This window comes from Thalassomonas sp. RHCl1, from assembly GCF_947387555.1.
Classification (GTDB): domain Bacteria; phylum Pseudomonadota; class Gammaproteobacteria; order Enterobacterales; family Alteromonadaceae; genus Thalassomonas.
The window spans coordinates 1,263,992-1,379,334 of record NZ_CANDNZ010000001.1; the positions used below are offsets into that span (position 1 = coordinate 1,263,992).

General features: G+C 48.2%; 97 protein-coding genes and 1 other RNA gene (2 of these 98 running past the window's edge). 62 read left to right on the forward strand and 36 right to left on the reverse strand.

Annotated elements, in window-relative coordinates; all coding sequences use genetic code 11:
* Nucleotides 1–1,768 carry the 5' portion of an insulinase family protein gene (locus QL234_RS05535; protein ID WP_281556832.1) on the reverse strand. It extends 1,121 nt beyond the left edge of the window, so the window shows 1,768 of its 2,889 coding nt (coding positions 1–1,768); its start codon is at nucleotides 1,766–1,768; the stop codon falls past the left edge of the window.
* A gap of 294 nt (nucleotides 1,769–2,062) precedes the next feature.
* On the opposite strand from QL234_RS05535, the gene QL234_RS05540 reads away from it, so the two are divergent.
* From QL234_RS05540 to QL234_RS05565, 6 genes are all read left to right on the forward strand, one after another.
* Complete coding sequence (locus QL234_RS05540; RefSeq protein ID WP_281556833.1) at nucleotides 2,063–3,088, forward strand: AraC family transcriptional regulator; 1,026 nt, start codon at nucleotides 2,063–2,065, stop codon at nucleotides 3,086–3,088.
* 127 nt (nucleotides 3,089–3,215) lie between these two features.
* Complete coding sequence (locus QL234_RS05545; RefSeq protein ID WP_281556834.1) at nucleotides 3,216–4,463, forward strand: acetyl-CoA C-acetyltransferase; 1,248 nt, start codon at nucleotides 3,216–3,218, stop codon at nucleotides 4,461–4,463.
* Between the two features lies 1 nt (nucleotide 4,464).
* Nucleotides 4,465–6,651 carry a 3-hydroxyacyl-CoA dehydrogenase NAD-binding domain-containing protein gene (locus QL234_RS05550; RefSeq protein WP_281556835.1) on the forward strand — a complete coding sequence of 729 codons (2,187 nt, stop codon included), beginning with the start codon at nucleotides 4,465–4,467 and terminating at the stop codon, nucleotides 6,649–6,651.
* Nucleotides 6,652–6,685: 34 nt separating this feature from the next.
* Complete coding sequence (locus QL234_RS05555) at nucleotides 6,686–7,834, forward strand: acyl-CoA dehydrogenase family protein (RefSeq protein ID WP_281556836.1); 1,149 nt, start codon at nucleotides 6,686–6,688, stop codon at nucleotides 7,832–7,834.
* A 293-nt stretch (nucleotides 7,835–8,127) separates the two neighbouring features.
* Complete coding sequence (locus tag QL234_RS05560; RefSeq protein ID WP_281556837.1) at nucleotides 8,128–8,904, forward strand: transporter substrate-binding domain-containing protein; 777 nt, start codon at nucleotides 8,128–8,130, stop codon at nucleotides 8,902–8,904.
* Between the two features lie 139 nt (nucleotides 8,905–9,043).
* Nucleotides 9,044–9,817 (forward strand): transporter substrate-binding domain-containing protein, encoded by a 774-nt coding sequence (locus tag QL234_RS05565; RefSeq protein WP_281556838.1) that lies wholly within the window; start codon nucleotides 9,044–9,046, stop codon nucleotides 9,815–9,817.
* Nucleotides 9,818–9,953: 136 nt separating this feature from the next.
* Here QL234_RS05565 and QL234_RS05570 read toward each other — a convergent pair whose 3' ends face one another.
* Nucleotides 9,954–12,224 carry a nitric-oxide reductase large subunit gene (locus tag QL234_RS05570; protein ID WP_281556839.1) on the reverse strand — a complete coding sequence of 757 codons (2,271 nt, stop codon included), beginning with the start codon at nucleotides 12,222–12,224 and terminating at the stop codon, nucleotides 9,954–9,956.
* Between the two features lie 85 nt (nucleotides 12,225–12,309).
* A complete protein-coding gene (locus QL234_RS05575; protein ID WP_281556840.1) occupies nucleotides 12,310–12,486 on the reverse strand; it encodes a hypothetical protein in 177 nt (58 codons plus the stop codon).
* 120 nt (nucleotides 12,487–12,606) lie between these two features.
* Here QL234_RS05575 and QL234_RS05580 point away from each other — a divergent pair, with 120 nt between their 5' ends.
* The gene (locus tag QL234_RS05580; protein WP_281556841.1) at nucleotides 12,607–12,756 is read left to right on the forward strand and encodes a hypothetical protein; all 150 of its coding nucleotides are present in this window, start codon (nucleotides 12,607–12,609) and stop codon (nucleotides 12,754–12,756) included.
* A gap of 40 nt (nucleotides 12,757–12,796) precedes the next feature.
* Complete coding sequence (locus QL234_RS05585; RefSeq protein ID WP_281556842.1) at nucleotides 12,797–13,960, forward strand: methyl-accepting chemotaxis protein; 1,164 nt, start codon at nucleotides 12,797–12,799, stop codon at nucleotides 13,958–13,960.
* A gap of 63 nt (nucleotides 13,961–14,023) precedes the next feature.
* Here QL234_RS05585 and QL234_RS05590 read toward each other — a convergent pair whose 3' ends face one another.
* Together QL234_RS05590 and QL234_RS05595 are read right to left on the reverse strand one after the other, a co-directional pair.
* Nucleotides 14,024–14,590, reverse strand: coding sequence for a c-type cytochrome (locus QL234_RS05590; protein WP_281556961.1), 567 nt, complete (start codon nucleotides 14,588–14,590; stop codon nucleotides 14,024–14,026).
* 185 nt (nucleotides 14,591–14,775) lie between these two features.
* On the reverse strand, nucleotides 14,776–15,309 hold the full coding sequence (locus QL234_RS05595; protein ID WP_281556843.1) for a glycosyl hydrolase 108 family protein: 534 nt from the start codon (nucleotides 15,307–15,309) through the stop codon (nucleotides 14,776–14,778).
* A 322-nt stretch (nucleotides 15,310–15,631) separates the two neighbouring features.
* Here QL234_RS05595 and QL234_RS05600 point away from each other — a divergent pair, with 322 nt between their 5' ends.
* Nucleotides 15,632–16,933, forward strand: a complete 1,302-nt coding sequence (locus QL234_RS05600) for an NAD(P)/FAD-dependent oxidoreductase (protein WP_281556844.1) — start codon at nucleotides 15,632–15,634, stop codon at nucleotides 16,931–16,933.
* 34 nt (nucleotides 16,934–16,967) lie between these two features.
* Here QL234_RS05600 and QL234_RS05605 read toward each other — a convergent pair whose 3' ends face one another.
* The 3 genes from QL234_RS05605 to QL234_RS05615 all read right to left on the reverse strand — a co-directional run bounded on the left by QL234_RS05605 (nucleotide 16,968) and on the right by QL234_RS05615 (nucleotide 21,680).
* Nucleotides 16,968–19,532, reverse strand: a complete 2,565-nt coding sequence (locus QL234_RS05605; RefSeq protein ID WP_281556845.1) for an MMPL family transporter — start codon at nucleotides 19,530–19,532, stop codon at nucleotides 16,968–16,970.
* A 362-nt stretch (nucleotides 19,533–19,894) separates the two neighbouring features.
* Nucleotides 19,895–20,680, reverse strand: a complete 786-nt coding sequence (locus QL234_RS05610; protein WP_281556846.1) for a DUF2628 domain-containing protein — start codon at nucleotides 20,678–20,680, stop codon at nucleotides 19,895–19,897.
* Between the two features lie 100 nt (nucleotides 20,681–20,780).
* Entirely contained in the window at nucleotides 20,781–21,680 is a 900-nt protein-coding gene (locus tag QL234_RS05615) for a LysR family transcriptional regulator (RefSeq protein WP_281556847.1), read from the reverse strand.
* 158 nt (nucleotides 21,681–21,838) lie between these two features.
* On the opposite strand from QL234_RS05615, the gene QL234_RS05620 reads away from it, so the two are divergent.
* The 3 genes from QL234_RS05620 (at nucleotide 21,839) to QL234_RS05630 (ending at nucleotide 24,199) form a co-directional block, all read left to right on the forward strand.
* On the forward strand, nucleotides 21,839–22,084 hold the full coding sequence (locus QL234_RS05620; RefSeq protein WP_281556848.1) for a glutaredoxin domain-containing protein: 246 nt from the start codon (nucleotides 21,839–21,841) through the stop codon (nucleotides 22,082–22,084).
* A 66-nt stretch (nucleotides 22,085–22,150) separates the two neighbouring features.
* Nucleotides 22,151–23,131, forward strand: coding sequence for an alpha/beta hydrolase (locus tag QL234_RS05625; protein WP_281556849.1), 981 nt, complete (start codon nucleotides 22,151–22,153; stop codon nucleotides 23,129–23,131).
* 138 nt (nucleotides 23,132–23,269) lie between these two features.
* The gene (locus QL234_RS05630) at nucleotides 23,270–24,199 is read left to right on the forward strand and encodes a pyridoxamine 5'-phosphate oxidase family protein (RefSeq protein ID WP_281556850.1); all 930 of its coding nucleotides are present in this window, start codon (nucleotides 23,270–23,272) and stop codon (nucleotides 24,197–24,199) included.
* A gap of 345 nt (nucleotides 24,200–24,544) precedes the next feature.
* Here QL234_RS05630 and QL234_RS05635 read toward each other — a convergent pair whose 3' ends face one another.
* Entirely contained in the window at nucleotides 24,545–25,915 is a 1,371-nt protein-coding gene (locus QL234_RS05635; protein WP_281556851.1) for a hypothetical protein, read from the reverse strand.
* Nucleotides 25,916–26,230: 315 nt separating this feature from the next.
* Here QL234_RS05635 and QL234_RS05640 point away from each other — a divergent pair, with 315 nt between their 5' ends.
* Together QL234_RS05640 and QL234_RS05645 are read left to right on the forward strand one after the other, a co-directional pair.
* The gene (locus tag QL234_RS05640; RefSeq protein WP_281556852.1) at nucleotides 26,231–27,190 is read left to right on the forward strand and encodes a DUF523 and DUF1722 domain-containing protein; all 960 of its coding nucleotides are present in this window, start codon (nucleotides 26,231–26,233) and stop codon (nucleotides 27,188–27,190) included.
* 4 nt (nucleotides 27,191–27,194) lie between these two features.
* A complete protein-coding gene (locus QL234_RS05645; protein WP_281556853.1) occupies nucleotides 27,195–27,701 on the forward strand; it encodes a hypothetical protein in 507 nt (168 codons plus the stop codon).
* 67 nt (nucleotides 27,702–27,768) lie between these two features.
* Here QL234_RS05645 and QL234_RS05650 read toward each other — a convergent pair whose 3' ends face one another.
* The gene (locus tag QL234_RS05650; protein ID WP_281556854.1) at nucleotides 27,769–28,521 is read right to left on the reverse strand and encodes a hypothetical protein; all 753 of its coding nucleotides are present in this window, start codon (nucleotides 28,519–28,521) and stop codon (nucleotides 27,769–27,771) included.
* A gap of 685 nt (nucleotides 28,522–29,206) precedes the next feature.
* Here QL234_RS05650 and QL234_RS05655 point away from each other — a divergent pair.
* The 17 genes from QL234_RS05655 (at nucleotide 29,207) to QL234_RS05735 (ending at nucleotide 51,299) form a co-directional block, all read left to right on the forward strand.
* Nucleotides 29,207–31,075 carry a phage tail sheath C-terminal domain-containing protein gene (locus QL234_RS05655; RefSeq protein WP_281556855.1) on the forward strand — a complete coding sequence of 623 codons (1,869 nt, stop codon included), beginning with the start codon at nucleotides 29,207–29,209 and terminating at the stop codon, nucleotides 31,073–31,075.
* An 11-nt stretch (nucleotides 31,076–31,086) separates the two neighbouring features.
* The gene (locus QL234_RS05660) at nucleotides 31,087–31,596 is read left to right on the forward strand and encodes a phage tail protein (RefSeq protein WP_044832413.1); all 510 of its coding nucleotides are present in this window, start codon (nucleotides 31,087–31,089) and stop codon (nucleotides 31,594–31,596) included.
* Nucleotides 31,597–31,614: 18 nt separating this feature from the next.
* Nucleotides 31,615–32,427: a hypothetical protein gene (locus QL234_RS05665; protein WP_281556962.1), complete on the forward strand. Its 813-nt coding sequence runs from the start codon at nucleotides 31,615–31,617 to the stop codon at nucleotides 32,425–32,427.
* Nucleotides 32,428–32,568: 141 nt separating this feature from the next.
* A complete protein-coding gene (locus QL234_RS05670) occupies nucleotides 32,569–33,945 on the forward strand; it encodes a hypothetical protein (RefSeq protein ID WP_281556856.1) in 1,377 nt (458 codons plus the stop codon).
* Nucleotides 33,946–34,066: 121 nt separating this feature from the next.
* Nucleotides 34,067–35,077, forward strand: a complete 1,011-nt coding sequence (locus tag QL234_RS05675; RefSeq protein WP_281556857.1) for a Pvc16 family protein — start codon at nucleotides 34,067–34,069, stop codon at nucleotides 35,075–35,077.
* Nucleotides 35,070–36,500 carry an ATP-binding protein gene (locus tag QL234_RS05680; RefSeq protein ID WP_281556858.1) on the forward strand — a complete coding sequence of 477 codons (1,431 nt, stop codon included), beginning with the start codon at nucleotides 35,070–35,072 and terminating at the stop codon, nucleotides 36,498–36,500. The genes QL234_RS05675 and QL234_RS05680 overlap by 8 nt, the downstream gene beginning before the upstream one ends.
* 69 nt (nucleotides 36,501–36,569) lie before the next feature.
* Nucleotides 36,570–36,920: a hypothetical protein gene (locus QL234_RS05685; RefSeq protein WP_281556859.1), complete on the forward strand. Its 351-nt coding sequence runs from the start codon at nucleotides 36,570–36,572 to the stop codon at nucleotides 36,918–36,920.
* Nucleotides 36,917–37,561, forward strand: a complete 645-nt coding sequence (locus tag QL234_RS05690; RefSeq protein WP_201777781.1) for a hypothetical protein — start codon at nucleotides 36,917–36,919, stop codon at nucleotides 37,559–37,561. The genes QL234_RS05685 and QL234_RS05690 overlap by 4 nt, the downstream gene beginning before the upstream one ends.
* Nucleotides 37,561–37,851 (forward strand): hypothetical protein, encoded by a 291-nt coding sequence (locus QL234_RS05695; RefSeq protein WP_044832418.1) that lies wholly within the window; start codon nucleotides 37,561–37,563, stop codon nucleotides 37,849–37,851. Before QL234_RS05690 ends, QL234_RS05695 begins: the two co-directional genes overlap by 1 nt.
* 36 nt (nucleotides 37,852–37,887) lie before the next feature.
* Nucleotides 37,888–39,039: a hypothetical protein gene (locus QL234_RS05700; protein ID WP_281556860.1), complete on the forward strand. Its 1,152-nt coding sequence runs from the start codon at nucleotides 37,888–37,890 to the stop codon at nucleotides 39,037–39,039.
* A gap of 19 nt (nucleotides 39,040–39,058) precedes the next feature.
* Nucleotides 39,059–39,871, forward strand: coding sequence for a phage baseplate assembly protein V (locus QL234_RS05705; RefSeq protein ID WP_281556861.1), 813 nt, complete (start codon nucleotides 39,059–39,061; stop codon nucleotides 39,869–39,871).
* A 9-nt stretch (nucleotides 39,872–39,880) separates the two neighbouring features.
* Complete coding sequence (locus QL234_RS05710) at nucleotides 39,881–40,267, forward strand: GPW/gp25 family protein (RefSeq protein ID WP_044832421.1); 387 nt, start codon at nucleotides 39,881–39,883, stop codon at nucleotides 40,265–40,267.
* A 4-nt stretch (nucleotides 40,268–40,271) separates the two neighbouring features.
* Nucleotides 40,272–41,462 (forward strand): hypothetical protein, encoded by a 1,191-nt coding sequence (locus QL234_RS05715; RefSeq protein ID WP_281556862.1) that lies wholly within the window; start codon nucleotides 40,272–40,274, stop codon nucleotides 41,460–41,462.
* Between the two features lie 74 nt (nucleotides 41,463–41,536).
* Nucleotides 41,537–44,542, forward strand: a complete 3,006-nt coding sequence (locus tag QL234_RS05720) for a hypothetical protein (RefSeq protein ID WP_281556863.1) — start codon at nucleotides 41,537–41,539, stop codon at nucleotides 44,540–44,542.
* A 38-nt stretch (nucleotides 44,543–44,580) separates the two neighbouring features.
* Entirely contained in the window at nucleotides 44,581–46,284 is a 1,704-nt protein-coding gene (locus tag QL234_RS05725) for a hypothetical protein (protein ID WP_281556864.1), read from the forward strand.
* A gap of 104 nt (nucleotides 46,285–46,388) precedes the next feature.
* Complete coding sequence (locus tag QL234_RS05730; protein ID WP_281556865.1) at nucleotides 46,389–49,649, forward strand: DUF6519 domain-containing protein; 3,261 nt, start codon at nucleotides 46,389–46,391, stop codon at nucleotides 49,647–49,649.
* A 114-nt stretch (nucleotides 49,650–49,763) separates the two neighbouring features.
* A complete protein-coding gene (locus QL234_RS05735) occupies nucleotides 49,764–51,299 on the forward strand; it encodes a DUF4157 domain-containing protein (protein WP_281556866.1) in 1,536 nt (511 codons plus the stop codon).
* 67 nt (nucleotides 51,300–51,366) lie between these two features.
* Here QL234_RS05735 and QL234_RS05740 read toward each other — a convergent pair whose 3' ends face one another.
* On the reverse strand, nucleotides 51,367–51,993 hold the full coding sequence (locus QL234_RS05740; protein ID WP_281556867.1) for a PEP-CTERM sorting domain-containing protein: 627 nt from the start codon (nucleotides 51,991–51,993) through the stop codon (nucleotides 51,367–51,369).
* Between the two features lie 371 nt (nucleotides 51,994–52,364).
* Between QL234_RS05740 and QL234_RS05745 the strand changes: the two genes are divergently transcribed.
* The 4 genes from QL234_RS05745 to QL234_RS05760 all read left to right on the forward strand — a co-directional run bounded on the left by QL234_RS05745 (nucleotide 52,365) and on the right by QL234_RS05760 (nucleotide 55,750).
* The gene (locus tag QL234_RS05745) at nucleotides 52,365–53,282 is read left to right on the forward strand and encodes a hypothetical protein (protein ID WP_281556868.1); all 918 of its coding nucleotides are present in this window, start codon (nucleotides 52,365–52,367) and stop codon (nucleotides 53,280–53,282) included.
* Between the two features lie 89 nt (nucleotides 53,283–53,371).
* Nucleotides 53,372–54,928, forward strand: coding sequence for a DUF4157 domain-containing protein (locus QL234_RS05750; RefSeq protein ID WP_281556869.1), 1,557 nt, complete (start codon nucleotides 53,372–53,374; stop codon nucleotides 54,926–54,928).
* A gap of 168 nt (nucleotides 54,929–55,096) precedes the next feature.
* A complete protein-coding gene (locus QL234_RS05755; RefSeq protein ID WP_281556870.1) occupies nucleotides 55,097–55,357 on the forward strand; it encodes a hypothetical protein in 261 nt (86 codons plus the stop codon).
* An 18-nt stretch (nucleotides 55,358–55,375) separates the two neighbouring features.
* Nucleotides 55,376–55,750 (forward strand): hypothetical protein, encoded by a 375-nt coding sequence (locus QL234_RS05760; protein ID WP_281556871.1) that lies wholly within the window; start codon nucleotides 55,376–55,378, stop codon nucleotides 55,748–55,750.
* 32 nt (nucleotides 55,751–55,782) lie between these two features.
* On the opposite strand, the gene QL234_RS05765 is transcribed toward QL234_RS05760, so the two are convergent.
* Nucleotides 55,783–57,081 carry a Glu/Leu/Phe/Val dehydrogenase gene (locus QL234_RS05765; RefSeq protein ID WP_281556872.1) on the reverse strand — a complete coding sequence of 433 codons (1,299 nt, stop codon included), beginning with the start codon at nucleotides 57,079–57,081 and terminating at the stop codon, nucleotides 55,783–55,785.
* A gap of 357 nt (nucleotides 57,082–57,438) precedes the next feature.
* On the opposite strand from QL234_RS05765, the gene QL234_RS05770 reads away from it, so the two are divergent.
* From QL234_RS05770 to QL234_RS05790, 5 genes are all read left to right on the forward strand, one after another.
* Nucleotides 57,439–58,905, forward strand: coding sequence for a glycoside hydrolase family 19 protein (locus QL234_RS05770; protein WP_281556873.1), 1,467 nt, complete (start codon nucleotides 57,439–57,441; stop codon nucleotides 58,903–58,905).
* A 170-nt stretch (nucleotides 58,906–59,075) separates the two neighbouring features.
* Nucleotides 59,076–60,209, forward strand: a complete 1,134-nt coding sequence (locus tag QL234_RS05775) for an amidohydrolase family protein (protein ID WP_281556874.1) — start codon at nucleotides 59,076–59,078, stop codon at nucleotides 60,207–60,209.
* Between the two features lie 227 nt (nucleotides 60,210–60,436).
* Entirely contained in the window at nucleotides 60,437–61,528 is a 1,092-nt protein-coding gene (gene torT, locus QL234_RS05780) for a TMAO reductase system periplasmic protein TorT (protein WP_281556875.1), read from the forward strand.
* Between the two features lie 41 nt (nucleotides 61,529–61,569).
* Nucleotides 61,570–64,806 (forward strand): response regulator, encoded by a 3,237-nt coding sequence (locus QL234_RS05785; protein WP_281556876.1) that lies wholly within the window; start codon nucleotides 61,570–61,572, stop codon nucleotides 64,804–64,806.
* A gap of 114 nt (nucleotides 64,807–64,920) precedes the next feature.
* Nucleotides 64,921–65,832, forward strand: coding sequence for a diguanylate cyclase (locus QL234_RS05790; RefSeq protein ID WP_281556877.1), 912 nt, complete (start codon nucleotides 64,921–64,923; stop codon nucleotides 65,830–65,832).
* 105 nt (nucleotides 65,833–65,937) lie between these two features.
* Here QL234_RS05790 and QL234_RS05795 read toward each other — a convergent pair whose 3' ends face one another.
* On the reverse strand, nucleotides 65,938–66,681 hold the full coding sequence (locus QL234_RS05795) for a hypothetical protein (RefSeq protein ID WP_281556878.1): 744 nt from the start codon (nucleotides 66,679–66,681) through the stop codon (nucleotides 65,938–65,940).
* A gap of 247 nt (nucleotides 66,682–66,928) precedes the next feature.
* Between QL234_RS05795 and QL234_RS05800 the strand changes: the two genes are divergently transcribed.
* Nucleotides 66,929–67,819: a heme-binding protein gene (locus tag QL234_RS05800; RefSeq protein ID WP_281556879.1), complete on the forward strand. Its 891-nt coding sequence runs from the start codon at nucleotides 66,929–66,931 to the stop codon at nucleotides 67,817–67,819.
* 156 nt (nucleotides 67,820–67,975) lie between these two features.
* Here the strand turns inward: QL234_RS05800 and QL234_RS05805 are convergent, their stop codons facing one another.
* The 3 genes from QL234_RS05805 to QL234_RS05815 form a co-directional block, all read right to left on the reverse strand.
* Nucleotides 67,976–69,400: a deoxyribodipyrimidine photo-lyase gene (locus QL234_RS05805; RefSeq protein WP_281556880.1), complete on the reverse strand. Its 1,425-nt coding sequence runs from the start codon at nucleotides 69,398–69,400 to the stop codon at nucleotides 67,976–67,978.
* 29 nt (nucleotides 69,401–69,429) lie between these two features.
* On the reverse strand, nucleotides 69,430–70,164 hold the full coding sequence (locus QL234_RS05810) for an SDR family NAD(P)-dependent oxidoreductase (protein ID WP_281556881.1): 735 nt from the start codon (nucleotides 70,162–70,164) through the stop codon (nucleotides 69,430–69,432).
* Between the two features lie 65 nt (nucleotides 70,165–70,229).
* A complete protein-coding gene (locus QL234_RS05815) occupies nucleotides 70,230–71,237 on the reverse strand; it encodes a DUF523 and DUF1722 domain-containing protein (protein ID WP_281556882.1) in 1,008 nt (335 codons plus the stop codon).
* A gap of 192 nt (nucleotides 71,238–71,429) precedes the next feature.
* On the opposite strand from QL234_RS05815, the gene QL234_RS05820 reads away from it, so the two are divergent.
* The gene (locus tag QL234_RS05820; RefSeq protein ID WP_281556883.1) at nucleotides 71,430–72,299 is read left to right on the forward strand and encodes a MerR family transcriptional regulator; all 870 of its coding nucleotides are present in this window, start codon (nucleotides 71,430–71,432) and stop codon (nucleotides 72,297–72,299) included.
* Between the two features lie 86 nt (nucleotides 72,300–72,385).
* Nucleotides 72,386–72,916 carry a lipocalin family protein gene (locus QL234_RS05825; protein ID WP_281556884.1) on the forward strand — a complete coding sequence of 177 codons (531 nt, stop codon included), beginning with the start codon at nucleotides 72,386–72,388 and terminating at the stop codon, nucleotides 72,914–72,916.
* On the opposite strand, the gene QL234_RS05830 is transcribed toward QL234_RS05825, so the two are convergent.
* A complete protein-coding gene (locus tag QL234_RS05830) occupies nucleotides 72,882–73,595 on the reverse strand; it encodes an endonuclease (RefSeq protein ID WP_281556885.1) in 714 nt (237 codons plus the stop codon). The genes QL234_RS05825 and QL234_RS05830 overlap by 35 nt on opposite strands.
* 524 nt (nucleotides 73,596–74,119) lie before the next feature.
* Here QL234_RS05830 and QL234_RS05835 point away from each other — a divergent pair.
* The 3 genes from QL234_RS05835 to QL234_RS05845 all read left to right on the forward strand — a co-directional run bounded on the left by QL234_RS05835 (nucleotide 74,120) and on the right by QL234_RS05845 (nucleotide 76,709).
* Complete coding sequence (locus QL234_RS05835; protein WP_281556886.1) at nucleotides 74,120–75,235, forward strand: trypsin-like serine protease; 1,116 nt, start codon at nucleotides 74,120–74,122, stop codon at nucleotides 75,233–75,235.
* Nucleotides 75,236–75,437: 202 nt separating this feature from the next.
* Nucleotides 75,438–75,659: a hypothetical protein gene (locus tag QL234_RS05840; RefSeq protein WP_281556887.1), complete on the forward strand. Its 222-nt coding sequence runs from the start codon at nucleotides 75,438–75,440 to the stop codon at nucleotides 75,657–75,659.
* 216 nt (nucleotides 75,660–75,875) lie between these two features.
* On the forward strand, nucleotides 75,876–76,709 hold the full coding sequence (locus QL234_RS05845) for a hypothetical protein (protein ID WP_281556888.1): 834 nt from the start codon (nucleotides 75,876–75,878) through the stop codon (nucleotides 76,707–76,709).
* 111 nt (nucleotides 76,710–76,820) lie between these two features.
* On the opposite strand, the gene QL234_RS05850 is transcribed toward QL234_RS05845, so the two are convergent.
* The gene (locus tag QL234_RS05850) at nucleotides 76,821–77,510 is read right to left on the reverse strand and encodes a PEP-CTERM sorting domain-containing protein (RefSeq protein ID WP_281556889.1); all 690 of its coding nucleotides are present in this window, start codon (nucleotides 77,508–77,510) and stop codon (nucleotides 76,821–76,823) included.
* Nucleotides 77,511–77,982: 472 nt separating this feature from the next.
* Between QL234_RS05850 and QL234_RS05855 the strand changes: the two genes are divergently transcribed.
* Nucleotides 77,983–78,459 (forward strand): CesT family type III secretion system chaperone, encoded by a 477-nt coding sequence (locus QL234_RS05855; RefSeq protein ID WP_281556890.1) that lies wholly within the window; start codon nucleotides 77,983–77,985, stop codon nucleotides 78,457–78,459.
* 18 nt (nucleotides 78,460–78,477) lie between these two features.
* On the forward strand, nucleotides 78,478–79,791 hold the full coding sequence (locus QL234_RS05860) for a putative adhesin (RefSeq protein ID WP_281556891.1): 1,314 nt from the start codon (nucleotides 78,478–78,480) through the stop codon (nucleotides 79,789–79,791).
* A gap of 338 nt (nucleotides 79,792–80,129) precedes the next feature.
* On the opposite strand, the gene QL234_RS05865 is transcribed toward QL234_RS05860, so the two are convergent.
* From QL234_RS05865 to QL234_RS05890, 6 genes are all read right to left on the reverse strand, one after another.
* A complete protein-coding gene (locus tag QL234_RS05865) occupies nucleotides 80,130–80,414 on the reverse strand; it encodes a SymE family type I addiction module toxin (protein ID WP_281556892.1) in 285 nt (94 codons plus the stop codon).
* Nucleotides 80,415–80,751: 337 nt separating this feature from the next.
* Nucleotides 80,752–81,909 (reverse strand): lipase family protein, encoded by a 1,158-nt coding sequence (locus QL234_RS05870; RefSeq protein ID WP_281556893.1) that lies wholly within the window; start codon nucleotides 81,907–81,909, stop codon nucleotides 80,752–80,754.
* 37 nt (nucleotides 81,910–81,946) lie between these two features.
* On the reverse strand, nucleotides 81,947–82,597 hold the full coding sequence (locus QL234_RS05875; RefSeq protein ID WP_281556894.1) for a carboxypeptidase-like regulatory domain-containing protein: 651 nt from the start codon (nucleotides 82,595–82,597) through the stop codon (nucleotides 81,947–81,949).
* Nucleotides 82,584–83,231 (reverse strand): DUF6795 domain-containing protein, encoded by a 648-nt coding sequence (locus QL234_RS05880; RefSeq protein ID WP_281556895.1) that lies wholly within the window; start codon nucleotides 83,229–83,231, stop codon nucleotides 82,584–82,586. The genes QL234_RS05875 and QL234_RS05880 overlap by 14 nt, the downstream gene beginning before the upstream one ends.
* Nucleotides 83,218–83,862 (reverse strand): carboxypeptidase-like regulatory domain-containing protein, encoded by a 645-nt coding sequence (locus tag QL234_RS05885; protein WP_281556896.1) that lies wholly within the window; start codon nucleotides 83,860–83,862, stop codon nucleotides 83,218–83,220. Before QL234_RS05885 ends, QL234_RS05880 begins: the two co-directional genes overlap by 14 nt.
* Nucleotides 83,863–84,104: 242 nt before the next feature.
* Nucleotides 84,105–84,521 carry a hypothetical protein gene (locus QL234_RS05890; protein WP_281556897.1) on the reverse strand — a complete coding sequence of 139 codons (417 nt, stop codon included), beginning with the start codon at nucleotides 84,519–84,521 and terminating at the stop codon, nucleotides 84,105–84,107.
* 573 nt (nucleotides 84,522–85,094) lie between these two features.
* On the opposite strand from QL234_RS05890, the gene QL234_RS05895 reads away from it, so the two are divergent.
* Nucleotides 85,095–86,006 (forward strand): hypothetical protein, encoded by a 912-nt coding sequence (locus QL234_RS05895; protein WP_281556898.1) that lies wholly within the window; start codon nucleotides 85,095–85,097, stop codon nucleotides 86,004–86,006.
* Between the two features lie 147 nt (nucleotides 86,007–86,153).
* Here QL234_RS05895 and QL234_RS05900 read toward each other — a convergent pair whose 3' ends face one another.
* From QL234_RS05900 to smpB, 4 genes are all read right to left on the reverse strand, one after another.
* Entirely contained in the window at nucleotides 86,154–87,302 is a 1,149-nt protein-coding gene (locus QL234_RS05900) for a hypothetical protein (RefSeq protein WP_281556899.1), read from the reverse strand.
* A 228-nt stretch (nucleotides 87,303–87,530) separates the two neighbouring features.
* Entirely contained in the window at nucleotides 87,531–88,427 is an 897-nt protein-coding gene (locus QL234_RS05905) for a hypothetical protein (protein WP_281556900.1), read from the reverse strand.
* 76 nt (nucleotides 88,428–88,503) lie between these two features.
* Nucleotides 88,504–88,855, reverse strand: a transfer-messenger RNA (tmRNA) gene (gene ssrA, locus QL234_RS05910).
* 158 nt (nucleotides 88,856–89,013) lie between these two features.
* Nucleotides 89,014–89,499 carry an SsrA-binding protein SmpB gene (gene smpB / locus QL234_RS05915; RefSeq protein ID WP_044832565.1) on the reverse strand — a complete coding sequence of 162 codons (486 nt, stop codon included), beginning with the start codon at nucleotides 89,497–89,499 and terminating at the stop codon, nucleotides 89,014–89,016.
* A gap of 152 nt (nucleotides 89,500–89,651) precedes the next feature.
* Between smpB and QL234_RS05920 the strand changes: the two genes are divergently transcribed.
* The 4 genes from QL234_RS05920 to QL234_RS05935 all read left to right on the forward strand — a co-directional run bounded on the left by QL234_RS05920 (nucleotide 89,652) and on the right by QL234_RS05935 (nucleotide 93,474).
* Nucleotides 89,652–90,092 (forward strand): type II toxin-antitoxin system RatA family toxin, encoded by a 441-nt coding sequence (locus QL234_RS05920; protein WP_281556901.1) that lies wholly within the window; start codon nucleotides 89,652–89,654, stop codon nucleotides 90,090–90,092.
* Nucleotides 90,085–90,486 (forward strand): RnfH family protein, encoded by a 402-nt coding sequence (locus QL234_RS05925; RefSeq protein ID WP_281556902.1) that lies wholly within the window; start codon nucleotides 90,085–90,087, stop codon nucleotides 90,484–90,486. Before QL234_RS05920 ends, QL234_RS05925 begins: the two co-directional genes overlap by 8 nt.
* A gap of 282 nt (nucleotides 90,487–90,768) precedes the next feature.
* Nucleotides 90,769–91,473 (forward strand): MarC family protein, encoded by a 705-nt coding sequence (locus QL234_RS05930; RefSeq protein WP_281556903.1) that lies wholly within the window; start codon nucleotides 90,769–90,771, stop codon nucleotides 91,471–91,473.
* 189 nt (nucleotides 91,474–91,662) lie between these two features.
* The gene (locus QL234_RS05935) at nucleotides 91,663–93,474 is read left to right on the forward strand and encodes a winged helix-turn-helix domain-containing protein (protein ID WP_281556904.1); all 1,812 of its coding nucleotides are present in this window, start codon (nucleotides 91,663–91,665) and stop codon (nucleotides 93,472–93,474) included.
* A 4-nt stretch (nucleotides 93,475–93,478) separates the two neighbouring features.
* On the opposite strand, the gene QL234_RS05940 is transcribed toward QL234_RS05935, so the two are convergent.
* Nucleotides 93,479–95,068 carry an SUMF1/EgtB/PvdO family nonheme iron enzyme gene (locus QL234_RS05940; RefSeq protein ID WP_281556905.1) on the reverse strand — a complete coding sequence of 530 codons (1,590 nt, stop codon included), beginning with the start codon at nucleotides 95,066–95,068 and terminating at the stop codon, nucleotides 93,479–93,481.
* Nucleotides 95,069–95,708: 640 nt separating this feature from the next.
* On the opposite strand from QL234_RS05940, the gene QL234_RS05945 reads away from it, so the two are divergent.
* Nucleotides 95,709–96,332, forward strand: a complete 624-nt coding sequence (locus QL234_RS05945; protein WP_281556906.1) for a protocatechuate 3,4-dioxygenase — start codon at nucleotides 95,709–95,711, stop codon at nucleotides 96,330–96,332.
* Between the two features lie 164 nt (nucleotides 96,333–96,496).
* Here the strand turns inward: QL234_RS05945 and QL234_RS05950 are convergent, their stop codons facing one another.
* The 3 genes from QL234_RS05950 to nadK form a co-directional block, all read right to left on the reverse strand.
* Nucleotides 96,497–96,844, reverse strand: a complete 348-nt coding sequence (locus tag QL234_RS05950; RefSeq protein ID WP_281556907.1) for an outer membrane protein assembly factor BamE — start codon at nucleotides 96,842–96,844, stop codon at nucleotides 96,497–96,499.
* Between the two features lie 162 nt (nucleotides 96,845–97,006).
* Nucleotides 97,007–98,671, reverse strand: coding sequence for a DNA repair protein RecN (gene recN / locus QL234_RS05955; RefSeq protein WP_281556908.1), 1,665 nt, complete (start codon nucleotides 98,669–98,671; stop codon nucleotides 97,007–97,009).
* 105 nt (nucleotides 98,672–98,776) lie between these two features.
* On the reverse strand, nucleotides 98,777–99,658 hold the full coding sequence (gene nadK, locus QL234_RS05960; RefSeq protein WP_281556909.1) for an NAD(+) kinase: 882 nt from the start codon (nucleotides 99,656–99,658) through the stop codon (nucleotides 98,777–98,779).
* A gap of 157 nt (nucleotides 99,659–99,815) precedes the next feature.
* On the opposite strand from nadK, the gene grpE reads away from it, so the two are divergent.
* The 7 genes from grpE to QL234_RS05995 all read left to right on the forward strand — a co-directional run bounded on the left by grpE (nucleotide 99,816) and on the right by QL234_RS05995 (nucleotide 109,785).
* Nucleotides 99,816–100,442, forward strand: a complete 627-nt coding sequence (grpE, locus tag QL234_RS05965; RefSeq protein ID WP_281556910.1) for a nucleotide exchange factor GrpE — start codon at nucleotides 99,816–99,818, stop codon at nucleotides 100,440–100,442.
* Nucleotides 100,443–100,800: 358 nt separating this feature from the next.
* Nucleotides 100,801–101,556: a transporter substrate-binding domain-containing protein gene (locus QL234_RS05970; RefSeq protein WP_348650704.1), complete on the forward strand. Its 756-nt coding sequence runs from the start codon at nucleotides 100,801–100,803 to the stop codon at nucleotides 101,554–101,556.
* A gap of 184 nt (nucleotides 101,557–101,740) precedes the next feature.
* On the forward strand, nucleotides 101,741–103,675 hold the full coding sequence (gene dnaK / locus QL234_RS05975) for a molecular chaperone DnaK (RefSeq protein WP_044832452.1): 1,935 nt from the start codon (nucleotides 101,741–101,743) through the stop codon (nucleotides 103,673–103,675).
* A gap of 107 nt (nucleotides 103,676–103,782) precedes the next feature.
* Nucleotides 103,783–104,919, forward strand: a complete 1,137-nt coding sequence (gene dnaJ / locus QL234_RS05980; protein WP_281556912.1) for a molecular chaperone DnaJ — start codon at nucleotides 103,783–103,785, stop codon at nucleotides 104,917–104,919.
* Nucleotides 104,920–105,208: 289 nt separating this feature from the next.
* Complete coding sequence (gene nhaA / locus QL234_RS05985; protein ID WP_281556913.1) at nucleotides 105,209–106,390, forward strand: Na+/H+ antiporter NhaA; 1,182 nt, start codon at nucleotides 105,209–105,211, stop codon at nucleotides 106,388–106,390.
* 340 nt (nucleotides 106,391–106,730) lie between these two features.
* Nucleotides 106,731–108,686, forward strand: a complete 1,956-nt coding sequence (locus tag QL234_RS05990; protein WP_281556914.1) for a restriction endonuclease — start codon at nucleotides 106,731–106,733, stop codon at nucleotides 108,684–108,686.
* Nucleotides 108,687–108,816: 130 nt separating this feature from the next.
* Nucleotides 108,817–109,785, forward strand: a complete 969-nt coding sequence (locus tag QL234_RS05995) for a phosphotransferase (protein WP_281556915.1) — start codon at nucleotides 108,817–108,819, stop codon at nucleotides 109,783–109,785.
* Nucleotides 109,786–109,883: 98 nt separating this feature from the next.
* Here QL234_RS05995 and QL234_RS06000 read toward each other — a convergent pair whose 3' ends face one another.
* From QL234_RS06000 to QL234_RS06015, 4 genes are all read right to left on the reverse strand, one after another.
* Nucleotides 109,884–110,750: a hypothetical protein gene (locus QL234_RS06000; RefSeq protein WP_281556916.1), complete on the reverse strand. Its 867-nt coding sequence runs from the start codon at nucleotides 110,748–110,750 to the stop codon at nucleotides 109,884–109,886.
* A 282-nt stretch (nucleotides 110,751–111,032) separates the two neighbouring features.
* Nucleotides 111,033–111,503, reverse strand: coding sequence for an Lrp/AsnC family transcriptional regulator (locus QL234_RS06005; protein WP_044832456.1), 471 nt, complete (start codon nucleotides 111,501–111,503; stop codon nucleotides 111,033–111,035).
* A 172-nt stretch (nucleotides 111,504–111,675) separates the two neighbouring features.
* On the reverse strand, nucleotides 111,676–111,921 hold the full coding sequence (locus tag QL234_RS06010; RefSeq protein ID WP_281556917.1) for a hypothetical protein: 246 nt from the start codon (nucleotides 111,919–111,921) through the stop codon (nucleotides 111,676–111,678).
* Between the two features lie 232 nt (nucleotides 111,922–112,153).
* Nucleotides 112,154–114,655 (reverse strand): S8 family serine peptidase, encoded by a 2,502-nt coding sequence (locus tag QL234_RS06015; protein ID WP_281556918.1) that lies wholly within the window; start codon nucleotides 114,653–114,655, stop codon nucleotides 112,154–112,156.
* A gap of 493 nt (nucleotides 114,656–115,148) precedes the next feature.
* Here QL234_RS06015 and QL234_RS06020 point away from each other — a divergent pair, with 493 nt between their 5' ends.
* Nucleotides 115,149–115,343, forward strand: partial view of a curlin subunit CsgB gene (locus tag QL234_RS06020; protein WP_281556919.1) — the 5' portion only. Its footprint extends 249 nt past the window's final position; only the first 195 of its 444 coding nucleotides appear in the window; it begins with the start codon at nucleotides 115,149–115,151; its stop codon lies off the right edge, out of view.

Consider the following 115,343-nt stretch of genomic DNA (forward strand, 5'->3'; position numbering starts at 1 on the left):
TGGATAAGGCGCTTTGCTGCAGGTTATAAATATCGGCCCAGATTTCCAGGGCGATGCTGGTGTAAATATCTTTCCCTGCTTTGGGGTTATTAAAATAAACTTCCAGCAAACCTTTAGGCTGGTTGTTAAATTCCTGGCTGGCAAAACGCCAGATCTTGATGCCTTGCTTGTCGTAGGCAAGTTCAGGTTGGCTTTGCTTGGCCAACTTATCGGTTTTTAGGGTGAAGTTTTCCGGCAGCATGCGGTTAACCGCAGGTAAGCTCAGCGGCAGATCTGACGGTTTGTTCCAGCTGGCAATTTCTGCCTGGCTGAGGTCGCTGATGCGGTACTCGCCGTCATAAAAATGCAGTTTGCTGTCGGTTTCTTCCTGCTGGCTGACATGCCAGATTTTCAGGGTTTCTGGGGTTAATTGTGCCAGTACGCGGTTAATGGCATCGGCATCAAATTGCGCGTAATGATACGGGGCATTGATGGCATGGTTAACCGGGTAGTTTTGCATATTGGCGGACAGCTGCGAGACGTAGTTAAATTCGTCGGTTTTTTCCAGGAACTGGAACTGGTTATTCAGTGAGGTGCTGATTTCGCTGAAGTATTTCTTATCAACCCCCTGATCTTTGATCAGCTTGATGTATTGCATTACAGTGGCAACGATTTTTTCACGCTGCTGCATGCCGGCATCGGTTAAATCAATATCGATTTGCAAGGTGCCGTAGTTGCCGTACAGGTTCGGGGATGAATCGGCGTTTAGTCCCGAGATCCAGCCTTTTTCTTTTAACAGCTGCGCCGGGCTGCCGGGCATTTCCGAGTTCAGTAAGTAGCTGACAAAGCTGTTGGGTTTTACGGCAAAGTCTTTGAGGTTGTTTTCTATGGTAAATTCAAGTTTCAGCTGCTTAACGTCTTCGTTGGGCTTGTAGAATACCCGCTTGCTGCCGCTTTGTGTCATGTCCAGTTTCTTAGTGACACTGGGTTTTTCAATGTTTTTATTTTTGATGCTGGAGAAGTGTTTTTTCGCCAGTGCTTCCATGTCTGCCAGCGGCAGGTTGGAAATCAGCGCCACTTTCATGATGTTGGCTGAGTAATACTGGTTATAAAATTCTACCGTTTCCTGGTGCAGGCCACTGCCTTCTTTATCGCCTAAGGTTTCCAGGTTACCGATCAAAAAGCGGTTGGCAGGGTGATCGCCCATCATTTTCCGGGTTAATTTGAACTGGCCAAAAAAGTCCATTTCACGGCGCATCGACCATTCGGCGTTGACGGCATTTTTTTCTTTGTCGGTATATTCTGGGTAAAGTTTCGGCGCTTTAAAGAAATCGGAGAAACGGTCAAGGCCTTCGTCAAAGGCGTCATTGTTGGCCTTAAACATATAGTTGGTGACGTCTAACCAGGTGTAGGCGTTATGGGCGCCGCCGTTTTTGGCCATAAATTCACTGTAGCCCTTGGTATCCGGATAACGCTCTGTACCTAAAAACAACATGTGCTCTAAATAGTGGGCCATGCCTTGCTGGCTCATGGGATCATGCAGTAAACCGACACCGACACTTAAAGAAGCCGCTGATTTTTCGGCCGAAGGGTCGGAAACCAATACCACTTCGATTTGGTTGTCTAATTTAAGGGTCTGGTAGCTGCGCTTGTCATTGGGGCTGGTGATAAAGGTATCTGATAATAAAACGGCCGATGACTGAGCCGGTGTGGTCTGCTGTTGTGAGGTTGTGTTACAGCCGCTAAGTACTGCAAGCGCTAAGACACTAAGTCCTAAGATTTTTTTCATGGGTTTCCTTAAATGAGATCATCCGGTTTAGGTAGATATCGCCAAGTTTAAGCGATTGGCGGGTAAGATGAAACAAAATGGCGTTAATCATATGTAAACTTTATGCTGTTAATTTTAACAGCATATGTCCGAAATGATGCCGTTATTGGCGGCTTTCCCCCCGGTGCGGCCAGCACCGCCATTGCAACCTGGTCTGATTTTGATTAAGTTAATAAGCCTTAAGACAGGGATTAGCTTTTTAGGCGGGATAAGGCGTTGTTATTTTGAAGGTAGTGTTATGCAGGTATTGTCATTTTGAACAATTCACATTTAGTGCCTTATAGCTTTATCCGCCGTCAGCTGGGCAGTGTGCTTGATGACAGCGAGCAGGCGCTGGCGTTATTGGCCCGCCATGATATTCCCGCCTCGGCATTAACCACCCAGGGTTATATCGAGTCAGAAAAACTCGGTAGTTTAGCCAACAGCGTTTGGCGACTGCTCGATGATGAATCGGCGGGCGCCTCCCATAAAAAGCTGCATGTCGGCACCTTTAAAATGTTATGTCATGCCTGCAGCGACTGTAAAACCCTGAGATCTGTGATCCACCGCACCATGACCTTTTTCCGCCTGCTCAGCGAAGAATATCAGTTTGCTTTGCAGGTTAAAGGGGAAGAGGCGATTTTTACCCTGGAGCACCGGCCCCCGGTCAGGGAGGCAAACGGTGGGGCAGGCAATGATTATTTTATTTTGTGCCTGGCCATAGTTTTTATCCGTTGGTTTGCCTGGTTAATCGACCAACCGATCAAGTTGGAGCGGGTGGAATTCGAGTTTACGCCTTTTGCCGGGCAGCAAGACTTTGAAACCATTTTCCAGAGTAAGGTGGATTTTGAGCAATCGAATAACCGTCTGGTGTTTGCCAGCACACTGCTGAATCAGGCGGTGGTGGCAGAGCAGGAAAAATTACCGGCGCTGCTGATCAGCGCCCCTTATTGCTTTTTAAGCCATTATCAGGTGCAAAACAGCACCGCCGAGCAGGTAAGAAAAATACTGAGCCAGAGTGAAAATTTCAGCCGGATGAAACTGGCACAGCTGGCGGCAAAGCTGCATTATTCTCCCGCCACCCTGACCCGCAAGCTTAAAGCGGAAAATACCAGTTTTATGGAGATTAAAGACCGTACCCGCAAGCACAGGGCGTTAACCTTGTTGCGCACGACCGAGCAAGCTATTACCAGTATCTCTTATGATTTAGGTTTTTCCGAGGCATCGGCTTTTACCCGGGCATTTAAGAAGTGGACCGGGGAAAACCCTCTTGAGTACCGAAACAGTTATCGTAACGGCTAAGATTTTTTTTCAATAAACTTCCCGCAAAAATGATGTTTTATGTCACCCACTTGCGCTAAAGGGTCAAGTGCTGTCCGGCCTTTGTCTTTTATAGTTTTGTTTCCATTTGCAAGCAACAGCATAAATTATGACCGACGCTTATATTTTCGATTCGATACGCACCCCAAGGGGCCGGGGCAAAGCCAGTGGCGCCTTACATGAAGTTAAACCCATCAGCTTATTGTCTAACCTGTTAAAAACCCTTGAGCAGCGCAACCAGCTTGATACCGGGCAAATTGACGATATTGTTATCGGCTGTGTGACCCCGGTGGGGGATCAGGGAGCGGATATCGCCAAAACCGCCGCCATTGCCGCCGGCTGGCATGACAATATCGGTGGGGTGACCATCAACCGTTTTTGTGCCTCCGGATTGGAGGCGGTTAATACCGCGGCCATGAAGGTACGCTCCGGTTGGGAGCAGCTGGTGGTGGCCGGCGGCGTTGAGTCGATGTCGCGGGAGAAAATGGGCTCGGACGGCGGCGCCTGGGCCAATGATCCCGCCACTAACATGCAGACAGGTTTCATGCCTCAGGGCATAGGTGCGGATTTGATCGCTACTTTAGCGGGCTTTAGCCGCGAGGATGTCGATAACTTTGCCGTGCGTTCCCATCAAAAAGCCGCGGCGGCCTGGCAGCGTAATGCCTTTGCCGGTTCGGTTATTCCGGTTGTCGATCAAAACGGCATTGAAATACTGGCAAAAGACGAGTTGATCCGCCCCGAGTCCAGCCTTGAAAGCCTGGCTAAGTTAAATCCTTCCTTTGCGCAAATGGGGGAGATGGGTTTTGATGATGTTGCCCGGGAAAAATATCATACGGTGGAAAGTATTCACCATATCCATACTCCGGCCAATTCTTCCGGCATCGTCGACGGCGCGGCGGTTGTGCTTATCGGCAGTGCTGCGGCGGGAGAAAAACATCAGCTTACCCCGAGGGCAAAAATTGTTGCCAGCGCCATCGTCGGTATAGATCCCACCATCATGCTGGTGGGGCCGGCCCCGGCGGCGCAAAAAGCCCTGACCCTGGCCGGGCTGACGGTGGACGATATCGATTTATTTGAAGTAAACGAAGCCTTTGCTTCCGTGGTGATGCGTTTTCAGCAGGAATTAAATATCCCGGATGAAAAAGTCAATGTTAACGGCGGCGCTATTGCCATGGGGCATCCGCTGGGGGCAACCGGGGCGATGATTTTGGGGACTTTGCTTGATGAACTTGAAGCCAGGCAGTTAAAGCGCGGTCTGGTGACTTTATGTATCGGCGGCGGCATGGGGATTGCCACTATCATAGAAAGAGTCGAAAGAGTTGGAACAGCAGATTCAAGCAGGCAGCAGGGGCGATAAGATGACGAACATTAAATATCAAAAAGACAGCGATAATATTATTCACCTGATCCTGGACCGGGAGAATGCCTCAGCCAATTTAATGGACATGGCCTTTACCGAAGATTTGGCCGCCATCAGTGAACGTTTACTGGCAGAAATTGAATCATCGCAGGCGGTGAGTGGGGTAATTATCCGCTCGGTTAAATCGAGCTTTTTTGCCGGTGGTGATCTTAAGATGCTTTCTGATGCCGGCCCTGAGCAGGCAAGAGATATTTTTGCCATGGTGGAGTCGTTAAAGGCGAGCATGCGTAAAATTGAACGCTGCGGCAAACCCGTGGTGGGGTGTATCGGCGGCGCGGCCATGGGAGGCGGCTGGGAGCTGGCGCTGGCCTGTCACCATCGCATTGCAGTTAATAACGATAAAATTAAGCTGGGTTTGCCTGAAGTCACCTTAGGTCTGCTGCCCGGTGCCGGTGGGGTTAGCCGCATGGTGCGGCTGCTTGGCCTGGAAAAGGCTATGCCTTATTTATTACAGGGCAAGTTATTTAATCCGGTTAAGGGAAGCGAACTTGGCTTGATTGATGAGCTGGTTGAAAGTGAGGCAGATGTTGAGGCTGAGTTAATTGAGCGCGCAAGCCAGTGGATTAAAGGCCACTCGGATTTGAGTAAGCCTGAAAGTGGTATCAATTGCCAGCCCTGGGATATCAAAGGTTATAAGATCCCCGGCGGTACCCCTAAAGATAAAAAGCTAGCCGCCACCCTGCCGATAACACCTGCTATTGTCCGTCGCAGTACCCAGGGCACGTTACCGGCGCCGGAGCGGGTGCTGGCCACTATGGTGGAAGGGGCTCAGGTAGATTTTGACAGCGCCTGTCGTATCGAGTCCCGTTATTTTACCGAGCTGACCACGGGACAAATTTCGAAAAACCTGATCAATACTTTCTGGTTCCAGCTCAATGAAATCAAAGGCGGCACTAACCGCCCTAAAGATATTGAGGTAAAGAAACTGACTAAGGTCGGAGTTTTGGGGGCCGGTATGATGGGGGCGGGTATTGCTTATAGCTGCGCCATTAAAGGCATTAGCGTAGTGCTTAAAGATGTTAGTTTAGCGCAGGCAGAGCAAGGCAAGGACTACAGCCGTAAGCTGCTAGACAAACAAATAACCCGTGGCCGGATGACGCCGGTCGAGGCACAAGCCATCCTGGCGCTAATCCAGCCGAGCCAGGATGCCGGGGATTTATCCGGCTGTGAATTTGTCATTGAAGCGGTGTTTGAAGACCGCGAACTAAAGGCCCGGGTGACCGATGAATGCGAGCAGGTATTAGCAGAGGATGCCGTGTTTGCCTCTAATACTTCTACTTTGCCTATTACCGGTTTGGCGCAGGCGTCCAGGCGGCCGGAGAACTTTATCGGCATGCACTTTTTCTCGCCAGTGGACAAGATGGCGCTGGTGGAGATTATCTGCGGTGAGAAAACCTCGGACAAGGCGCTGGCCCTTTGTTATGACCTGAGTATTCAGCTTGGCAAAACGCCGATAGTGGTCAACGACAGCCGCGGTTTTTATACTTCGCGGGTTTTTGCAACTTATGTCAAAGAAGGTATCGCCCTGCTTGCAGATGCCGCGGCGGCTTCCATTGAAAATGCCGCGTATTTAAGCGGTTTCCCGGTGGGGCCGTTGGCGGTAACCGATGAAGTGACCCTGACTTTAATTGATAAAATTGCGGTGCAAACGGAAAAAGACCTGGTGCTGGCGGGCAAGCAGGCACAGGCACATCCCGCCGATGCCATTTTAAAAACCATGCTGGAACTTGGCCGCAGCGGCAAAGCCTCAGGGGCGGGGTTTTATGATTACCCGGCAGAAAATCAAGCGGGCAAAAAACGCTTAAGCCCGGCGCTGTCGCGGTTTAACCCGGACAATAGCAGCATCCCGCTTGCAGATATTAAAGATCGTCTGTTGTTTATTATGGCGCTGGAGACGGCGCGCTGTGTCGAAGAAGGAGTGTTGCGCTCAAGCGGCGACGGCAATATCGGTGCGGTATTTGGCATCGGTTATCCAAAATGGACCGGCGGCACCTTGCAGTTCATCAATCAGTACGGCCTGGCGGCGTTTATAAGCCGGGCAGATGAGCTTTGCCGCTTATACGGCAAGCGTTTTGAGGTGCCTGCTTCCCTGCGCGATATGCTCGCCACCGGGCAGCAGTTCTAATGATGATAGCTAAGTTAATAAGCGAGGTTGAAAAATGATTGAACTGGAGCAGGAACTGGCCATTTTTAAGCAAACCCTGGTGCGTTTTATCGACAAGGAAATAGCCCCTTTTTATGAAAGTTGGGAGCAGCAGGGCATTATCCCCAAAGCTTTGTATAAGAAGATGGCGCAGGAAGGTTTGTTATGCTGCGACTTACCCCAGGAATACGGCGGTTTTGGCGTCGACATTCATTTTAATATGCTGGTGGCGGAAGAAATTGCCGCTGCCGGTTTTATGTCCCTGGCGGCAAACCTGATCGTACATTCTGATATCGCCGCCCATTATCTGCTCAATATCGGCAGCGAAGCACAAAAGCATAAGTACCTGGCGAAAATGGCTGCCGGCGAGTGTATCGGCGCCATCTGCATGACGGAGCCGGGGGCGGGCAGTGACTTGCAGGGTATGAGAACTACGGCGAAAAAAGTTGCCGACGGCTGGAGCATCAGCGGCTCGAAAACCTTTATCACTAACGGTCAAAATGCTGGCTTGTATATTGTTGCGGCAAAAACCAACTTGGAAGTGGCGGGCGCTAAAGGTATTACTTTGTTTCTGGTGGACGGCGATAAACCCGGTGTTGAGCGTGGACGTAACCTGGATAAACTCGGCCAGCATGCCTCGGATACTTCCGAGTTGTTTTTCGATAATGTGATTGTCACCGAGCAGGATGTGCTGGGTAAGGTGGATCAGGGGTTTATCGGTTTGATGCATGAATTGCCCCGGGAACGCCTGGCTTGTGCCTGCACAGCCGTCGGCCACGCGGAAGGGGCCATGGCGCTGGCGCTTGATTATATCAAGGTACGCGAGGCCTTTGGCGCGCCGCTGGCGAAAATTCAGGACATACGGCAAAAAGTCGCCGAGATGGCGACGCAAATCGAGCTGCACCGCATCATGATAAATCATTATAAACACTTGCTGACGGCGAAAACCCTCACCGGCGAACTGGCGGCCATGGCCAAATACAGCTGCACGGAAATGGAAGGCAAGGTGATTGATATGGCGCTGCAAATGTTTGGCGGTTACGGTTACATGACCGAGTATCCGATCTCGCGTTTTTATGCCGATGCCCGGGTGCAGCGCATTTATGGCGGGACCAGTGAGATCATGAAAGAGATCATCGGCCATGGCGTCATTGGCAGGCTGTAATATTCAGTTTTTTTGGCCTGCCGGATTTAACTGTCCGTTAAGTTAAGCAATTGCTGCCTTGAAACTTGGCGCTTATCCTTGCCGTTTATTTGGGCTGGATAAGCACCAAGGGGCGGGTTTCTTGTATTTTTGGCCGCCATTGTTTATAGCTATTGTTACCCTGCAAGTGATTGTTGTTTAAATACCTGTCGGTTGATTTAATAACTTAACCTTTTACCTTGTTGAAAATAAAAGTTTGTGTAAAAAATAAAAGGAGCCTTAAAGAAGGGAAGAGCCGGATAATAAGAGTGACTATGTCTTTTTTATTTGCCCTGATTATTTGTTTATTTTCTTTGAGTACAACTTGTTCGGCCGCGGCGGAAAATAACCTTTCTGTTATTTTGCCTTTTGCCGATAATAATCATCCGCCCCACTATTTAGTCAATGATCAGGGAGCCATTACCGGCGGCATAGAAGCGGATATACTGAGCGCCGTTTTTTCAGATATGGAGGTGGAGTTTTCCTATATTCAGCTGAAAAGGGCGGCGATTTTATTGCAGCAACAGCAGCGCTATAGCTGTATCTCTCCCACGCCTCAGGAATTAAGGGGGCAAGCGGGCTATTATGAATCCCGGGAATACCTTTCCATTTATTACAACAGGGTGATGGTGCTGGCGTCCTCGGCGTTTACCGTGAATTCGCTGGCAAGCCTATATGACAAACGCTTGCTTGCCTTTCTTGGCGCGTCTAAGTATTTAGGAGATGATTATGCCGATTTGGTTAAAAATAACAGTCGGCAATACCGGGAATTTACACATTTGAGCATGGCTATCCCTATGTTGTTTTTAAAGCGTGTTGATGCCCTGGTGATGGACAAAAATGTTTTCATGTATCACGCCAATAAGCAGGACTATGATGTTTTCCACGGTAAGGATAAGGTGCTGTTTTATGATTTTTTCCCGCCGAGCCGTTTTACCCTGATGTGCAAAAATAAAGCGTTAATTGATCATTTTGATGCCGGCATGAAAAAGCTGCGGTTAAGCGGCGAACTGAGCAGGATTATCGAGCGAAATGTGAATGCCCCCCGTTAGTGACAGCCGGGTTGTGTTGTTTGCCGTTATTGCCTATAGGGATAGCAAGGGGTGGAGAAGTGGGGGAGGTGAAAGGTGATATTTTTGTCCATCAATTGCCTGGTGGTTGTGATGTCAGTGGGGAGCCAAGGGGATTAAGATGATAAAAACCGCTGTTGTTTTATTTGTATTATCGTTAAATGCCTATGGCTTTGCTGATCCTCTTGCACAAGTGTCGCTGATCCTGCCCTTTTCAAAAAATAATCCGCCTCATTATTTTGCAAGCGATGAAGGTGAATTAAAAGGCGGCATTGAACCGGATATTTTATGGAACATTTTTTCCGGTATGAAAGTGGAAATGGTTTATTACCAGTTAAACAGAGCAACCGTTTTATTTAAATCGCAGCAGGATTATGACTGTATTTCCCCGGCCCCGGCGCAGTTGAGGGGCAAGCCCGGCTTTTATGAATCTAAAGAAATATTTTCGAGCTATTATAATCGCGCTATTGTCCTGGCATCGGCGCAGATGCCGGTCACTTCGCTGATGAGTTTACAGGGCAAGGAGATCCGTGCCTTTCCCGGCGCATCCGAATATTTAGGTGAAGAATTTGCTGAGCTGGTGAAAAAGAACAAGCAGCATTACCGGGAACTGAGCCATCTTATTTTCACGATTCCGATGCTTTTTTATAAACGTTTTGATGTGCTCATTATGGATGAACAGGTCTTCAGGTATCATGCCAGCCAGCTCAAGTATGACTTTCTCCAGGGAGAGAATAAAGTGGTCTTTCATCATCTTTTACCGGTTACCCATTATACCCTGATGTGCAAAAATAAGGCGTTAATAGAAATGTTTGACTCAAGAATGAAAAAACTGCGTGAAAGCGGTGAACTCGATGCTATTATTCGCAGTAATATCAATAAGCAAACTCACTGAGCCCGGCTCTGATGCAGGCAAGAAATAGTACTTTGCTGTTACTGTACTTAAAAAGAAAGAGCAAAGCCAAACTTGAGTGAAGTCCGGCTTTGCTCTTGGGGCACTTTATATCAAGGGTATACCCGGTGCCTTAAGGTTATTCCTGGTTGAGTGTCAGTCCCGGTGTTGTTTTTTGCGGTAAAAAGCTTCTCAGGGCATTGAGCATAAACAGGATGATAAAGCCGCCGCCGGCGGCAAAAACGACATCACCGGGCAAACGCCACCACACCAGGCTTTCCACCGCTGCGCTGTGAATGATTTCCGGCGATCTTGCATACCAGTAACCTTGCTCCATGACCGCATTAAACTGGATCACACCTACCGGTAATAGCGACATAAAGGCCATCATCGCCAGACCCAGGTTTAAGGTCCAGAAGGCGTATTTAAGCAGCTTATCGTTCCAGTAATTCTCGCTCACCATAGGGCGGACGCAGAACAGGATCAAGCCTATGCCGAGCATGCCGTAGACGCCCATAAAGGCGGTGTGGGCATGTAAGGCGGTGATGTTCAGCCCCTGGATATAATATAACGAGATCGGCGGGTTGATGAGGAAGCCAAAGACACCGGCGCCCACCAGGTTCCAGAAAGAGCAGGCAACGAAGAACATAATCGCCCATTTATAACGTGTCATCCAGGGAGAGGCCTGGCCGAGTTTGTAACTCTCGAACGCTTCAAAACCTATCAGCGCCAGCGGCACTACTTCCAGGGCAGAGAAAGAGGCGCCCCAGGCGATAACCGAGGTTGGCGTACCGCCGAAATATAAGTGGTGCAGGGTGCCGATAATGCCGCCGGTGAGGAAAATAACCGTGGTAAAGAGTACCGTGGTATTGGCGGATTTTGCCCGTATCAGGCCAAGGCGGACAAATAATAACGACACCACGGCGGCGGCAAAGGTTTCAAAGAAGCCTTCCACCCACAGGTGTACCACCCACCAGCGCCAGTATTCGGCAATGGCGAGATGGGTGTGTTTGCCCATCATCAAACCAACCCCGTAGAACAACCCTATGGCGACGGAAGATAAAAACAGCACCATGACCACAGGCCTGTGTTCGTGGTTATCGCTCAGGGCGGGCAGGATGGCGCGGGTGATCAGGGCGAGCCAGATCAGCAAACCTGCCAGCAATAAAATCTGCCAGATGCGGCCAAGGTCGACGAACTCATATCCCTGATGACCAAACCAGTAACTGGTGTCCAGGTCCCAGATTTGCTGCGCGGCATACCATTCGCCGAACATGGAGCCTAAAACCACCACCAGCAGCGCGACCCAGAGCACATTTACGCCGAGTTTCTGAAATTTGGGTTCATGATTTGACAGGGCGGGGGCAATAAATAATCCGGTGCCGAGCCAGGCGGTGGCTATCCAGAATACCGCCAATTGGGTATGCCAGGTGCGGGTAACGGCATAAGGCAGGATTTCCGCCAGCGGGTAGCCGTAAAACTCCTGGCCTTCCACTGCGTAGTGGGCGGTAATGCCGCCGAGGGTGATTTGTAATAAAAACAAGCCGATAGCGGTAAGAAAATATTTAAAGACCGCACGTTGCGACGGTTTAATGTCCAGGGACAGCAGCGGGTCGGTTTTTGACGGCGTCGGCAGCGGTTCATGTTTTAAGCTGGCATGGTACCACACCAGGGCGCCGATGCCGGCGATCATTAAAATAATGGAGAACATCGACCAGCCGAGCAGATCGCCGTCCGGTTCGTTGGCAACCAGCGGCTCATAAGGCCAGTTACTGGTATAGCTGATGTCTTTGCCCGGACGTTCTGTGACCGTGGCCCAGGTGCTCCAGAAGAAAAAGGCGCTTAAGCGGTAGGCGCGTTGTTTATCTTTCAGCACCCCTTCTTTTAATGCGTATTGTTCACGCAGGGCGGTAAATTGCGGATCGGCACTGAATAAGCCCTGGTAGTAGCGGCTCAGGGATAAAATCACCTGTGCCCTGTTTTCGGAGACAGTGATCTCACCGGTGGCCGGATTATAACGGTTGGCACGGATATCTTGCTGCAGTTGCGCCTGCAGGTATTTTTGCTGCGGCACGGTTAAGCTTTTATAGCTTTGGTTATAGACGGCTTTGGCCAGTAGCTCTAACGAGGCCAGGGCTTCACGGTGCAGCCAGTCGGCGTTCCAGTCGGGGGCGAGCAAACTGCCGTGGCCCCAGATAGAGCCGTTTTGGTGTCCGCCCATAGAGCGCCACACCAGTTGACCCTGCTCGATATCTTCTTTAGTAAAGATGACCTGGCCGCTTTCGCTTTGGATCCGCTCTGGGATAGGGGGCGCTTGCTGGTAGATTTCACTGCCAAGGTAGAGCAGCACGCCAAATGAGCAGATAAAGACAGCAAAGAGTGCTTGCCAAATGCGTTTAGTTGATTTCATGCTTTATCCTTTTTTAAGTTGTCCATATGACATTTAAATATGTGTGGTTGTAAATTTGATACTGTCTAAAAGACACTCTTTGTACTTATACCAGTTGTAAAACCCCCATGGCGGCATAGCCGTCAAGGCAGTGTTCGCCGGTGCCTTCTGATTCGTTCTTGTTATGTTTCTTTGTTTTAAGTGGTTGATTTATAGTGTTTATTTTGTTTGTTTTCCTGCTGGGAGTTATTTTAAATAATGTCATTAATGCTTTGCTTTTCATGAGCTTTCCCACCTGTGCTAGCGATGAATCGTTGGTTTTGAATTTACGGTTAACCCGGATATTGCACAGGCTGTACCAGAAAATGATCAGGAGAAGATGCTTATGATAAAAAGCAATTAAATGAATAGTTTATGGATTTTTATCCGCTTGGACTCAGGCGAATTTATGGAAAAATGTACCGGTTTAGCAGCAGTTAACCGTTATTTTTTACTATTAATAACTTGGTTAAAACGTTATGGCATAAAGCTTGATATTGCTAAGGGTAATTGAAGTTGGCGTTTAACGATCGCCAGAAGTACTTGGAGTGATTATGCAATCATTATTTTTTAGAATGCGGCTGATCCATTGGTTAGGTGCCATAGGTTTATTTTTTAATGCCCTGCTGTATACCGAGCAAACATTTTCCCAGGTGTTGCAGTATATCGTAGTGCTGTTACTGGTGATCCACGATTTGGATGAGAAACACTGGGGGGTAGACTCGTTAAGGAAGATCACTGCCTATATGGGGCATTTTGAACAAAAAAACCTTTCGGTTCCCTGTGATATCAACAGTGACTATAACAGTGAGATGGGTAAGATTTTAAAGGTTATCAATGCCTTCAGGGAGAATGTTCAAAAGACACTGTTGGGGATCAAGGCCCAGGCGGATACCTCGGAACAAGTGGCGCAGGTGTTGACGACAAAAACATCGAGTATTGCCCGGCGGATATCGCAACAGGATTTAAGGGTCGGCACCATTTCCCAAAAATGCCAAACCCTGGATGAATACTCCCTGACCCTGGTGGAAAAAGCCAAAGATACCGAATCCCGGGTTCATCAAACCAAGCAGGGGCTGCAAGATACCAGTAGCAGTATGGAAACCATGGCGGACATGGTGCGGCTTTATGTCAGCAGTAGCGAAAGCCTCAGTGGAAAATTTGATGCCTTGTCGGAGCAGGCAAGTGCTATTGCCTCTGTGGTGTCTGTGATCAATACCATAGCGGAGCAAACCAATTTGCTGGCACTTAATGCCGCGATTGAAGCGGCCCGGGCAGGGGAGCATGGCCGGGGCTTTGCCGTGGTGGCAGGTGAAGTCAGGCAGCTGGCCAATTCCACCCAAAGCAGTTTGCTGGAAATTAATCAAATTATCACCAATATCGCGGATGCGGTGAAACAGGCGGATGAAGAAGTAAAATTACAGTCGCAAAATTTGTCTAAGCTTTCGCAGCATTCCCGGGTGAGTCAGAAAGAAATTACCCGGGCATGTGAAAATATCGACAGCATTTTGCAGTTGATCGGCGGGCAAGCAAACCGGGAAGATGCTGATATCCGCCATATCCATTCACTGGTAACACAGGTGGTTGAAGAGATTACGATTTTGCGTGAACTTTCCGGCTCAAATGCCGACGATTGCCGGGAGTTGAACCTTGAAGGTAAACGTCTGGAAGGGGTAACCAGGGAAATTGTTGCCCAGCTTGATACCTTTATTATTTAAAGTCCCGGAGGCTTGCCGGTCGGCAGCTTTGTAGCCGGCGTGATGATTTATTGTGGACCGGCACTATTGCTGACTGGCGTAATATGCCAGCAGCGCCTGCCACTCATGTTCGGTAATTTTATTTAGCATGATTTTCATTTTCTTTTCCATCTCCCGAGAGCCGTCACGGTAAGCCTGCATGGTGGTTCTCAGGTAGGGGCTCCACTGGCCGGCGAGCAGGCCGCTATCATCACCGGCTCTGCTGCCTCCTTGCTTATGGCATCGTCGACAGTAGCTTTGATGGATTTTTTCCCCCAGGTCTACCAGTAGCGGATTAAAGTTTTGTTTGGCCGGTACAAACCTTTGCGCGGCAAAATACAGGGAAATATAAGTGATTTGTTTATCGGATAATTTATCGCTGATGGCTTTCATATCTGTGGCGGCGCGCCGAAGGTCGCCGTGGCGGTATTTTGAAGCTGGCGCCGGCCGCAGTTTGCTTTGATAGGCATAGAGACTGGCTTTGTGATAGGCCGCCGACAAACCGGCAATGGTGGGCACATCGCTGTGCACGCTGACGCCGTTTTCGCCATGGCAGTCCATGCAATGGCGGATAAAGGCGGGTACGTCACCTTTTACCTGTGGTGTTAGCATCAATAGTACGACCAATACAGCTGAAGAGATCAGCTTGCCTGTTTGTCTGTTATATTGGCGCAGGCACGCACTGGCTGTTATCCGTTGCTGAATAGACATAAGTATGAAAGATGAAACCTGCTGCCTAAAAATAAAGGTAAAATTATTGTTAATATTATTCTAGCTTGTCTGCGGCGATTATCCTGTTATATTCCTTCTAACGTACGCCGGACCCAGCCAAAAAAGTACTTTCTACTGGTTTTGCGCTTTTCGCAGATATCGACATAACGGCCTATTTTGGCGAGGGCGAAGACAGCCAAAAAAGCCCGTTTATCATCGGCATTGATTTTTTTCAGGGTCTTGGGGCCGACAATACCGTCTGCCTTGGCGCCAACGGTGACCTGGGCCAGTTTGGCGCTGGTCTTGGGGCCGGCATTGACGGCGAAATCAAAAATGGATGCGGCGATGTCCTGCTCTGCGATGTCATCGCCGCTGATCTTGTCCCAGTAATTGCTTTTATAGAGGTTTTTTATCTGGCTTTGCAGGGCAAGATGGGCATCCAGGTTTTCGGGAAAGTCATCGCTTTTTTTCAGCAAATCTATTTCCTTCCATCCCGGCCACTTTGGGTTCCTGGCCCGGGCGACGCCCTTATAGGTTTCCCCGCCGGGGTCATCGGGATCATGGACATAGCCGCCTTCAGCTGCCATGGTAAGTTCAAATGCGGTGTCGAAATCTGCCATGGCACTTTCCCTTTGTTGGACTTTTTTATTAGCTATCTTGCTAAGTGTATGACAATGAACGGCTTTATTGATTAACACTTAGCAATAAGTATTGAACATTTTGTTTGAAAAGCAAGCGATCCGAAATGTCGCAGACCATCTTTCCCGGGAGATGAAAAAGTACTATTACTCGCTGTAAAATTAACTAAACACTTGAATTTATGTTGATTATTTAGTGACAAAACCATCAATAGTCGGCACAATGTCTTTGCCCTGTGAGGTAAGTGTTATTGGCCTGATAATTTTGAAGTTTTCAGCCCTATAACACTTTGAGGGCATTATCATGAAATCAACACATCCTAAAATAGTCATTGTCGGTGGCGGTGCGGGGGGCTTGGAATTAGCCACGCAGTTAGGACATAAACTGGGAAAACGTAATAAAGCACAGATACTGTTAATTGATAAAAATCGCAATCATATCTGGAAGCCGCTGTTACATGAGGTGGCGACGGGCTCGCTTGACTCCGATCTTGACGGTGTGGTCTATTCCGCCCATGCTGCCAAACATGGCTATCAGTTTCAGCTCGGTACTTTCAGTGCCCTGGATATTAAAAATAAATCCCTGACCCTGGCACCGCAGCTGGATGAAAATGGCCAGCAAATATTACCCTGGCGCGAGGTCAGTTACGATAAGCTGGTGATTGCCGTCGGCAGTGTCAGTAATGACTTTAATACTCCCGGCATTAAAGAACATTGTTATTTCCTTGACTCCCATCAGCAGGCGAAACGCTTCCACAATGCCCTGCTGGATAATTTTACCCGCATTCATCAGGCGGAAAACAACAAATCCCTAAATATCGCCATCGTCGGTGCCGGCGCCACCGGGGTGGAACTTTCTGCCGAGCTGTATCATGTTGCCGATCTGCTCAAAGTTTACGGCCTGAGCAATATGACCGGGAAAAAACTCAATATTCACCTGATTGAAGCGGGAAGCAGTATTTTACCTGCCTTACCGCCTAGGATCTCGGCTGCGGTGCGCCGCGAATTGTCCGGGCTCGGCGTAAATGTGATGGAGAATACCCGGATAGCCAAAGCCAGTGAGCAAGGTTTTATTACCAGCGAGGAACAGCTTATTCCGGCAGATTTGATGCTGTGGGCCGCCGGGGTTAAGGCGCCTGATTTTATTAAGGATATGGGGATTTTTGAATTGAACCGCGCCAACCAGATTCTGGTAAAAGGAGATTTAACGGCGAGTGTTGATGCGGATATTTCGGTGATCGGCGATTGTTGTGCCTGCCGTCTTCCCGACGGCAACTGGGTGCCGCCACGGGCCCAGTCGGCGCACCAGATGGCGTTGTGCGTACAAAAGAATCTGCTCAGGGAGTTTAAAGGCCAGCCGTTAGTGGATTATCAATATGTCGATTACGGCTCGCTGGTGAATTTATCCCGTTACAGTACCATCGGCAGCTTGATGGGCAATTTAACGAAAAACAGTATGTTTGTTGAAGGACGGATTGCCCGCCTGGTTTATATTTCCCTGTACCGCATGCACCAGAGGGCGATACATGGCACTGCCAAAACAATCGCCTTGTGGTTTGCGGAAAAGATCATGAAGGTGGTGCGCCCGAGGATGAAATTACATTAGGCAAACCAGGCAGCCTTGCTGGTGAATTGCTTTATTAATCCGTGATCGGCGCATCAATTGTTTCCAGGGGCGGTTGCTCGTTTTGTGCCTGGCCCCTGGGTTTAAATTGTACGATTAGCAACGGCAGCAAGGTCATATTGGCAAACAGCGCCATCAGCATGGCAAAACCGGTGAGCAGGCCGAAATAGACGGTAGGCACAAAATTGGACAGGGCGAGGATAGAAAAGCCCAGGGTGATGGTGATGGAAGTGTAATACATGGCCTTGCCGATACTGCCGTGACAGTGCCTGACCGAGCGCCAGTAGTGCTTGTGGCTGTCAAATTCGCTGTTAAAGCGGTCGACATAATGGATGGAATTATCCACCGCGATGCCGATACAGATGGCGGCTATGGTGATGGTCATCAAGTCCAGCGGGATGCCGATAAACCCCATCAGCCCCAGCACCATAGCGGCGGCCACCATATTGGGGATCAGGGCGATCAGGGATAATTTAAAGTTTCTAAACAGCACCAGAAACATCAGCAGTATCGCCAGAAATACTACCCCTATGGTGAGGATCTGCGATTTAAACAGGCTTTGCAGCATATTGTTATACAGCACCACCATGCCGGTGAGGTGGATTTGTCCGTGCTCGAGCTGAAAATCGCCGGTTAATTTTTCGCGGATTTTTTCCAGTAATTGCTCCCGTTTGAGGTTGGGGTCCGACTCAAAGATACGAATGCCAAAACGCAGCTGGTTACCGTCTTCGGACATATAGGGCGTCACCAGAGAGGATTTGATTTCTTCCGACAGCTTGCTATGGAGCACCGAGAGCATAAAGTTGTCGTTGACCACCTGGGGATCCAGGGTTTTGAGCATGGCCATGGTACTGGCGATGGAAAGCACTTTGCCGGTTTCTCCCAGGCTTTCCAGGTACTCATGTATTTGCCGGACCTGATCCAGTTGCTGCACATTAAACCAGTAACTGTTGCCGGTAATACCGGCTTCGGTGGCGTCGTCATAGCTAAAATCTTCCGCATCCATGCCAAATTCTTCCAGAAACTCTTCATCGATTTCTTCTTCCTCATCCGCCTGCTCAAAGAAGGCCGCGGGGGCATCCAGTACCACTTCCAACGGTGTGGTGCCGCCGAGTTTTTGATCGATAAGCTCCATACCCTGATAGATTTCCGTCGATTTTTTAAAATAGTCGATAAAGCGGTTTTCCACCGTTAATAGCCCTATGCCGGCGATGCTGAGCAGCACCAGCAGGGCATAGGCGGATAAGATTTTTTTCGGGTAAAGCTGGATTTTTCCGGCGATATATTTAGTCATTTTGCTGGTGAGATCTTGCTGCACCGCGGGTTTTCCTGGTTTTAACAACATCAAAGTGGCGGGAAACAGGGTAAAGGCCAGGATGAAAGACACCGCCATGCCCATAATCATCATCCAGCCGAAATCGATTAACGGCCGGATAAAACTGATCAGCAGGGAGCCGAACGCTATCATGGTGGTGGTGGTGGTATAAAAACAGGGGATGAGCTTTTTATACATGGTGGTCAGGACCAGGTAGCGCTGCTCCGCTTGAGGTTGCTCGCTGTGCAGCTCCTGGTAACGTACGATCAAATGTACCGTCAGCGACAGGGTTACGATCAGCATCAGGGAAATAAAATTGGCGGAGACCACGGTGATCGGCCAGTCGAGCAGGGTCAGTAATCCCAGCATAACACTGCCGGCGCAAAAGCAGGTAACCATAGGCAGGACCACCCAATGGAGTCTGCCAAAGGCGATGGCGAGAATAAAGATGATAAAAGCCAGTACGCCTACGCTGAAGGTGGTCAGATCATGGGCAATATAATCGATGGAGTCGGCAGTGATCATGGGAATGCCGCCAAGGAAAATATCGGCGCCGCCCCTGTGCTGGTCCAATACCTGGCGCACCCCGGCAATCATCTCTTTGAGTTGTTGCTGCAAGCTGGCGGTATAATGGTAAAACTCTTTCGATACCTGCTCCAGTTGCGCCAGCTCTATAGGTGTTAATGCCTGTTTAAGTTGTTTTTCCCGTAAGCCGTTGCGCTCTGCCAGTAAGCGGTAGTATTTCTCGTTTCGGGTAATATTGACCTGCAGCCCGGTGGTTTGGCCGTCTTCGCTGATCAGCATGTTTTTATACAGGGGGCTGGTGATAAACTCCTTACGGGCAAGCTCTGTATCCAGTCCCGGGGTCGATAAGGTGCGGATGCCGTCTTGTAATTGATCCAGGGTGATGCGCGGGCTGTTGATTAAGGGGACATCCCAGATGCTGACGACGGACGATACGCCGTTAATGGCGGCGAGTTTATCCCTGAGCTGCTTGAGATCGTCGAGCACGGCCTGGGAAAACAAATCTTTTTTCGGCGAGTAAGTGACAAACAGGTAGTCATCAGAGCCGTACCTGGCTTTAATGCCGCGGTAATATTTCAGTGATTGATCATTTTCCAGGATCAGGGTGTCGGCAGAAGCATCCAGGCGTATGCCCGGGGCATAATAAGTAAAGGCAAGCACCACCAGGGCGATCACCGCTAAGGTTGTTTTCGGCCGGTCTATGATAAAGCGTTCGTAATAGGCAGAGATCGAAAACACCATATCCTTCTCCAGATTTGTTATTTATGCTAGAACGTTAGTCGGCTTGGTTCTTTTTATCAGTTGTACTTATTGACTTGGGAAAAAACATCGCGGCAAAAGGCGATACCTGTATTTGAATTAACTTCGATTTCAGTCCCTTACTTTAATTTTAACTATAGTAAATAACGTGAATTTAGCGCTGTAATTTCCCGGAAACCCGGATGAAATATTTCAACCAGGGCTGGTCTTTCTATTTATAGTTAATATAAATCAAGTAGTTATTGGTGATTGAAGAGGGCGAAAGAGCAAAGCCAGAGAAATTTGCTCTTTCGGATCAGGCGAGTGGGTTATTCACTTAACACCGGCCTTAGCCAACCGCTTAATTATAAAAATACACTGACATTAAATGCTTTGCCGTTGTCAATTAACGCTACCGAATAGTTAACCGGGATAGAGTTGCTGATATCCGGGCCGTCTAGCTGTAACTGGGCGGCGCATTGGTAAGCTAAAGTCTGCTCATCCATGTCTGTGGTGTTGATGGCCTTTAAAGTTAAATTCAAATCCGAAGTCTCTGAGGGGGCTAGGTGTTTGAGGATTTCTTTTTCTGACAATTCAATCACCAGTTCGGTCACCTCGCTGCTGTAACATTGTGGCGTTTGCACCGGCATCAACTGCCAAGCCAGGCCAAAAAGCAATCCTAAAGCGAGTAAGGGGGAGGCGATGATACCAGCTGTTGAGGTAAACTTTGTCGGCAGGCCGGGCCAGGTTTTTTCTTGCTGAGTGATAAAACGGAAATAATCATAATTGGCCAGCTGGGCGCATATTGCCGCAGGGACAATCCAGTAGGCGAGATTGGCCAGTTTGGTTTCCAGGGTAATTTCAACAATAAAGATCAAACAACTCCACAGCCAGGTCAGTGCCAACAGCAAGGCGCCTTTGTGCCACATTTTTTTGCCGAAATAATAAAAAGGACCAAACAAAAAGGCGAACAGGTTGAAGCTGATTTGCTGCCTTTGTTTAAATGGCAGGGCTTTAAAGCCATCTCCCCTGGCGGCCTGAAAGATAAACTGTTTATCCGCACCAATTTTTTCCAGCAGTGCGAACTTTGTCTGCCATTTATCCGACACCTGATATTTAGAGCCGTTATCGGCCAAGCCTTGTTCAGCCATAAGTCTTCCTTTTGTTAAGCCCGCCTGTTTACCATGGCCTTATTATATTGGCTAAGTTGTTTAAAATTAAAGTAATTTCAGTATACATGCTTTTTAGCATTTAACCCGGTGTTTTGCGGGAAAGTTCAGCCATGACAAAGTCCAGGAAACAGCGGACTTTTCTTGGCACATACTGGCGATGGGGATAGATGGCAAACAAGCCGAATTCCAGTGTGGTACATTCGGGTAATACCTGTATTAGCCGGCCATCTTTGAGAGCATCTTCAACAATAAAGGCGGGGATCATGCCGATGCCGCCGCCGGCAATGGAAATCTCCCGTACCGCCTGCGGGCTGTTAACCGCGATATGGGACGAGACATTAATGCTGTGGGCAATCCCCTGCGCTGAGATGATCGGCCATTGCTTGCCGATACGAAAATTACTGTCAATGATGCAGTTGTGATCGGCGATTTGCTGTGGTGTTGTCGGCAGTCCCTGTTGCTCGATATAGGCGGGAGAGGCGCATAATAGCAGCGGGAAGCTGCCTAACTGGCGGGCGATCATAGTGGAGTCGTCAACACCGCCGATACGGATACGGACATCTATGCCTTCTTCGAGCATGTCTATGGCGCTGTTGGTCAGGCGCAATTCGATCTGCAAATCCGGGTATAGCCGTAAAAATTTTGGCAGTAGCGGCGACAGGGTTTTTTCACCAAAAGTTACCGGAGCACTCAGGCGCAATACCCCCCGCGGGCTGGTTTGTTCGCCGGTCACCTTGTCTACCATAGCCGTGTATTGTTCCAGCAAATTCAGCGCCAGCTGATAATAACTGCGCCCGGCTTCGGTTAGTGCCAGCTGTCGGGTGGTGCGGTTAAACAAGCGGGTGCCCAAATGTTTCTCCACTTCCCCGACATATTTGCTGACCAGGGCTTTCGACATGCTCAGGCGCTCGCCGGCGGCAGTGAAAGAGCCGGTTTCTACCACGGCAACCACGGTTTTCATGCCATCGAGGGTATCCATCGTTAAACCTTATCTTGCTACCTGACTATGTGCCCTAGTTTACTACTGTCAATGTTTTGTTGACAAGTATTCAATGTTGAGGGCGTTTATCAATAAATTGCCCTAGTGAATAATACAGCCATCGCAGCACAGCAGCTAACAGTTACAGGAGAGCTTGAATGAACAAAATTGAAATTTATACCCGCCCCGGATGCGGTTATTGCACCCACGCCAAGCGCCTGCTGGCGGGGGCAGGGCTGAGTTTTATCGAATACGACGTCTATCAGTATCCCCAATACCTGGCCCGGATGCAGTTGCGTACCCCGGGCAACACTTATCCCCAGATATTGATAAACGATGTCGCCATCGGGGGTTTTAGCGAGTTACTGGCCATGCAGGAAAGTAAGTTATTGCCGGGCTGCTAGTTGAACATAAACGAGCGGTTTTTATTGTAAAGCGCTTTGAAAAGCGCATTAAACAGGAGATTTCTGATGACTACCCTAAATAAGTTATTTGACAACAAAACAAATTTTAAAAACCATCTCATTACCGCTGCCGGGGCCTTGGCTCTTGCCATTGCCGGTATTAGCGATGTCCGGGCTTCACAAACCTTGCATAAAACCATAGAGGTTGCAGGGCAGCAGATTTTTTACCGCGAAGCCGGTGATAACAGCGCACCGACCATAGTGTTGTTGCATGGTTTCCCGACCTCGTCCCATATGTACCGTAACCTGATCCCAGAGCTGGCACAGGACTACCATGTTATCGCCCCGGATTATCCCGGCTTTGGCAATAGCTCGATGCCGGCAGTGGATGAATTTGAATACAGCTTTGATAACCTGGCAAAGATCACCGACGAATTTTTAGCTAAGATCGGCGCCGAGCAATATAGCCTGTATGTGATGGACTATGGCGCGCCGATAGGTTTCAGGATTGCTGCAGCACATCCCGAGCGGGTACAGGGATTAATCGTACAAAACGGCAATGCCTATGACGAAGGGCTGCGGGACTTCTGGAAACCGATCAAGGCTTATTGGCAAGATAAAAGCCCGGCAAACGCCAAAGCATTGAAAGATGCTTTGTTAACCATAGAGGCGACACAGTGGCAATATACCAATGGTGCCCGCAACAAGGAAACCATCAGTCCGGATAACTGGATTGTCGATCAGGCCAAGCTCGATCGTCCCGGCAACAAAGACATACAGCTGGAGTTATTTTATTCCTACGGCACCAATCCGGCCTTGTATCCACAGTGGCAGGCCTATTTCAGAAAGCACCAGCCGCCGACATTGCTGGTGTGGGGCAAAGGGGACTATATCTTCCCGGAAGAAGGCGCACACCCGTACAAGCGTGATTTGAAAAACCTGGACTTTCATATCCTGGATACCGGACACTTTGCCCTGGAAGAAGACGGTGATGTGATTGCCGGTTTGATCCAGAGCTTTATGAAAAACCAAGTGCTGGGCAAATAAAGCTGCCGCTTGATGTAAATGGCAATCCTTGCTGCTTCAGTCGGGATTGCCTGGTTTTTTTGTGATGTAAGCCAAGCAAGTCAAGCATAGTTAAGAGGTCAGTAGAAGGTAGTTATACTGGCCCGGAGATCATTAGTCATGACAGATATTAAAGATAACAGCGAAAACAGCTCCCCTTTTCATAAGGGAGAGCAGGCGCTGCAAAGCAGGATGGGGGTGAGGGAGCAGGTGGAGCGTTTTGGCCGCCGGGTGATCCGCGATTATATGCCGGACCAGCACAGGCATTTTTATCAGCAGTTGCCTTATCTTTTTGTCGGCCACGGTGATGAGGACGGTTGGCCCTGGGCTTCGATGCTGTTCAACCGGCCGGGTTTTATCACCTGCCCCGATGATAAAACCTTAAACATCAATACCCGACCGGTAAAGGGAGATCCGCTGCTAAAAGCGCTGAATACCGGCGCCCGTCTGGGGCTTTTGGGCATAGAGCTTAATACCCGCAGGCGCAACCGCCTGGCGGCACATATCATACAAACAGATGAGCAGGGGCTCACGCTCGCCGTCGACCAGGCCTTTGGCAACTGCCCGAAATATATCCGGCCAAGGGAGCTGGACACTTGTATTGCCGATGATATGTTGCCGGCAACCGTGCATGGATTTACCGGCTTAGATGATGAGGCCAGGGCGCTGATCGAAAAAAGCGACACTTTTTTTGTCGCCAGTTTTATAGAAAATCGCCGGGGAGAGGCCAGCGAAGGGGCGGATGTTTCCCACCGCGGCGGCGAGCCCGGTTTTGTCCGTATCGATAATCACCAGAGCCTGACCATTCCCGATTACGCCGGCAATTTTCATTTTAATACCCTGGGGAATTTTGTGAACAATCCTAAAGCGGGTTTACTTTTTATTGATTTTGAAAACGGCCATATGCTGACCCTGACCGGACCGGTGGAGCTCTTATTCGACAGCCCCGAGATTGATACCTTTACCGGTGCCGAGCGCTTGTGGACCTTTAATTTACACCGGGGCTATTGGTTGAAAAATGCCCTGGATTTGCGCTGGCAGTTATTATAGTTTGTTGGGCCGTTAAACTCCCGGTAACTTAGACGCCTTTTTATTTTTTTTATTTTTTTGATTTTTTTTAAATTATCTTGAACTAATTTTGCCGAGGCCACTCTTATTAACCGAGAGACTTTTATTTCCCTTAGTGTTTCATGTTTTGTTTTATGTTTGACATAGCGCGTTTTATTAACGCGCTTTTTTTTGTTAAAAATTCATGAAGTTAATTGTGTATTCGAGCTGCAGACGGGATAAAGGGGATATCAACCGGGGTGAAGGATATCGCTGTTGATTTGCCGCCGGCTCAGAACAGCAGCGGTTAGTCGCTGAGTCAAAGCGGCGGCAAAAAAATTGCAGTAATCAGAACCTGAAAACATGGGGTGCTTTACAGTATTGGTCGATGGAACAGCCCCTGAAGTGATTTTTCCCCCTGTTGGCTACCTCCATTATCGGGTACTCGTCATATTCCTTTTGTTGGTCATCCGACATGTTCAGCCGTTGCGCTGTTGCCGTTTTTATTTTGCCGGATGACCCCGATTTAATAGCAAAATCAAAAATCATGGCATAGTTCCTGTTGCCGGTATTGATATAACGCTCGGCATCTATGGCCATATACCAGATACCGCTGGCACGCATGCCGTCATCGCCGGTGAAGATCTTCCCGTTATGGGGATCTGTCCAGCGGCTCCAAATTTGCAGCTGTGAAATGTCGATGCCATTACGGTTCATTTCCCTGACTGCGTCACATAAGTTGGTAAACTGGGGTTTGTAATGGCCGCTTTTATCCGTGATCACCAGGGGAATGCCATTTTTGACATAGATTTCACCGGCAGCCTTTACCGGCTTGCCCCCTAAAAAGGAGGCGTGGAACCAGCCGGTGGCGGTATTATGAGTGGCGGCATAGAGTTTGCCTTCCGGGGACATGACAAAAATAGCCCAACCTTTGCCGCAAAAATTGGTGCTGTTGTTTTCTGAGCCCCAGGGCAGCATCTCTGCCGGTGACTTCAGGTATTTTATCAGCCGGTTTTGAAAAAATAACCGGTATTGCTCCCGGCCTTCTTCATCCAGGTAGGTGGTCGGCAATAGCCCGACATTTCGGGTCAGCCGGCTGATATCCTCATCGCTTTGGGTTTCCAGCCAGCGATAAAATGACAACATAGTGCTGTTATCTTCATACCTGGCTTTTTTCCATTCCCTGAATACCTGGTTGTTATTGGGATTTTTCCAATTGGTGTGTAAGGGATCTATTGCTTCGCGCCAGTAATGTTCATGAAGCTGGCGGCCGTCGTCGGGTTTGCCGATATACTGCTGCAGTCCTCTGATCTGTTTGATGGTTGCTGCCCAGCGGCCCATGGCGCTGTTGGCTTTTTGCAGCGGGGTCTTGTTGCCTGAGCCGAACATGGCCGGCAGGCGTTTTTCTGCCAGCAGGGCTTCTTTCAGGTATTTTATCTTCACTACCGCCTGGTTGTAGACGGCTTCGGCGGCGTTGATCTTTCTTTTGCGCCTGGTATCCTGCCAGACAAACAGCTTTTTGGCATCGGCATATTCCCTGGCGATGTCCATCACTTGCTTTAACGAGGATATACGCTGTTCAATTTTGTTTTTCGCTATTGCATGGTATGAGCTCAAGGCATTGTCTATCTTGATCAAATGCTTATGGCCTTTACGCCTTTGGCTCCAGTGGCTGCTGGCGTTTTGAAATTCTTCAAGCGTCATGATATCGGCGGGCATAGTGGTTTCCCCCTTTCAACGAGCATGCTCAGTTAAATTATTTAGTCATTCATCTTGCTTTACCACTATCTAAGGAACATTTTTCTCGCCGGAGTTTTGTTTTTTGCAAATAATTTTGAACTAATTTTGCAGGCGCCGCTCTTATTAACCGAGAGACTTTTATTTCCCTTAGTGTTTCATGTTTTATACATAACGCGTTTATTTAAACGCGTTTTTTTTTGCCTGATTTTCTCTTCCGGTTTTTGAAAAAAAGCTTGTCTTTTCAAGGCTTGGCACTCAAGCTTAATCTAATTGCATCAACGAGAGGTGTCTGTGATGATGGCTTTAATGGACAATGACAAGATTAATATCGGTATCAGCAGTTGTTTGCTCGGTGAAAATGTCAGGTTTGACGGCGGCCATAAATTTAATGCCTATATTGCCAATGTCCTGGAGCCCTTTTTTCAGTTTATTCCCTTTTGTCCTGAAGTCAGTATTGGTTTAGGCATTCCCCGCCAGGCCATTCGTTTGGTGTTAACAGATCAGCACATAAAATGTGTCGGCAGCAAGGATGAAACCTTGGACGTAACCGAATCCCTGGAGCAATGCGCACAGGAGCAGCAGGACTGGCACCGTAAAATCTCGGGTTATATCGTAAAAAAAGACTCTCCCAGCTGCGGTATGGAAAGGGTCAGGGTTTATCAGCAGAAGATGCCGGCCCGTAACGGCATCGGCATATATACCCGGCGGCTGATGAAAAATTTTCCCTGTCTGCCGGTGGAAGAAGAAGGACGTCTCGGGGATGCGGTGATCCGGGAAAACTTTATACAGAGGGTATTTATCTACCACCGCTGGCAGCAATTATTGGCGGGGGAAGTCAGCTGGTCTTTACTGACAGACTTTCATGCCCGACATAAATATATTTATATGAGCCATAATCAGAAAAAGGCCAGGGAGCTGGGAAAATGGCTGGCACAGCATCATGAGTTGCCTATAGACGAGGTTTGCCGCCAGTATCTGGAACATATGATGGCATTGCTGAGGATCAAGGCCACCAAAAAGAACCATGTTAATACCCTTAAACATATCCAGGGCTATTTAAAAAATCATTTAAGCCGCTCGGATAAACAGGAGCTGGAGCAGTCGGTGGAATCCTACCGCCAGGGATTGTTACCCTTGATCGTGCCGATTACTTTGCTCAGGCACCACTTTATGCATCACCCCCAGCAATATATTTCTCGCTCCTATTATTTGCAGCCTCATCCGAAAGAGTTGATGCTGCTTAACAGTTTATGAATTTATGATGAAAACAATTATTGTCAATGACAAGATGCAGCAGGGATATCGCTATCAACTCTCGGCCCCCCAGGGGCAGGACTTTTCCCCGGATTTTCAGCCCCAGTTAACCCCCCAGCAAATGCTGGAACTTGGGGTTTTTGGCGGCAAGTATATGACAGATTGTCAGCAGGAATTTCCCCGAGCCTGGTTTAGCAAGGCCAAGCTCAGCCCGGCGGCTAAAGATATCAGTTTGAATTATTTTGCCGTTGATGCTTCTTTGCCCTTAGTTAACTGGCAGCAAAAAGGCTGGATATTTCCCGATGATCCCAGGGGCTGGTTTCAGTGGTATTGCCGTTATTATCTGGGACGGCGCTTACCCGAGGAAGATAAACGCCAGATAAAACGCTGGCGCGCGATGAGCCGTCATATCGGGGCGTTAAAGAAAAATTGCGAGCCGGGGGATTGGACCTGTCGGCGCAAACAGCGCCAGGCTTTGTTGCACTGGGCTTACGATGCCAGGGTATTGTAAATGCTCCCGGTAAAAGAAAACCGGCATCACTGCCGGTTTTATGCTCTGTCTGCGGCCCGGGCGAAAATCAGGTCAGGCTGGTGAAGATCACCGAAATACCGCTATAGTTGATCCTGTCATCCGGAAAAGTCATGTTTTTCAATAAAGTACCATTGGACTGATAATGATACAAATGATTGCCGCTGGACAGGTACAAGGTATTATCAGGCCCGGCGGCAACCGCGTTGATATCAAAGCCGGTATTGGTAAAGGACAGCTGTTTTAACTGCAGGTCGCGTACGGTAAAGCCTTCCTGGGAGCCGTTATAGGCAGCATAGACCCTTTGGCCGATCACGCTGACATCGGTATAGTTAATGGAGTCATCCGGGAACACCATGTCCTGTATCAGGGTGCCGTCAATATTGTAATGGTAGATATGGTTGCCGGCGGCAAGGTAAAGATCGTTATTGGGGCCAGCGGCAATGCCGTTGGCCTTAATGCCGGTGGCGAAAAAGGAGATTTGATTTAAGTCCAGATCCCGTACCGTGACCCCTAACTGGGATCCTTCATAAGTGGCGAATACTCTGCTGTTGGTGACGGCAATACCTGTGTAGTCAATACCGGCGTCGGGAAATGCCATATCTTTGATTAACTTGCCATCAAGATCATAGTGGTAGATGTGGTTAGCAGAAGGGAGATAGACATCATTATTGGGACCGGCGGCGATGTTTTCAAAATTAAAGTCGCCGTTGACAAAGGATTCCTGCTCTAACTGCATGCTGCGAACCGTAAAACCTCTTTGCGAGCCGTTATATGATGCCAGTACTTTATTGTTAATCATTATCCATTCCTTTTATTAATAATTTTTATTGCTATTGCAACGATATGTATATTAAATCCTTTTTTTAAGTTTTTAGTATCAGTTCGGTATCAAGCCGGTATCAGTAAGCCGGCGCTTTTGACGGTTTGGCTGCAGATAAATTTTATGGCCGGATTGTTGGCATAAACCTTTCTAAAGAAAATAAATTTAAAATTATTTTGAACTAATTTAAGGAGCCTCACTCTTATTAACCGAGAGACTTTTATTTCCCTTAGTGTTTCATGTTTTGTTTTATGTTTGACAGAGCGCGTTTAGTTAACGCGCTTTTTTTTTGCCTGTTTTTCAACTCCATCCTTTAGGCGCAACCGCCTGCTAAAGTCCTTAAAATTCAGTAGCAAATACTTAATCAAAAACTGCTTTATTGATGTGGCGGCTTTAAATTTTTAGTACTACGCTTTAGCTGATTGCTTTTCTTATTATCTGCCGATGCTTCTCTAATGTGGGGAAAAAGGTAGTTATCTAAAAGATATTTTAGCGGCTTCAGTGAAGTGAACCGGTAACCGATGTTTGCGCCATAAAGCGGATTTATTGTTGTCTTTTGCTTTTGGCGACAAGGGGCTAACAACGGCGGGCAATCGCGTTAAGTATTCATCAACGGTAGAGCGAAAAGGCTCTGCTCATCAAGAAAATAACAAGGGAATGAACTATGGCTACCTACCTGCATCCTGGTGTTTATCTCGAAGAACTTCCTAGCGGTTCCAGACCTATTGAAGCTGTAGGTACTTCGACCGCCTGTTTTATTGGTTACACAGTAAAAGGTCCTATGGACACCCCCACGCTGATCACTTCGTGGAATGAATATGACAGCCTGTTTGGCGGTTTGCAAGAAACGGAAACAGCGGTGGCAGGGGCGGCGGCGCCGCTCGGGGATGCCATGGGCTTTAGCGTTTATGCCTTCTTCCAAAATGGCGGATCCACCGCCTATATCATTCGCTCAGCGCAAGCGGCCAATGCCGCCACCGGGGAATTGGGGGCATCGCTGGTGACCTTTACCGCGGTCAGTGACGGCGATGCCGGTAACGATATCGTGGTGCGTATCACCGAAGACGGCGGCACCTTTGATGTTCAGGTGGGTACCGGCACAGGCGGCGGTTTCAGCGCCGATGAAACCATCTCCAATGTAACCTTTACCGCCGGCGCTGATTTTATTGAAACCCGGGTGGCAAGCGAGTCGAGCATAGTGACGGTTTCCGTGGCCGATGCCACCGCCGCTGCCGCAGAGTTCGGCGTCGGTGAAACCGAAGAAATTACTTTTAATGGCGGCCTTGATGGCGCTGCGGCAGCGACCGGCTCCCTGGTCAGCGGTACGCCTTTGGTGACCTTTACCGCTATTAATGAAGGCACCTGGGGAGATGACTTGGTGGTGGTTATCTCCGAGAGCAACGGCGACTACACAGTAGCGGTGGGAGAGGGCACAGGAGCAAATTTTGAGGCGCTGGAAGAATTTGAAGATGTCTCGTTAACGGACACAGATGCCGGTTATTTGCCCAATAAGATCAACGATATTTCCGAGCTGGTGACCGTAGTGGTTGACGATCTCGCCGGCCTGGTGACGGAAGTAGGCACAGACAACAGCGAAGAAATCACTTTCTCTGGCGGCAATAACGGTTCTGCGCCGAGCCTGACTGAATATACGCCGATATTTAATCAGTTACTAAAATTCCGCGACATCAACATGATTTTGCTGCCCGGACTTTACTGGGATATGACAGACGCCGGCGCCAAGCAGGCAATCATCAATGCCGGTATTGCCCATTGCGAAACCATTAAAAACCGCATGATCCTGGTGGATCCCCAGCCGGGAGACGAGCTTGATAACGGCAATGAAGTCAAAGCACTGAGCCTGCCCACCCAAACCTATGTTGCCACTTATTACCCCTGGGTGCTGGTGAGCAACCCCGCTTATGATGTCGATTTAAACCCCGGGGCGTCGCAAAAACTGCTGGCGGCCCCGTCCGGTTTTGCCGCCGGACTTTGGGCGAAAACCGATGGCCGGCGCGGGGTATGGAAAGCGCCTGCCGGGGTGGAATCGGCGCTGTTAGGGGTGGCTGAGCTGGAATTTAAGGTGGAAGATCCGGAGCAGGATTATCTCAATCCCTTAGGGCTTAATGCCATACGTAAGATCCCCGGTTATGGTCCCGTGGTGTGGGGCTCGCGTACCCGGGCCACCAAGAGTAATCCCGAGTGGCGTTATGTGCCGGTGCGCAGGACGGCGATGTTCATCGAAGAAAGCCTGTACAACGGTATCCAGTGGGCAGTGTTTGAACCTAATGACCACAGGTTATGGTCATCCTTGCGTATCAATATTGAGTCCTTTATGAATGGCCTGTTCCGCGCCGGTGCTTTCCAGGGGGAAAAAGCCTCCGATGCTTATTTTGTCCGTTGCGGCCTCGGCGATACTATGACCCAGGGCGATATCGACCGCGGACAGGTGATTGCCGTCATCGGCTTTGCACCGCTTAAACCGGCTGAGTTTGTTATCGTGCGCTTACAACAAATCGTCGGACAACAATAAGGAGAAATATTATGGCTGCACCACAATTTTCAGTGAATTCACATAGACATGATCCTTACCGGACTTTTAAGTTTCAGGTGCTAATCGACGGCAAACCCGTGGCCGGACTTAAAAAAATGGGCGCGTTAAAGAAAAAGGTCGAACCGGTGAAATGGCGCTCTGCCGGCGATCCCAATTTTGAACGCATTATGCCCGGCGGCACTTCCTATGAAGCGGTCACCCTGGAGCAGGGCCTGACTCATGATCCTGTATTTGAAAACTGGGCCAACCTGGTGAATAACATCGAAGGGGATGCCGGCATGTCCCTCAAAGATTTCCGTAAGGACATCGTGGTTAATGTCCTGAATTTACAGGGGCAGGTGGCGATGTCCTACAAGATCTTCCGCGCCTGGGTCTCGGACTTTCAGGCCTTGCCGGATTTGGATGCCGGCAGCATGAATGCCGTTGGGATCCAGACCATCACCTTGCAGCACGAAGGCTGGCAGCGTGATACCAGTGTTGCCGAGCCGGCTGAGACCTAACGGACAGGCACTGTGGCGATGTTATTACCCGGTGGTCTCTGGCATGAAGGACAAAGGAAAAGAGATTTTGCCTTTAAGCCGGTAACCGGGGCGCTGGAGTTTGGCATTGCCGAAATTGCCGGTTTAGGGTATGCCATGCCCGAGGCGGTGACTAAGATTCTGCAGCTGGCGCTGGCGCAATTAGGCGGTGAAGCACCAACCGGGCAGCGCATAGAGGAACTTTGTATCGCCGATCGCCAGTTTTTAATGCGTGAACTGCAGTTACATCTGGGGGACAGTGAAACCTGGTACAGCCAGCGATGCCGCCATTGCAATGAATCGTTTGATTTTGAACTCGATTTAAGAACATTGCCGGTTGCCGAAGGAGATGAGCATTATCCTTTTGTGGAAGTCGAACTGGATAAACTGGAAGTTCGCCTGAGGCTGCCGACAGGATGCGACCAGGCCATGCTTGCCGATAAAGAGGAAGTTGAGATCCCCGCGGTGTTGCTAAAGTTATGCCTGCTGACCCAGAGTAAAGAAGTTGATGTTGATGCTTTTATCGCGGGTTTAACGCAAGAGGAAGTGGCCAGTATCGAAAAAGCTATGGAACAGGCTTCTCCCGGTATCGTGACGGATGTCCAGGTAAGCTGCTCAAACTGCAGCAGCATTAACCCGGTTTATCTCGACCCTTATCGTTTGCTTAACCGCGGTTATGGCACTTTGCTGACGGAGATCCATTGCCTGGCCAGGGCATATCACTGGACCGAAGAACAAATTCTGGCGCTGCCGGTGCAGCGCAGGGCAGCTTATCTGACTATGATAGATGCGGACCGGGGCATGAGTCATTAAGCGAAGAAACCTGCCTGAGGGTAAATCCGGGCAATAAAACGACTAAACTTTAAGCAGTGTAAGTAGTCCAAATAAACATCCGGCTCGGCTTTTTTTGTAAATAAGCACGAGCCAAAATGAAGGAACAAGTGAGGAAAGCACGTGGGATTTTTTAGATCCGTCTGGCAAGATGCACAACCCGCCAAGCGCCGGGTAGCAGCCGATGTTGTCGGCGCCGCTTTATCGGGCAAAGCCGAGGGTGCCCGGCAGGATGTCAGCCAGGAGTTTTCCTCAAACCGAATTCAGGAGGCGGACCATGCCTTGGATACTAGGCATCAGCAAGTGAGCGGCCCAAGCGTCGCGTTGGATTCTGCTTCGGTAGAGTCTGTTGTTAGTGCTGAAAATTCAGGGCATGGGCCACAAAAGGTGTCGCAACAGCAGGATTCTGTATCTCTCGGGACAACCGATAACGGGCGCACAAGTGCCTTGGTTGAAGAATCGCTGCCTGTAGACCCCATAGTGACTGAGCGAATAGCGCCCGGTCACGTCTTTGATGATGTTTTATCATCCGTGAATTCTGTGAGTCTTAAGCATGGCCTGGTAACGGGTGAGGATATAAATCGAGCAGCTTCTCAACATACTGAAATTCGAGTGCCAGAACAGTCTAGTTTCGTACATGCAGCTTCTGTCTTTTCTCGTGATCTTATGGATCTTTCGGTTAGAGTGGGTGAACGTAATTTTCAACATGATTTTGGTGATCTGGATACGAGTCGGGTTTCGGGTCTCGACACCCCTTCTGAATACCACTCCGGGGACAGTGCGGCGCTAACGCCGTCTGTCCCTTTTACTGCGCAAATACAGCAAACAGCAGGCGAAAAACCAATACCGACAAGTGACGGCCGGGATACGGATAAGACCAAGCCTGGTTTTGCACAAACAGCACAAGCGTCGTCACTACTTGCAAAAAAAACGGCAGAAAAAGCTGGCAACAAAGTAGTAGAAAAGGCACCGGAAAAATCAGGGGAAGAAGTGTTGTCACCTGAGCTTGTTTCCCCCGAGTCGGAAGTTGCCCCGCGAGAGCCAGATCCTGATGGGCCTGTGCTCAGTGAGCATCAGCGTTACCTGCAAAGGCAAAAGCAATTTCAACAAGCTAAGCAGCAACAGCTGCAAACGCCTTCTATTATGCCGGCTGCTAAAGTACAGACAGTTGAGCAGGAAAATAAAGAAGCAGATACCTTGCAAAGCGCAGTTGATACACAGCCGTTAACCCGGGACAGGCCGGTAGCGGCTTCATCGCAGGATAATGCCGCTCCGGCAGGTGCAGATCAGGCGCTGGCTGCTTTTAATGCCCTGTCGGCCCTGGCAAAGCAAGCCGGGAGCAGAGAGCAAAAAGTCAATAAAACGCCGGATCGCAGTGTCCATATCGGGCGTATCGATGTCACGGTAACGGCAGATGAAGTGGTGAAAAAAAATGTCGCCGGGCAGCCCGGGACATCCACTACCGGTTGGGCCAGTCGCCATTATTTACGCAGGGTCTGACAAGCCTTAGCGGGGAATTGAAACGTTTCACAATAATGAATTAGCAGTTTAATAAAATATAACAACAACTTAAGGATAACAACGCTGTTTGCGGTCGGCGCTTTGTTTAAGGATAAACCCTATGCCGGTTATAGCTTCATCGTTGTCACAAATTTGCCGCGAACTCGCGGATCAGATGGGTACTGCCATTAACAGCGGTGACGACTCAGAAGTGACTGTGATGGTAGGCAATCCCCAGGATGCTGTGCCTTCCGGGTCTAATTCCCACCGGGTGAATTTTTTCTTCTACCAGTTCTCTCCCTTTGAATTTGATGCCGATGCCTTACCCGGGGAAACCGGGTTTATGCGGGTGAACTGTATGATCACCCCTTTTGGCGTCTCTGAAGATTCGGTCGGTGCCGGTGAGCATGATTTGCGGATTTTAGGGGAAGTGATCCGCATTTTTCAGGAGCAGCCGGTATTCTCAATAACGGTCAATAGCCAGGCCTACCATATACAAGTGATCATGCAGCAAATGGAGGTGGAACAAACCAGCCAGCTTTGGGGCACCCAGGGAGATGTGGTGTACCGGCCTTCGGTGATGTATGAAATTGCCCTGGCGCCTGTGGTGCCCGATGAAGCGGCTGTGTTAAGTCCGTTAGCCGGCAGCCTGGGGCTGGAAATACAAGCGAGCTTAGCGCAAAACGAGCCTACGGTTACCCCGGTATCGCCGACAGTGCCGGTTACCGAGGTGAATACCGGGATCGAAAGCTGGCAACCCCGGGTATGCTTGGTGGTTGCCGGAAGTTGTCATGAAAACCTGTCTTTCGAAGTCGGTAGTCCGGAATTGGCGGCCTTGAGCGCTGAGGTCTGGATCGCCGGAGACATTGGCACGACCGTGGATTTGCGCTGGGATATCTGGGATAACGTCAGCGGCTGGGAAACCTTACCGGCTTTTGCATCTCCTGTGATCGCCCATGACACCATAGACCCTGATTTGGCCGGCAGCGCTACCACCACGGCGGTGGCTTTGCCTTTTACCGATCACGGCGGCCAGGCGGTGTTATATGCGGTGCGCAGTTATGAGCGCGCCGGTGACGGGGTGGAAATCACTGTGCTTAGTAACCCCTTGCTGATCAGCTTGTATGAGTAAGCCGATGAATATTGCCAGCCAGCCACAAAATGAGGTTTCCAACTCCCTGGTTACCCATGCCGAGCCTAATGCACGGGACCAGGCTGAGACAACCCAGTCTCATCCGCTGGCCATGCTAACACCGGAATGGGAGCGGTTGCAGTTGTTGGGCTACTGTCTCGGGCAATCGCGCCAGGGAAAAGAGATCCCGGAAGAAAAACTGCAACAGCTGACCGTGCTGCAGCAGGCGGTGAGGGCTTTACGGGGTAAACAGGGCTATTGGCATACCTTGCTGGAGCTTGAGTTGTCCGAGTTGGAAATTGACATTCTGGTATTTGCGGTGGGACCGCAATTTGAGCCGCGTCTGGGATGGCTTTATCAAAGCCTGGGCGGTGATAAAAGCGAGCCTTATGCCTGCCGGGCGCTGATCCAGGAGTTTCTGGCAATGGAGGCACACGGCAGCGAAACCTTGATCCGCCTGTTAGGTGAAAGTGCGGCGCTGAGGAAAAATCGCTTGCTGCTACTTGAAGCAAATGATCCCTTTAGCCCGATAAAACCCGAGCCTTCGCTGGTGGCCAGGATCCTCGGCCATGACTATGAGGAAAGTGCTCCTCCCGGCACCACCCGGGTCAGGGCGCAAGCGACCTGGCAGGATCTGGTGTTGCCGGAGCAAACCCAGACCATGCTGCATGAATTTTTAGCCTGGATCCATCATCAGGATAAAGTTGTCGGTCAGTGGGGCGGAAAATGTATCGGCGGTCCGGTGGCCTTATTTGCCGGGCCTTCCGGCACAGGAAAAACCCTGGCCTCCAGTGTGATTGCCAGCGAATTAAACTGGCCTTTGTACCGGGTCGATTTAGGTCAGCTGGTGAGTAAATATATCGGTGAGACGGAAAAGAATCTTAACAAGCTGTTTAGCGCCGCGCAAAACCGCAAAATGGTACTGCAGTTTGATGAAGCCGACAGTTTGTTCAGCAAACGCGGCGAGGTTAAAGATGCCCGCGACCGTTATGCCAATATGGAAGTCAGTCATCTGCTGACCAAGATAGAAAACCATTATGGCCCCTGTATTTTAACCACGAACCTGCGTAAACAAATCGATCCGGCGTTTGCCCGCCGCTTCCAGCTGGTATTGGAATTTCCCCGGCCGGATAAAAGCGCGCGCCGGCAATTATGGCAGGTGATGCTGCCCCCCAGGGCGCCCCTGGCGGCTGAGGTTGATTTAGAGCTGATTGCCAAATCCTGTGCCTTGTCCGGCGGCCATATTCGCAATGCCGCCCTGCATGCCTGTTACCTGGCGGCGGCAGAGAAAACCGAGGTCGGTCTCGGGCATATTGCCACTGCCATATGGCGGGAGCTGGCCAAGGAAGGGCGGGAGATCTCACCGCGGGAAATCGGCGTGCTGGCCAAACATTTACCGGAGGCGGTTTATGCTGGTTCGTGATTTTCTTATCAATAAAGTTGTTATGAATAACTTAAGTCTGCACTTAGGAAAAGAAAACGGAGTGAATTTATGATCACCCTGGATGCGTTGAATTTACATTTGCCCTCGGGTATGCAGGAGCGGGCCCCCACCATAGCCCGGCTGATTGCCGGACAACTCTCCCGGCTGCAGGGGGAGAGCAGCGAGCAGGTGTGCGGCAATATCAGTCAGTTAAATATCGGCGCGCTGCATATTCACCGCAGCTTTTCCGATGCGCAAATCGCCCAAACCATCGCCAGTGCCATTAATGAAAAAATACAAGATCAACTGACGGTAAAACCCGTGGAAAAACTGCCGGTAGCCAATAAACAGCCGGTAGCCAATAAACCGCCGGGAGCAGGTTCCAAACCAGCAATGAAAAGACAGGGAGGCAGAGCGTGAGTTTCTTAAAAGGCATGTTGGTGGAATATGCGCTGTCGATACCGCCGTTGGTGTTGGTGTTTGACTTTAATCCCAAGGAAATCAGCCGTACCCGGGCGATCACTATCACCGCAGGTTCGACTCCGGCCACCCGCGGCGGTTATGACTTTACCCTGCCGACGGAAACCAGCCGGGTCTCCCAGGGGGTCTCGGTACAGCCGGAAAGTTTTAATGTCGATATTCTAATCGATGCCACCGACCGTATGAACGACAACCACCCGATCGCCACTACCTTAGGCATAGAGCCTGAGCTGGATACCTTGCGTACCATGGTCGAGCCCAAGGCCCAGGGGCCGGGCGGGGTACAGATGCTCTCAAGCCTGGGGCTTGGCGGCACCCGGGCCTTTGACAGTTCTGAGTCGGCTTCGGTGATCCTCTTTATCTGGGGTACCCATGTGCTGCCGGTATTTCTAAAAAGCATCACGGTCAAAGAGCAGGCGCACCTGCCGACCCTGATCCCCTACCGGGCAACGGTTACCTTGTCGATGCAGGTTATTGAAAGCAACAACCCCTTTTATGAAGTGGAAAAAATCCGCCAGGTCATAGGCGCAGCGGTTAATACCGGCCAGACCGTGGCCTCTGCCATAGGGAGCCTGTTCTGATGTTTTTGAAAGGATCGCGTTATGAAAATGCCAGCTTGTTTTATCCGGATGAAGACGGGGAAGTGGTTTTTGACGGCGTACGCGCCCGGGAGATAGGCAAGGCTACCGGAGTGATAGAGCATATTATCAGGGAAGGGGACCGCCTCGACCTGCTGGCCCGGCATTATTACAACAACGACAGGCACTGGTGGCGCATTATTGATGCCAATCCGGAGATCATGTTTGCCACCGACCTGTTGCTCGATGACTGGCTGGGACAAACGATTCTGATCCCCAAAATTAGGGAATAGTCAGGGAATAATTAACCAAGGGAGCGTGTTTAGTTTATGGGATTGTCGGTATCACTGAACATTTTTGGCGAGAAAACCCGCGAGCCCGGTGAATGTATCGTGCTGATGGGGGTGGCAGAAGAGGAAATTGTCGACTTCTATCCTTTGTTGATGGAATTGACCATAGATGCCAGCCGCAGTGAAGCCGCGGTCGCCAAGCTGATTTTTGAAGGGCGTCGTGACGAGCAGGGTAAGTGGATTGTCCAGGACTCGGGCATTTTCAAAGACTGGGAGCCGATCAAAATTAAGGTGGCGTTCGGCGATAAGGAAGAGGAAATCATGCGCGGTTATGTGCGCTCGAGCAAGCTCGAATATCCCACCGATGCCGGCAGCGCCAAGGTCACCATAGAGTGTCAGGACGACTCCTACCGCCTGGACCGCACCCACAGGAACAAGACCTGGGGGGAGGATACCCCGAGCTCGGATGCGCAAATCCTGCAGGAAATCGTGTTGCCCTACGGCCTGACCTTAAGCGGCGATAACGGCGCCGGGCAAAGCGGCATAGAGGTTAACCAGAATGGTTCGGATATCGCCTTTTTAAAAAGTCGCGCCACGGAAAACGGCTATGAGCTGATTTTCTCCCAGGGGGAGGTGTATTTCGGCCCGATGCAGCTCGAAGCTGAGGCCCAGCCCAATATCATGGCCTACGCCGGGCGGGAAACCAACTGCATCAGTATTAATGTCAGTACCGACAGCCATCAGCCGGATGCGGTGGCCTTTGACGTGCCGGATGAAACCGGGGACGGCTCTACCGAAACCCTAGTTGAGCCGGACTTGTTTGTGATGGGACCCGAGCATGCCAGCAGTGCGGATTCCGGATTGGAAGATTTTATCTGGAAGATGAGCGGGGAAACCGGTAGTGACGCCGCCGCGCTTACCGAGAAGGCGCAGCAAAAGGCCAATGAATTTGATATCAAAAAAGTCAATGCCACCGGAGAGCTTGACGGCATGCTTTACGGCAATGTGTTAAGGCCGGGCTTTCCGGTCGGGGTCGACGGCATAGGGGAGCGCTATAACGGCACCTATTACGTGGATAAGGTGGTGCATAAATTTACCTATGAAGGCTACCGGCAGAATTTTACCCTGCTCAGGAATGCCTACGGAGACAATCTGGAGTCTGCCGGCGGCTTATTGGCGGGGATTTTATAAGGATTATTTTGGGGTAAGTATGGAAGAGATAGTCAGACAGTTAGCACAGCAATCTGCCAGGCAAAATTACGGCAAGCACAGAGCCTTTGTCGAGGATAACGCCGACCCGGAAAAACTCGGTCGGTTAAAGCTGAGGATCCCGAGCCTGTTGGGAGAGCAGGTAACCGCCTGGGCGCTGCCCTGTCTGCCGTTTGGCGGGCTGGCGGATCAGGGCTTTTTTGCCGTCCCGGATGTCGGTGCCCAGGTGTGGGCGGAATTTGAAGCTGGCGACTTGTCCCGTCCCCTTTGGGTCGGGGTGTTCTGGCAGGCCTCGGGGGATGCGCCGGCGGATTATCCCAATGATGAACCCACCACCCGTATCTGGAAAACCACCAAGGGGCATTTCCTTGAATTTGAAGACGGCGATGATGAAGAGCAAATCAAGCTCGAGCATTCCAGCGGCTCGAATGTCGTGCTCGACCCCGAAGGCAGCATTGCGCTGACGGACTCCGGCGGCGCCAAGGTGACTTTAGATGCCGAGAACAACCAGTTGGTGATTGAAGACGCCAACGGCAACAACCTGACCATGACCTCGTCCGGCACCACGTTAGAGGATGCCAACGGCAATAAGATCGAAATGGCTGCCAGCGGTATTACCGTTAAGGGCCAGCAGGTGGTGGTGGAAGGCCAGCAGGTGATGCTCGGCGGTCAGGGGGGCGAGCCGATTATCAAGGGGCAAAGTTTCCTGACCCTGTTTATGACCCATATGCATACCACACCGGTGGGACCGACTTCGCCACCCGTGCCCCAGGGGGAAATGAGTACTTTGTCCATGAAAGTGATGACGTCTTAAGGAGCGAATATGGCACAGCGATTAACGGATCCGCCTTATTTGAAATTTCCGCTGCGTATCAACGGCGGCCCCAAGCTCGCCACCCGGGCGGAGCATATCCGCGGGCAAATCGAGCAGGTGCTTTATACCCTGTCGGGGGAGCGGGTTTTTCGTCCGGAATTTGGCGCCGGGGTTAAGGCCTTGGTGTTCGAGCCCAATGCCTCTGCCTTATGGCAGGTTACGGAAAAACGCATCAGCGCGTCCCTGATCGAATCCCTGGCGGGGGAAGTTGAGCCCAAGTCCATCAAGGTTACGGTGGAAGGGGATAATGAGCGGCTGACCATCACCATCGCCTATGTGCTTGCCGCCATAGGGTTTGAAGATCAGCATCAATTTACGTTTAGCGCAGGTAGTTAAGCTTATGGCCCAGAATCCTGAAATTGAACTTGTCTACGCCGGCGCCTGCCCCGACTGTGCCACCCGGGTAGCGGATCTGCCGCAAAAGCTGCCCCGGGTGGGGGATGACTTTGACTGGCTATTAAGAGATTACGACGGCTTTAGGTTGTTTATGCTCGAAGAGCTGGTGGCCAAATATCCTGAGCGTACCCGTTGGACCCCGGCGGATGTGGAAACCGCTCTGGTGGAAGTGATGGCGGATATACTCGACCGCTTATCCGACAGTGTCGACCGTGTCTTTGCCGAAGGTTTTCTGGAAACGGCGCGCCGCCCGGAATCTGTGCGGCGGTTATTGAAATTTATCGGCTATGACATTTTAACCATTACCAGGGAAAAAAGTGAGCCGCCCTTTGATGTCCCGGCTCATGTCGATGATCAGCGCAGCGACGAGCAAAGGTTCGATCAGTACTGGCTTGATAATCCCACCAAGATGGAGGCGGCGCGTTTTGCCGGTCCCAGGGAGATCCAGACGCAAAAACGTATGGTCACCCTGGAGGATTATGTCAGCCGGCTGCAGGAGCATCCATTGGTGCTTCGGGCACAGTCCTGGCAAACCTGGGGCGGCACCTGGCCGGTGATCTATGTGGCGGTGATCGCCTGGCAGCGCAAGGATATAGACGATACCCAGGATCTGGAGTACCCGGACAATATCATTGAAGAAGTGGCAGACTTTCACCAGCACCGCAGCCTGGCCCTGGTGGACCTTACCCAGGGGCCGAGCATACGTTCGGTATTGCGTCCCTACCTGGATGCCTACCGTATGGCGGGGCAGGAAGTGATTTTACAAAGTGCGGTGGAGGTGGGCATTTCCATTTCCATTTCCATCGAGGTGCGCAGTAACTATTTCAAATCCGAATTGCGTAGGGCGGTGGAGCAGGCGCTCAGCACCGAGCCCGGCGGCTTTTTCGAACCGGGACGGCTACGGTTCGGCGAAGATCTTTATGCCGGCGATTTGTTTGAAACCTTGATGGCCATCGACGGCGTCGACAATATCTGCCTGAACCGCTTTAAACGTATCGGTAAACGTTTTGCCGACCAGGCGGACTTTGGCCGCATCAAGCTGGACGGGCTGGAAGTGGCAGTGTGCGATAACGATTTGGACAATCCCGCCCGCGGTTATTTCCGGTTGAAACTCAACGGCGGACGTAAGGGTTAAGATGATGAACAAGCAGGCACTCACTAAGGTAAAAACTAAGGTAAGAGCTAAGGCAACAGCCAAGGGAAAGCAAAATGGATAAACTGGACCTCACCCGCTGGAACCGGGCCGGGTTAGCCCGCTTCCGTTATATTGACGGCAATGCCGCCACTTATCTGGAGGACATCCGTTTACGGCTGGAGCAGGAGTTTACCGACTGGCCGGCGGTGAACCTGGAGATCAATGAAGATGAAAGCCAGTCGGAGAAGCTGGAGCGCATCGAAGAGTTATATAACGGCGAAAGCGATGATTTATTATGGAATATTTCCCGCAGCTTTTCCCGCTCGGCTCATGTGCTGACGGAAACCCTAGATGCCTACAGTAACGAGGCTAAACTTACTACTGCCAACCAGTGGGATTCGGTAAGAAAAATGGTCTCCATGCTGGACTATCATCCCCATCCTCCCGCCTCGGCGTTTACCTCCCTGGTGTTTCAGGCCAAGGGCAGCGGCACCTTGGCAAGCGGTTTCCAGGTCAAACACAGCCCACAAGACGGCAGCGCGCCTGTGGTTTTTGAAACCCTGGAAGATATGGAGCTGGCAGCAGAGCTTAACGAAATCCGTCCGAGAAATTACGACCGCAACATGAATTACCTGTTCGGCGGTGAGCTGATCCTGGACCAGGCCCTGGATGATCTGGCTATCGGCGAACCCCTGGTGCTGGAAAACGAACATAGCGGCGATGTTAAAGCCTATTTTATTGACGGCGTCCGCCTTGAAGGGGAGCAAACCCGCATCAGTGTGACGCCAAACCTGTCGAGTACTTTCCAAAAAGGCTATACCTGGGTGCACCTGCTGCCGAAAGAACGCCTCGACCCTTTATCGCCTTTAACCTCGGGGGCCCAGGTAGGCAAAAGCCTGTACCTGACCACCACCACAGATCTCACTGCAGGTGAAGTGGTGTTGATCGCCACCACAAGCAAAAAGCCCTATTACCGCCGCCTTAAAGCTGTTGAGCAGACTAAGCTGGGTTTTTATAACAATGTCGGCGAGCTGGACCTGGTGAATGCTACCGTGTCCCGTCCGGTGACTGTGGCGGTTAACTACCAGGGAGAGCGTAGCACCAGCGGCAATGCCGTGATCCATACCCTGTATATTGCCGGCGACTGGTCGTATCTTATCGGCCAGTGGCTGTGTGATATCCGCCGTCAGGGAGATAATGTTTATCTGCCCCTGTACCAGGTGATACACACTAACTACCGTCCTGTGGGTTCAGACCCCGGCGAAGGGGAAACCGCCATAGACACCGCCGAGCAGTTTTCCGATTACCTGCTGGCTGCCCGAAGTCCCGATGGCCTGCTTAAAGAAGGTTATACCGCCATCACCGTCGGCTGGCACCGGGATACCGACGGTGTGTCCGGCAATAGCGACTATTCGTTAGACAACCCGCAATCTTTGCAGGTACCCGCCAATATGGCCGGCACCTGGCAGTGCGATCCGTTTTTGCAAAAAAGCAATGACGGCCACCTTCCCGATACCCTGGTGACCAGCCAGCCGAAAAAAACCACCGCAGGCGATTTTGCGGTGTTAACCCGGGCGGGTCAGATGGCCTGGTGCCGCCTGAAAACCGTCAGCCTGGATATGGATGCGGAAACTGCGGCCCTGGAAGCAGATAACGGCTGGCAGGACAGGGGAGGCGGCCCCTTTTACCTGGCCCAGAGCCGGGTTTATAGCCAGTTTAAAGAAAAATTGCGTCTGCTGGACTGGGAAATCAATAAAACCGCCCTGACCGGCAATGAAATCCCGTTAACGGCTATGCCGTCGGCGTTAACTAAAGGCCGTAATGTTATCGTGCAATACGGGGAAGATTTGTATTATAAAACCAGTATCCTGGATACCCATACGGTAGAAAAAGACAATGCCGTCAGTGTTACTACCAGCCCGCCTTATGCCACCCTGAGCGAGGCCTTGCCGCAAACGGTACAGATTAATGATGTCATCCTCTGCGCCAATGTTATCAGCTGTGGCCATGGCGTGACCCGCAATACCCGGGTCCTGGGCAGCGGCGATGCCACCAAAAACAACCAGAGTTTTGTTTTTGCCGTGGACGATCTCTCGTTTGAAGCCGACAGCGATCTCGCCAGCGGCGTGCGTGCCGCCATTGCCGTCCAGGTAGGGGACAGGACCTGGCAGCAGGTGTCCAGCCTCAAAGATTCGTTAGCCACAGACAGTCATTATACCGTGAGGATGACGGAAGATAATTTTATCAGGATCACTTTCGGTGACGGCAAAAACGGCCGCCGTGCCCCCAGCGGCAGCAACAACATCCGCATCAGCTATCGCCAGGGAGTCGGCACCACAGGTAATTTAACTAGCGGCAGTTTAATCAAGGCGGTCAAACCCCATCACCTGGTGGATGAGGTCAGCCAGCCGCTGCCTGCCAGCGGCGGCGGAGATATGGAACAGATGGCGGCATTAAAAACCAATGCCCCGGCGGCGCTGCTGACCCTGGCCCGTTGTGTGTCCCTGCGCGACTTTGCCCTGCTGACCAAAAACCATCCCAGTTATGCCCAGGCCAAGGCGTTTTCCCTGAAAACTGGTTTCGGGCAAAGGGAAAATATTGAGGTGGTGGTAGTGCCCGCCGGCGGCGCTGCCTTAACCACAGACTTGCAAAGCTCCCTGGTGAGTTTTCTCCAGTCCCATGCCTTGCCTGCGGTCAGCATCAGCGTCAGCGCCTATGAACCGGTGATCGTCAGTTTCGATATTACCGTGCGGGTCGACAGCTCGGCTTATGATACCGACAAGGTAACGACAGAGGTGTTTTCAGCCCTGACCGCTGCGTTTTCCATCGACCAGCGCGAGCTGGGGCAGGCCTTGTACCGGGGAGAATTATATCAGGTCGTGGAAGGCATCAGCGGCGTGGAAAACAGTACCTGTGAGTTGGTGTTTGATGCTACCGGGCAGGTGTTTAGTAAAGAGCCGAGGATAGCCAAGGGGGATAATAATATTATCCGGGTGATTTTCCCCAGTCCCCGGCAATGTATCCACCTGGATGCGCAGCTGCCTGTGATCAATATCACGGTAGAAGAATATGAACTTTAGGCCGCTGAGAGTATGGGCAAGAAAGAGCAAGGAAATAAATGATGGCAGCACATAAAACGGATCTGGGAGAGCAGCTTTACCAGCTCTTGCCGTCGGTATTTAGGGAGCGGGACAATACCCGGCGTGACGGGGATAATAACATCGTCGAAAAAGGCGATCTCGCCAAATACCTGCAGGCCAACGGCGACTTGCTGACGCAGATTTATTACACTGTCAAACAGCAGCTCTATGATAACTTTCCCGATGAAGCAGGATTGGACAACGAAGGCCTGGAGCAAAGCTGCCAGCCCTGGTTATTACCCTATTTTGCCGACTTGCTTGATGTTACCCTGGTGTCGCCGGACATTGCCGGGCAGCGCTCAGAAGTGGCCAATGCCATTGCCTGGCGGCAAAGTAAAGGCAGTCTGCCTTGCCTGGAAGATATCTGCGAAGCCGTGGGCCAGTTTGAGGTGGAAATCCAGGAAGGTTATAAGCGTATCGCCACCACAGCCAGGATAGGGGATCCCCTATTGCCTGCTATTTTGTTCGGTGCAGACCAGGCGCTGGATAGCCAGTTGCCCGGGGCAGAAAAGGCGCGTCACCCTGGCCTGCCTTATGTTACCGTGGATTTCAGGTATGCTTCGCGATCGGCTTTATGCGATGCCAATGACCCGGCGGCGATCACTAGCAATATAGATAATAGCCAGGTTAATTGGTGCCAGCAAAACCATAACGGCGTGCCCTGTTTTCCCGGCAGTTACCAGGATGTCAGCAAGCGCACCGTCGATTTTCGTACCCCGGGACCGGGGGCAAGCGCCGCTTTTATTTCTGCCTCAGGCACTACTTTGGATACTTATCAAACCGCCCGTGCCAACAAGGGCTTTTTCCACCCGCGCAAACTGCTGTGCTACACCCCTTTGCAGCCAGGCTTTTTCAGTAAAAATCCCGTCAGCATCCACTGGTCGAGTATCGAAAACGAAGAAAATTATCAGGATGACAATATCCACATAACCACAGGCACTATCGAGTGGAACGACAAACAAGTGCCCCATTACCGCTTTTTGGCACTGACGGATAAACCGCTGAAACTTCGCGGTGTAAAAAGCTTTGACGAAGAAGCGGTATACGAATTTGAAAATATCTGGCTGGAAAATACCCTGACCATCAAAGATGGCCAGCTGAAACTAACCGGCTGTGCGGTACGTAAACTGATCGCCAGTGACCCGGAGAAAGATGTGCCGGTGCTGGACGCCAAATCATCGCTTATCAAAACCATAGAGGTGGCCAGCGGCATGATACAGCTGGAATATTGCACTGTGCTGGAAGTGATCCTGGCGGAGGTAGTGCTGATCAGCGACTGTATTTTATTAAAGCGCATCAGGAAAGACCGTGTCGATATGGATCCGCCGGAAAAAGGCTGTATCCGCTTTAGCCGCTTTGAGCCCCAGGCATTTAACGTCGGGCTGGATCCCCAGGATGAGCAGTTGTTGGTGAACCTGGGCAGCTGTACCTCGGATAATCCGAATTTTATCAATTTGACCTTCGGCGAGCCTGGCTGCGGCGTACTGTGGGCTAACAGCAGCGAGAGCATTAAATACGGCGCCGAGGACGGCGGGGAAATGGGAGCCTATCATGACGACCTGATGATCCTGAAGCAGGACGCCGTGATAGATAAACTGGCGGACTTTTTACCCGTGGGCTTTGAAGCCGTGCTGGTAAGCGATGTCAGCCTTAACTGCGCTCCGCCGCAAAAACAGTCATGAACTTAAAAACAGTCATGAACTTAAAAACAGATATGAATTTAAGCGATGGACAATATTTTTTATGAACAAATACTTTTAAACCAAATGGCTATGGGAGAAAAACAATGAAAACTCAGATTGCTAAGGATAGCCATCAAGCAGCTAAACGTTATTCATCCGTCTACCAGCAGCAGGGGCGGGCGGTGCTCGACAGCGATGTTAATGAGCTGTCGGATATCGTCAAAACCCGTTTGGATGATGCCCTGGATGATGCCATTAAAAGCGGCGCGCCGGCAAGCGGCGGCCTGGCGATAAATAATGACTTTACCATAGCGCCGGGCAGGCTTTATGTCGACGGTATTCCCGCCGAGGTGATAAGCGAAACGGCGGTGGATTTTATTGCCCAGACGGATCTCATTAACCCTCAGGCGCTACCCGCTAACGATTACCTGCTCTATGCCGATGTCTGGGAGCGCAGCGTCACCAGTTTGGAAGATGCGGCCTTGCTCGACCCCGGCCTGCACGGCGCCGATACCTGTACCCGCAGCCAGACCATGTGCCAGGTGAAATGGGGTGCCACCAGCCTGGATGTGATGGATGAAGCGCAAAACCCCAGCATAGGGGACGCGGAGCTGAGTCTGGCGCTGCGCACGATTTTTGTCAGTGAAGATATCTGCGATCCCTGTTCTATTAAAGTCGAGCTGGACGAGCGTATCGGAAATTACCTGTTCAGGGTGGAAGTACATGAAGTCTACAACGACGGCGGCGAAGATTTTATTATCCTGAAATGGTCGCGGGATAACGGCGCTGAGCAGTTTGTGACCGGGGAGGAGCCCGCCGGTTTTACCTCGGGGGATTTTGTCTACGAGTTTTTCGATGAGGAAACGGAGAAAAATCTTGGCAACCATTTTATGGGCGTCAGGGCCAAACGCGGTATTCTGAGTGATAGTTATACAGTACCGGTGGCGCCGGATGAAGCCAAGGATTATGTGCGCCAGTGGGACGGCTATTGTACCATCAACCTCAGCACTGCCACTTTGGTTTCCGGCATAGACCGGGGTACCAGCTTTTCCGATGCGGTGAACAGCGATGCCCACGGCTATTTTGAAATAGGCACGGACTTTAACGTTAACCTGGAATTATTGCAGCTGACCTTGGTCTTGAACGGTAACCGTTTTGTCGCCGGGGACTTCTGGTTTACCCCGGTGCGCGAGGCGGTCAACGAACCCGGCGATTATGTGCTCGGCTCCGAGGTGCAGGGGGAGCTGCCAAACGGTGTTAAACACCATTATCTGGTGCTGGCGACCGTCGACGGTGCTGGCGTACTGGTGCCGCAAACCGACGCCGAACACAGGCAGTTTCATTTTCCGGCCTTGACCAACATTATGGCTTCAGATGTTGGCTTTATCGAAGATTGTAATAACCTGTTCCATGGTGCGGAAAATGTCCAAGAGGCCCTGGATGCCCTGTGTGATATCGGCGCCGAAGATATCGCTTATGTCACTCCCGGGTGTACTACGGATACTGTGCTTGCCTATTTCAGTACCTTAGCCGGCTGGTCGGATTTAGACAATGACGGCAAGACCTCGGTCAAGGACATGCTTGATGCCCTGTTTTGCAATTTAAATGCATCGACTTTGCCATATCTGATCCCGGATTGCGGCACCGCCGCCGACCCCAGCGTGCGCTCCTTGTTGGGCTTACCCGGCAATGATATCCAGCCGCTGAATGTTGCCATCAATGCCCTGTTATGTAATCTCAATGCCGCGACTTTGCCCTACCTGGTGCCTGCCTGCGATACCAGTCCGACATTGCGCAGCTTGCTGGGCCTGACCGCGTCCAATCAGGCATTAAAAGATACCTTAGATACCATTTTGTGCGGACTGCGCGCCGACACCATCCCTATGAACCAGGACGGCACCTTGTGTCCTGATTTGCAAGCTGCGGTGACGGTACAAGAGGCGCTGCAAATCTTATGCGAGCGGGAGGTGCAGGCTTCGGGGGGCTGCTCTATTGCTATTGACGGCATTGAGCGCACTTTGGATAACGAGCTGGCGGATTTCCAGGGGGATGCTGAGCGCACTTCTATTTGGCTGTGTTTGCAGGCTTTTGACCACCAGGTGAACAACCCCGTTGCCATTAGTGCTAAGGACACGGTAAAAATTATCGGCAGCGGCACTCAGGCCAGTACAGTGCGTTTTATTGACCAGGCCTGGACCATCAGTGCAAGGGAAGTGATCTTTCGTGATATCACTTTCATCTTTGAAAGCGGTGATGCCAATATGCAGCTTAACGCTGATAATATTGTTATTGAAAACTGTCAGTTTATCCGTGCCAGCGGCGCGCCGGATGTGGTGCCTGTCATTAATCTCTCTGCCCCGGGGGAAAGTGCTAATCTGATATGGAACGGCAATATTCTCAGCGCTACCTATACCCGGCTGATTTCCAATGTTAACACCAGTGATTTTACTTCGGGAGATATCGCCAGTAACGAAAATGTTGTGACCCTGGTAGACAACTTGCTCGGCGGGCAGTTCAGCAAGTATAGCGTGGAATATGATCAGGCGGTGCTGGCCTTAGCGCAGGAAATCGATGCCTTACCGCAAGGGACGAAAAATAATTGGGCCGAGGCCATTCCCAGCCAGAGCATCAGCAGGATAGACAGAAGCGGACGTACCAGGACAGTGATTATCCGCAATGTCTCCAGCGAACTTGCCAGTGAATCTGTGACTAGTCTTAACCGCTTTTCGGATAATTTTACCGTGGTTACCCCCGGGCGGCGCAGCCAAACTATCAATGCCTTTTATCAAAGCCTGACCGACACCAGCATTACCATAGATCAACGGGTGACCTTGATTGATGATTTTGTCACTTTTGCCACCGAGTCCGGCTTTACCCATGGTCTGGGTCTGGCGGACAACACTATGTCGGCGCAGATCAGCGACAGTAACTTTAACAGCCACCTGGTGCTCAACAGTGCATTAATTGACGGCGGCAGGCCGTTGGCAGACGAAGACATCAGTCTGGGAGGCAATTTCTTAACGGCGCAAAATCAGTTACTTGCCAGTAAGAGCCGCATTTACCGCATCATTACTTTTATTGGCCTGGATGCCGCGGGAGGTCCGGCTTTACCGTTAAGCGGTTATGCCAGATGTGTGCTTTCGGATAATGAATTTACCGGTATGGATGAAAGTGTTTTAGCGGGCATAGTGCAGCTTAATAATAACTTTTTCAGCTCCCGCAATCCCACCGGACGTTATATGGAAATACTCGGGGTGAGGGTTATGATCACCCAAAATATTACCCTGGAGCCGGATGCCACCATACATTTTCGCGCCAGGGACGGAGCTATCACCAGTGACAACATGGGAACGGTTTTCTCTTAAAGATGCTTTGCCGTTATAAGTTTGGCTGACGCTATCGGGGAATCCGGGCGATCGCGGGTGTGGTAGATATCGACTATTGTTATTGTCTGAATCATGAGCAGGGAGAATGAACTTATGTACTGTTTTGCTTCATCAAAGCACTTAGATAAAACATCCCGGCGTAGCGGCGCCGCACCCGGCAATAAGCCGTCTGCTTTTGCCGGCAGTCAGCGCTTGAAAATACGCGAAGCCCTTGCCGATAATGCCGGGCAGGACAGCGCCGGGGTGGTACAAAGGCAGGAAGCGGCGCAGCGACAGCCAATGGAAGAAGAGGAAGAGATGCTGCAGGCGAAATACCCCGATGGTGGGGGGTTACAAGGGCAGCATGGGGAAGTCGCGCAGCGCCAACCCATGGAGGAAGAGGAAGAATTACTCCAACCTAAGGGCTGTGATGAGACACAGGCGCAGCAGTATAAGCAAGAGGATCACGGCGTCGGCACGGCCATGCCGACATCACTGCAGGCGGGTCTGGAAGCATTAAGTGATGTTGACCTTTCCGGCACCCGGGTGCACAGAAATTCAGCCAAACCGGCCCAGGTCAATGCCCTGGCCTACACCCAGGGGCAGGATATTTATGTCGCCCCGGGGCAGGATCAGCATCTGGCCCATGAAGGCTGGCATGTGGTGCAACAGCTGCAGGGGCGGGTAAAACCTAGCCGTGAAGTCAACGGTCAGAGCATCAACGATGATGTTGCCCTGGAGCATGAAGCGGATGTGATGGGAGCAAAAGCGGCCAACATGTCTTTGCCGGAAGCAAAAGAGCAAGCTTCAGCAAGTACCGCGGCCCCGGTGGCCCAGCATAAATGCGAGCAATGTGGCCTGGAGGATGACGCTATCACCCAGACCAAGTCGGCGGCCCATATTACCACGGGAGATCCCAGGTTTAAGATCGACGGCTTTACTTCGACCCGCGGCGTTTCCCTGCCAACCAGCATACAAAGACAAAGCAGTGACGATGATATCGGTGAGCAGGATCCGCAAAAAAAAGCCGAATATGACTCGCTAAGGCCACAGGAAGGCGGCGGCTCTGCTTCCGGTGCGGCGACCGCGGTCGGCGGGGGCGCAGAAAATGAAGCGCTGCAGTTAAAAGCCAGTGATGTCAAACAAAGAGTGACTTGTACTTCCGCCAATACCGGGGTCGGCAACAACGCCTTGTCTTTTGCCGAAAGAAGCCGGGAAAGCTGGCGCAGCCATGTCACCTACCGGGCGAATATCGATCACAGCAATCACCATCTTAAGGTCAGGATGTATGTCTTTGCCAAGGTGTATTACGGTTTATGGGTTTCCTGGGAACATATCCGCTTTAATGCCACGGTAGATCTCACCTGTCAGGCATCGGGCAGTAGCTGTGAAATTGCCGCCAATGAACGCGGCGGCAGTGTCTGGGATCTCAGCCATAGCCCGGCCGCCGGGGCTATTGCCATTCAAACCGACCGCAGGGCTAGCGGCTCGCAGATGGCGTTAACCGTCAGGGTCGGCGGCTCGGTGGGCGCCAGCGGCAGTGTCAGTGCCGGGGTCGGTTCGGCTTCTGCCGGGGTGTCTTTCCCGGATGCTTCCATCTCCCATAAGATGTCTATGGGTACCTTTATTTATACTTGCCGCAGTTCATAAACGTCGATATAGCAGGATACATACTTCTATGTATCCTGCAGGTTCAAGGATGAATAAGTGTACGCAATCAGGCGTTATTTTTTGATTTACGCAATGCCAGTCCGATAAAACCTAAACCAAAGAGCAATAAGGCAGAAGGCTCTGGCACGGTAGCGGAAGTAAACTTGAAGTTGGCGCCGAAGTTACCGCCGTCAAAATTGTTCCAGTGCTCTGTAGGTAGGGTAAAGCCATTGTTATATAAAAATAAGTTCTGGTTGAAAGTAATTTCACTGGCGGTAGTATAGCTGCTGCGTGCTGCGCCGCGGTCGGAATTATCCGAGAAATAAGCTCCCACCACATAGCTGCCGGCATCGAGGGAAAAACTGGGAATATCAACCCAGCGGAAACTGCTGTCTAACGTGGCACTGGTGCCGCTGCCGACGATTGCCGAGGTCAGCAGGGTACCGTCCAAGCCCCAGATACCTACAGCATGCTCTTCCCCCAGGCCATCGCCAAATTCATCCCATACCCCCAAACTGTTTACCTGGATATCTGTTGAAGTGGAAAACTCCCATCCTATGGTGGCGCCGGGCCAGATCCAGGCATCCGTTGGTTCATCTGGAAATCCCAGGGCCATGGTGGAGGCTAACGCCTGATGAGCTGTTAACAAAGGAAGTAGCAGAGTGACACACAAAACCGTGATTAATTTTTTCATTATAATTAGTCCTTTAGTTGAATTCCCTCTTTTATGAGGCATCAAGGTTGAGGCATAAAAAATGCCAGTTTATTAAGTAGTTGATTGGCTGTGTGTTTTTTGTGCAGCTGAATCTGAAAGTGTTAAATTTGTAAAATAATTAGACATGGATTGTGTGGTTTTTGATCGCATTCGTCTGTTTCAGCCTGCTTCCAAGGGCGTTTAACTCTGTCCATTGCAGTGGTAACAGTTGCTTTTTTTTCAGTATAAACAGCCTGCTGTACTATATTTAATTATGGTTAACGGCTATGTTCAGCTGAATGCCAATCGGGTATCGCGGTTATTGCCACTTTTTGAACTCAAGTTCGGGATCAACAACAAGGTAAAGGGATATGCCGGAGTTTCTCTATAACAACAAAACCGCGCATCAGCGACAGGAGCGCTCGGGCAGGCAAACAACTTGGGGACATCAAGGCAATCCGGGCCGTTATTTATCAGCTTTAAGCCGGGCGAATGACGGCAAAATAAGGCACATCCTCAGGGCTTCTCCGGCGGCTGTGCCAACCTCATCCGGCCTTATTCAGCGTCTTGCTGCCCCGGGGGCGATCAGTGTCTCTCCCTGCAGCACTTTACCCAGGCAGATATTTAATCGCGGCGGCTGTGGCGGCGGCAGTGACTTTACCCATAATGATTTTCAGTCACTCTCCGGTGTCGGTGCTGCAGGGCGGGCACTGGTGTGGCAGGCGGACAACCTTTCCATCGATTTTCGCCTGCGCAATGATATGCGCCTTGAACTGGGGTTACTGGCGGGATCTGAAGGCTGGCGTATGGTGGATCATTTTACCGGTGGCAGCGGCACAACCTTAAGCCACGACAATAGCAGTACGCTGGGCAGTGCTGCCCTGAGCTCAGCCACCTTCACCCGGCTCAATACCGCCACAGTGACCGCCATCGAAACGGCATTAACGGCGATGGCTGCCAGCGGTGTGATTGACTGCAATACCTTATCCATTGCCGGCGTTAGCCTGCCCGGGGTAAGCTTTAGTTTCTCAGATGGTTTTGCCCTTAAAGGCATTATCGGCGGTACCCAGGGGCTGCGTATCCGTGTTACCAGCCTGGCGGTGGATCCCGTAAAGCGTACCTATGATATCGGTTTGCAATACCTGATTTGTGACGATTTCGGTGTAGATACCGCTGATCTCTACTCCCCGGCGCTGGCTGCCTTTTGGGTGCTGCAACACAGGCGTGCAGGCAATTTACCCTTTATCAACGAGTTGGATTTAAGCCATTCCGCCAGCGGCAGTTTTTAATGCTGCAGCTTCTAAAGTCGCTCACTGGCATCTTGCCTGCTTTGCATTATTCTTTACCTTGCCAGTAGCAAAAGTCAGCAGGTTGCTCTATGTATGCTTTCAAGAACAGGGCGGCTAACCATAGCAAGACAGCAGAAAGTGTGAATTATCAGGGGGCCGCAGCGGGGTGGAAAAACCGGCGGCGATTACGTGATATCCTGGCCGTTGAGCCTGCCGCGGTAAAAACATCGGCTATTAAAATAACCCGGGCAAACGATGCCGATGAGCAGCAGGCGGACCGTCTTGCCGATCAGGTGATGAGTACAACTGTTGCTGACAACTACAACCGGGTGCAAAGACAGGGGCAAGTATTGCCTGCCGGAGAAAGTCATCATCAGGCTCTTGATCTCGTGGGTAAAATACAGCGCAGGGCACAAAGCTCAACCCAAATGGCAGCAGCTGCTGAACCGGCACCTGGCGTCGGGACTGCTGTCCATGGCTTGAATAACAGAGGTATGGCCATGCCTGAATCCAGCCGTGCTTTTTTCGAACCCAGGTTTGGCCGGGATTTTAGCGGGGTCAAATTTCATCACGGCGGCTATGCCGAAAATCTGGCCGAGGCGGTGAATGCCAGGGCCTTTACCTTTGGCAACCATATTGTTTTTGGCCGGGGTGAATATCAGCCGCAAAGCGATCGCGGCAGGCATTTGATCAGTCATGAGCTGGCCCATGTGCTTCAGCAGGGAGGGCAAAGTGCGAGAATTCAGCGGCTTGCCAATTGCACCTCAGGCACAGATGCCGACGATGTTATTAAAGATCATACCGTTAGTCCGGCAAAAATTGAAAAGCCGGGAGATGAGGCCGAAGTGACTGTGGCTTTTAATTGTAAGGTGAGGGAGTTTCAGTCGGATTTTATTGACAGCAGCGGCGCCTCACTGGGAAAACAGAAAAACTATACCCGGAAAAAAAATGCCGGCAGTTTTGAAGTTATGACCCGCAAATGGGATGGAAAAATCCCGTTTCCCAAGGTGGGGACTTATTTGGCGGATGACGGCAAATACCGCCATATCCTGAAAAAAGTGAAGTATAAATACAAAAACGGTACTGCCCATTGGATGGCGGAAAACGATAAAAATATCAAGTCGCCGCAAATTACCCTTGTTGCCCGCGCTTATACCGGCAGCGGCAGCCATCATCCCCATTTTAATGCCACCAATAAAGCCGATTTGGCCACCATTATCCGCTCGGAGCTTGGCGTCGGCAATACCACAGAGCAAACGGCCATTGCCTGGGCGGTCAGGAACCAGATGATCCGTTTAAATACCAACAGTGTCGAAAAAGCCAAAAAACATTTTAAAGATGCCGATGATCAAAGTGCCACGACGGGCACTAACACCATAGCTGAAACTGTGCTTAAGCAGAATATGACCGCTGATACCGTCAGTGGCGCCATCAAATGGTATTCCCCGCGTTCTATGCCGAAAAAAGGCGAGGAAGCCAAATGTAAGCCGCCCAAGGGCACCGGAAAATTTTCCTGTGGCGGCGGCACTATCAGGGTCAAAGATACTGCAGGGACCGAACATGACGTTTATGCGCCGAAATTTCATAAACATATGACTTATGTTTCCGTGGGCAGGGAATGGTATGTGCGTTTTTATAAACTATGAAGGGATAAAAGTCAGCAATTGGCAAATTCATTTTTGTTTGTTTTTTATTCACTTTGCCGAGGGTTTTCCTTGCAAAAAATGCTTTTCATTGAGACAGTAGTTTTACCTGTTATCAATTAGACTTAGTATACAGGACGAGACTGAGTGCTAATCATGTGGAATAGTTGTATGCCTATGATTGAAGAAAATGATCATTCTCAGGAAAAAGAACGCAGACACTTATCGCCAAATAAGCACCAATTATGGTCTCAGCTTAATGTCAGCCAGCAGGCCTCGGTAAGCTCTTTGTATAATTATGGGTATGAGCTGGCTTTTATCCGTATATCCTCCGAAGGCAAACTTGCCGTGATGATACTCAACGGCAGTCCGATAGTGATAGACGATGAAGGCACCATCAATCCCCACCCGGAAATTCAAATCAGGCAGTAGTGTTAAAGAGGGGGCGCTATGCCGTATACCTGTACCTGGGAAACCAGGGGGGTCTATATCAAGTTTAGTGGAGTTGTGACCTTAAATGAGGTTTGCGACAGCGACGATGCCATGTATGAAGATCCCCGTTTTGCTGAAATCGATTATTTTATCTGGGATGCCGGTGACATTATCAGCCTTGCCCTGAGCGATACCCAGGTGGATATCACGGCGGTCAGGGACTTACGAGCCTCGTTGCAAAAAGACAGCTTAAAGTGTGCTTTTATTGCCAAAGAACCAAGGCTGGTCAAGCAGCTTGAGCAGTATTTGGAAAAATCACGGGCGCTGAAAATCTGCTGGCAAATGGCGTTATTTAACGACATTAGCCGGGCGAGGCAATGGCTGTTGGAGTAAGCTGCTTTCCCGAGATTAAGGATTGCTTTTCTTCATTGACCTTCATCCTTATTAAAATATTCCCGGGTACCATGGGACATTACAGCTTCGCCGATCCTGCGCATTGCCACAGTGTAAGCGGCGCTGCGCAGGCTTCGTTTTTCGGACTTGGCCACTTGCCAGACCCGGGCAAAGGCGGTTTTCATTTGGTTTTCGAGTTTGCTTCTCACTTCCTCTAACGGCCAGAGATAACCGGCGCGGTTTTGCACCCATTCAAAATAGCTGACGGTGACGCCGCCGGCATTGACCAGCACATCCGGTAAGATCTGTATGCCCCGCTCTTCAAGGCGGGCCTCTGCCTGGCTTTGTATCGGACCGTTGGCCACTTCAACTATGGTGCGGGCCCGGATGTTGTCGGCATTTTCGTTATTGATCACCCCCTCAAGCGCCGCCGGGATCAAGACATCGACATCCAGTGCCAGTAACTCTTCATTACTGATTTCGCTGTGCTCGATCAATTGGCACACCGACTGCTCGCAGTATACCGCGCGCATCTTACGGGACGATTGCTTTTCCTGCCACAGGCTTTCGATGTCAAAACCCTGTTTCGAATAAACCCCGCCCTGGGAGTCGGAAATGGCGACAATGTTAAAGCCGTCCGCCTGCAATAGCCGGGATACATGATAAGCGGCATTGCCAAAGCCCTGCACCGCAACCCGGATATTTTCTGCCTGCCAGCCCTGTTTTTCTGCCAGTTCGCGGATGCACAGGTAGGCGCCGCGGCCGGTGGCTTCGTCCCGCCCCAGGCTGCCCCCCAGGTGTACCGGTTTTCCGGTGATCACCGCCGGGGCCCGCAAGCGGTTGATGGCCTCAAATTCGTCCATCATCCAGCCCATGATGCGGGCATTGGTGTAGACATCGGGGGCGGGTATATCGATATCCGGGCCGATAAAGTCCGCCATGGCCCTGACATAGGCCCGGGACAAGCGTTCGAGTTCCATCGGTGACAGCTCTTTTGGCTGTACCGAGACGCCGCCTTTGGCGCCGCCAAAGGGAATGCCGAGCAGGGCGCATTTGATGGTCATCCATAATCCCAGCGCCTGCACTTCCTCCGGGTTGACTTGGGGGTGATAACGAATGCCGCCCTTGGTCGGGCCAAGGACATTATTGTACTGGCAACGGTAACCGGTGAAATAACGCAGGGCGCCGTTGTCCATTCTTACCGGTAACGAGGCCTGCAGCAAAGCCCTGGGGTACAATAAAGACGCGACCACTTCGCTGCTGACACCGGCATCCATACCTATGGCTTTAATCCGGGTTAAGGCATCGTCGAAGACGTTTGGGTTGCTCATATCAGCCCTTTTTCGATGTTGTTGCTGGCGGTGTCTTTATCTTAGTTGAGAAATGCATTTAGCGGTTGCCGGTTTTGCTATCACGGGCAAATTTTGTCGTGACTGGCTAAATAGCGATGGACGGCTTTGTTTAGCCCGGCGTTATTTCATCAATAATTCATCTTCAGATCATTATTTCGTAATATAAATTGACAGCGCTGTCATTGCGATTATGATTAAAGTTGCTGAATTAACAACCAAAAAATATTGTCGGTGCCTGTCGGGAAAAGCAGGGCAGGGGATCGCCATCCTGTGATCTTAGCAGCAGGCTTAAGCCAACAGGATCAAGCAACAGGAATAAGCAAAAGGAATGAGAAAATGCAGACAACAAAGCACAGGGCCGTATATCCAGGGAGCCTGATTTTAATATTAATCATGTTTTTCACGGCAAGCCCGGCAGCAAATGGTAAAACCGCAGAGTTAACTTCATGGAAAGCAAACGCCGTTTATTTAGCCGGTGAGCAGGTGGTCTATGCTGCCGCCATATTTGAAGCCAGGTGGTGGACCCAGGGGGATGAACCCGATGCCGCGAACAGCGATGGCCCCTGGTTATTTATCGCCAATTGCCAGTCGGGACAAAGTGGTGCTTGTGATCCCACCAATCCGGGGGAGCCGGTTGAGCCGCCAAGCGGGCCGCAGCCCAATCCCGGCGGCGGTTATACCATGCTCAAAAGCGAGCTTGAGGCAGCAGAGGCGGCATTAACCAGCTCTGCGCAGTTTCTTGAAGTGAAAGCCTCGATTGAAACCCGATCTAACGCTGAGGTGGAGCTGATTCAAGCAGGTGCTGTCACTAACCCGGAAAATGTTAAACGGGTGGAGCAGATCTTTTCCGAGCAGCAATGGCTTTATACTTTCCCGCAGCGCCATAGCGCCTATAGTTATGAGAAGTTTTTACAGGCCATAGGCAAATTTAAAGGCTTTTGTGCCGGTTACAGCGACGGGCGCAGCAGTGATGCGATCTGCCGTAAATCACTGGCGACTATGTTTGCCCACTTTACCCAGGAAACCGGGGGCCATGACGCTAACTCGCCGATAGAAGAGTGGCGCCAGGCGCTGGTGTATGTCCGTGAAGCCGGCTGTAATGAAAATGACAGCAGCTGTTTATATAACGCCGAATGCTCCCCCGATACCTGGCAGGGACAGCAGTGGCCCTGCGGCACCCGTCCCGGCGGCGGTTATCAGAAGTATTACGGTCGCGGCGCCAAGCAATTAAGCTACAACTATAATTACGGGCCGTTTTCCCAGGCCATGTACGGGGATGTGTCCGTGCTGTTGCAAAACCCTGAACTGGTGGCTGATAGCTGGTTAAATATTGCCTCGGCGGTGTTTTTCTATCTTTATCCGGCATCCCCGAAACCCAGTATGCTGCATGTGATTGACGGTACCTGGCAGCCCAACAGCCATGATCTCAGCCTCGGCATTCAGCCTGGGTTTGGCGCCACAACCAATATAATTAACGGCGGCATAGAATGCGGGCATGGTCATGAAAAGCCCCAGTCGTTAAACCGAATGGCCTATTACCGTGAACATGCCGCAGCCTTAGGCGTGCCGGTAGAGAGTACGGAAGTATTAGGTTGTGCCAATCAAAAAAGTTTTGATACCGACGGTGCTGGTGCGATGCAAATATACTGGGATCAGGACTGGGGCTATTACCCGGACATGCCGGAAGGCAAGTCTTTTGCCTGTAAGCTGGTGGGTTATCAAACCCGGCATTTTGCCCTGCAAGCGGGGGATTATCAAAAATGTGTCCAGCATTATTTTGATGTCGAGGTTATAGATAATTAATTTTTACTGCTGCTGAGCTTGTTACTTCTTTATATAAGCTCGGCCCGGGTTTGTCCCTTGATGTTATTACTGAGGTTTTTACTATATTTTTCAAGTGTTTTGTATTAGCCTCTAACGAGCTGTTTTAACTGCACTGTTAATAAAAAGTAATAACATCAAGGATGCCAAAAATGGTTAAAAAACTCACGGGGTTAGCTGCCCTGACGCTACTGCTCAGCGCTTGTAGCACCACTTCAACCACTGCGAACAATACCTTAGATCCGGCGCTTACCAAGAATCCCCGTGATTTGGCGATGTTCACCGCCGAAAATAAACAATGTTATGACCGCAGTACAGAGTCTTACAGCTTTGTCATTGATGCCCATAATCATTTTCGCCCCTTCGGCGGCCATGCGATCCCCATGCATGAACTTGATGATTATTTTCGTCGTTTAGGTGTGCTGTTTGTCAATGTTTATGGCATCGGCCAGACCTTACCGGTAGATTCATCCTGTGATTATTATCTTGATTGTCCCGACACCCTGGTTATCCCCAGCATAAAAAATGATTTCCGCAATGCCTCCAATTATATGGAGTTTCCGCCTGATGGTTTGCACTTAACCTTGTCGATGAGTTTTCCCAACCTGGCCGAGCCGCAATGGATCAAGCCGCAAATGCTGCAGCTGAACCAGGAATACCCGGACAAGTTTAAATGGATGGGGGAAGTGAACTTGGTCAAGCAGGCACTGTTTCAAAATGGCCATAAGGCCACGCCGATAGAAGCCATTCCCAGATGGGCGGATTTTATGGCAAAACTTCGTGAAGATAAGATGCCGGTGGCCATTCACTCCGATTTGGGCAATGACAACGAAGGAGAAAACTACAAGTACCTGCCATTGATGGATAAGGTGCTGGAGTTATATCCCGACAATAAAATTATCTGGGTGCATATGGGACTGTCCGCCGAGTTGAAAGCGGCGGATCCGGTCAAGCATATTGCGGTGATGAAAGAGCGCTTGGATAAATACCCCAATTTGATGCTGGATATTTCCTGGCGGGTGATTTACGACAACTACTTTATCAAACCTGAAATTCGTGCTCAGTATGTTGATTTCTTCAACGCATACTCCACCCGGATTTTGCCCGGCACCGACTTTGTCGCGTCACGTAAAAAAGACTTCCTGGTATATGCCCAGGAGGTTGAAGTGACCAGCCGCATCAATCTCTACCTTGATGACAATGCCTTTAGAAATATTGCCCTGGGAGAGAACTATTTCCGGTTGATGGGCATGGATAAGTATCAGGCGCCGCAGATTTGCCGTTAGCGGCTAGCCGCCTTTTTGGGTAAGGGCGGGGCTTTTTCAGTAAAGTCCTGCACGCTCACCGGTTTTCTTTTATTTGCAGGGAAGCCGGTGAGTGCAAAGACTTGTTTACCATGCGTTATATTCATTCGGTCTGGAGAACGGCACTGTCTTGGATAGATGTGGTAAATACTTCCTGCTATCATTCCATCGGAAAAACTGAAAACTTGATGAAAAGTTGTGGATCTATCATGAATCTCGCAAAAGCACTTTTAGTGGCGGCTATGCTGACTGCAAACCTGTTGACGGCCTGCCTGAGCAACGCATCGGCCTCCGATTGGTACCCGCTCCGTGTCCAGGTATGGGACCAGCCATTTGTCAGGGAGAGCACCCGCAAAGAGGTGGATTATATCCCGCTGCAAAAAGCGGAGAAAAAGTGGAAAATCTGCGTCTCTTTCCCCCATGTCAAAGACTCTTTCTGGCTGGCGGTGGATTATGGCGTCGCCGAAGAATCTGAAAGGCTAGGCATTGAAATGGAGTTATTCGAAGCCGGTGGTTTTAACAATCTCGATATCCAGATACAGCAAATCCGCGATTGTGTCGCCAACAAGGCCGACGGCGTGGTCATTGGCGCCATTTCCACCGACGGTTTGAACCCTTTGGTCGCTGAGCTGAAAAAGCAAAATATTCCGGTAATAGATTTAGTCAACGGTATCAGCTCACCCGACATTACCGCCAAGTCGTCCTACTCCCATAAGGACATGGGTTATATGGTCGGAGACTTTATTGCCCGCTCACAAAAAGAGGCGGGTAATACCGAGCCGGTTAATGTTGCCTGGCTGCCCGGGCCCAAGGGCGCCGGTTGGGTCGATTACAGCAATGAGGGCTTTGAAGTGGCGGTAAAAGAAAACCCGGATATTAATGTTTTGACGGTAAAATACGGCGATACCGGCAAAAGGGTTCAAAGAAAGCTGCTCAAAGAAGTACTGGCAGAGGACCTGGCGCTTGATTATATCGCCGGGACTGCGGTAACCGCAGAAGTGGCTATTTCCATGTTACGTAAGAAAAAACTGGATAAAAAAGTCAAGCTGGTAACCCAATATTTTAATCCCGGGGTTTATGCCGGGATCAAGCGCGGAAAAATTGCCGCCGCGGTCTCCCTGTCATCGGTGATCCAGGGGCGCATTGCCATTGATCAAATTGTCCGCATTCTTGAAGGCAAGCAGTACTATAAACATGTCGGCGTGAAACTCAATGTCGTGCACAGCGGCAATTTAAGAACCTTCGACCGGGCCAGCACCTTAGCCCCCAACGGCTTTCGCACGGTGTATTCTGTCAATTAACCGCTGTATATGTTAGCAATTATTCCCTGGAGAAGTAGCCTGTGAAACCTGTCCAATTACTTATCGTTATCACCATACTGTTAGGCGGCATCGCTACCTCGTACCAGGTGCATAACAGCATTCAGGCGAAAGCCGAAGCCGCCTGGCTTGAGCGGGCGGCGCAGGACGCCAAAAGTATTTCTGATATCGGCCAGTTTTGGGTGTCCCACTTTGTCGGGCCAATGCGGGGTTTTGCCAACCTGTTTTTAAGTTCGGCCCAGGTGACCGAAGACGAGATGATGGACAGTTACGAGTTCTTCAGCGGCTCGGAGTCGGGAATGCCGCTGCTTAATGCCGCCTTTGTCGATTTTTCGTCGGCAAATACCGATGAGCAAAAGTTTATTATCAGTTTAAGCAGCGAAGAGTCAGGCATTTTGGAAGTGGGCTCGAACCTTATCAATTTGCCGCAGGCAAAACTGCCGATCTTAACGGCAATAAACTACCCGGGGGAGGTGGTGTTGGGGTCGCCGTTTGAAGATGAATACGGCACGAAATTCAGCCTGGCCGCCTTATACATTGAAACCGACAGCATCCGCGGCGTGGTGGTGTCCATGCCGGATATTACCGACTTCGCGCAAAGCCTGGAGGCGGTGCATGCCCCGAAAGGGTTAAATTTTGAATTAATGGGCAACTGGCGTTTAGATAACGGCAAGACTATAGAAAAATTACTCTACCAGCCGGAAAATCGCCAGCAGCAGGTAGTGAAGACCTTTCCGGTGAAAGTGATGGTGGGGAAATTCATGTGGATCTTTAACTGGCGTGTTTTTCCCGATTATGAAGGCGGTACCGAAACCCGGCTGGCACTGTCTATTTTAGTGGGCGGCAGCGCCTTTAGTTTGATGATCTCGATTTTTATCGCCTTTTTGTTCAAGCAAAACTCCTCGGTGCAAAAACTGGTGGAAGAGCGTACCTCAGAGCTTCAGGATGCCCTTGAACAGGCGGATATGGCCAGCCAGGCAAAAAGTGATTTCCTCGCCAATATGAGCCATGAAATACGCACGCCGATGAATGCCATCATCGGCTTGTCCTATCTGGCGCTGAAAACCCAGCTGACCCCGCCGCAGCGGGATTATCTCTCGAAAATCAGCTCTTCATCGCAGGCATTGCTGCGCATTATCAACGACATCCTGGATTTTTCCAAAATCGAAGCCGGTAAACTGCATATGGAAAAGGTGTCGTTTGACTTAAATGAAGTGCTGATGGATTTATCCAACCTCATTGTTACCGGCGCCAAGGCCAAAGGCACGGAAATTACCATTTCCTGTCCCCACGATATTCCCTGCAACCTGATTGGCGATCCCCTGCGTTTGGGGCAAATCCTGCTTAACCTGGCCAGCAATGCGGTCAAGTTTACCGAAGACGGTGAGATTGCCATTTCTGTTTCCTGTGACAGCGAGGATGAAAAAGAAGCGACTTTGACCTTTTTCGTCAAAGACACAGGGATCGGCATGACCAAAGCACAAAAAGACAAGCTGTTCCAGTCATTCACCCAGGCAGATACCTCCACCACACGTAAATATGGCGGCACCGGCCTGGGCTTAACCATTTCCAAACAACTGGTGGAACTGATGGGCGGGGAGATCTGGGGGGAAAGTGAACCCGGTGTCGGCAGCACCTTTTTCTTTCGGGTGAAATTTGCCTTAGATCCCAACCGCGATGCCCATTATATTCCCAGCGACGATACCCTTAAAGGCAAACGGGTGTTGATTGTCGACGACAATGCCACCGCGCTGGAAAGCCTGACGGAAATTCTCCAGTCGCTGGACTTTGACGTGTATGCGGTCTCTTCCGGCGAAGCGGCGCTGGAAGAAATTCGCCGGGTGGAGATTACTCCCAACTGCAAACCCTACGATATTATCTTTATGGACTGGCATATGCCGGGACTTGACGGCGTGGAAACCTCAAGGCTGATCAAGGCACAGACTAAGGACAGCAATCCGCCTATTATCATTATGGTGACGGGGTTTGACGGTTTTGATGTGCTCAAAGAAGGCAAAGATGCCCTTGACGGCTATCTGCAAAAACCGGTGAATTTAACCGCCATGTTTAATATGATCGCCTCTAAAATTGGCAGCTGCGAGCAGCTGAGCGAAATACGGGAAAACCAGCTAAGGCAACAATCGCAAGACATCAATTTAAAAGGCCTCAAGTTACTGCTGGCCGAAGATAATGTCATCAACCAGCAGGTTGCCCGGGAATTGCTTGAAGGTAAAGGCATTGACTTAACCATAGTCAGCAACGGACTTGAAGCCGTTGATGCGGTGAAAGACGCCAATAGCAAGGATGAGATGTTTGACCTGATACTGATGGATATTCAAATGCCGGTGATGGACGGTTACCAGGCCACAGATAACATCAGGAAACATTCGGGGCGTGACCAGCTGCCGATCATTGCCATGACCGCCCATGCGCTGGTGGGAGAAAAGGAAAAGTCCTTGATGAATGGCATGAATGATCATATAACTAAACCTATCGATCCGGACATTCTTTTTTCAGCGGTTGCCAAATGGACAACGCCCGATGATCATACGCCGGCTGAGCTTAAGGAAAAGGCTGAGGGGCACTTGTGTGAGCAGGCATTGGAAGATAAACCGGTGAAAGACCACCACGACTTACCACAGCTGCCCGGCATAGTGCTGGAGCGCGCGTTGATCTCGGTCAATGGTAACCAGGCCTTGCTGAGCAAATTGTTGACAGAATTTTATCAGGACTACCAAAGTGCAGGTGAAGATATCACCCAGGCGCTTGTGTCCGGCGGTCAGGACTTTGTTGCCCGCAAGCTGCATACCATTAAAGGCGCGGGGGGCACGTTAGGGGCCATGGCGTTAAGTGATGCGGCGCAGGCGCTGGAAGTCGAGGTCTTGTCCGGGGAAAGGGAGCCTTCGGGGCTGAAAACCTTTATCGGTGAATTTGATCAGGTGATGTCAGGTTTAGCCGCCTTTGTTGCACCCGAACCGGCTGTTGAATCTGTTGCTGATACAGCAGAAGCTGCAGTGGTGCAGGGCGATGAAGAAGTGGATGCTGAGCAGGTAGCAGCAAAACTTCAGGAGCTTAAAACCTTGCTGGAGTCAGGCAGTAGCGATGCCGGAGATGCCTTGCTGGGCTTGAAATATTTACTCAGTGATGAGGATGCTGCGGTTATGGATGATTTGTCGGAACTTGTCAAAGACTATGAATTTGATGAGGCTATTGAAGCGCTTGACCAGGTAGAACAGGCGCTGACCATACTAAAAGAATAATAACAACGCTGACCTATCTTGAGGCGAAAGCTGAAGGTAATAGCTGAGGTAAAAACTGAAGCTTATACCTGAAGGTAATAACAGCGGTAAGCTAAAACGAGTAATGAGAACTTTATGTCAAAAGCACGCATCTTGATCGTCGATGATGAACGTTTAAACATCAACGTAATGATCAGCATATTATCCGAAGACTATGAGCTGGTGATCGCCAAAAGCGGCGAGCAGGCGCTAAAGCGCGTGGCGGCTCAGGCCCCGGATCTTATTTTGCTGGATATCAGCATGCCGGACATGGATGGTTATACGGTATTTGAGCGCATTGGTGAGATGACGGGGGGCAACAAGCGTATCCCGATTATCTTTATTACCGCGATGCGCTCACCCGAAGAGGAAATCAAAGGTTTAAAAATGGGGGCAGTGGATTATATTACCAAACCTTTCACCCCCTCGATTGTTGAAGTACGGGTGGCGAATCAAATAGAAGCCAAGCGCAACCGCGATGAGCTTGAGCGCTTAAACCGTACCGATGCTTTAACCGGCATCGCCAATCGCCGCCGCTTCGATGAATATATTATGTTGCAAAGGGAAAGCATAGTACGCTCTGAAGCCGCGCTTTCCATCATCATGATAGATATCGACCATTTTAAGCAATTTAATGACTGTTACGGCCACGGCGCCGGTGATGATTGTTTAAAAAGGGTGGCTACGGCGCTGGCGAGCAAGCTCGATCGCACCACAGATTTTATTGCCCGTTACGGCGGTGAGGAATTTGTGGTGATCTTACCGGCTACCGACAGCGAAGGGGCAGCGCAGTGCGCCGAGCGCTTATGCGAGGCGGTGGCTGAGCTGGAGATAGAACATGATAAATCCGGTACCTGCGGCCATGTCACCGCAAGTTTTGGCGTGGCCACCTTGTTGCCGGAGCAGCGGGAAGTCTCGGTAGAAGATTTGCTGCAATGGGCCGACCAGGCGCTTTATCAGGCCAAAACATCGGGGCGCAACCAGTTTCGAATTTCCCGCCAGGGTTAGCCGGGTTTTAGCCGGCAGTGATAAAAGAAAAAGCCCTTCAGGTGATATCTGAAGGGCTTTTTTATATGGGTGAACAGCCGCAGGGGTTGTCAGCTGATAAAAACCTTATTTGGTGAGCATATAAAGATGGGTATCAATGCCGTCAAAGACCATGGCCATGCCGGAATGGTCGGTATTTTCCGGCGCCCCCTCAAGGGTCAGAACACCTTCATAACCGTAGACGTCCGTGCCTTGAGCATCTTTATGGCCGTAACGGCCATGATAGAGCTCGGTATTGCTGCCCTGTTTGAAGGCATAATAGACATAAGCAGGCAGCGACAGCTGATAGCGGTTGCTGTCATAGGTCATGGTCCAGCGGCTCCAGTCGGTATCTTCCGGGAAGCCGTTAATGGCAAATTTGGCGCGGGTAATGCCGTTGTGCTCTAAATTCTCGGTGCCTTTCTCCCAGATAAACTGGTTGATTTGCGTGGCATCGTCGCGGTCTTGCATATAAACATGGTAGTTATTGGGCACAGGCAGGTCTTTGCCGTTAACCCCTTGTACTTCCTCAAAATTGGGGGTGCTGAGCATGGCGATACTGCCGGTGTTCATGGTCTTGGTAACCCCGGTGATGCTGATCACCGGCAGGGTATTGTCGTACCTGAAGGCGCCGTTAAGAAAGATAAACTGGTAGATTTGGTTTTCGCTGTTATTCTTGAAAAAATACAGCCGGGTTAACTTTCTGTCGTTGAGCATTCCCCAACGCAGCCAGTCGGTATCTTCCGGCGCACCAAGGATCTCTATGGTATCCCCTCCGAACCTATAAATACTCTCTCCGAAAACTTTAGTCGCTTGATTGAGGGAGGGCATAATTGTGTCCTTTTTCAAAAAGTTAGTGTCAATATTATAAATTGTCTTTTATAGTAGCCTGTAGAACTTCCACGAGCAAGGCACCATTTTTTGTTACCCGGGTTAAAGCAAAATTAACGGCTTGTTTAACACTTAGGGTGGTGCCTGCTGGCGAGTTACATTGTGACTAAGCTTTGTGGCTCAAGGCCGTAACATGCTCTATTATGAGATGATTTACGGGCATAATAATAATCAAAGGAAATACATTATGGCTACGCAAGAAAAAACTCCCTCATTTGGTCCGCTTGAAGGCCTGATCGGCACTTGGGTAGGCGTAAAGGGGTGGAGTGTGATCTCGGTTCCTGCTCCCGGATCTACGCCTGACGGTACTGCTGCCTTTAAATTAATCGTGCAAAACTATAGCGAAACCTTAACTTTTAAAGCCGTTGATGATCCGGTGCGTAACCGCGGCGGTGCGCTGGAGCAAAATATTGGCGCGGTAGAATATGAACAGCGCATTCACGATTTGGATACCAAAGCATTGATCCATGTCGAAAACGGCATGTTGATGTATCTTGGAGATATAGAATCGGAAACCGACGACGAAGCACCCGCAGCCAAATTCAGTATTGCCCGCAGTGCCACCATTCCCCACGGGGATTCTGCAATGATTTTAGGTGACAGTGTGGTTAAAGAGGGCAAGATTGCCGTTCCCGATATCTCCTCTTTGCCGTCAACCCTGGATATGGTCGGGGCGCCGGTTGATTTTCTCGACCAGTACGATAAAGAGCAAAAGCGCTTAACGGTTGACGACATTGTAATGAAAACCAAGTCGAAGATTTTCAATGTCACCAATCCCAATGAAAACCTGCAAAGGGACAACAACGGCCTGGAAGTGCTTAAAACCACCCATATGCACCTGGACTCAGAAAATGAAGGCGGCATCAACAATGTTCCCTTTATTGTCAGACATGCCAATGCTACCCGTTTTCAGTGTGACTTCTGGCTGCAAACCATCAAACTGCCGATGTCCGGCCAAACCTTTGAACAGCTGCAATACTCCCAGAATGTCGCGCTTGAATTCCATAAAAAATTCAGCGGCGAACCCGGTCTGATCCGCTGGCCGCATGTTACCGTGAATACCTTAACCAAACAGTAGTTAACAGAGACTTTCTTGCCCTAAAGGCGGCCCTTAAATCTCCGGTGTGATGTTAAAGGGCTGCTATTTTGGGCAAGTGAGATAGGTTTAAATGGCTATCCCCTGTGGGAATAAACCTTACCTGGCTTGTTTTAGCCAATATTATCCCGGGGCATTTTAACCGCCAATGGCGTGTTTGCTGCTATCGTATGCGGCTAAGGCATTTTTCCGGCTTTCTTTGATATCCACCATAGGCAGCGGATAGTCCTGGCCCAGGGTAATCTTCGCTTTTTTTAATATTTCTTCAGGCGCTTGCCAGGGGCGAAATAAGTATTTTTCAGGTAAATCTTTCAGTTCAGGCAGGTATTGTTTGGTGTAGCTTCCTTCAGGGTCAAACTTTTCACCTTGGCTGACGGGGTTAAAAATCCTGAAGTAAGGGGCTGCGTCTGTGCCGCAGCCCGCGACCCATTGCCAGCTGGCGCTATTGCTGGCCAGGTCGGCATCGACCAGGCACTGCCAAAACCAGCGGGCTCCCAAACGCCAGTCGATCAATAAATTTTTCACCAGAAACGAGGCGCAAATCATGCGCACGCGGTTATGCATAAAACCCGTTTGCCAAAGCTCCCGCATGCCGGCATCAACCAGGGGGTAGCCGGTTAAACCTTGCTGCCAGCGCTTTAAGCTCTCCGGGTTATCTGTCCAGGGGAAATGATTAAAATTTGTTTTGAAGTTTTTTTGCGGTAACTCGGGCCAATGGAATAATAAATAATAGGAAAACTCCCGCCAGCTCAACTCCCGTTTGAAGTGCTCGCGGTTGTTATCATCGGGAAACGACAGTAACGCCTTGTTGATCTGCCGTGGTGATATTTCGCCAAAATGCAGGTGGGGGGATAGTTTAGAGACGGCTTTTAACGCGGGAAAGTCACGTCCTGTTTGGTAGTGCTTTAAGCTTCGGGCTAAAAATTTTTTCAGGGCAGATTGTGCCCCCGCCTCACCGGGTGTCCAGCAAGGGTTAAACTTGCTGTGCCAACGGATTTCAGGCAGCAAACTCAGGGCATCCAGGGCCACTGCCCGGTTATCCTGGTATAAGGACTGAGTGAGCGCAGGCGCAGGCAAGCTCTGGCTATCGGTATCTGTCATGCTCGCCCGGCGGTGATAAGGGGTGAAAACCTGGTATGGCGTACCGTCGTTTTTAAGGATACTCCAGGGCTCATGCTGCAGGCAGGCGTTAAAGCTTTTTACTTTGATGCCCAGTGCAGTTAATCGGGCTTTGATCGCTTTATCCCTGGTTATTTGCCAGGGTTCATAACAGCGGTTCCAATAGACGGCGCTGACCCGGTGGCGGGCGATGATATCCAGCAAAATGGCCATAGGATCTCCCTGGTAAAGGGAGAGCGTATCGCTTAATGAGGCATCTAACGCCTCGAGGGAATAGTGCAGCCACCACTTGCTTGCTGCCCCCATGCTATGTTCACCACTGTTGTGGTTATCGAGAATATAAAGCGGCAATATCTTGCTGTGGCCGGCGGCTGCAGTGAACGCCGGGTTGTCGGATAAACGTAAGTCCTGGCGGAACCAATGAATGGCAATATCGTTTTTCATGATGTTAACTCACTTTACTTTACCGGTAGTTAAGGGGCTATTTCCCTGCCGTCCCAGGCAAAACATTTTCCGCTGCTTTGTGATGTCAGGCCGGTTAATACCTGAACCAGTTTTTGCGCGGAAAAATCCGGAGTAAAGAGCCGATGTTCGGGCACATTAGCCTGGAAGGGTTTTGATAAATGGCTGTCGACCGTGCCCGGGTGTAGCCCGACGACAATGGCGGCTTTATTGCGTCTTTTGGTTTCAATCGCGGCATTTTTAATGATCATGTTCAGGGCTGCTTTTGAAGCGCGGTATGCATACCAGCCGCCGAGGGCATTATCAGAGATGCTGCCCACGCGAGCGGAAAGGGCGGCAAACAGCGAACGTCCCTGTTTGTTCAGGGCGGGAATAAAATGTTTTGCCAGGATTGCCGGTAAAATACTGTTAACCGCAAACAAGCGGACAAATTTTTCGGCAGATAAGTCATTGAGTGATTTTTCCGGCATCAGTAAGTCGTCATAAAGCATGCCGGTTGCGACGATCACCATATCTAGCGGGCAGTTGCTGGCGGCAGTCGCAGCTGCCGCCTGTATCGAACTTTCATTGTCGTAATCAATTACAGTATGAATGCACTGTGTGCCTGGCAGTTGCTGCTGCCTGGTTGCCTTGTATCGGGAAAATGTATAGATGCTGGCCTCGGTAAAGCTTGCTGCCAGCTGTTGTGTCAAGGCCTTGCCAATGGCGCCGGAGCTGCCGATAACGGCAATGTTTCGAGTGGTCATTTGGTTGTACTCGCTCTGCTATGGTTCATGGGTTAACCCCTGCAGCCCGCTTTATCTTGTCAGGACTAGCGGCAAAAGTGTCGGATTGGATGCATGCTTTGCGGATAAGGATTCAGGTAACGCTGCGCCTTGATATAGACAGAGCCATGCTGGTTCAAGTAATGGCTGAGCAGGGCCAGGGGGGTTGCCAGGGGGGTGATGCCTGATTTATATCTGTCAATGACCGCCAAGATGTCTTGTTTTGCCGGCGAAGGGAGGCTTTTTTTGATGTAACCTAAAATATGAAGTAGGGCATTGGCATGATTTTTTTTGCTGGCCGGCTGTTCAAGGGCTTGCATGAATTGCGCAAGGTAGCGGCCGGTAAGTTGTTGCAACGGCATTTTTTTACCCGATGCCAATAGTTGGCCAAGCTCCCGGCATTTTCTCTGATCATGGGCCATCAGCAGATACTTATAACTGCTGTGGAATTGAGTCAGCTTATGCAAGCCAGGTTGTGCCATGACCTCTGTCCGAAAATTGTGATAGGCGTAGATCCGCTGGACAAAGTTATCAAAGATCTTGTTGTCATTGAGGCGACCTTCTTCTTCAATCGGCATGCTGGGATAGGCCTTTTTTAAGGCTTTGGCAAACAGACCTGCGCTTTTAACCTGGTGCGGATGCCCGTTCTCCTGATAGACTTTTACCCTTTGCAATCCGCAGCTGGGTGAGTTTTTCATCAAGATATAGCCGTCCAGTGCTGCCATTTCAGCCAGTTCAGGTGTAAAGCCTTTGATGAGTTGCTCGCTTAAATCACCGCCATCCCCTTTACTAAAGACCAGTTTTGGTGCGCTGGGATCTCCGGTAAGGCGCATGGTCGGGCGGGGAGTGCCGAAACCGGCAGCCACTTCAGGGCAAAAGGTCTTGAAGGTAAAGTGTTTACTTAAGACATCCAGACACAGGCGTGATTGCGTGTGCCCGCCATTGTAGCGCACCGCATGGCCGGCCAGGCATGCACTTAAGCCGATCTGAATCTGCGGGGCAGCACTTGTTTGCTGTTGTACTTTCATAGTGGCAATGATCTGTTGCTTTTTCATGTCTAACCCTCTCTTGGCTATTGCCTGATGTTATCTGCTAATAAGCCGGTTAACATCAGAAAATACTTATACAGATAATATTGATGTACAATTTAAAGCTTGTACAAACAATAATAGTGTACAACTTTAATCTTGTACACTATTATTTTTTGTATAAGTTTTGGAAGTGCCAGATAAAGAGCTAACAGCGTAATGAGCAATGAAAATCAAGACAGTTATTTTCCTATCCGTGAACTGAGTGCTCGCACTAAGGTCAACACGGTGACCCTCAGGGCCTGGGAAAGGCGTCACGGGCTGCTGACCCCGAAAAGAACCAGCAAAGGACATCGTCTTTATTGTGATCAGGATGTGGCTGTCATAGAAAAAGTACTTGCTTTGGTTGCCCGGGGGGTACCGTTAGGCAAGGTGAAGCTGCTGCTTAAGGGGGATGCTCCTGAGCCGTCTGCGGCAGAGGAAAGTGAAAACTGGCAGCAGTCGGTTGCAGCCCTGGTTGCGGCGGCCCAATTGTTTTCCGTGACTAAGTTAGAGCACCTGATCCAAGAATTTTTTGCCAATTATCCTATCTCGGTTTGTCGTGAACACCTGATAACACCGGTGTTTGCGTTATTGGCCCAGGGAGACGATGAAGGGGCTGCGTTCGGTTTTATGGAAAGTGAACTTGTTCGTTATACCTTGATGCGCTTAAGCGCGAAAGTGAGCAAGAAAAAACAGGCGCCTGCGGTGACACTGATCGCCGGTGAGCAGGCGCCTATGTGGTGTCTGGCGTTGATGGCGCTGGAATTAACGGATCTGAAATTTTCCGTGTATCTATTTAATCGTGCTTTTAGTGTTGCGGCGGCGGTAGAGCTTGTGAAAAAGTTTAACGACAGCGACACAGTGTTTTACCAGGACGGTGTTTTAAAAGATAAAGAGCAAGCGCTGCTGGCTGCTGCGCTGGGGGATAATAAGCGGATGTGGCTGTGTGGTACGGCGCCGGTACTTACCCGCTTTGACCATGACAGCCGTGTTTTTGCTGACGTGAAAACCTGTATTACCGGCTTAGAGCATATGGCCATCAGTTAAACTTGCGGAGGTGTATATGCACACATTGATCACCGGAGGCACTGGTGTTGCTGCTGAACGAACCGGTTAAGAAAGGGGAATAATGCATGCGATATTTTTTAACTGGGCTGATATTTGCGCTGAGCGCTTGTGTGGCAATTCCCGAGGGGATCGAGCCGGTTCAAGACTTTGAAGTAAAAAGGTACCTGGGACTATGGTATGAGATCGCAAGACTCGACCATGCTTTTGAACGCGGATTAGAGCAAGTCAGTGCCGAGTACAGCCAGCGACAAGATGGCGGCATTAACGTGATTAACCGGGGTTTTGACAGTCAGTCAAACAGCTGGCAGCAAGCCCGGGGCAAGGGCTATTTTGTCGGCAAGCATGACGTTGGCCATTTAAAGGTGTCTTTCTTCGGGCCTTTTTACGGCTCGTACCTTATTTTTGATTTAGGCAAAAATTATCAGTATTCGTTAGTGACCAGTAATGATCGATCTTATCTGTGGCTACTGTCCAGAACCCCGGAAATCACCGAGTCGTTAAAAAATGATTTACTCACTAAACTGGCCGGTTTGGGATTTGCAACACAAGATCTGATATTTGTTAAACAAAGCCGCGACTATCTGATGGATAAATAAATATTTGCCATTTCTTTATCGTCAATAAACGGGTTTCTGTTGCCTTGTAATTTTTCAATTTTATCATTGCGCCATTGCGCCATTGCTCTTCGTGGCTCACCGGGTATTGGTTTGCCCATTTTACCATCAACGGCAGCATGCCGTGGTCCGGCAGCCGATATTTCCACAGCATATATAAGATGCTGCGGGCGATTTCCCCTTTGGCGTAATCTCTTGGTTCTATACCTGCATTCCTCTTGGAAGTGATACCCGAAGCGGTGCTTGGGCCTTCGCCGGTAAAACCTTTTTCAAAATCACATTGTTCTTCGACAAAGTGCATGTTTTCGCCCGGAATTTCCATAAAGGGCAATTGCCCCCGAGCCTGGTGATAACGGGTTAGGGCAGGCCAGAGGTTATGTAAATCTGCTTTGGCATATTGGTACTGGGCCTGGTTGCAATAACCTTTGTTATTGCAGCCGTATGCCTGCTCCAGCCAGCTGGCGGGGTAAAGCCGGGTAATGGTGACCTTGGCCTGGGGAGGTTTGTTAACGGCGCAATACAGGGTGTGATAGTTACGGTTATATAACTGCGGCCAAAAAAGTTCGTTTGTTATTTCTTGGTCTTTGTTGTCGTCAGGGGTATTGGCAATGACCAACACCGGCGTTGCCAGCAACAGCATGAATAAAGCGAAATATCTCATTAAGTTTCTATTGTGTGTAGCGATTTGAAATAGGGAAAGGCTGATCAGAACTGAGATCTTAAGGAGTAGCGGGTAAAAAGGAAAGTACTTGTTCAGAAAAATGTCCGCTATTGATTAGAGAATGAGCGGATATTCTTGCCTTGATGTAAAAAATTTACTTGATACAGAGCAAGTATTTTAGCCCGTGAGTTGCCACTGCGGATAAATAACACTCAATGTGCTTGTTTTTATTGGTAATAGCCGGACATTTTTTGAAAAAAAAGCGACGGTTAAATTAACGGGGGTTTCTAACCTATTGTTATTAAAGTGTAAAATATAGTTGTCGTAAATGTATCAAAAGTTCGTCGCTAATTTGCTAGATAGCAAAAATGAAAGCGCTACTATGAATTCAACCGGGTGGTTAAGCCTGGTGAATAAAATAAAGTGTTTGTAAATCAAATACTAATAAGGTGTGTGTTCACCATTATAAAAATAAATATTGCGCCTGAGCAAGGCGTCAATAAACACTATAAGGAAGTTCTAAAATGAGTAAGTCTATTTTCCAGCCGAAAGTGCTGGCAGTTTGTTTAAGTGCATTGATTTCACAAGCGGCGATTGCAGCAGATGCTGCGGTAACGCAACCAACCAAACTTGCTGATTCGTCTATTCAGGTTATCGGCGGCGATGATACTTTTGCCCGCGACTGGATGGTATCTATCGGTTGGAGTTTTTATGATCACTGGTGTGGTGGCAGCCTGATTGATTCACAATGGGTAATGACTGCGGCGCACTGTGTTGACGGCGGTAAAACTCCGGGACAGTTCACTCTGCAAATTGGTGCCCGTGACACCAGCAACAGCAATGACGGTGTAACCGTTGGCGCTTCTGAAATTCATATTCATCCAAGCTGGAGCAGCAATGCCATTGTTAACGACATTGCTTTGATTAAGCTTGATACTCCGGTGAACAACAACACTATCGGCTTTACTACCGGTTCTACCGGCGATATTGCTACTTTAATCGGTTGGGGTGATACCAGCCACGGTAATGGCCAGTATCCAGATATTCTGCAAGCAGTTGAACTGCCTGTAATTTCGCCAAGCACATGTGACAGCATTTGGGGTCAGTACGGCGTAAACATTCCTTCTACCCAGCTTTGTGCCAGCACAAACACTGAAAGCTCATGTAGCGGCGACAGCGGCGGCCCGCTTTTCGTTAACGAAAATGGCCAGGACAAGCAAATTGGTGTGGTGAGCTACGGTTATACTGCTTCATGTACCAGTAGCGTAGCGCCTAGCGTATTCACTCGTGTTTCCAGCTACACCGACTGGATTGACAGTGTTATGAATGACGGTGGCGTGGTAACGCCGGGTGATGGTCTGGAAGAAACCAACATTAATATTCGCCGCAGAGCAACCAATACTTATACGGTTGACATTCCAGCAGGTACTACAAGCTTCACCATCAATACCAGTGGTGGCACCGGTGATGCTGACCTGTTCGTAGGTCACTCTTCATCTTCTTCGTACGCTTGTACTTCTGAAGGAAGCAGCAACACGGAATCTTGTACTATTTCTAACCCTTCAGCGGGTACCTGGAATATTGAAGTGTATGCTTACAGCCGAGTTCGTGGTTTAACTTTAACTGCTAACTGGAACTAATTTGTAATCACTGATTGTATTACAAATGAAACAATCCCACTTTTAGCTGAGATGACTCACTCAGGCTGAAAGTGGGATTTTTACGTTTTGCCTGAAATAAACTGCCAAACGGGCGATCTTTTGACGCTTATCAACACTTGTTGTTTGCCTGTGCCTTATAGTGATGCTGGTATTTTAGACGCGCTAATGAGAGTGATGGCAAATGAAGAAAAAAAGTATATTACAAAAAGTCTCGATATTTTTTGGTATCACCAGCTTTACAGGTGCCTTTGTCAGCCTTATTTGGCTGCTGCTAACGAAAGAGGGGGCATCCCAGGAATATGTTGCAAGTATGGCGGCGCTGTCTTTTGTTTGCTTTGCCGGTGGCGTGGTGTTTATGACCATGGGCACGGCGAACCTGCCTAATTTAACGCCGGGTGAGTAAGTGCCGGGGCGAGTTTTATTCTCTATAGTCAAACAGCCCGCTTACATTGCCTGACGGTTTAGCTGCTGATAATAGCTTAACGTGATGCGAAAGACGTTAAGCTGAGCAGAAGCCTTGTTTATTGCCGGGCACTTGATTAATTTCATTATCTTTTTTATAAACAAGTCATTTACTTGCCAAAGTTTGCGGTTATTACTGCGGCCATGAGACAGATAAATGGAATTGCTATTACATAATGTGATCATACCGATGTTGTTAATCGGCGGCGCTTTATTAAAGTTGGGCGGTTTGCTGGGGGAGTCGGAAGCGAGAATACTGTACTTAGCAATCGATAAAACTGCCGCTAACCCGGAAAAGTCAAAAATAGACCATGTACTCGGTAAGTGCTTTGATGGCTGTTTTGCCAGCGATAAAGGGGCGTTTGCATTTATCCTTCATGTCTTTTTCATTACGCTGGTATCTTTGCTCATTTCATTATCTTTTTATACCCTAAATAACAAGGGCTTGCTTGAACAGTTTGCTTCGGTAGGGTTTTTAAGGCAGTTTCTTTTTCAGGGCTTTCTGAGTGTTTATATTATTATTTTTTTAAGCTATTCATATTATCCCCGCTTGAAAAATAATTTTGATGTGACCAAGACAGACAGTATCAGCTATTTGTTATTTCAAGTGTTTTCGCTCAATGCCGCCTTGTTTGTTTTGCTAACCGTTTTTATTCATGTGGCTTTTTACAGCCTGGGGTGGAGCGGGCATAGTAGCCTCTTGTCTATTATCAACTCCATCTGGAGTGTGTTACTTCCTGCACTCAGTTTTAAAAGTTTGACGGGGATTTACTTCTACGCGGTTATGCTGAGCATATTCCCGGTTTTTTTGATGATATTTATAAGGCTATTGATATCTAGCGAAAGCTTATCTGGCAAATTAATGCCGTATCTTTATTGCCTGGGCTTTAAAGCTACGCCGCTAAGGGCAATTGTTATGCTGTTTACAGTATTTGTTGGCATGCTTAGCTTGTTGCTATCATTGATAGTTTTGGCTTTTACTGCAAATTAAAACCAGAGGCCAGGCCGCCATCAGGGGAGGCCCGGCATTATTGGTTTCAAACCATCTTTTGTTATTGTGCCAGAGCTTTTCTAAAAATGAGGTGTGAGCACGGTGGCAATTTTACTGCTTTTTAACGCGGCGTGTTGTCAGCCCTATGAGTGCCATGCATAGGAGCGCTAGAGTCGTTGGCTCCGGAACATTGGCCAGTTCACCCGCACTGGTATTGCCCTGAACTAATAGTAACTGGGTATGCGTACTGGCGATATTGGAAGAGTAGTGGGTAAAGTCATCATTGACATTATTGAGTATGTTGGATCTTTCATCCTGGTACCATGCTTGAACCGCATTGATGGCACCGCTATCTGCCTGGTAAAAACCAACGATAGACGGAGAACCTTTATAGTTGTAACTCAGGCCGGTAATGCTTTGATATTCTTTTAGTAAGTCATCAACGATAGAGTTTTGAGGTATGGTAAATACCGTATTGCCGTTAGTGGCCTGATATTCAGAGTTAACTTTAGAGAAGAATAATTCCTCCCATAACTCAGTTGCTTCATATTGGGTGGCCAGGCGCCAGCCTTCATATTCTCCTCCGGCGGCAATCAGTGTATCGAGACCTTGATAATCGATACCTGTGATAGAGCCAAAATCGAGCCATTTAAGTTCGTAACCGGGGAGATCTAAGGTGAAAGCTCCGCCATCATTTCCTGAAACATCGGCATTGATCAAGCCTGCATAAGTATTATTGGCTAAACAAAGTAGGGAGAAAATTAATGCCGTTAGTGACTTATTAATTAAAGTATTTTTCATTAAAACATCCTTTGAAAATTTAAGGTTTAAGCAAGAACGGGGCAGGCAAGAGTTACGCCATAAAAACGTCAATTTTCTGGGCAGTCATACTGATGGGGGAGTCATAGTTATTTGAGTGGAGGACTCTGATGGCTGAACCTTTAATCTCCTCTCTTTTAGTGCTGTATAGCATGGCCTCTAATGAAGCTTATCTGAAAAATTAATGCGCAATCTTAATGGTTTAAGGTTTAAGCCTAAGCCGTTCATGGCTGGGTAAGCCTCCCATTTTGACTTAAATTCATCAGTACATACTGAGCGTATTGGCTGTCAAATTTACTCATCTGACTTTAATTGTCCGCTGTATATTAACGCCAAACAAAATATAACTCCTTATTTTTCAGTTGGTTGCTTTTTTGTTTATATAAATGATAACAAAATCGAAACTTTTCTCCACAAAGTGGTACTCATTACAAAACATAAAATGAGTAAAAACATGAACTACACAGACAGTAACTTAATCGATCAATGGTTAAATACCATTGGTAAACAATTTAACGCCACTTTTAAATTAGACAGCAACCACAAGTGCTTTATCGGTACTTCAGAGGTAGCACTGACTATCTATGCTAGCCCGCTGCACGAGCACGTATACCTTACTGCTAACTTGTGTGAGCGAGTGGAAGCATTATCAATAGACACCTTAAGGTTTGTTTTAACCGCTAATTTGTTTCTGGAAGAAACCAAAGGCATGGCTATTGCCATTGACCCTATTGCCAATGGCCTGGTACTGAGTCAGCGCTGCCTGATCCAGTCACTGAACTTTGAATCATTTCAGCAGCAAATTAATTCAGTGATTGTTACTGCCAACCATATTCAGTCATTGCTGCAAGCCCATGACAATGGCGACCAAGCCATGGAAATGTCTATGGCTAATAACGGCATCAACGCAATTAACGCTATTCGAATTTAATCTGTATCGGAGAAAACTATGGAAACAACAGCCCCAAAAGCCCCTCAACTAACGCCAATGGATCCGGCTTTGGTAGGGGGTCTTCCCAAAGTGGAAGAAGCACCAATAAAACATCTCACCGCGACCTTAGCAATGTGCCCGTCAAATAGAACCAGTGAACCTCCTCGAAATGCTTCGGGTGTACCTGATGAGCAATTTGGCCGACCGGTAGAGCTGACAGCAGAGGATTTAGATCTTCATGTACAGCCTACAATAAAGGGCAGAATCATTGATCAATTTGTTAAGGTTCATGGCGCAGCTGAACTGGCGAGACCAGTCGACGAAGGCATGGCCGAGGGTACTGAACATGCCCGCGAACACATGCAGTCTTGGAAAGATGCCAGTGGTAGAATGAAGACAAATATGCAACATCTACATGGTGTTGTAGACTTGCTCCAAGAATTTAGTGGTCATGATGCCCCTAGTGCAAGAAGCATGGCGCCCACCCGTGAAACTATGCAGGAGTTTAGAGAGGCCGGCAGGACCCGACCCGAGCAGTTCCCGGGTACTTCAACTACTCTTCCTATGCATGAAGCGGGTACTAGTTTGTCTGACGACAGGAAAATTAATGCTTTTGAAACAAAAAACCTATTGATTTTCAACTTTGATCAGCAAGACTGTAAACGTGCCGTTATCCACTGTCACGGCGGCCAACTGCATCCATATCAGTCTGTCACTGATTGGGGCTCTCCGGGGGATTGGCTGAAGCCTGGGGGTGTAGAGATACCGGAAGATACAACGATGACAATACTTGCCCCACACGGTAAGAAGCTTCAAGCACCTCTATATTTAGCGCTCAGCAATGACCTTGATCGCCTGGGGGTGATCTCAGAGCACGGTTCAACTGTTGCTCAAAATCACCCTGAAGTAAGCACACGTGAGTTAACAGGGCTAGAGGACAGTGGTTCGAATCAAGGAAAAGTTGCAAACTACAACTTATCCCACGCCAAAGAAGATGGGGTTATAAAGGGCATGCAGCGTCATGTTGAGAACTCAGAGTCAAAGCATGACACACCATTATCTGATGTGATCGCTTTAAAAGAAGATAGCGAGATAGATCTTAATACCTTATTAAAAGAGCTGGCACAGGCAGGCATTCATTACGATGAGGTAGTGGTGCTTTTCTGTCGTAACGACAGCGAAGTGTCGTCAGGGCCAAGCTATAGTCCCGCACAAATGCAGAGTGCTTCAAAGCCAGTTCATGAGCCATTGGAACCTATGAGGAATGAAGCTATCGCTGATACTCCGAGATCAATTTTAAGCGCTTTAACGCAAGGTGGAGTTATGGGTTAATCTCTATCAATAAAAAACTGTGTAAAATTGCCGATAAACAGGAAAGGGGAAATACTAATGTTTCCCTTTTTTATTTCGGAGATCTGAAAAAAGGGCTGGATTTGTTTTTTGCATTGCAATTGCTCAAGGCACATGCGAGTAAGAATCGGATACAGAGACCTTTTGTATCTATTAGTCATTCGCTTTTTTTAACAAAGTAACTGAATACAATTCAATGCTAGTTAAACAATCTGTAGCTGTTTTATTGCTAAGTAAGGTACAAGGCAGGCTTGTTTGCAATTAGCAGTTGCTGCGCAAATATCAGGACGCAGCAGCTGCTTTTCTCCATTAAAGTTTCACTAAGATTTCGCTACCGGCTCGGGGGAAGCCGGGTTTGGCGTGAGCACCAATTTATCCTGATTGGCGGTAACTGTGACTTTTTGCCCAACGCTAAAACCGGCCTGAGTGAGCCACTTGCCTCTTAAGACAATATAAGGCTCTAAGGTTACCGGCACATAATTAAGGCCTACCCCGCGGGTTTTGGCGGCGTTCTCACATATGGTTTCCAATACCGTAAGTTGGCGGGTTGCGGGATATTTTACTTTTGCCGAGCGAGGCTCTGACCTATGATTAGATTCAGCCATGGCGGACTCCACGTTAGTTCGTTGTGGTTAGCAATCTCTGGGTGTGGGAGCACTCAGGGGTTGCGGTTGTTGCTTCGCATAGTATTGCGGTGTGCTTTGAATATACTGGGGTGGGGCGCTCCTTTGTTAATTAGAGGCACCTTTAAGGAAAGACTAATTTGCTGGATAAAGCAACAGTGGTTGGGGTGTTTATTAGATTAATAACTTCAATAAACGGGAGTTGATATTCTATTTGTTTGTTGATGGCTGAGGCTGTTAAATAGAGGGCTTTAGAGTCACTGGTTTTAAGTGTTCTCTCTACGTGTCAGCCAAGAGTAGGTCTTGTTCTTAATAATCATTAGTTCTGCTTCAAAGCCTGTCTGGCTGCTTTATTTAAGCGGCCTATAGTGACGGTAAAAACCCAGCGGATAAATTTTTCAGTAAACTCGATGGTGATATGGGCACCTTTGCCTGCAAACACCAGCATATGTCCGAGTAAACCTTTGACTTGCTCTTTAAGCTTGTCGGCGACTTTCACGATATCTACCAAGGTTCTGGCCATGATGTCGTATACCGTGCCTATTGCGGTCCCTGCGGCCTGTAAACTTGCGATAATCGCCGCAGCGCCGCCATCTATCAGTACTGTCATTAAGGCTGCGGCAATTTTATCAGCCCAATGGGTTGAGTAGGTGGTTTGTATACGGTTTTGGTAATTTAGTACCACCCGCTGGCTTAGTGATGCTGCTGCCTGCTGGTATAAATTTTCCCAGCCGTTGCGATTGGCTGTGTGGATATAGCCAGGGCCTGCCGCCATAGAGTGAGCGTTATGGTCCATACCCTGGGCACGTGATAATAAGTATTCATTGCCGTTTAATGGCGCATGATAAAACGGCCAAACTGGCACTTTAGGCACAGGATCGGCACCATGAACACAACGGAATATTTTATCTACCCGGGTACTTGAGCTAGTGGCAAAGTCTTTTTTACCCACGCGTGGTGCACCAAAGGTATATAAATAGACTGTTTTATCAAATTCGGCTTTGATCCAGTCGGCGGTTAGAGATGCCAGGGCACCGCCTAAACTATGGCCGACACAATGGATAATACCTTGCTTTCGGCGGTTCTCTATCTGATTCAGATAGGAATACAACCCAGGACGCATCGAAGCAAAGCAGCTTTGAAAACCAGTATGTACCGACTTTCCGGTGTAGCTGTTGGTGCTGTGACAGGTAACATCGGTGAGCGCATCGGCTAAAGTATGGGTACCTCTGATGGCAATAACCTGATCTTTGGCATGTTCTCGACTTATCCCCTGACCGATTAGAGCAAAGCCCGTTTCTTGTCGCCAAAAAAATCCGCCGGAAGTACCTTTGTATACATGTTTGGATAAGTCAAAATTAAAATGTTGTCGGGTTTCGGCTTTTAGATCTAATTTAACGCCTTTAGCTACTGGGCCAATAATGTCATATGATGCTAAGGCTAAATTTGATGCGACGCGAGGGGAAATGGCAGGCATATTTTATCCTTAAAATATTTGGTATATCCGTTACCCGTTATTTTATTTCTTCATAGGAAGAAATAAGCTCATTGTTATAATAGGTTGAGATTAGCTCTCCTTGCCAGTGACAGATTGAAATAACTACTTGAGCTGGAATACCGCCGTAGTCAGTAGCGTTTATTTCGTGTTGGACTTCTTTGTCTTGTAAATCACAGTTAAGTTGTACTAATAACTCAGATAAAGGTTTAATAGAGTTCCAGGTTTTATGTGCAGACCATAGTGAATATAGCTGTTCCCCGCGCTCAACATAAACCGCTTGTGCAATGCGCATGTTTTGACCAAATAAATCTCCCGGCAAACGTGATTTCACCATGAGCGCCTTAAATGAAAAGCGACCGTCCGCGTCTGTTAGGGTATGCTCCAGCTGCTCTTTTCCCTTTTGATAGCCTTTATAAGTAAGGCTACGTGCCACTTGCATACCCACTACTGGCTTGCCACCATCTGTAATACGGCCGCGTACCTCAGGAGACATTTCCACCTGATAACGTTTAAATATGCCAAACATGGCTTGCACCTCCTGTGGCTGAATAAATAGTATGATTGAAAAGAAGACGATAACGCTGATAACAATACTGATACCAAGCGGTAATTTACGGGGTGAAAGCCTGCTTTTTATTGAAGCGCTTAGCTTTTTAAATATCATCATAAGAAGAAATGAGCTCATTGTTATAGTAAGTTGATATTAAGTCTCCCTGCCAATGGCAGATTGAACCAACTACCTGCTCAGGTATTCCTCCATAATCTGTTGTATTTATTTGATGTTTAACTTTTTTATCTTGTAAATCGCAATTAAGTTGCAGCATTAAATCAGACAGGGGTTGAATAGCATTCCAAGTTTTATGGGTAGACCAGAGATGATAAATAGTTTCACCGCGTTTCACATAAACAACCTGCCAAATAAGCATATTTTGACCAAAAAGATCTCCTGGCTGGCGTGATTTGATTACTAATGGCTTAAAAGAAAACTGACCATTAGCATCAGTTGTTGCATGCTCTACTTGCTCTTTACCTTTTTGATAGCCCTCATAAGCAAGCTTACGAATTACTTTCATATCCACTACAGGGCTGCCACCATCTGTGATACGGCCACGTACCTCAGGGGACATTTCTACCTGATAACTTTTGAATATGCCAAACATGGCTTGCACCTCCTGTGGTTGGAAAAATATCACGAGTGAAAATATGAAAATAAAGCTGATAACAAGACCTATACCAAGCGTATATTTGCGGGAATGCGCTTCTCCCTTTATAGATTTATCTTGCCTTTTAAATTTCATCATAGGAAGAAATAAGCTCATTGTTATAGTAAGTGGAAATTAACTCTCCTTGCCAATGGCAGATAGAAGTTACGCTTTGACGTGGTAAACCACCGTAGTTAGTAGCATTAATGAGGTGTTGAACTTCTTTATCTTGTAAATCACAGTTAAGTTGCAGCATTAAATCAGCTAGCGGCTGAATAGATTTCCAAGATTTACTGGTAGACCAAAGGGAGAATAGCTGCTCATCGCGTTCGACATAAACAGCTTGCAGAACGGGTAAGTTTTGGCCAAATATGCCGCCCGGTTTCCGGGATTTCACCACCATTGGTTTGAATGAAAAGCGGCCATTGGTATCTGTTGTGGTATGTTCTAGTTGCTCTTTGCCATTTTGATAGCCCTCATAAAGTAGGGTACGTGCTACTTGTATACCTGCTACTGGCTCTCCGCCATCAGTGATTCTGCCACGCACCTCAGGGGACATTTCTACCTGATAACGCTTAAACATGTTAAACATACCTCGCACTTCCTGTGGTTGAATGAAGATCACGTATAAAAAGCAAGCAATTATAGCTATAGCAAGCTGACATTTTCGGGAATGAATTAAAGCATTAATCAGAGAAGTATGTTTTTTATGTTTTAAGAGTTTTAACAAAGAACATCCTCCATGATGCTGCTGTGTGCAAAACTATTTGCTTGTTAAGTAGACAGTTTATTGGTTTTATCAGTTTATTCAAGGTGTGATTAAATGAATTGATTCAATGACTTTGAAAGAGCTGAATAAGTGATAAATATGGAAGATATTTATATTGTTTTGTTCGTATATGCCTTTGGAGCTCGTATTGCAAAAAATAAGACCAGACCTGACGGATTAGAGGTGATTGTTTGATATTAAATCTAAAGGTCTAAAAATAAACTCATAAAAGAAAAAATAACGGCAAGGAGCCAGGCGGCATACCATCTTCGTATAACTTCTCTTTTTACTGTATATTCATTTCTATAATCCTCGTTAATGTTAAGTTTCGTTGATGCTTCCTCTGGTTCTCTAATTAATTCATTTATAATAAAAAAAGTCGATAATAGGTAGCAGGAAATAGCAAAAACTAAAGGTATATTGAATGGTATTTTTGAAATTTTTACTAAAAGTAGAAATACAGATAAAGAAGCTGAAGAAACACCGAAAAAAAAAGTAAATAGGCTGCAAAACCGATTGCTTGATTCGGTTATTTCTTTTTTAAACCACTCTTTAACGGCATCTAGTCGTTCACTTGTTGATAAATGAAACTTATCTTCTGGCATAGGGCCCTTATTCATCAACATATCCGCCACAATATGGAAAGTTCTCGCATTTTATCGCGGAGGAAGATTGTCTCATTTTTAAGAGTTTATGGCTTAACCCGAAACGTCTTTTACCGCTCTTACCTGTTTTTTTCAGTTTGCGGTAAGTCGGGTTATTCTTACATTTTTCACATAATGCCATGATGGTTCCTTGACACTGTTGATGCCATTTATTCTTTTACACAAAAACCTCTCCCTTTAAATTATTAATTAGGTTTTAGATAACAACTATTTTTTAGCGATTAAAAGATCAACTAATAACTGTAGATTAGATTATTTGAACAAGCAATAATAGCTTCGAAAAGCGTATGGGCATGTATCAAATTATCCAAGTGACACATTGATGGAAAGTGTCTTATATTGGATTATGTGTAATTAGTGCAAGATCTGACCCCTCGAGGTGATAGGTGCTTTCAACAATTGATAGTACTATTTATTAAAGTTTTCTTTGGTAACTAATCCTCAAAAATCATATGTTTAGGTAGGTTTTGGTAAGCTTGTTTTGCTTATAATTTATTAGAAGATTTTCAATCTCATGGAGGGCTACTGTTGAGCGAGTATGATTGGATGAGAAAAAATTGGTTGGGTTTATTCGGTCTTATAGTTGGTTTTGTCGGTTTAATTAGCTCATATTATTTTTACGCTCAATCTGTGAAAGAACGTGAACCAATGTTTATAGAAGAACTGTTGAGAACAGTGGTTGTTGAAGCAGATTCATTGCGAGATTTTCCTTTAAAAATAGTAAATAGAGATGGAAAACCTGTCGAAAAAGATCTTACTTCTTTTAGAGTGTATTTTTGGAATAACGGAAAAGAACCCATTAAGAGTTCTGATATTTTGAAACCAATAGAGTTTTTTCTAGATTCTAGTGAAGCTGAAATAATTGATATTAAAATTATTTCAGCTTCAAGAAAAGATATCATCAATCCTGTAGTACAGCTGAAAGATAAAAATAGAGTGAGTTTACACTTTGACATTTTAGAGCAAGCTGATGGATTTTCATTGCAAGTGTTATATGCTGGCTCACCAAAAGTTCCACTAAAGTTAAATGGCGTTATTGAAGGGGTTAAATATATTCAAACTAATGGAAATCTAGCTTCAAATTATTATAACGTGATTTATTTACAAGCGATTTTGCCTGCGGTTTTTACTGTAATATTTTTGTTTTGGTTTGTTCGTAAATTGAGGTTGGCTGCTAAAGATGATTTAGCGCCTGATATAGTAATACACAAGAATCCTTCCATTTTAGGTGTGGATGAATCAGGCAAGTCTATAAAACTTATTAAGTTTGTTGAAAAGAACTTACGCCCATTACTACCAAAGCTATTTTTTGGAATGGTGATGTTGTTGGTATTACTATCTATGTATGCTGAGCGGCAAGTAAAGATAGAGAAAGAAATAAATAACAATATATTTGATTCTGTACCAACAGCAATACGAACAATTGCTCCTGTTAAATAGTTTACAACCTGACGGGACTAGGTCTTGTCTTTTTATATTTCTGATGGGAAATGAAGCCGGGCATTTAAAAACTGATACGGCATAAATCAGTTTTTAGATGTCACATTTTTCCCATAGAAATTAATAATAGCTTGGAGCTTTATAACTTTATGGACAAGGGCCTGCAATAGTCGCAATTAATTCACCATTGTGATAATAATGGTGATCACAGGTTTGACTTCCGCCGCCTCCGCCGAAATTCCCTGTGTCGCCCGTTACAGGAATATTACCGAACCGTGGATTAAGGCTGCCGCCAGTGGAGCCGCTACCGCCACTACCTGAACCACTGCCTGAGAGGACAACAGTTTTTGGAATGGCTTTATCAAGCGCTTCACCTAAACACTTCGTTATTTCGGAAGGTTGAGTGACTCCCTGCTTTAACTGATTAAGCGTTAATCCTGCAAAAACCGTCTTAATAGGATTTAATTCCAAACTTATGCCGTGTTTATTTGAGCTTAATGTGTACACGACTTGCGTTTGTTCACTTTGTGAATCACCGATTGGTACATCGGTATTTCCTTCAAATCGGTTATAAACATATTTGCTTTTCGGGCCTACCACCCAGGAGCCGCCAAGGGTAAAGCCGTCCTTACTGACACCTACATTTAATCCGGTTATGGTGGTAGATTTAAAGTCCGATTCTAAACTTGGATTGGCTTCTAGTATTTCATTTGCTCGAATTTCAATAGCAGACTTAATGCTAACAGATGTGGCTGCTTTTACGGCTTGAACTTCCCGGCTATTATCGCACTGATTATTATTGTCATCGGATTGAATACCGACCTGGTTTTTAAATTTACTCGCAGATGCAGTATAACTGTTTTGGGAGCTGTTAATTTCTTCGGTAAGCTGTTCAGCTACTTGGTGTAAAGCTTCATCGGCATCCAATATACCATTTGCAAGATATATGACTTTCTCTGGGATCGACTCCATATCTCGTACAAAAGTCACTAAGTCCATATCTGACATACCTTGGTTGTCATGGCCGTTATAAAATCCATATATAGCCCGAGTAACTGAATTTATTACCAATATTTTGTTAGTACTGGAATAACAGCTTTGCTGTTCGGGGCCGGCATTGCTGTTGAGGGTACAGTCTTTTTGGGGTTCTAATTTCTTGGCTATCGCCAATGCTTCGCTATAGCTACAATCACCGCAAATCCGAGTTTCATAGTAAGTGTTGCTAGCTGCAGAAGAGGGAGAGGCCCACATAGCTGAGGATAATAAGCCAATAATTGGCAAGAGAACTTTTTCCATTAAAGTTATACTTCCTTATAAAATTGAATTTATTGCTATCCATAGCCCACCATACTTTAACAGGGAGTATGGATAAGCGGGCGTAAATTATCACCCTATAAGAGAAAAAACAATCTTGTAATCATTACACGAGATTACAGTACAAACGTCAAACTGATTGAGAAGGTTTTTTGCATTGTTGTCGGAGTGCTACTGCTCAAAGAGGGAGAGAGTTAATAGGTTCTAAATTTAACGAGGCCAACCATTCAGGCAATTGGTAGGCATGCCTAAATCCTGGATTTCCAGCTTGATATCCTCAACATAATCGGGTTTTTCCGCACTGGCTTTATCTAGCCAATACAGGGCTTCGGCATTATCTTTATTGCACGAATAATAGGTGCCGAGCCAGATTAACCCATCCACATCTTCTAATTCCGCTGATTTTTCAAAATAATGAAAAGCCTGTGTTGGGTTGCGCCACTGTACCAGTCTGCCAAGATTGTAATAAGCTTCGCCATCTTGGGTTTGCTCGGCCACAAAAAGTAGTAACTCTTTGGCTTGTCTCAGGTTTATCTGTATTTCTCCGAATGAAACGATACTATATTGGTAATGGCCAATCTCAAGCGAGCGTGCCAGTGCTTTGATTTCCGCGGTGGGTAGCTGTTGGTAGTTTTGAATTTTTTCTTTGGCAAATGCCTGGATCTCTTGTTCGGATTTTCTGATACCGCCAAAAGCGAAAGTTACCTGGTAGTTTCTCAGCTTTGCTATTTCGTCGAGATAAACCTTGTGGAGATCAGCATGAAAAAGTGCTAGCAGGCTGGGAATACAACCACCATTTTTTTCAATGAAGGCATTGGCAACCCCTTGGTTATTGAGGGTTTGCAGTTCTACATCACCAAATATGGTGACAAACTCAGTAAAGGTGATATTGGCTTTTTTTCTGAGGAGGAAGTCTATTTCGTTAACTTGCAGTTTGCTCAGGGCGTACTTTGTTTCGCACTTTGTATCTAATTGCTGGGTTATCTGCCGGTAAGTATTTAAAGCCGCTATGGTTTCTGCGTAGGACTTTATTAAGGCATCATTCGCCAAGGTGGGTAGTGACAGTAACGACAGAGCAAGGGAGAATATTGTGGCTGATATTTTCATTTTGACTCTCTTAGGACAACTTAAGGTCACAAAATAAAAAGCCCCCTATAACCTGTTGGTTATAAGGGGCGATATTTGGTGGAGCGGGGGGGAGTCGAACCCCCGTCCGAAAAGCCTACATCCTCGGTACTACATGCTTAGTCGATTATTTATTTAACCAATTAGACGCCAATCGACAGGCTTCGTCATGGTGAGCTCAATACTATTTCGCGGTTCAGCCTTGAGCAAGCTTCCCTCGCTAACCTACTTGGGGTGACCATCAGCATCTCAAGGCAATAGGTGAACCTATGAGAGGATGGCTAGCCTTAGGCGGCTAGTGCGAACGTTTCGTCGTTTGCAATTATAGTTTTGCGGCTTTTTACCAGGCCAACCGCCCCTGGGCATGCACCTTGGGTTTCGTGAATCTCGTCGAATCCTGAATCCGCCCCAAAGCATGGTAGTCGTTAAATGTTTGCTTAGAGAAAACCTTTAACTGAGACTATTTTAACTCTATTTTTAACGATTTACAACGCGAGTTAAAAACCGTCAATTTATGTTTGTTTACTGAACGTATTGCGCTTTTTCTATTCTTTATCCGGTAATAGTGCTAGCGTTTGTCGTGTTTCATTAAACGTTCTTTGCTGCGTGCCCAGTCTCTGTCTTTAATGTCGGCGCGCTTATCGTGCAGTTTTTTACCGCGGCCAACGCAGAATTCCAGTTTTACCCAGCAGGCTTTCCAGTACATGGCGGTGGCGATCAGCGACATACCGTCGCGTTCTACCAAACCGGCCAGTTTGTCCAGCTGCTTGCGGTTTAACAGCAGTTTGCGATCACGTACCGGGTCGCAAACCACATGGGAAGAGGCGGCATTTAACGGCTGAATTTCGGCCCCCAGTAAATAGGCTTCGCCGTTTTTGATGAATACATAGCAGTCTGAGATATTGACCTTACCGGTACGGATGCTTTTTACTTCCCAGCCCTGCAGGCTCATACCCGCTTCGAACTTTTCGCCCAGGGTATATTCGTGACGCGCTTTTTTGTTCAGCGCTATGGTATTACTACCTTGTTTCGATGATTTTTTTTTCTTTGCCATAATGGCGGTCATTATACGGAGAATTTTGTGCTTTACTACCTGTTTTCCAAGATGCAAAAGGGAAAATTTGTAAAATAATTGAAACTTTGATGTCAAAGGTGAGCTTTTCTGTCAGCTTTGCTATTATAGCGGCATTGAAACAAGGGGGTGAAATGCCAGCAATAAGCCGTAGTGCCTTAGTGATGCACAGTGTTGAGGATATGTACAGCCTCATAAATGATGTTTTAGCGTACCCGAGCTTTTTACCGGATTGCAGCGACAGTAAAATTATCTCGCAAGATGAACATTCTATGACCGCCGCTTTACTGGTGTCTAAGGGCGGGTTGAAGAAGTGGTTCACCACAAAAAATACCCTGACAAGTAACAAGCAGGTAGAGTTAAACCTGGTAGACGGCCCCTTTAAAAAACTGGTGGGCAGCTGGCAGTTAACCGCGTTGTCGGATGACGCCTGTAAGGTGAATTTAGAACTTGAATATGAGTTTTCCAGTAAAATGTTTGATCTTGCTTTTGGCCGGGTGTTTAACCACCTGGTAAATAATATGGTGCAGGCGTTTACCAACCGGGCAAAAGAGGTGTACGGCAATAATGTCTGAAAAAGATGTAGAAGCAACGAAATCTGAGGCTGATGAAGCAGCCTATGTTGAACAAATCCAGATTGAAGTGGTTTACGGTTTATCCCACAAGCAGGAATTGATCACTGTGATGGTGGATGAAGGCACTACGGTTGAGCAGGCGATTATCGCCTCGGGTATTACCGAGCTTTTTGACGATATCGAGCTGGGGAAAAATAAAGTCGGTATCTGGAACCGGGCGGCGAAATATACCGATGTCCTGGCAGATTTAGATCGCATTGAAATTTACCGTCCGCTGATTGCCGATCCGAAAGAGGTCCGCAAACGCCGGGCTGAAAAGGCAGTGGAAGAGGGCCGGGCTAATAAAGTGACCGGCGGCAGACCGGTAAAACTCGGCGCTAAAGGCGACAAATAAGTAGAAAGCTTTTTAACGAATATGAAGAAGCGGGTCAGCAATGGCCCGCTTTTTTTATATTCAAGGAAGTATGGTATGTCACGATCACACGGCAGTGATGAAGTGACTCTTGCCGTCATGTAAGCTCAATATAAGCTTCAATAATATTTAACCCTTTCAGACCTCCTTCATTCTAAAGCCCTGCTATCTTCATTTTGTTCGCCGAACCTTTGCTTATTCTGGCGGCTGTGGTGTACCTTTAGGCTATAAATTATTGTTTTGGCTTTAAAATGGGGATTTGTAATGTATGAGCTCTTTATTAGTACCTTCGTGACCTTTTTTGTGGTGATCGACCCCTTAGGCATAGCCCCGGTTTTTGCGGTGATGACCGACGGTGCCAGCAGTGCCTTTAAGCGTAAAATGATCCTCAAATCTGTGATCACCGGCACCATTATCCTGTTGCTCTTTGCCTTTGTCGGTAACGGTTTGTTGAAGGCCTTGGGCATTTCCATGATGGCGTTTAAAACCGCCGGCGGCATCTTGTTGTTTATGATCGCCCTGGAAATGGTGTTTGAAATGCGCACTGAACGCCGTGAAAAGAAAAGTGAGGCTTTCACCCATGAGCATGAGCAGGAAGCCGAGGCAGGGCAAGCGGCAAAAGCATCAGAGCCGGTGACTTACCCGGATGAAGAATTTGACGATATTTCCATTTTCCCCATGGCCATTCCTTTTATTGCCGGGCCCGGCAGTATTGCCACCATTATGCTGTTGATGAGCCATTATCCGGGACAGTTCGAGTTTCAGTCTGTGGTGATCGGCGCCATGCTGGTGGCCTTGATCTCTACTGTGGTGATTTTATTTGCCGCTAGTAAAATTATCGGCATGCTCGGGCAAACGGTGGCCAATGCTATTACCCGGATATTAGGGGTCTTGCTGGCGGCGATGGCTACCCAGTATATTTTCGACGGTATTCAGGGCACCTTCTTTTCAGCCGGACAGTTAAGTTAAGGTTATAACCGGGTACATGAGATAAGTAACCCGCCAGGTGCGGCCAATCGGCTTGCATTGTCAGACAAAATCAGTGAACCTTGGGGTCTTTTTTGAACCTGAACATTTTTAACCTGAATTCGGTGTTATTAAGCGATTTTATTACCGCTTTCCGGGTTCTGGTTAACGATTTTGCATAACAAGGTGGTTATGGAAGTAAAATTTGCCGATTATCGATTCTTACCTGAACAGCAGCTTTTATATAAGCATGATCAGCTGATCCCGCTCAAAACTAACCAGGCACGGTTATTGGACTTCTTTTTATCCGATCCCCAAGGCATTCATAGTAAAGACGCCATTATGGACACAGTTTGGCAGGGGAAAGTGGTGTCCGAGCAGGTGGTTTTTCAAACCATCAGCCAGCTAAGGGCGATACTGGGGGATAAAGCCATTTTGACCTTTTCAAAAAAGGGTTATCAATGGCAATTGCCTATTCAGGCCGACAGTGCTCAAGAGTCTGTTGCAGAGGCTGAAACTGCCGGGCTAAAGGGCTGGGGAAAAGGCCATAAATTCGCTTTATTCTCTCTGGCAATCAGCTTATGTCTGTTGGCGGTTTTATTCTTTATTAATAGCTGGCAAAGCACTGGAAACAATGAAGTGTCTTTTCATGTGCTTTACAGCGAAAATAATGCCGAAACCTCGAGGGCACAGTTTAACGACATAGCCAGCCGTGCACTTGAACAAAACCGTGCTTTTTTATCTGACAAAATGCCCTCGAACACTTCGGTCAGGCAGGCATTTGCCGCACCTAAATTAATCTGGCAACAAGCAAACCTGGCCGCCGATAGCTGGCTGATTTGGGGAGATACTTATTCTTCGGAAAAAGGCATATTTGTCCACTTCGGTTTAGCCCGCGACAATACCCGCTGGCAGGGGTACCTGTTTGCCGACGATCCCCGTGAACTGACACAAAAACTGGCCCTCCGCCTGGAACAATTACAGGCGATGGGCTTGTTTTCTCTAACCAATAAGGCTCTGGATATCAACAGCTTAATTTTGATGCAGCAAATCGCCCCTGATGATCCGGATTTACTGCTGTTGCTGGCCAAACATTATATTGGCGTGCAGCACCTGGATGTGGCGCTCACCTACTTGCAAAGGCTGTCAGCACAGGACAGTTCGTATGCTTTTAGTCCCTACCGGGCAAATGCACAGTGGCTGACGGGGAAAATATATAAAATGCGCAGCCAGCATCTTCAAGCAGCCAACAGTCTCGATAGCATGTCGGCCATTTTAGCCGAGACTCCGTTATGGCCGCTGAGTTTTCATAATATCCAAACCAAGGCCTGGCTCGCCTATGAGCAAACCGATTACAATGCCATGCTCAAAACTTTAGAGCAGGGCATTGCCCTTGGCCGCAAGCAGGCAGATGCGTTAACCCTGTTTGAATTACACATTATGTATTCTATCCTGGCGGAAAAGTCGGGTGATGACCATAAAAAATATCTGCATCTTAACGAGGCACAAGCCTTATTGTTAAAACACAAGCTCGATGATTCGAATTTAGCGGTGGTGTATTATCATTTTGCCTTGTTTACCGAAGACAATACCAAGGCCATTCCCTATCTGGAGCGGATATTAACCTTGCCCCGCAGTGCACAAAATTACTGGGTGCAAGACCATGCCTTTGAAATGCTTGTTAACCACCATATTGAGCAGCAAAACTTTGCTGCTGCCCATTCGCTGTTTACCGATCACGCCGAACGGCCTAAAACCTTAGTGTTAAAAGCCAAGCTTTTTCAAGCACAGGAAAAGTCGGGTGAGGCAAAGCCGTTACTGGAAAAAGCATTTGAACTGGCACGGTTAGCGTATGATATTGGCACCGGGATAGAAGCTGCACTGATGTTATATCAAGTCTCCAGCGCCGAGCCCAAACTACGTGCCGAATATCTGGCTTATTTAGAAAGCAATGCCAAACCCGACTGGCTAAAACGGCATAATGCTATCTTAGCCAGCGAATAACAGCTTAGTGGCTGAATTCGAACCAGTCGATCAGCAGCCAGGCTTGGCTGGCTGCGCGGATCTCAAGCGGCTGCTGTGAGGCGATCAGGGATACATCTGCGCTGATTTCGCTAAAAGCATCGGTTTTGCCGCCTGTTAGCCGAGCGACTAAATGCTGGCCTTGCCAGATCTCAAAGCTTGCATCGTCTTGGCTGCGCAGACGCATTTTTAAAGTGCCTTGCCCGCTATAGTCACTGTTAAAATTGAACTTTAACCAGGCCGGAAGAAAGGGTTTTTGGCCAGTGGCATAATGATTTTCATTGGCGGACAAACCAACACTTTGTTCTTGTTTATTGTCCCGAACCCAGATGTGGCGCTTGGCTTGATAATGCTCCGCCTGGATGCGCTCGCCGGGTTTAAATGCTTTATGAACCCCGGCAGAGGCCTCATTGCTTGCCATACTCTCGCCTACGCTTGAATTGGCAAATACGGTATAACTTGCCGGGCCTTTACCTGTGAGCTGATCAATAAAGTTGGTCTCTTTCACCCCGTAGGCAATTTTCTGTGATTTTCGGCTGACTTTGCCTTCAGGGTCAAGGTAACTGCGGTATATCGAGTAGCTGATGTCATCGCCTGCTACCGGCATCCAATTCAATTCGACCTGGTTGTTTTTTAATAGATTCGCCGTCAGCCCGGTTGGACTTACCGGCAGGGATTTAAGCCGCTGGTGGGACTTTTGTGCTTTTTCTTGCGCTTGAGCCAGTCCTTTAATGAAGGAGGCGGTACTGGCGGGTTGTGCTGGCATTTCTTTGCTGTCCAGCACCAGGCGGAATCCTTCGATACTGCCGTAAAAGTCATGTGCTATCCAATCCGGGGTATTTATTCCGCGAGCCTGCCAATGCCAGGCCTCGCCGGCCACGGCATATTCCGCGCAGCCGTTCGGCGCCTTTTCATCGCTTTTGTGACAGGTTTTAAGCAACTCTTTGACATTGCCCATCATGTCGTGCAAGCCGAATTTATTGGCGCGGTACATGCCGACCACAGTATGGTAAACAGCACCGTCGTTACAGTTGGCACTGCTGTCGTAGCGTACCTGGTGATCACGCTTTAAGCCGGCCACATTGGCATAGTCCTCGACATTCTCGTAGTCGCATATTTGTTTCTGGTGATAGTCTTCACCGAAGGCGAAGCGACTTTTATTGCCTTCGGAGGCACCGTAGCGCCATTCATTAAGTTCGGCCAAGCGGTATGGTTTGCCGGTGGTTTCAGCCAGCCACTGTGCATAGGCGATAGCGCCCTGTGTACCGACACAGACCACGGGGCGGTACGGCTCGCTGATCAATTCAGCATCGTCCCAGTTGCCTGGTTTTTCAGGAGAAGGCCATTTGGTTGAGCTAAATAACATACATTTTTGTGGTACCTGGTAGCCGGTTGCTTTAATGAAGCGGTTAAACTCGGCAACTGTAACTTCATATTTACCCATCTGAATATCAATATTGTCTGCAGTATTTGTCAGCGGTACTAATACCGGCTCTATCGGTGTGGTATCGGCGCTAACTGCTGTACTGGCTAATAACAGTAAAGGGGCGAATAGTTTTGGGGGTAATTGTTTCATTTTGTCTCCTTAGTAATCTGCTTGGGAGACTAGCGAACAGAGAGCCGTGAAGTCTTAATCGTATTCTATTTTTGCAGGTATAGAAAATGAATAGAAAAGTTAATCTTTATAATCAATGATTTGTGATGGGTTTTGTTTTGAAGAAAACTGGCTTTACAGCCTGCCTCCGGCTTGTTACTTGCCGGCAATAACTGCAAATATACGATTCGGCTCATGTTTAATGGATGCTTTAATTAAGCAAAATCCGGGTATTATCAGGCTACCGGGTTTAAGACTTGCTGATTACATCTGTTTATTCTGGTAAGCCGTTACCTTTCTCAGGTAATTATCGGAATATAGCCAAGCCGGTGTTAAATTTACCACCTCGCCTAAAAGCATAACTTTCGTTGCCGGATGTCATTCATTTTTTGGCTAAAGTTCCGCATGATCATAAAAGTGAGGGGGCAAGATTAAGTGATTGTTTTAGTTGATTTAAAAATCTATGTTTTTTCTATTTTGCTAAATAATAGCTTTTTGTTAAGACATCTTGCCATGATAGGGCTAGCTTGAGTAAAAAGTAAAACAACAGCCTGGTTATTAAGGTGTCACAGCACTTAAAAGGCACTAGGCTTATTAATATATGCTCAATCAGGAGGGCTCAATGAAACGTCGTGCTTTTATCAAAAGTGGTGTCTTAGGAACTGTCGCCGGTGTATTCACCAGCACTACACAAGCCAAAATGACTACACCCAGTGAGGTTGAAGGACCTTTTTACCCGATCACGCCACAAAAAGATCAAGATGCCGACCTTACCAGGGTGGCCGGAAAATCTGGCGTTGCCAAAGGGGAAATCATTGATGTCTTCGGTCAGGTGTTAGATACAGATTTACAGCCGGTTGAAGGTGTGACCATAGATCTGTGGCAAGCAAATAGTTTCGGTAAGTACCATCATCCCCATGATACCAATTCGGCTCCCGTAGATGAGCATTTTCAAGCCTGGGCGATCCTGCAAAGCGGCACTGAGGGTCGGTTTAAATTTAAAACGGTGATTCCCGGCGCTTATCCGTTAGGTCGCAGCCAACAAAGAACGCCCCATATTCATTTTAAAATTGCTAAAAACGGTTATGTGTCCCTGTTGACACAAATGTACTTTCCCAATCACACCTTAAATGAGCAAGATGGCTTGTTCAAAAGAAAATCTGCTTCGGAACAGGCGATGATGACAGCCAAAGTTGCCGGTAAAAGCAATCAGTATCAATATGATATTATTTTAGAAAAGTTATAGCAGATAATTGGCCTGCGATGTTTCTGGTTCTGTTATTTGAGGTTATCACCTGCCATGCGTTAGCCGTGGTGAGTTAGAAGCAAAAGATGAAGTGATACCGGAAGGTGTTTATCAGTCGCTCCTTTATTATCAGTAAAGGCAGCGACTGACGGTAAGGTGAGTGCTTATTGTTCCATCGGGGTGTTAAAGTTTTCGGATAACTCAAAATCACCGCTCGCAGAAACGACTTTGTCGTTCTCAAATTTTATGGTGAAATCTTTGCGGCTGTTAAACTCTGTACTGCGGCCTGATTTGAACTGATAAACATAATGCCAGGTATCGTCGTTGAAGGCGTCTACCACCACCGGGCTACCTAAGATGAATTTTACCTGTTCTTTGGTCATACCTATTTGTAATTTATCTATGTTCTTTTGTTCAAGGTAGTTACCTTGCGGGATATCGTAGCGGAATACCCAACTTGAACAGCCAGAAAGTGAAAGTATAAAAACGACAGTTAAAATTCGAAACAACATCTACTTAATTTCATCCTATAAAATGTGAATGAGGATAATAACCAAGCCCGCCGCTTTATACAAAATTAATTTACGCTAATTGCACGGCTTTGATTAAAATTCTCTTTTTGTTTATTTGCCGTGCTTGCCTGGCGATTATTTCTTCGCCAATTATTCTATTACTTAGCCTGCCAGGAGCTCCTGTGCATTGGCCAGACTATGTTCGGTAATTTTATCGCCGGCAAGCAAACGGGCAATTTCTTTGATGCGCGCCGGTTCGCTAAGTTCCGTAACTTTTGTTTCTGTGTGCTCGCCGTCGGTTAATTTCGCGACAAATAGCTGTTGATGGCCCTTGCTGGCCACTTGCGGCAAGTGGGTGACACAGATCACCTGGGTATTTTTCGCCAGTTGTTGCAGTTTAGAGCCGACCATGGCAGCGGTCGGGCCGCTGATGCCGACATCCACTTCATCAAAAATCAGGCTGGGAGTGACCACCTTATCCGCCAGGATAACCTGCATGGCTAAACTTATCCGGGAAAGCTCGCCGCCTGAAGCCACCTTGTTCATGGCTTCTAACGGCTGGCCGGGGTTAATGCTGACTAAAAAGCTGACCTCGTCTATGCCGTGTACGGAAAGTTGCTCACTCGTATTTTGTTCAACCCGGGCCTGAAATTCGCCGTGGGGCATATTCAGCTCCTGCATGCTGGTGCTGATCAGGGCGCCGAGTTTTTTCGCCTGCTTCTGTCTGGAGTCCGATAATACTTCGGCTACCTCTAAATAGTTCTGACGGGCTTTTTCAATTTCTTCTCCCATGGCGCTTAACCTGGACTCGTCTGAGCTGATATTGGCGAGCTCCCGGGCTAATTCGCTGTGAAAGTCCGGCAGGTTTTCCGGCGCCAGCTGGTGTTTTTTTGCCAGCTGTATTGCCTGGGAATACCTTTCTTCGAGGAAGTGGAAGGTTTCCGGATCCAGCTCCAGGCGATCGTAGTACTGGCGCAGGTCATTGCAGGCATCGTCAATCTGGATTTGTGCTTCTTCAAGCACTTTGGCAATCGGGCTTAAGCTGTTATCAACGCTGGTTAAGGCGCTCAGACTGTCGCAGCTGCGCCTGAGGGAATCTAAGACGTTAAATTCTTCGTTATCGCTTAGCTGTTGCAGCGACATCAGGGTTTCGTTGAGCAAATGTTGGGAGTTGCTGTAACGCTTGTAATCCGCTTCCAGGGTTTCAAACTCGCCCGGTTGCAGGGCAAATTCATCCAGTTCGCTGACCTGGTATTGCAGTAATTGCTGTTTGGCGTCGCGCTGTAATTTATTTTCCTGCAGTTGTTTCAGCTCTGCGGTGAGTTCACGCCATTTCTGGTGGTGGTATTTTACATCGTCCATCAGGTGCTGGTGGCCGGCATAATCGTCAAGCATGCGGCGCTGCTCGACGGCTTTAACGATTTGCTGGTGGTCGTGCTGGCCGTGGATATTGATCAATAGTTGTCCCAGCTCTTTTAACTGGGCAAGGGGTACCTGAGAGCCGTTGATATAAGCGCGGGATCTGCCTTCGGCGGAAACCACCCGGCGCAGAATACATTCATCGTCACCGTTGAGATCGTGTTGTTTAAGCCACTTGTTTGCCGCCGGATTGGCTAAAACGCCAAACACTGCCGACAATTCTGCTTTTTTGCAGCCGGGGCGCACCACGTTAGTTAATGCCCGCTCACCTAAACATAATCCCAGGGCGTCGATGGCGATGGATTTACCGGCGCCGGTTTCCCCGGTGATCGTGGTCATGCCGTGATTCCAGTCGATGTCCAGGGAACGGACAATGGCAAAATTTTGTATGTTTAAATGTAAAAGCATCAGCTATCTCTAACGAAAAAACCAGTTACTGGTAATTTATACAGTAACTGGTTTTTTCGCAAGTTATTTTTTAGACGTTTTTGCTCAAAGAGGGCATTAACAGGGTTAGTAGAGTTTGTTGCCCCAGCTGAGTTTGTTTCTCAGGACATTGAAATAATCATGATCCAGCGGGTGTATCAGGCGCAGTGTATACTCACTTTTCTTAATAATGACTTCATCACCCGGCATCACCGCTAAAATGACATGACCGTCGCAGCTGACCTGTAAATTTTCATAATTCTCGTTCGCCAGGATCAGTTTTATTTCACTGCTGCCGTCAACCACTATCGGGCGACTGGTAAGGGTATGGGGGAACATAGGTACTAACGACAGTGCATTTAAACCCGGGGTTAAAATCGGGCCGCCGGCGGACATCGAATAGGCGGTGGAGCCTGTCGGGGTTGAGATGATCAAACCGTCTGAGCGCTGGCTGAACATAAAGCTGCCGTCGATATAAACCTCAAACTCGATCATATTGGCGACTTTACCGGCGTGCACTACAGCTTCATTGACCGCGCTGTTGGAGCTTTTCAGTTTGCCGTGGCGATAAACTTCCGCTTCGATAACAAAGCGTTGTTCACTGCGGGACTCACCGCGTAATATTGCTTCAAGCGGGGGAATAAGGTTGTCCGGGGCTAAGTCTGTTAAAAAGCCGAGATTGCCGCGGTTGACGCCGATGACGCCAATTTTATAACCCGCCAGTACCCGGGCGGCGCCGAGCATATAACCGTCACCGCCTACCACTATCGCCAGCTCTGCCTGCTCGCCTATCTGCATCAGGCTGTGCTTGGCAATATTATCAATGCGGATAAAAGGGGCTACCGAGCTTTCGACCAGGACGTTATAGTTATTTTCAATTAAATACTTATATAAGGTCTCTATGGTGGCGCTGGTACCGTCATGATGTGGTTTGCCGATTAACCCTATGGTTTTATATAGCTGGGTCATATAGTGTAAATGCTTTATTTTCTTCTCGTTATGGGCAGTGTCGCCGTATTTTCCCCTGTTGTAAAGTTGACTTTTTACTAAATGATCGACTTTATGCTTGAATCATGAAAACTAATCCCCATAATTAGCACAATTGGAGTTTACCCTTGGAGTTTTTATGACAACTGAGTCTACCGATAACCAAAAAACTGCAGAAGAGATCGCTGCAGAAGAAATCATTCAACAAGCCGAAGATCAATTAGAAGAAACCTTAGGCGCTGCTGCCGCTACCATCAGCCCTGAGCTGGAAAAGATCAATGAGCTTGAGTTGTCTTTAGCTGCCGCCCAGGCAACCGTTGCCGACCAGAAAGATTCTGTCGTGCGCGCCAAAGCCGAAGTGGATAACATCCGCCGCCGCGCTGCCCAGGATGTTGAAAAAGCACGTAAGTTTGCTTTAGAGAAATTTGCCGCAGAATTACTGCCGGTGATCGACAACATGGAACGCGCCATTGCCAGCGTTAATGTTGAAGACGAAACACAAAAAGCCATTGCTGAAGGTGTTGAACTGACCCTGCAAAGCTTGCTGTCTGCCATCAACAAGTTCGGTGTTACCGCTGTTGACCCGCAAGACCAGCCGTTTAACCCTGAATTGCACCAGGCAATGTCGATGCAGGAAGTTGAAGGTGTTGCCCCTAATACCGTTATTGCTGTCATGCAAAAAGGTTACGAGCTTAACGGCCGTTTAATTCGTCCTGCCATGGTTATGGTGTCTAAAGCTGCGCCGAGTGTTGATACTTCCGCCTAAGCCAATACGCTAACTCTTTCTTAAAAGCCAGTTTCGACTGGCTTTTTTTATGCTCGCTACTTTTCTTTTGCTTTTTCTTCGGCTTTTTCTTTGGTATTGGCACAGAAGCCAACCAAAGCAGGATGGTGTTGTTAACAAGCTTCACTTCAGCTATGAACTTAATACCTCGATTTAGTTTTGAACAACTAATATTAAAAGAGTGCAGGGCAATGGATTGGGCCGTATCGTGATTTTGGACATTCAAATGGCAAATTTCAACGTAAATAAGGCTGAAAGTGGTGTCCTTCGCCGCTGTTGGAAATCTTCAACCGTTTTTGTGTATTGCAACGCTTTATTCTTGCTCTTGCTGTTATTCCCTATGACTTGCCAGGCGGAAAAAATCATCCCGGTTTGGAGTTATCATCAGTCACCTCCCTTTATTACCGGCGAAGGGCAGGGGCTTACCTATGACTTTGTTGAGCTATTGAATAGGCAGTTATCGGGAAAGTACCGGCTGGAGCTCACCCTTATGCCCCGTAACCGGCTGGATATGTATTTAGCTTCAAGGAAACAAGGAGCCGTGTTGTTTGTTAATGCGAAATGGATGGATGACAGAGCACAGACTAAGTATTTCTGGGGGCCTGAGATTATGGCCGACAGCAATGCTATTATTTCACCCAGAAAGCATCCGATAGTGTATGACGGCACGGCAAAATCCCTTCGAGGTTTGGTCTTTGCCGGTGTCCGGGGGCATTATTATGTTGGTTTGGAAGCGGATATGCGTGAAAATCGTATACACCGCATTGATACCAAGTCAGAAGCTGCCAGCATTAAAAGTATGCTGGCCGGGCGGGTAGATGTAACTTCCATGCCAGCTTCAACCTTAAAGTATTTTATGAAATCTATGTCATTAGCAGGCCAGATATATACCTCACCAAGGCCCCTGATGCCATATAGTCGCCATATCATGCTGACAAAATCTTTGCTGGTTGAACACAAACTGCTGCAAAAGCAGGTTTTGGCTTTGAAGAGCAATCCTGACTGGAAAGCGATTTTAATTAAATATGGCCTTTTAGCGGATCCAAATAAAAATTGGCATGGGGAAATACAGCCGGGAATTTTTGACTGTTGGTGATGTATCTGTTTGAAAAATAAGGTTTGTTTGTTTTTCTTTATTCCACAGTAAATATATGGGCATAACTTTTTGCAAAAACTTGTGACATTTTTTTATTTTTTCTATTGAAAACGATTTTCCCGCCCCCACTAACTGTTCATCAACAGAATTAATCTTTATTTTATATATTTCGGAGATCCTCAAGATGGGCAAAATTATTGGTATTGACCTAGGGACAACTAACTCATGTGTTGCGGTACTTGACGGCGACAGCGCTCGTGTAATTGAAAATGCTGAAGGTGATCGTACAACCCCTTCTATCATTGCTTACACAGAAGAAGGTGAAACTCTAGTAGGCCAACCAGCTAAGCGTCAATCAGTAACGAACCCTAAAAATACATTATTCGCCATCAAGCGTTTAATCGGTCGTCGTTTCGAAGACAAAGAAGTTCAGCGTGATATCGACATCATGCCTTTTGGTATCGTTAAAGCCGACAACGGTGATGCCTGGGTTAGCGCCAAAGACAACAATGTAGCGCCACCACAAGTTTCTGCAGAAGTTTTGAAGAAAATGAAAAAAACGGCTGAAGACTACTTAGGTGAAACAGTAACGGAAGCGGTAATTACCGTTCCTGCTTACTTTAACGATTCACAGCGTCAGGCGACTAAAGATGCCGGTCGTATCGCAGGTCTTGAAGTTAAGCGTATCATCAACGAACCTACTGCTGCTGCCCTTGCTTACGGCATGGACAAGCAAAAAGGCGACAAAGTGGTTGCCGTATATGACTTAGGTGGTGGTACTTTCGATATTTCAATCATCGAAATCGATGAAGTTGAAGGCGAGCACACGTTTGAAGTATTAGCGACTAACGGTGACACTCACTTAGGTGGTGAAGATTTCGATAACCGTTTAATCAACTACCTTGTAGCTGAATTCAAGAAAGACCAGGGCATGGACTTAACCACTGACCCACTGGCAATGCAGCGTTTAAAAGAAGCTGCTGAAAAAGCCAAATGTGAGCTTTCTTCTGCACAACAAACTGATGTTAACCTGCCTTACATCACGGCTGACGCCAGTGGTCCTAAGCACATGAACATCAAAGTTACCCGTGCCAAGTTAGAGTCTTTAGTTGAAGACATGGTACAGGCGACATTAGAGCCGTTAAAAATTGCTCTTAAAGATTCAGACCTTTCAGTAAGTGACGTTGATGACGTTATCTTAGTTGGTGGTCAAACCCGTATGCCTATGGTACAAAAAGCGGTAACTGACTTCTTCGGCAAAGAGCCACGTAAAGACGTTAACCCTGATGAAGCGGTTGCTGCCGGTGCTGCAGTACAAGCCGGTGTACTTTCCGGTGACGTAACTGACGTATTACTACTTGACGTTACACCATTATCCTTAGGTATTGAAACTATGGGTGGTGTGATGACTAAGGTTATCGACAAGAACACCACTATCCCGACCAAACAGTCTCAAACGTTCTCAACGGCTGATGATAACCAGGCGGCGGTAACGGTTCACGTAGTACAAGGTGAGCGTAAGCAAGCGGCTTCTAACAAATCTCTTGGTCAGTTCAACCTTGAAGGTATCGACCCGGCACCACGCGGTGTACCGCAAATCGAAGTAACCTTCGATATTGATGCCGACGGTATCTTGCACGTAACAGCAAAAGATAAGAACACAGGTAAAGAGCAGAAGATCACCATTAAAGCCTCTTCAGGTTTATCCGATGAAGAAGTAGAACAAATGGTACGCGACGCGGAAGCGAATGCCGATGAAGATGCCAAGTTTGAAGAACTGGTTCAGTCTCGTAACCAGGCTGACGGTATGGTTCACGCTACTCGCAAGCAAATCGAAGAAGCCGGTGATGACTTACCAGCGGAAGACAAAGAGAAGCTTGAAGCTGCGTTAACTGAACTTGAAGAAGCAATCAAAGGCGACGACAAAGAAGCCATCGATGCCAAGTCTCAGGCAGTGATCGAAGCGTCACAGAAGTTAATGGAAATTGCTCAGGCGAAAGCCCAGGCTCAAGGCGGCGCCGCTCCTGAAGGTGCAGCACCAGAAGCCGATGCCGGTAGCGCTCCAGCTGATGACGTAGTTGATGCTGAATTTGAAGAAGTTAAAGACGATAACAAGTAATCGTTAGCTCCTTTAAATTACATTGATGTTAAAGCGCTGGTTTAATCCCCGGCGCTTTATGCTTTAAAAAACAGCTAAATAAAATGAAGTAAACAAGAAGCCTATTTATGTCAAAACGCGATTATTATGAAGTGCTTGGGGTCGGAAAAGATGCCAGTGAGCGCGATATCAAGAAGGCCTATAAGCGCCTGGCGATGAAGTTTCACCCGGACCGTACCAAGGGCGATAAATCAAAAGAAGAGCAATTCAAAGAAGTAAAAGAAGCTTATGAAGTGCTTAACGATGATCAAAAACGTGCTGCCTATGATCAGTACGGCCATGCTGCCTTCCAGCAGGGCGGTCACGGCGGTGGCGGCTTCGGCGGCGGTCAGGACTTTGGTGATATCTTCGGCGATGTTTTCGGCGATATCTTCGGTGGTGGTCGCCGTGGTGGCGGTCAGTCACGTGCGCGTCGCGGCTCTGATTTACGCTATAACCTGGAAATTACCCTTGAAGAAGCGGTGAAAGGTAAAACCGTTGAAATCAAGGTACCGACCTTTGTCAGCTGTGATCCTTGTGACGGCACCGGCGCGAAAAAAGGCACTAAACCGACTTCTTGTCCTACTTGTCACGGTCACGGCCAGGTACAGATGCGCCAGGGTCTGTTTGCGGTTCAGCAAACTTGTCCTACCTGTAGCGGTAAAGGTAAGATCATTTCTGACCCTTGTAAGTCTTGTCGCGGCCAGGGCCGTGTTGAGAAGAACAAGACCCTTTCAGTTAAGATCCCACCGGGTGTAGATACCGGCGACAGAATTCGCTTATCCGGTGAAGGGGAAGCGGGTGAGCACGGTGCACCGGCCGGTGATTTATACGTACAAACCAATGTTAAAGATCACCCGATTTTTGTCCGTGAAGAAAACCACTTGTACTGTGAAGTGCCGATCAGCTTCAGCACCGCGGCTTTAGGCGGCGATATCGAAGTGCCGACCCTTGAAGGTAAAGTGAAACTGAAAATCCCTAAAGAAACGCAAACCGGTAAGATGTTCCGTCTGCGCGGTAAAGGGGTTAAGTCGGTACGCAGCCATTCAACCGGTGATTTGATGTGTAAAGTGGTTGTTGAAACACCGGTGAACCTGTCTGCCGAGCAAATGTCTTTGCTTGAGCAACTGGAAACCAATATCAACAAAAAAGCGGCTCATCACAGACCGAAAGAAACCGGCTTCTTTGACGGTGTGAAGAAATTCTTTGATGATCTGAAAAGCTAAAGCTTAGTCAGATAAGTTGTTTTAAAAAACCAGTCGCCTGACTGGTTTTTTGTTTTCTGGGATAAGAAAAACCGCTCGCCAAAAGTACTGGCTTTTTAGTCAAAATTCTCAAGCGCTCTTTGCCACTTGCCGGAATTTACCGGGGAGACAGGCATGATAAAAGTTAGTAATTTCTCATATTTTCATGTGGTTAAATTATGAAATGAATTTTTATATTTAAATAGGTTTTCTTGTGACATAATATGTCGCAATTATTTGTGATTAAACCTTTTAACCTATAAGGAGCCCTATGGCCATTTCAACGATTCAGTCTTTCTTAAAAAAAGAGGAGGCCAGTGGCATTATTTTAATGTTTGCTGCTGTGTTTGCCATGATATTGGCAAATTCCCCCTGGTCAAGTTGGTATGATTTGTTACTCGATCTTCCCGTGGTGGTGGCCGTAGGCAGTTTTGAAATAGCCAAACCTTTGCTGTTATGGATCAATGATGGTTTGATGGCGTTATTCTTTTTCCTGGTGGGCTTAGAGCTTAAGCGGGAGTTTATTGAGGGGGATCTCTCTCAGCCGGGGCAGGTGGCCTTGCCGGCCATAGGCGCGGTTGGCGGTATGCTGGTGCCTGCCTTGTTTTACGTGGGATTAAATTATGACAATGCCGATGCGTTAAACGGTTGGGCCATACCCACAGCCACAGATATCGCCTTTGCCCTGGGGATCCTGGCCATCGTCGGGTCTAAGGTGCCGCTGCAGCTCAAGGTCTTTTTGACCTCCTTGGCTATTTTTGATGACTTGGGCGCCATTATTATTATTGCGCTTTTCTATACTGACCAGCTGTCGATGCTGTCGCTGATTGTGGCAGCTGTTGTCATCAGTATTTTATTTGGCCTGAACAAGCGGGGCGTGACCACAACTTCTCCCTATATTTTCTTTGGTATTGTGTTATGGGTCGCGGTATTAAAATCCGGGGTGCATGCCACTTTAGCCGGGGTAGTGCTGGCGTTTTTTATCCCGATTAAAGGTAAAGGCGATGAGCCGTCGCCGCTTAAATCATTAGAGGATAACCTACATTCCATGGTGGCCTTTATTGTTTTGCCGATTTTTGCTTTTGCCAATGCCGGGATTGACTTTGCCGGTGTCGGCTTGCAGGAAGTGGCAGCCCCTGTGCCGTTAGGCATTATTCTAGGCCTGGTTGTCGGTAAGCAATTGGGGGTATTTGGGCTTTGTTTTGTCGCTATTAAATTCGGTTTTGCCAAATTACCTGCCAATGTTAATTGGCAATTATTGTATGGCGCCTCCTTGTTATGTGGTGTCGGCTTTACCATGAGTTTATTTATCGGCTCGTTGGCTTTCGAGCAGGGCACGGGGAATTTGCTGTTCCAGGACCGATTGGGGATAGTAATAGGCTCGCTGATTTCCGGTGTTCTGGGTTACGTGGTGATCAAACACGCGGTAGCTAGATTGACCGTCAATAGTTGATATTCAGTTATCAGTTGTCAGGGCGGGGGAGCTCCGCCTTTTGCTGTTCCCCCTGCACTAGTTTGCCTGCTATTTACCGTTTTATAGGAATCATCATCCGGGGGATAGCACCAAACGGTCTGTTTTCCCGGAGTTATTGCTCCCTATTTTTTTTGGCTTTTAGTGGCTTCCTTTCGTTTTGCTTTGTGTGTTAATTTCATCTGTATATATTGTCAATAAATTGGTTACATGAGCTAATCAATTTATGGTAGTTTATTAACATTTTTCATTTCTATCGAAGGAGGTTATCCGGTATTAAATCAGATGTGGTAGTGAGCTAATTTAAGCCGTAGGAGAGTCGATGGAAGTCGAAATAAAAAAATTATTATATATAGCACACAGTGAGCAGCGCTCTGCTGAAGCGCGTAAGATTTATGATTTGGTCGTCAAGGAATGCAATAAGTGGGAATCGGCTGGCGGCAAGGAAAAAGCGGTTATCTTTAAAGCTTGTGCACTTAGCTATAGTGCCCTGGAAGAAAAAAATCAGAACCTTCGCAGTCAAAAATGGACAAAAGCCTTTAATGTCCTGGAGGCTCACCTTAAGGACCCTGTCGGTGTTGAGCTTGCTGAAACTTACGGCATGTTGGCGATTGATTTTCTGCAGGACCCGTTTACCGGCGCTTTTGCAGGGGAAAAAAAAGCCGCTTTGAGGAAAGGCAAGAGCTATGTCGATAAAGCGATTAAGGGAGTAAATGAACCTTACGAGCGAGCCAGGCTTTTAGCCAGAAAAGCTTCTTTGCTCCGTCACTTGAGTAAATTTGAACCCAGAGGAAAGCAGACTCCGGATATGCTTCAGGTAGGCTGGCGTTGTGCGAATAAAGCGGTGACAACCGATAAAAATGAATTTACGGTTTTGGAACTGGCCCAGTGCGAATATGCCCTTGCCCGTTATGAGCAGACAGATCTGGCATATACCCAGAGGCTGGAGCAGGCTGAAAAGTTATTTAAAGATGATGTCTTAAAAGAATCCCAGCTTGATATCTTATACCTGCCGTCATTTTACCGCTATACCTACCGCCAGCTGGATGCTTGTGAGTATTACCAGAGTGCGTTAAAACAGTTAAAACATGTACGCCGGATCATAAAAGAAGCCTATGTGTACGCTGAGGCTGCCATTCAGTTGTGGTATGGAGAATATCCCGAGCCTGTTGTGACCAAGCATTTAATGAATGCGCAACTCTTGCTGGAAGAAGCCTTAACGGATGGTTATGCCGATGCCAGGACTATTATTTCTTTGGCTGTGATCAAGACAATACTGACGGATGTTGAATCTGGTTGCATTATCCTGGGTGAACTTGGCCTTGAGGGCGAAGGGCTTGACTGGGAAAAAACCATTTCACTGGTCTTGACATTAGAGCCTGACTCTTCGGATTTAATTACTCAGGGTTTTGCTTTTGGTATTACCCAAAGCTCGGTTTTAACAAGTTTAGGCACTTTTTCAGCAAGGTTTCTGCAGAATCTACCGCTGGCTGAGTCTCTGTATCGAACAGCTGTCAGGTGGAATAATAAAAGTCCTATCGCCTTAACCAATCTGGCCCGTTTTCTGGTTCGTAATGATGGTGACCTGGCTGAAGCTGAGCGTTTATTACAAAAGGCACAAAACTTTGCGGACCGAAGGTTTAAATGGTGGCGGGTTGTCCTGGCAGAGTTGCAGGAGAAAAAACTCACCCGGCAAAAGCCCGTAAATGCTGACGGCCATAATGTTTTATCTGTGGCTAAGGGAGCAGATTTTAAAGAGCTGAAATTACGGTACCAGGCGCTTGCGGCAGAAAGTAATCCGCAAAAACGCGGCTACGGGCTGGAAAAGCTGATTTATGATTTGGCGACTCTTACATTCGGGACCGAATTTGCCAAACCCTCATATAAGATCAGTCAGCCGCATTCGGCATTGTCCCAGCAAATTGACGGTTATTTGGAAAGTGGCGGGGATAAATATCGGATTGAATGTAAATGGCTGAAGGATCCGGTGGATCATACCGATATCAATAACTTTGCCGCTAAGCTTGATGTGGTAAATGTTTCCGGACTTTTTATTTCCATGAGAGGTTTTACCGAGGGGGCCATAGAAGCCGCGGCTAGGTTGAAAAATGAAAAAGCGATACTTTTAATGGACGGAGAGGAAGTAGAAGAATTATTTCTTAAGTTTATGAATTTTAATCAGGCTTTAATAAGTAAAAGGCAGCAGTTTAACTTTAACTCCAAGGTTTATTATAAACTGACACAGGATAGCGAACTTTTGGAAGGTATTAATGAATAAACCGGTACTTCGGGAGTTCCAGGTGAGTATTCTCCTGGGCGGCAGGTGAATATCGGTTTCCTGGTTTTTGGGCGCACTACTGTTTGAGTAATATAGGGCGCCTTTTCTATAGCAGAGTGAAAATAATTTAATGAGCGCAGTATTGAACTTCTTGCCTTCCAGTCCGAGTTACCGGCAAAGTTGTGGCATTATCGATGATAACCCGGACGAATTTTGGCAGCCGTTATTGAACTTTATCCAGGAAAAACATGGTTTGGCTCAGGGGAGCTGGCAGCGGATCCACGCCGGTGGTAATGTCTTATTTGCTTTAAATGATGAGTTTATTGTTAAAGTGGTGCCGCCGAACTGGGTATATCAGGGACAGGCAGAAATTGATGCTGCGGCGCTGTTGGGGCAACAGTTATCAATAGCCATCCCCCGGATACTTGCATCGGGTACAGTCAATAACTGGCTTTATGTGGTGATGACAAAATTGTCGGGCGTATCGCTGGCAGATGTTTGGCAAGAGCTAAGCCAGGACGATAAATTGCTACTGGTGCAGCAATTGGGGCAGTTTATCCGGGAATTACACCGCTTAGCTTTACCTGCTGATCATAAGATGAAAGTGAATTGGGAGGATTATCTTGAGCAACTTAAGGAAAATTGTGTACCCAGACATCAACGTAAAGGGGTGAACGCCGATCTGGTGATGCAGATTGAAGCTTATTTGGCGCAGCAAGAGCTGACTTTTGATGACGGTGCCGATATTTTTATTCATATGGACCTGCACCCGTGGAATCTGATGGTAGAGCAAAAGGGTGGTCAATATTGCTTAAGTGGCGTGTTGGACTTTGGCGATGCCATTGTCGGCAGGAGCCGGTTGTTAGAGTTGCTGACGCCGATGCTGTTTATGTGTCAAGGTAATGAAGCCTTAGTGCAAACGTTATTGGAAAGTTATGCGTTGCTGGATGTTACAGACAAGGAAAAATTACGGCAACAGCTGATGGCGATAGCGCTGCTCAGGCCTGCCTGTGATTTTAACTTTGTTTTATCTCAGGTGCCGGTTAGCGGCGAAAGGAAAAACTGGCAGCAAATTTCCCGGCAGTTATTCCCGCTTTAAAGTGCGGGCAAGGGAATATCGTAGCGGGTTATCGAGGAAAGATATTGCCGCCAGCAGCTACAGCTGTTCGCGGCAATGATTCGTTATGACATAAAGGGTTATGCTTTACGTTTTGCGCGGTATCTTTGACCGCCTATGCCCGCTAAGCCCAGCAGTAACATGGACAAGCTTACCGGCTCAGGCACGGATGAAGCTACAGTTGATACATTAAAGCCGTCTGCCGTTGGCGTGAAAATGATATTGCTTTGGTCTAAATCGAAAGCGGTATTTACCGGTCCGCCATAGTCGCAAGAGTCTGCTGAGTCATAACACCAGGATTCAAAAACGGTAGTGGATGTTGAAAAATCACCGGCATTTAAATCGCTTCTGCTTACTGTTGGATTGTCACTGGCACTGATGCCGACCACGATTCCTTCACTGAGAGAGTTAACCAGATCTTCTCCTATGCCATCAAATATGCCGTTATATCCGAAAATAATTGTTCCGTTTTCTAGTAATTGCAGCTGGAAGCTTGATAAGTGCTCTTCTTCTTCATGAGTGCCTACTTCATTCCAGGTGAATACCGCACGATCGCCAAAGTCATTAAAGTGGACAGTGCCTGTAGTGGTTAAATCCAGATCTGTGTTAAAAGGCAATATCACAGGCGTATCGTCATCTATAAATTCAGACATGTCCTCCCAGAGATCGTAGTCAATATCATCGTCATTGCCTGCATTACCACCTGTGGTAGCCATTTGCACACCACCATTGGTGCCGACAAATAAATCGTTATAACTGGTACCGGCAAAAGGAAATAAAAAGCTCAGATTGACACTGACTTGCTCGTCATCCTCGCCGGTCAGGCTGGTTATCTCAGCGCCGTAATTGTCTTCCCAGATTAATGGGGCTGCAGAAAGCTGAGCAGAACAAACACTTGTTAGTGCAAGTAATAAACTGGAAGCGAGAAGTTTGGTTTTCCGGGACATATTTTTTCCTGAATTATTATTGATATACCTCGCCTAAGCAAAAAGGACTCCAACTTTTTTATTTTGATGGAGGTGTTTTTTAAGTTTTTGATAAAATGTTGTTTTTTTAGTTTCAGCTTACTTTGGGCTGCATAAATATTAAACAAGTGTTATCAGTGTAAAATATTCATTGAAAAGAGGTGTAAAGTTTTGTGACATTCATATAATTGCCGATAAGCACATCGACAATTATATTGGCTGCTTTATATGGTGTTTGATGTGCTAAAGCGCAGGTGAATAGGTTTATTCTTCGTCAAACTGAGGCAAAACGCCGCTGCGGCTGTGCTCGAAAACCAGTGACGTTTCTACTGTGGTCACTTCGTCGCGAGAGGTGATGGCGTTAAACACAAACTGACGTAAATGTTCACTGTCTTTCACCGACATATGGATAAAGTAATCATAACTACCGCCCATATGATAGAGGCTGACGATTTCCGGCAGTTTCAGCAGATCGTCCCGCAGCTGGTTGACGATTTCTTCGGAATAAGGCTGTAAGCGGATGGCGGCGATGGCTTCGATATTGCCGCCGATGTTTTTAAAATTGACATCGATAAACGCATTTTTGATCACGCCGCTGCTTTTCAGGCGTTTTACCCGCTCTAAACAGGTGGAGGGGGCGATGCCGATTTTTGCGGCGAGTTCTTTATTATTGATATCAGCATCGTTATACAAGATGGTTAATATGCGTAAATCGATATCATCAAGCTTTTTCATTACCGGCGTTACCTTTAACAACTGTTTCTCAAAGAGTTCTAACTGGAAATACTACTATTATTACTCCCCGGGATGCCAGTGTTAACCGGGAAAAATATGAATTATTTTCGTTTATATGTAAATTTACCGAATTTTAAGCGAGATGAAAGCGAAGTTCCCCGGTAACAAATTGCTATTGTTCATTTGTTTCTTTGTTGCCGGAGAGTTGAATCGCTATCCAGTAACCAAGACTTGTACCAGTGCCGGATGCGAAGGTGCATAAAATAAATTCAAAGCTATTTATTGGTTCGTTATCAATTATGGAACGAATGAAAATGCCGATCCCGGCGCAGACATAGAGTGCCAGTATGATTTTATAGTTGAACCAGCTTGCTTGTTCTTTTTTATAGGAGCTGTTTGTTTTTGTTTGCAGCGACATTCATTCGTTCCTTGAGTTAATACCCTTAGTTTTGCTTACTGGGGCACTCTATCAAAAAAGAGTATCAGGGAAAATTAATTGTCATGCATCGTAATATCTGAGGATTATGATGGGCTTTATCTTAAATGTTCGGCTGCCTGTTAATAAATGAGTAAATAAAAAGCCGGGACTTGCCCGGCTTTGTTATGCTAACTAGGATTAAATTTCGTTATCCGTCACCTTAAGGTGCAGATTATTCAAATTCAACCACGACTTCGTTTGAACAGATATCGGCATTTTCACAGATTTGGTAAACAAAAGTATTACCGTCTACGCGACGTTCACGGTCACGGTAGATACCGTTATTTTCCACTGTGCCCAGCATCACGCCGTTGCGGTAAACATCTACTGTTTCGGCAGCACTGCCTTCCCAGGTGATATCAACACGCAGGTTGTTCAGACTTGATTTATAAGCACGTTTTAATTTCGCTTCGATACTGACATCAGATACTACCACTGTCATAGATTTAGTACCGGTGCGGCCGCCTTCATCGGTTACCGTTAAGGTCACATCATAAGTGCCTGAAGCAGCAAAGGTGTGAACCGGGCTTTGCTCAGTTGAGCTGTTGCCGTCACCAAAGTCCCAAGCCCAGCTGGCGATATCATTGTTTCTGTCGGTACTGGCATCGGTAAAGGTGACCATCAAATTGGCGATTTCAGCGGAGAAATCGGCTACCGGCGCTGAAGGTCCAACTTCACCTAAACCGGTTAAGGTCATGGCCCAGTTGTTCAGCGTACCGGTATCGATAGCGGCGTTATCTGAGACAAATAAGGTCCAGTCACCGGCTGCGGTTTCACCGTTAAAGGCACCTGAGGCAAAGCTCTGGTCGATATTATCGGCGCTGCCGCCCGACTGGCTGTGCAAGGTTGCGGTAGTACCGGCAGGTGAAGTCAGGCTGACAATCAAGTCACCAATCCAGGTGTGGGTGATATTGACATAAGTGCTGCTGCCGAAGATGGTGATATCGTCGGTAATAGTGATCACTGAGGTCATACCGCCGGCATCGTTATCCGGAATGTCTTCATTGACGTCTTGGTCAAAGGTGAAGTCAGTCAGTCCCTGAGGATTCACGTATAAACCTAAGGTTTGGGTTTTAGTCAACTCGCCGCTGGTGCCGGTGACGGTAAACTCATAATCACCCCAGGCGGTATCGGCCGCGGTAGGGACAGTTAATGAGAAGCTGCCGCCAGGCGTTACTGACGTCGCTGATAAGCTGGCAGTACCCAGAGAGTCGGTCATGGTCAGGTCGATGGTACCGTCCCAGTCGGCAACCGAAATCACATCAAAGTTATAGGTTGCGGTTTCACCTGCGGTGATCACGGTATTAACCGGTGACGCTGACATTCTGAAACCTGGTGCCGGATCGGCTTCTAACAAGGCGTTATATACGTTTAAGTGCTTGCCGGAAACGGTTTTACCTTCTGTGGCCGGATGCGGGTCGCCAGAGTTCATCAGCAGTTCTTTTAATTCAACTGCGCTCAGCTCAGGGTTAACCGACAAGACTAAGGCGGCAGCGCCGGCTACATGTGGTGTGGCCATAGAGGTACCGGTGAAAGAGGAATATCCGCCGCCCGGTACGCTGGAAAGTACGTCTCTCGCCGGTGCGGCAATATCCACTGAGGTTAAGCCGTACTGGGAAGAGCTGTACATGCCGCCGCTGCGGTTACTACCGGCAACCGCGAAGACACTGTCGTGATCATAGCTGGCCGGGTAGCTTGGGCTGGCATCATTGTCATAACCGCCGTTACCGGCTGCGGCAACGAATAACATGTTGGCATCTGAGGATGCGGTAATGGAGTCATAAAGCGCCTGGCTGAAACCGCCGCCGCCCCAGCTGTTGTTTAAGGTGCTGATGTCGATATTGTGGTCATTTTTCAGGGCCACCATGTAATCGATACATTTAAGCGCATCAGAGGTTGAACCTGAGCCGGCAGAGTTAAGGAATTTACAGCCGACAATAGAGACATTGTGGTTAACACCCACAACGCCGACACCGTCATTACCCGAGGCGCCGATAGTACCGGCGACATGGGTACCGTGGCCGTTGTCATCCATAGGATCGCCGCTGTCGGAGATGGCGTTGATACCGTGGATATCATCGATATAACCGTTGCCGTCGTTATCGATACCGTCGCCGGCAATTTCTCCCGGGTTGGTCCACATATTGGCAACTAAGTCAGGGTGGCTGTGATCAACACCGGTATCAATAACACCGACGATCACATCATGGCTACCGGTAGAGATATCCCAGGCTTCCGGTGCGTCAATATCGGCATCTTCAGTTCCACCGGATTGACCTGTGTTATGCATGCCCCACAATTCATCGAAACGGGGGTCGTTTGGAATGGCGGTGGCGCTGACGATATAGTCAGGCTCGGCATATAATACCGCCGGGTCGTTGCGCAGTGCTGCCAGGGCATCTTTTACCGACATCTTGTCTAATTTGTAGTTTGCCATGCGGCCGTTGGCGATGTGACGATATCTGTCGTCAAGTTCGTCACTGTTCAGATCGGAGATTTTTGCGGCGACCAGACCACGGGCTTTTTGACGATCGGCTTTTGTGGCATTTTCTTTGTAAACCACAATCACGGAATCGGCCTGGTAGGCGCCCTTGTCGCTGGCCACGATATTTTCAGATGCGTTTACCAATACGGGTAATACGGCGAGTGTTAACGCTGATAATTTAAACTTCATTGTTTTAATCCATATTTTTATGATTGTTATTGCCCGGTACCTGATACCGGACTCCCTGGTTGGTCCTTCCTTGTGTCTTAGTTTGTCTTGTTCGTCAGTGTTCTTTAAATAACCGTACAAAATCTCAGCAACGTTATTACTTTAGCCACAAAAATTAGCAAAAGACTAGCGAAATAATATAAACACGACTTTTTTAGTACTTCATTTCCTGTTACCGGCGATTTCTCATACCTTTTTAGTATTTTTTTCAAATGGACCTGGGGTGGCAATAACTCATACTTTTTTATGAGTTTTTCTTTTTTAGTTGGCAGGGGAAGATATTTTTGTCTTTGTAATGCATTGAAAATAAATGCTTTTATTTAAATACGACTTTTGGGTGATATTCATTAAAAAAAGAAAGTAGTAGGGTTTTTAGTGCAATAAATGTGTTTTTAGGCGGACTAAAGTGAAATTAAACAGACAATATCCAAATAAGCTAACAGGAGCTCCAAAGTTGAGGGTTTTCTCATGTGCTGTTTTATTGTCTGTGCTCAGTACCCAGGTAGTGTGCGCTTCACCTGATCTGCTTTCGGGCACAGATATGCAGGAATCTCCTTTGTCTTTAAGTTTGTCAACGTCAGTAGATATAACCTCGGCTGAGCAGCACCAGCAACTTGTTATCAGCCAGTACGGAATTCTCAACAAAGCA

Bases quoted from the DNA above. Each gene is read 5' to 3' on its own strand.
- recN (WP_281556908.1), bottom strand. From the start codon at position 98,671: ATGCTTTTACATTTAAACATACAAAATTTTGCCATTGTCCGTTCCCTG.
- QL234_RS05890 (WP_281556897.1), bottom strand. From the start codon at position 84,521: ATGAATAAGGGCCCTATGCCAGAAGATAAGTTTCATTTATCAACAAGT.
- QL234_RS05550 (WP_281556835.1), top strand. From the start codon at position 4,465: ATGACGAACATTAAATATCAAAAAGACAGCGATAATATTATTCACCTG.
- QL234_RS05950 (WP_281556907.1), bottom strand. From the start codon at position 96,844: ATGTTGTTTCGAATTTTAACTGTCGTTTTTATACTTTCACTTTCTGGC.
- QL234_RS05935 (WP_281556904.1), top strand. From the start codon at position 91,663: ATGGAAGTAAAATTTGCCGATTATCGATTCTTACCTGAACAGCAGCTT.
- dnaJ (WP_281556912.1), top strand. From the start codon at position 103,783: ATGTCAAAACGCGATTATTATGAAGTGCTTGGGGTCGGAAAAGATGCC.
- QL234_RS05870 (WP_281556893.1), bottom strand. From the start codon at position 81,909: ATGCCTGCCATTTCCCCTCGCGTCGCATCAAATTTAGCCTTAGCATCA.
- QL234_RS05635 (WP_281556851.1), bottom strand. From the start codon at position 25,915: ATGCCCGCCGATATCATGACGCTTGAAGAATTTCAAAACGCCAGCAGC.
- QL234_RS05705 (WP_281556861.1), top strand. From the start codon at position 39,059: ATGGAAGAGATAGTCAGACAGTTAGCACAGCAATCTGCCAGGCAAAAT.
- QL234_RS05700 (WP_281556860.1), top strand. From the start codon at position 37,888: ATGGGATTGTCGGTATCACTGAACATTTTTGGCGAGAAAACCCGCGAG.
- QL234_RS05610 (WP_281556846.1), bottom strand. From the start codon at position 20,680: ATGGCTGAACAAGGCTTGGCCGATAACGGCTCTAAATATCAGGTGTCG.
- QL234_RS05770 (WP_281556873.1), top strand. From the start codon at position 57,439: ATGCAGACAACAAAGCACAGGGCCGTATATCCAGGGAGCCTGATTTTA.
- QL234_RS05580 (WP_281556841.1), top strand. From the start codon at position 12,607: ATGAATAGTTTATGGATTTTTATCCGCTTGGACTCAGGCGAATTTATG.
- QL234_RS05760 (WP_281556871.1), top strand. From the start codon at position 55,376: ATGCCGTATACCTGTACCTGGGAAACCAGGGGGGTCTATATCAAGTTT.
- QL234_RS05645 (WP_281556853.1), top strand. From the start codon at position 27,195: ATGATGAAAACAATTATTGTCAATGACAAGATGCAGCAGGGATATCGC.
- QL234_RS05855 (WP_281556890.1), top strand. From the start codon at position 77,983: ATGAACTACACAGACAGTAACTTAATCGATCAATGGTTAAATACCATT.
- QL234_RS05630 (WP_281556850.1), top strand. From the start codon at position 23,270: ATGACAGATATTAAAGATAACAGCGAAAACAGCTCCCCTTTTCATAAG.
- QL234_RS05575 (WP_281556840.1), bottom strand. From the start codon at position 12,486: ATGAAAAGCAAAGCATTAATGACATTATTTAAAATAACTCCCAGCAGG.
- torT (WP_281556875.1), top strand. From the start codon at position 60,437: ATGAATCTCGCAAAAGCACTTTTAGTGGCGGCTATGCTGACTGCAAAC.
- QL234_RS05625 (WP_281556849.1), top strand. From the start codon at position 22,151: ATGACTACCCTAAATAAGTTATTTGACAACAAAACAAATTTTAAAAAC.
- QL234_RS06010 (WP_281556917.1), bottom strand. From the start codon at position 111,921: ATGTCGCTGCAAACAAAAACAAACAGCTCCTATAAAAAAGAACAAGCA.
- QL234_RS05680 (WP_281556858.1), top strand. From the start codon at position 35,070: ATGAGTAAGCCGATGAATATTGCCAGCCAGCCACAAAATGAGGTTTCC.
- QL234_RS05845 (WP_281556888.1), top strand. From the start codon at position 75,876: ATGGAATTGCTATTACATAATGTGATCATACCGATGTTGTTAATCGGC.
- QL234_RS05930 (WP_281556903.1), top strand. From the start codon at position 90,769: ATGTATGAGCTCTTTATTAGTACCTTCGTGACCTTTTTTGTGGTGATC.
- QL234_RS05775 (WP_281556874.1), top strand. From the start codon at position 59,076: ATGGTTAAAAAACTCACGGGGTTAGCTGCCCTGACGCTACTGCTCAGC.
- QL234_RS05555 (WP_281556836.1), top strand. From the start codon at position 6,686: ATGATTGAACTGGAGCAGGAACTGGCCATTTTTAAGCAAACCCTGGTG.
- QL234_RS05875 (WP_281556894.1), bottom strand. From the start codon at position 82,597: ATGATGATATTTAAAAAGCTAAGCGCTTCAATAAAAAGCAGGCTTTCA.
- QL234_RS05840 (WP_281556887.1), top strand. From the start codon at position 75,438: ATGAAGAAAAAAAGTATATTACAAAAAGTCTCGATATTTTTTGGTATC.
- QL234_RS05710 (WP_044832421.1), top strand. From the start codon at position 39,881: ATGGCACAGCGATTAACGGATCCGCCTTATTTGAAATTTCCGCTGCGT.
- QL234_RS05945 (WP_281556906.1), top strand. From the start codon at position 95,709: ATGAAACGTCGTGCTTTTATCAAAAGTGGTGTCTTAGGAACTGTCGCC.
- QL234_RS05595 (WP_281556843.1), bottom strand. From the start codon at position 15,309: ATGGCAGATTTCGACACCGCATTTGAACTTACCATGGCAGCTGAAGGC.
- QL234_RS05765 (WP_281556872.1), bottom strand. From the start codon at position 57,081: ATGAGCAACCCAAACGTCTTCGACGATGCCTTAACCCGGATTAAAGCC.
- QL234_RS05865 (WP_281556892.1), bottom strand. From the start codon at position 80,414: ATGGCTGAATCTAATCATAGGTCAGAGCCTCGCTCGGCAAAAGTAAAA.
- QL234_RS05755 (WP_281556870.1), top strand. From the start codon at position 55,097: ATGCCTATGATTGAAGAAAATGATCATTCTCAGGAAAAAGAACGCAGA.
- QL234_RS05660 (WP_044832413.1), top strand. From the start codon at position 31,087: ATGGCTGCACCACAATTTTCAGTGAATTCACATAGACATGATCCTTAC.
- QL234_RS05570 (WP_281556839.1), bottom strand. From the start codon at position 12,224: ATGAAATCAACTAAACGCATTTGGCAAGCACTCTTTGCTGTCTTTATC.
- QL234_RS05585 (WP_281556842.1), top strand. From the start codon at position 12,797: ATGCAATCATTATTTTTTAGAATGCGGCTGATCCATTGGTTAGGTGCC.
- QL234_RS05850 (WP_281556889.1), bottom strand. From the start codon at position 77,510: ATGAAAAATACTTTAATTAATAAGTCACTAACGGCATTAATTTTCTCC.
- QL234_RS05835 (WP_281556886.1), top strand. From the start codon at position 74,120: ATGAGTAAGTCTATTTTCCAGCCGAAAGTGCTGGCAGTTTGTTTAAGT.
- QL234_RS05800 (WP_281556879.1), top strand. From the start codon at position 66,929: ATGGCTACGCAAGAAAAAACTCCCTCATTTGGTCCGCTTGAAGGCCTG.
- QL234_RS05715 (WP_281556862.1), top strand. From the start codon at position 40,272: ATGGCCCAGAATCCTGAAATTGAACTTGTCTACGCCGGCGCCTGCCCC.
- QL234_RS05665 (WP_281556962.1), top strand. From the start codon at position 31,615: ATGTTATTACCCGGTGGTCTCTGGCATGAAGGACAAAGGAAAAGAGAT.
- QL234_RS05750 (WP_281556869.1), top strand. From the start codon at position 53,372: ATGTATGCTTTCAAGAACAGGGCGGCTAACCATAGCAAGACAGCAGAA.
- QL234_RS05970 (WP_348650704.1), top strand. From the start codon at position 100,801: ATGACTTGCCAGGCGGAAAAAATCATCCCGGTTTGGAGTTATCATCAG.
- QL234_RS05925 (WP_281556902.1), top strand. From the start codon at position 90,085: ATGTCTGAAAAAGATGTAGAAGCAACGAAATCTGAGGCTGATGAAGCA.
- QL234_RS05795 (WP_281556878.1), bottom strand. From the start codon at position 66,681: ATGCCCTCCCTCAATCAAGCGACTAAAGTTTTCGGAGAGAGTATTTAT.
- QL234_RS05655 (WP_281556855.1), top strand. From the start codon at position 29,207: ATGGCTACCTACCTGCATCCTGGTGTTTATCTCGAAGAACTTCCTAGC.
- QL234_RS05725 (WP_281556864.1), top strand. From the start codon at position 44,581: ATGATGGCAGCACATAAAACGGATCTGGGAGAGCAGCTTTACCAGCTC.
- QL234_RS05920 (WP_281556901.1), top strand. From the start codon at position 89,652: ATGCCAGCAATAAGCCGTAGTGCCTTAGTGATGCACAGTGTTGAGGAT.
- QL234_RS05745 (WP_281556868.1), top strand. From the start codon at position 52,365: ATGCCGGAGTTTCTCTATAACAACAAAACCGCGCATCAGCGACAGGAG.
- QL234_RS05560 (WP_281556837.1), top strand. From the start codon at position 8,128: ATGTCTTTTTTATTTGCCCTGATTATTTGTTTATTTTCTTTGAGTACA.
- QL234_RS05740 (WP_281556867.1), bottom strand. From the start codon at position 51,993: ATGAAAAAATTAATCACGGTTTTGTGTGTCACTCTGCTACTTCCTTTG.
- QL234_RS06015 (WP_281556918.1), bottom strand. From the start codon at position 114,655: ATGAAGTTTAAATTATCAGCGTTAACACTCGCCGTATTACCCGTATTG.
- QL234_RS05685 (WP_281556859.1), top strand. From the start codon at position 36,570: ATGATCACCCTGGATGCGTTGAATTTACATTTGCCCTCGGGTATGCAG.
- QL234_RS05880 (WP_281556895.1), bottom strand. From the start codon at position 83,231: ATGATGAAATTTAAAAGGCAAGATAAATCTATAAAGGGAGAAGCGCAT.
- QL234_RS05720 (WP_281556863.1), top strand. From the start codon at position 41,537: ATGGATAAACTGGACCTCACCCGCTGGAACCGGGCCGGGTTAGCCCGC.
- QL234_RS05990 (WP_281556914.1), top strand. From the start codon at position 106,731: ATGGAAGTCGAAATAAAAAAATTATTATATATAGCACACAGTGAGCAG.
- QL234_RS05830 (WP_281556885.1), bottom strand. From the start codon at position 73,595: ATGAGATATTTCGCTTTATTCATGCTGTTGCTGGCAACGCCGGTGTTG.
- QL234_RS05620 (WP_281556848.1), top strand. From the start codon at position 21,839: ATGAACAAAATTGAAATTTATACCCGCCCCGGATGCGGTTATTGCACC.
- QL234_RS05650 (WP_281556854.1), bottom strand. From the start codon at position 28,521: ATGATTAACAATAAAGTACTGGCATCATATAACGGCTCGCAAAGAGGT.
- QL234_RS05825 (WP_281556884.1), top strand. From the start codon at position 72,386: ATGCGATATTTTTTAACTGGGCTGATATTTGCGCTGAGCGCTTGTGTG.
- QL234_RS05640 (WP_281556852.1), top strand. From the start codon at position 26,231: ATGATGGCTTTAATGGACAATGACAAGATTAATATCGGTATCAGCAGT.
- QL234_RS05905 (WP_281556900.1), bottom strand. From the start codon at position 88,427: ATGAAAATATCAGCCACAATATTCTCCCTTGCTCTGTCGTTACTGTCA.
- QL234_RS05805 (WP_281556880.1), bottom strand. From the start codon at position 69,400: ATGAAAAACGATATTGCCATTCATTGGTTCCGCCAGGACTTACGTTTA.
- QL234_RS05860 (WP_281556891.1), top strand. From the start codon at position 78,478: ATGGAAACAACAGCCCCAAAAGCCCCTCAACTAACGCCAATGGATCCG.
- QL234_RS05675 (WP_281556857.1), top strand. From the start codon at position 34,067: ATGCCGGTTATAGCTTCATCGTTGTCACAAATTTGCCGCGAACTCGCG.
- QL234_RS05900 (WP_281556899.1), bottom strand. From the start codon at position 87,302: ATGGAAAAAGTTCTCTTGCCAATTATTGGCTTATTATCCTCAGCTATG.
- QL234_RS05790 (WP_281556877.1), top strand. From the start codon at position 64,921: ATGTCAAAAGCACGCATCTTGATCGTCGATGATGAACGTTTAAACATC.
- QL234_RS05545 (WP_281556834.1), top strand. From the start codon at position 3,216: ATGACCGACGCTTATATTTTCGATTCGATACGCACCCCAAGGGGCCGG.
- QL234_RS05810 (WP_281556881.1), bottom strand. From the start codon at position 70,164: ATGACCACTCGAAACATTGCCGTTATCGGCAGCTCCGGCGCCATTGGC.
- QL234_RS05815 (WP_281556882.1), bottom strand. From the start codon at position 71,237: ATGAAAAAGCAACAGATCATTGCCACTATGAAAGTACAACAGCAAACA.
- QL234_RS05695 (WP_044832418.1), top strand. From the start codon at position 37,561: ATGTTTTTGAAAGGATCGCGTTATGAAAATGCCAGCTTGTTTTATCCG.
- dnaK (WP_044832452.1), top strand. From the start codon at position 101,741: ATGGGCAAAATTATTGGTATTGACCTAGGGACAACTAACTCATGTGTT.
- QL234_RS05590 (WP_281556961.1), bottom strand. From the start codon at position 14,590: ATGCTAACACCACAGGTAAAAGGTGACGTACCCGCCTTTATCCGCCAT.
- smpB (WP_044832565.1), bottom strand. From the start codon at position 89,499: ATGGCAAAGAAAAAAAAATCATCGAAACAAGGTAGTAATACCATAGCG.
- grpE (WP_281556910.1), top strand. From the start codon at position 99,816: ATGACAACTGAGTCTACCGATAACCAAAAAACTGCAGAAGAGATCGCT.
- nhaA (WP_281556913.1), top strand. From the start codon at position 105,209: ATGGCCATTTCAACGATTCAGTCTTTCTTAAAAAAAGAGGAGGCCAGT.
- QL234_RS05940 (WP_281556905.1), bottom strand. From the start codon at position 95,068: ATGAAACAATTACCCCCAAAACTATTCGCCCCTTTACTGTTATTAGCC.
- nadK (WP_281556909.1), bottom strand. From the start codon at position 99,658: ATGACCCAGCTATATAAAACCATAGGGTTAATCGGCAAACCACATCAT.
- QL234_RS05565 (WP_281556838.1), top strand. From the start codon at position 9,044: ATGATAAAAACCGCTGTTGTTTTATTTGTATTATCGTTAAATGCCTAT.
- QL234_RS05995 (WP_281556915.1), top strand. From the start codon at position 108,817: ATGAGCGCAGTATTGAACTTCTTGCCTTCCAGTCCGAGTTACCGGCAA.
- QL234_RS05605 (WP_281556845.1), bottom strand. From the start codon at position 19,532: ATGGTGTTTTCGATCTCTGCCTATTACGAACGCTTTATCATAGACCGG.
- QL234_RS05730 (WP_281556865.1), top strand. From the start codon at position 46,389: ATGAAAACTCAGATTGCTAAGGATAGCCATCAAGCAGCTAAACGTTAT.
- QL234_RS05820 (WP_281556883.1), top strand. From the start codon at position 71,430: ATGAGCAATGAAAATCAAGACAGTTATTTTCCTATCCGTGAACTGAGT.
- QL234_RS05600 (WP_281556844.1), top strand. From the start codon at position 15,632: ATGAAATCAACACATCCTAAAATAGTCATTGTCGGTGGCGGTGCGGGG.
- QL234_RS05735 (WP_281556866.1), top strand. From the start codon at position 49,764: ATGTACTGTTTTGCTTCATCAAAGCACTTAGATAAAACATCCCGGCGT.
- QL234_RS06000 (WP_281556916.1), bottom strand. From the start codon at position 110,750: ATGTCCCGGAAAACCAAACTTCTCGCTTCCAGTTTATTACTTGCACTA.
- QL234_RS06005 (WP_044832456.1), bottom strand. From the start codon at position 111,503: ATGAAAAAGCTTGATGATATCGATTTACGCATATTAACCATCTTGTAT.
- QL234_RS05615 (WP_281556847.1), bottom strand. From the start codon at position 21,680: ATGGATACCCTCGATGGCATGAAAACCGTGGTTGCCGTGGTAGAAACC.